Here is a 113,589-nt window from a genome sequence, read left to right on the forward strand (position 1 = left end):
CCGTACGCCACCACGCCACCGCGTACGCGCTGCGCCATCCCGCCGGACGCGTGACCATCGAGCTGGGCCGTCTCGGCCCCGACGCGGTCACCGTCGGCGCCGCGATCCTTCCCCTCGCCGACTTCTTCGCCCGCGGCGGCCGTCGGGCCGAACCCGAACCTGAGGGCCCGCCGCCCGCCTGGCGCACGGCACTTGAGGAACGAGCCCCGCACTGAGCGGACGGGCGGTTGGGGGATGATCACCCCATGAACGAGATCATCCTGATGTCCGACGCCCGGGTCGCCGCCATCCCCGTAGCGGAGTGCGGGGAGCCCCTCGTCGATGTGAGCGACGTACTGCTGGTCGACGACCGCAAGAACGACAACGGCGCCGAACTCCACCTGCGCCAGGGCGTTTTGGACCGTCTCCTGGAAGCGGAAGCCCTGCTGCCCGACGGCCTGCGCCTGCTGTTCGTCGAGGGATACCGGCCGCCGGTCCTCCAGCGCCGCTACTTCGAGGGTTACGGCGACGAGCTGCGCGCCGCCCACCCGGACTGGTCCGCCGACCGCATCCGGTCCGCCGCCAGCCGCTATGTGTCGCCGCCCGAGATCGCCCCGCACTCCGCGGGCGCGGCCGTAGACCTGACCCTCGCCGACGCGGACGGCCGCGAACTCGACATAGGCACTCCGATGAACGCCAACCCGGAGGAGAGCGGCGGGGCTTGCTACACCGGCGCCGACAACATCACCGCCGAGGCCAGGACCCACCGCGCCGTGCTGGGCAAGGCGCTCGGCGCGGTCGGCCTGGTCAACTACCCGACGGAGTGGTGGCATTGGTCGTACGGAGACCGCTACTGGGCGCTGATGACCGGCGCGCCCGCCGCCCTCTACGGACCGAAGGACCTCGACCTCTCGTGAAGCTGTGTCTGAAACTATCCGGCAAACGCGTCCACACCGGTTAGATCGGCGGACAGCTTCCACAGACGGGCCGCCTGCTCGGGATCCGTCGCCCAGGACTTGACGCCGATGCGCTCGCCGTCGGCGGGGGCGGGTTCGGCGATGTCGCAGTCCTCCAGATAGACACCGCCGAGGCCGTCCAGCTGGGGCGAGGTCGCGGCCCAGACCTGGGTGGCCGCGCCCTGCTCCGGGGTCTTGAAGGCGTCCGGATGCAGCAGGTTGCCGTCCTCGTCGATCCAGCCGCGCTCCACCATCTCCTCGGTGGCCAGGTGGCGTTGGAGCGGCGTGAGGATGCCGCCCGGGTGGAGCGCGAAGGCCCGTACGCCCTGGTCGGCGCCCAGCCTGTCGAGGTGGACGGCGAACAGGACGTTCGCGGTCTTGGCCTGCCCGTAGGCCTCCCACTTGTCGTATCCGTGGCTCCACTGGATGTCGTCCCAGCGGATACCGGAGTTGTGGTGGGCGCCCGAGGACACCGAGACCACCCGCGCGCCGCCCGCCGCGATCGCCGGCCACAGCCGGTTGACGAGGGCGAAGTGGCCGAGGTGGTTGGTGGCGAACTGCGCCTCCCAGCCGGGCCCGACCCGGGTCTCCGGGCAGGCCATGATGCCGGCGCTGTCGATCACGAGGTCCACGGTGCGGCCGGAGGCGAGGAAGCGGTCGGCGAAGCCGCGCACGCTCTCCAGGTCGCCGAGGTCCAACTCGTCCAGCTCGACACCGTCGAGCCCGGCCACGGCCTCGCGCGCGGTGTCGGGACGGCGGGCGGGGACGACGACCCGGGCCCCCGCCTTGGTGAGCGCACGGGTGGTCTCCAGGCCGATACCCGAATAGCCGCCGGTGACGACGGCGAGCTTCCCGGTGAGGTCGATGCCCTTCAGGACGTCGTCGGCGGTGCTCTTCGCGCCGAATCCGGAACCGATCTTGTGCTGTGCAGTGGTCATACCGGAACGCTACGAATTGGAGTGCGCTCCAAGTCAAGGATCCAGGTCAAGGATCCAGGTCAAGATGAAGCCCCGACCGCGACGGGGGAATCACGGCCGGGGCGGCCAAAGGGTGGGCACGGAAGGCGGTCGCCTCGCGGCGAAAGGCTCCACAGGGCTTCAGCCGAACGATCGTCCCTGTGGGCGGAGGTTGAGGCCCGGGGACACTGTTCCCTCCGCACCCACGGTCTGTCCAACGGCAAACTACCGGCGAGTGTTCCTGTGCGACCAGCCGCAGGCGGTGATGTGCATCACTTGCCATTGGTCCAGTCCAGTAGCGCGTCCACCGACCACGTCGTCACCACCCGTTCGGCGGGCACCCCGCACTCCTCGGCCCGCGCGCAGCCGTTGATCTGCCAGTCGAGCTGACCGGGCGCGTGCGCGTCGGTGTCGACCGCGAACAGCACCCCGGCGTCCACGGCCTTGCGCAGCAGCCGCCTCGGCGGGTCGAGGCGCTCCGGACGGCTGTTGATCTCCACGGCCGTACCCGACTCGGCGCACGCGGCGAACACCTCGTCCGCGTCGAAGACGGACTCGGGCCGGGCGGCACCCCCGTTCCGCCCGATCAGCAGCCGCCCGGTGCAGTGCCCGAGGATGTCCGCGTGCGGATTCCGTACGGCGGCCACCATGCGGCGGGTCATGGCGCGGGCGTCCATGCGCAGCTTGGAGTGCACGGAGACCACGACGACGTCGAGCCGTTCCAGCAGCTCCGGTTCCTGGTCCAGCGAGCCGTCGTCGAGGATGTCGCACTCGATGCCGGTGAGCAGCCGGAAGGGCGCCCAGGACTCGTTCAGCGCCGCCACCACGTCCAGCTGTTGGCGCAGCCGGTCCGGGGAGAGTCCGCGGGCCACGGTCAGCCGGGGGGAGTGGTCGGTCAGCACCGCCCACTCATGGCCGAGCCCGGCCGCCGTACGGCCCATCTCCTCGATCGGGCTGCCGCCGTCCGACCAGTCGGAGTGGAGGTGGCAGTCGCCGCGCAGCAGGGCGCGCAGTTCTTCGCCGCCGGGGCCGGACGGGGCGGGGGCCTCGGCCTCCAGTTGCTCCAGATAGGCGGGGACCCGCCCGTCCAGGGCCTCGCGGACCACCTGCGCGGTCTTCGGGCCTATGCCCTTGAGGGACTCCAGCGTGCCGGCCGCCGCGCGTTCGGCGACCTCGCCCTCGGGGAGGGCCGTCAGGACCCTGGCCGCCGTACGGAAGGCGCGTACGCGATAGGTCGGGGCCAGGGAGCGTTCCAGCAGGAAGGCGATCCGGTCCAGCGCCTGCACGGGATCCATCGAGCCTCCTCCCGCGGGCGGTCCCCGGCCGGGAACCGTGGACCACTCGCGTCCGCGTGATGCGTTCTAGGCTCTATTGCATGACCGAAATGTCCAGCCCGCACATCTCCAGCCCGCGGATCATGGTGCTCAAGGTGCAGCCCGGTACCCCGCCGTTCCGCATCGTGGAGATCGACGGGGAGATGGTCTGCGAGGCGAGAACCCTCACGGACGTCCTACAGGTCGCGGCCGTGTGCGGCATCACGGTGCATGACCTGGACGACCCGGACGTGATCCGCTGGGTCGGCGGGGACAAACTCACCTGGATGCCGCACTAGGCACTGAACAGCGGGGTGCTACGAGGTCAGCCGACCGTCCACTTCTGGTTGGCGCCGCCCGAGCAGGTCCAGATCTGGAGCGGGGTGCCGTTGGCGGAGTTGTTGCCGGTCACGTCCAGGCACTTGTTGGCCTGTGGGTTGACGATGTCGTTCGCCGAACTGACGGCCCACTGCTGGGCGGCGGATCCGTTGCAGTCGTAGAGCTGCACCTTGGTGCCGTCCGCGGTGCCGCCGGCGTTCACGTCCAGGCACTTGCCGAGCGCGCGGATCGTGCCGTCCGAGCCGACCGTCCACTGCTGGGCGGCCGAGCCGTTGCAGTCGTAGAGCTGTACGGCGGTCCCGTTGGCGGAGCTCGCCCCGTTGACGTCGACGCACTTGCCGGCCAGGCCCTTGATCGCCACCCCGGTGGCGGTGTCACTCGTGGTCACCGACACCGAGTCCACCAGCAGCTGGGCCGGGAAGGCCGTGGCGCTGTTCGGGTCGCCCGGCCAGTCGCCGCCGACCGCGAGGTTGAGGATCAGGAAGAACGGCTTGTTGAACGCCCAGGTGTTGCCGCCCACGTCGGCCGGGGTGCGGGTCTGGTAGACGACCCCGTCGACCGACCACTTGATCGAGTTGGGCGCCCAGTCGACGGCGAAGGTGTGGTAGGCGTCGGCGAAGGCCGCGCCGTTCGCCAGCGTGTAGGCGGCGCCGATCCCGTTGGCGCCGGAGTAGCCGGGGCCGTGGATGGTGCCGTGGATCGTGGAGGGCTCGAAGCCGACGTTCTCCATGACGTCGATCTCACCGGAGTTGGGCCAGCCGACCGAGCCGATGTCGGTGCCGAGCATCCAGAACGCGGGCCACATGCCTTGCCCGCGCGGGATCTTCATCCGGGCCTCGACGTGCCCGTACTGCGCGCTGAACTTCCCTGAGGTGTTCATCCGTGCCGAGGTGTACTGGCAAGTCCCGTACCAGCACTGGTAGTTGGCCGGGTTCTCCTTCTTCGCCGTGATCACCAGATGGCCCTGGCCGTCCAGGGACGCGTTGTTGGTGCCGGACGTGTAGTACTCGCGCTCGTGGTTGTTGACGTTGTCGCCCGTCTCCTGCGTCCACTTCGAGGAGTTGACCGCCGAACCGGCGGCCCCGTCGAAGGTGTCGGAGAACGTGACGGCGTCGGCCTGGGCGTCCGACGTGGAAGCCGCCCGCGCCGGACCGATCGCGGCGGACGCGACCAGTGCGGCGGACAGGGCGGCGAAGAGACATCTGCGGAGCATGCGTGGGGAGGCCACGGCATTCCCTTCTGTACGGCGGACGTGGGGACCGACACGCCGACTGAGGTGGGGGGTGAAAGCGTCGCCTCTTGATTTAAGGAGTGAGATAAGGAGAGCGTCAATACCTTGGTACGGACCAGTAGTTGAATGTGACGGGCCAGTAGTTGATCGTTACGAAGTGGCCTTCGGCGCTTTGGGAGCCTTCGACGCCTTTGGCGTCCTCGCCGCCTTCACGACGGGCTTCCGCGCGTGCACCGCCCGGCCCAGCCGGCGCCCCAGCAGGACCCAACCGATCAGCGCGCCCGAGGTGTTGAGGATGACGTCGTCGATGTCGAAGGCCCGCCCGGTGATCAACGCGCCCTGCGCGAACTCCACCAGGAGCATGACGGTCGCCGTCAGCAGCAGCACCTTCAGGATGCCGCGTGCCCGCGGCGCGAACACGGGCACCAGCACGCCGAAGGGGATGCCGAGGACGATGTTCCCGCCGATCTGCTTGATGGCGTCCCGCATGGCCGGCTGGTCGAGATAGGCCTTCAGGGAGCGGCCCGGGTGCAGATTGGTGTGCACGAGGGCCTTGGACGCGGGGGACGGCTCCAGCGTGAGCTTGGCCAGTACGACCGCGAACCCCACCATGAGGACGAACCCGATCAGCATCGCCAACAGACGCACGGGGAGGGACATTTGGTGGCGTCCGCGGTCGGGTCGGGCCGGCTTCGACTCGGGCTCCGCCTTCTTGGTGGTGCGCAGGCGCGGGACGGTACGGGCCATGCGGTGGGCCTCCAGCTTTCCATGGTTCAGCAGCGCCCGGTCAGGCGCTGTACGAGATGTTCACGGTCTTGAAGCCGAGCGAACCGAGGAGACCCTTGAGCATGCTGGTGGTGTTCGTCTCGGCACGCGTGGTCAGCCCGCTGGTCTTCGCCGCCTCGGCGATGTGCTTGGAAGCGAGCTTCTGCACGGCCTGCTCGCTGTTGGGGTTGTCGGAGAAGATGTCGCCCAGGCGGTCCAGCAGGCCCCGCTGCTTGGAGACCGTGTAGGAGTGGTCCGGGTCCAGCGCCGGCTTGCCGAGGGTCGCCTTCGGCAGCTTGATACTGGCCGTCGTGCGGTCGGCGTTGACCGTCACGTCCTCTTTCCCTAGCTTGCCGAGGTCGACATAGCCCTCCACGGTGCCCGCGCCGACGTACAGCGTGCGGGTGCCGCGGATCGCGTCGGGCAGGAACTTGGCGTCCTTCTCCAGGTCCACGACGACCTGGAAGTTGCCGGAGGCCGCGTCGTAACGGCTCATGTCCTGGATGGACTTGAGCAGCGCCGGACCCGAATTGTCGTGGGTCTCGGTGCCGAAGATGTCCCGCAGGCCCGGGAGCACGGCCAGCCGGAGCCCGGCGAACAGCACGGCGATCACAACGACGACGGCGGTGAGCACCTTCGCCCAGCCCGGCATCCGCCGGGGTATACGGCTGATGGAAGTCGTCATGGGGACGGCCCTCCCTTCCTCGGTATGCGCATGCCCCCCAAATGCCTTGTCAGACAGACCTGTTGGTCGAATGGTCCATCTGACGGAGGCACGGAGGGCGCACAGGGGTGAAAAGTCACGGTTCCGGCCCGCCGGGAGTCCCGGCCGGCCGCAGACAGCATTTCCCGGCCGCTTCACCTCATGCGTCCCGTGACCTTTCCGGAGCACGGTCCGCTCCGTCTTGTGACACTGGCCGGTAACACCCCTCAGCGCGGCCGTAGTTCACGGTCTCCCGACGGCCGTGACCACCACGTTCCCTCCCCGTGCGTGAGACCGGGCAGGGCCAGTTCCACGTCCCGCACCCGGCGGGCCGGCAGCTCGCCGGTGATCAGCCAGGTGCCGACGCCACCCGTCGTCCCGGCGAACTCGGCGCGGCAGGAGGCGAGATGAGCGGTCACCGGGGCGAGTGCGTCCAGCGGGACCTCCGTCTCGAAGGTGACGTACGGCTCGTACAGCCGCGTCCGCGCCAGCCGCAGCGCCCGGCGCAGCACGATCGGGGTGAGACCGCGGAAGTCCGCCGCCGTGCTGAGCGGGGCCGCGTACCCGGAACGGGTCAGGGTGACCCGGTAGTCCGTCACGGGGGCGCCCGCCAGCCCGCTGAGCAGGGTCGCGTGGACCGTGTCCTCGATGGCCTGGTGGAACGCCCTTGGGAGCGCGCCGAGTTCGGTCTCGTAGCCGAAGACCCCGCCCGAGCCGCGCTCCGCCGGTTCGACGCGCAGCCCGATCGTCGCCCAGTAGTGGGTGTGGTCGTGCCACGGGAACTCGTCGCAGGCCTCACCGGTCCCGGCCGGGCGTTCCAGGAACCGCACCCGGCTCGGCTCGAAGTCGGCCTCGATTCCGAAGTCCTGGACGAGAGTCGCCGCGACGACCTCCTTCTGGACCTCCCCGTACAGCAGCAGCACGGTCGCCCCGGACGCGGCCGGCCGTGCGTGCAGCAACGGGTCCTGGTCGGCCAGCGCGAGCAGCGCCGAGCGCAGTGCCGCGGCCTGCTCGGGCCGCCGCGCCCGTACGACCGTCTCCAGTGTCGGCGGCGCGAACTGCGGTGCGCGCGCGGTGAGTTCACCGAGCCGGTCGCCCACCCGGATGTCCTTCGGGCCGGTCAGCGCCCCGATGTTCCCGGCGGTGAGCGGCCCCGGGCGGCCGATGACATCGAGCCGCGTGACCCGACCGGAGACCTCGACCGTCCGGCCGTCGGCCCCGTGGCGGCGGAACGTGAGCCGCTCGTGCGGGGCCACCTCACCGTCGTAGAGCCGCAGATACGCCGTCCGTTCGCGGCCCGGGCCGGGGCGTACCGCGAAGACCGTGCCCCTGGGAGTGCCTGAGCCGGTGGGTGTGGGTGGGATCAGCCGGACCAGGTGGTCGACGAGGGCGGTGACGCCCTGGCCGCCGAGGGCCGAGCCGTGGAACAGGGGGTGGATCGAGCCGTCGGCCGTGCGGGCGGCCAGGGACTTGCGCAGGTCGTCCGGGGTGGGGCGGGGGCCGTCGACGACGGCCGCGAGGATGTCCGGGTCGACCTCGGCGAGTGCCTCGGCCAGGTCCGGGTCGGCGGGCGGGCGCGGGCGTACGCGTGCCGCGGGTGTGCCGAGGCCGGTCACGTCCGTCAGCGGTACCACGTGCGGGGTCAGCCGGCGGCGGATGTCCGCGAGGAGGCCATCGGCGCGGGCGCCCGCCCGGTCGATCTTGTTGACGAAGACGAGCGTGGGCAGCCGTAGCCGACGCAGGGTCCGCATCAGGACGCGCGTCTGCGCCTGGACGCCCTCCACGGCGGAGAGCAGCAGGACCGCGCCGTCGAGCACCTCCAGGGCGCGCTCGACCTCCGCGATGAAGTCCGAGTGGCCCGGAGTGTCGATCAGGTTGACCTGGGTGTCGCCCGACGTGAACGCGGCGACGGCCGAGCGGATGGTGATCCCGCGCTGCCGCTCGATCGCGCCGTCGTCCGTACGGGTGTCACCCGCGTCGACGCTGCCGAGCTGGTCGATCGCGCCGTGGTCGAACAGCAGCCGCTCGGTGAGGCTGGTCTTACCGGCGTCGACGTGGGCCAGAATTCCGATGTTCAGGGTGTGCATGCGTGGTCGAGTCCTCAAGAACCGTCGTCCGGTGGGCAGGGCGGTGGATTCCGAGGAGTCGGCGCATCTGGGGCTCCTGACATGCGGGGGAGTACGGGCGCCGCCATCATGGCCCACAGGAGTGGGCGGTACGCAAGCCGTTTTCGCGGGTCAGTAGCATGAGGCACGGCCGGGAATGATCATGCGAGGAGCAGATCGTGCGAGACATCGCCGTGTTCAGCGGGAGTGCCCATCCCGAGTTGGCCAGGGAGGTCTGCGCGCATCTGGATGTACCGCTCAGCCCCACCCGGGTCAGCCGGTTCGCCAACGACTGCCTGGAGGTACAGCTCCAGGCCAACTGCCGGGAACGGGACGTCTTCCTGATCCAGCCGTTGGTCAAGCCGGTCCAGGAGAACCTCGTGGAGCTGCTGCTGATGTGCGACGCGGCACGCGGTGCCTCCGCCGGGCGGATCACCGTCGTCATGCCGCACTACTCGTACGCCCGCTCCGACAAGAAGGACGCCCCGCGCATCTCGCTCGGCGGCCGGCTCGTCGCCGACCTGATGGTGGCGGCGGGCGCGAGCCGCGTGCTGGCGATGACCCTGCACTCGCCGCAGGTGCACGGCTTCTTCTCGGTGCCGGTCGACCATCTGCACGCGCTGCGTGAACTGGCCGCCCATTTCCGGCAGTACGACCTCTCCCGCACCACCGTCGTCTCCCCGGACCTCGGCAACGCCAAGGAGGCCGCGGCGTTCGCCCGGCTGATCGGCGCCCAGGTGGCCGCCGGCGCCAAGCAGCGGTACGCGGACGACCGGGTCGTGATCAGTTCCGTCATCGGTGACATCGCCGACCGGGACGTCATCGTCCTGGACGACGAGATCGCCAAGGGCAGCACAGTCCTCGAACTCCTCGACCGGCTGCGGGACTTGGGCCCGCGCTCGATCCGAGTCGCCTGTACGCACGGCCTGTTCGCGGCGGGCGCGCTGAAGCGGATCGGCGAGCAGCCCGACGTACTGGAGATCGTCTGCACCAACACGGTGCCGGTGCCCGAGGAGGAGCGCACCGAGAAGCTGCGCATCCTGTCCATCGCCCCGGCGCTCGCCGAGGCCGTACGCCGCATTCACAACGGTGAGTCCGTCAGTGCCCTGTTCGACGCGCCGCCGAACGAATAGACATGAGGGGACGGAGCAACGCTCGGCAGCACCGAGGTGATCAGGAGGACTCGCCGTGGCGAAGGCGAAGTTCGAGCGGACCAAACCCCATGTGAACGTCGGCACCATCGGTCACATCGACCACGGCAAGACCACCCTCACAGCGGCCATCACGAAGGTGCTGCACGACCGGTTCCCCGACCTCAACCCCTTCACGCCGTTCGACCAGATCGACAAGGCGCCCGAGGAACGGCAGCGCGGCATCACGATCTCGATCGCGCACGTCGAGTACCAGACCGAACACCGGCACTACGCGCACGTCGACTGCCCCGGACACGCCGACTACATCAAGAACATGATCACCGGCGCCGCCCAGATGGACGGCGCGATCCTCGTCGTCGCGGCCACCGACGGACCCATGCCGCAGACCAAGGAACACGTCCTGCTGGCCCGGCAGGTCGGCGTCCCGTACATCGTCGTCGCCCTCAACAAGACGGACATGGTCGACGACGAGGAGATCCTGGAACTGGTCGAGCTGGAGGTGCGGGAACTGCTCACCGAGTACGAGTTCCCCGGCGACGACCTCCCGGTGATCAAGGTGTCCGCGCTCAGGGCCCTCGAAGGCGACCCGGAGTGGACCGCCTCGGTGCTCGAACTCCTCGCCGCCGTCGACGAGTTCGTGCCGCAGCCGGTACGGGACGTGGACCGGCCGTTCCTGCTGCCGATCGAGGACGTCTTCACCATCACCGGGCGCGGCACGGTCGTCACCGGCCGGATCGAGCGTGGGATCCTGAAGGTCAACAACGAGGTGGAGATCATCGGCATCCACCCGCAGAAGACCCGGACGACCGTCACCGGCATCGAGATGTTCCGCAAACTCCTCGACGAGGGCCGGGCCGGCGAGAACGTCGGACTGCTGCTGCGCGGGGTGAAGCGCGAGGACGTGGAGCGCGGCCAGGTCGTCATCAAGCCCGGATCGGTCACCCCGCACACGGAGTTCGAGGCCCGCGCCTACATCCTGTCGAAGGACGAGGGCGGCCGGCACACGCCCTTCTTCCACAACTACCGCCCGCAGTTCTACTTCCGTACGACGGACGTGACCGGAGTGGTGACCCTGCCGAAGGGCACCGAGATGGTCATGCCGGGCGACAACACGACCATGCACGTCGAGCTGATCCAACCCATCGCGATGGAGGAGGGGTTGAAGTTCGCGATCCGTGAGGGCGGGCGGACCGTGGGGGCCGGCCAGGTGACCAAGATCCTCAAGTAGCCCTCGTCGAAAGGCTTATAGCGTGCCGGACGTGGCCTCGGGCTGCCCCAGGGCCGCGTCCACCGTCGGCTGCGGCGGCAGCAGCCGGTTGAGCCCGGTGACCCGCAGGATGCGCAGGGTCAGCGGGTGGGTGCAGACGAGACGCAGCCGCCCGTCGCGCTCCAGCACCCGCTGCCGCGCCCGGAACAGCAGGCGCAGCCCCGAGCAGTCGAAGAACTCGACCTGGCTGAGGTCGATCACGATCCGCGCGCGGGGCCGCGCCGTCACCCGGTCCAGATACGGCTGGATCTCCGTCGCCGCGGCGATGTCGATCTCCCCGCGGAACTCCAGGACCGTGAACCCGCGGTCCCGGTGGATCCGCAGATGCCGGGTCAGTGGCGCGGGTTCCTGCTGCACGTCCACTTCGCCTCCAACCGGCCCTCGGTGAAGCGGGGTTGAGCGTAGAAGCGCTCCCCGCCCTGCAAGTTACCCTCGATGGAGTGAATTTGAGCATGTTCGATTGACATATGTCTTCGAATCTAGCCAGAGCTTTCTGTGATGTGCGCGGCAGCCACGCACCGGCGCACGCCCGGGCCTACGACAGCGCGTGCCACGCCTTGGAAAGTGCCAGGCGGAACTGCTCGCTCTGGTGCGCCGTGAGCTCGCGCACCATCCGCTCCTCCAGCTCCCGCACCGGCCCGGCGCACCCCGTCAGCAGCTCCCGCCCCTCCTCGGTCAGCAGGATCAACAGCTCGCGACGGTTCCGCGGATTGCGCTCCCGGCGGATCAGCCCACGCCCCTCCAGGGAGCGCACGAGGTCCGCGATGGACTGCGCGGTGACGAAGGAGTCCCGGGCGAGCTGCGCCGCCGACAGGCCGTCGTGTCGCTCCAGGACCGTGAGCGCGGTGTACTGGAGTGCGGTGATCCCGTACGGCCTGACCAACTCGTCCAGGTGCGAGCGGACGACCAGCTCCACCTGCTTGACCATGTACAGCAGGGACGGGGGTGTCTTCGTCGCGTGGGCGCCGACAAGGGGTTCAGCCAGGGGTTCAGCCATGGATTCACCCTAGAGCATTGACAGGAAACCTGTCTGTAACGAGACTGCGGACCAGACGAGAAACCAACAGGAATCCTGTTGGTTGAAATCTTGGCAACGATAGTCCTGGCAACGATGCTGAGGAGTGGCGATGACCGCCTTCGAGATCGAACCCGGCCGCCTGTTCGTCGGGGGCCGGTGGCGCGAGGCCGCCGACGGAGCGCGTACCGAGGTGGTCGACCCGTCCCGGGGCCGGGCCGTCACCACGGTCGCGGAGGCGGGCCCCGCCGATGTGGACGCCGCCGTCCGCGCCGCCCGCGAGGCCTTCGACAGCGGCCACTGGTCCGGGCTCAGCGGTCGCGAACGCGGCCGGATCCTGCACCGCGTCGCCGAGCTGATCCGGGAGAACGCCGACGAACTCGCCCAGCTGGAGAGCCTCGACGTAGGCAAACCCATCACCCTGTGCCACGCCGTCGACGTCACCAACGCGGCCAACGACTACGAGCACTACGCCGCCCTCGCCTTCTCCCTGGACGGCTCGACCCGCGACACCCCGCTCAACGCCCTCGCCTACACCAAGCGTGAGCCGCTCGGCGTGGTCGCCGCGATCACCCCTTTCAACTTCCCGCTGATTCTGGCCGGTTCGAAACTCGCCCCCGCCCTCGCGGCCGGCAACACCGTGGTGCACAAGCCCGCCGACGAGACCCCGCTCAGCGCCCTCTACATGGCCGGACTGCTCCAGCGGGCCGGCGTCCCGGACGGTGTCGTCAACGTCGTCACCGGCGCGGGCCCGGTCGCCGGCGAGGCTCTCCTCCGGCACACCGGCATCGACAAGATCGCCTTCACCGGCTCCACCGCCGTCGGCCGGCACGCCGCGAGCGTCGCCGGCGAGAACCTCAAGCCCGTGACCATGGAACTCGGCGGCAACGCGGCCCACCTCGTCTTCGAGGACGCCGACCTGGAGAAGGCCGTCGGCGCGGTCATCAAGGGATTCGTCTTCAACACCGGCCAGTTCTGCATGGGCGGCCCCCGCCTGCTGGTCGCGCGCTCGGTGTACAGCACCCTGCTCGGCATCCTCGCCGACGCCGTCCCCGGAGTGCCGCTCGGCGACCCCCGGCTGCCCGAGACCGTCGTCGGCCCGATGGCGGGGGAGCGGCACCTGCGCAAGGTCGAGGAGTACGTCGACCTCGCCCGCAAGGAGGGCGCCCGCATCGTCTGCGGCGGCGAACGCCTCGACCTGGACGGCGGCTACTACTACAAGCCCACGGTCATCGCCGACCTCGCCAACGACTCCCGGGTGATCCAGGAGGAGATCTTCGGCCCGGTCCTCACCGTGCAGCCCTTCGACACCGAGGACGAGGCCGTCGAACTCGCCAACTCCACGCCCCACGGCCTGGCTTCGGGCATCCAGACCGGCAACCTCGCCCGCGCCCACCGCATCGCCGACCGGCTCCAGGCGGGCATCGTCTGGATCAACGACTGGGCGATGCTCGACCCCAACGTCCCCTTCGGCGGCGTCAAGGACTCCGGCTTCGGCCGCGAGTACGGCCCCGAGGGCCTCGCGGCCTACACCCGGACCAAGTCCGTCGTCGTCTCCCTCGACTGACCACGCCCATCAACGCGACCGTCAACTCAACTGACCACGCCCACCCAGGAGTTCGTACGATGTCCACCACCACGCGCGCGGCCGTCGTCGAGTCGGGCGGCGCACCCTTCACCCTCACCGCCGTCGAACTGGCCGAGCCGGGTCCGCACGAGGCGCTGGTCCGGGTCGTCGCAACCGGCCTGTGCCACACCGACCTTGGCGCGGCCAGCGGCGGACTGCCCTTTCCGCTCCCCGGAGTTCTCGGTCACGAGGGCGCCGGCGTCGTCGAGGAGGTCGGCTCGGCCGTCACCGGTGTCGTACCCGGCGACCACGTCGTCCTGTCCTTCACATCCTGCGGCGACTGCCGCAACTGCCGGGGCGGACACCCCGCTTACTGCGCGACCTGGCTGCCGCTGAACCTCATCGGCGGTCGCCGTGCCGACGGCAGCAGCACCATCAGCCGCGACGGCGAGCCCCTCGGCGGGCACTTCTTCGGTCAATCCTCTTTCGCCGAAAGGGCGTTGGTCGACGAACGCAGCCTGGTGAAGGTCGACCCGGATGTACCGCTGGAGTCGATCGCCCCGCTGGGCTGCGGAGTTCAGACCGGAGTCGGCGCCGTCTGGAACGTTCTCAAGCCCCGACTCGGCGACACGATCGTGGTGCTCGGTGCCGGGGCGGTGGGCCTGTCCGCGGTGATGGCAGCCGCGCTCACCCCGGCCACCCGGATCATCGCCGTCGACCGGGTCGCCGAACGCCTTTCGCTGGCAAAGGAGTTGGGGGCCACCCACACCGTCAACGCGGGCGAGGCCGACCTCGGTGAGACCCTCGCGGTGCTGACCGACGGCCGGGGGGCCGACGGCATCGTCGAGACGACCGGCAACGTCGGAGTCCTCCGCCAGGGCGCCGACGCGCTCGCCGCCCGGGGCACCCTGGTCGTCGTAGGGGCACCGCCGTTCGGCAGTGAAGTCGCCCTGGACGTCAACGGGTTGCTCCCCGGGAAGCGGATCGTCGGACTCACCCTCGGCGACAGCGAGACACAGAGCTTCATCCCGGCGCTGGTCCGACTGGTCAAGGAAGGGCGGCTGCCGCTGCACCGCCTGATCACCACGTATCCGTTCGCGGACATCGACCAGGCGGTGCGGGACATGAGCGCGGGCAAGGCCATCAAGCCCGTGCTCACCTTCTGACCTGTTCGGTCGGTCAGTCGACCGTCAGCACCAGCTTGCCCGCGGTGCGGCCGGTGCCGCCGAGCGCGTGTGCCTCGGCGGCATCGGCCAGCGGGAACGTCCCGGCGATCGTCGCGCGCAGCTTGCCCGCCTCGACGAGTTCCGCGATCGACTGCATGTCGGCGCGGTCGGCGTCGACGAGCATCCGGACCGCCCGCACACCGAGCCGCTCGGCCTCCTCGTAGAAGTCCGGCTTGCCCATCGGCACGATGGAGACCACGATCCCGCCCGGCCGCAGTACCCGCAGCGACTTGAGCGCGGTCTCGCCGCCGAGCATGTCCAGGACGACGTCCACGTCCTTCACGGCCTCGCTGAAGTCGGTCTCCCGGTAGTCGATCGCCTCGTCGACGCCGAGTTCGCGCAGGAAGTCGTGCTTGGCCGCGCTCGCCGTGCCGATCACGTAGGCGCCGCGCGCCTTGGCGATCTGTACGGCCACGTGCCCGACCCCGCCGGCCGCCGCGTGGATCAACACCCGCTGCCCGGGCTGGACTTGGGCGTTCTCCACCAGCGCCTGCCACGCGGTCAGCGAGACCAGGGGCAGTGCTCCCGCCTGGATGTGGTCGATCTCGGCGGGCTTGTGGACGAAGTCGCGGGCCGGGGCGGCGACGTACTCGGCGTGCGAGCCGTGGCCCCACGGGTAGGACAGCATCCCGAAGACCTCGTCGCCGGGTGCGAAACGGGCGACACCGACGCCGACGGCCTCCACGACGCCGGAGACGTCCCAGCCGAGGGTGAACGGCGGCTCGCCGAGGAAGCCGCCGGTGGCCCGGTGCTTCCAGTCGGTGGGGTTGAGCCCGGCGGCGCGGACCCGGATCAGGATCTCGTTGGCGCGCGGCGCGGGGCGCTCGACCTCGGCGACTTCGAGGACCTCGGGATCGCCGAGGGCGTACTGGGTGATGACGCGCATGGTGTTCACAGTGCTCATGGTCAGTCAGCCTGCCGGGTCCCGCACGACAAGAAAATGGCACGATGGCCAACCTTCGATAGGATCGTGCCATGCAGCATGTGGAACGGGTCGTGGTCCTGGCGCTCGACGGCGTCTACCCCTTCGAGCTGGGCATCCCCAGCCGTATCTTCGGCGCCGCCGACGGCCACTACGAGGTGCTGACCTGCACGGTCGACGGCCGTCCGGTGCGCACCAACGCCGACTTCTCGGTCGCGGTGGAGCACGGACCCGAGATCCTCGAAACGGCGGACACGGTCGTGGTCGCCTCCATGGCGACCCCGCACATCCCCACCGGGCTGCCCACCGAGATCGCCGACGCCCTCGCCCGGATCCGCCCGGACGCACGGATCGTCTCCATCTGCACGGCCGCCTTCGTGCTCGCCGCCGCCGGTCTCCTCGACGGCCGCCGCGCCACCACCCACTGGCAGGTCGTCGACCGCTTCCGGGCCCTGTATCCGCAGGTCGACCTGGACCCGGACGTGCTCTTCGTCCAGGACGGCCGGATGCTCACCTCCGCCGGCGCGGCCTCCGGAGTCGACATCTGCCTGCACATCGTGCGCACGGACCACGGCAGTGAACTCGCCAACATGGTCGCCCGCAGCTGCGTCGTCCCGCCGTTCCGCGACGGCGGCCAGGCCCAGTACATCCAGCAGCCGGTGCCCGACTGGGGGGTCACCAGCACGGCCGCCACCCGCGACTGGGCTCTGACCCGCCTCGACGAGCCCCTCGCCCTGACCGACCTCGCCCGGCACGCCGGCATGAGCCTGCGCACCTTCGCCCGCCGCTTCAACGACGAGGTGGGCCTCAGCCCCGGCCGCTGGCTGATCCAGCAGCGGGTGGCCCGCGCCCGCGACCTCCTGGAGGCCAGCGACCTCTCGGTCGACCAGATCGCCGGCCGCGTCGGCTTCGCCACGGGCGCGTCCCTGCGGCAGCACCTGCACGCGGCGATCGGGGTCTCCCCGCAGGCGTACCGGCGTACGTTCCAAGAAGCCCGCTGAACCCCAACGTTTCGGCCCGCCCGTGCGTCGTAGGAACACGACATGAGGGGGCAGGGCATGCGCAGAGGACTCGCGGGGGTCGCCGTACTGGTCGCCGTGACGGCGGTGGGATGCGGCACGGAGAACGGCAAGGACGCCGTGGTCGCGGGTACACCGCCGGCCACGCCCTACGCCGGACCGCTGTACGTACCGGCCACCGGCTCCGACAGGTCGGGTGCCGCGGGCCGGGCGCTGGAGTGCGACGGCGCGAAGTACGAGGGCGGGGGCGCCGACGCGTGGAGCAAGGGCGACGGCGGCACGACCCCCGAGGGCGGCCTGCGGGCGTACTTCGACATGGAGCAGCCGGACGTGCCGCGCACCGGCTACCGCGTCGAGCGCAGGGCGGACGGCCGCGTCCTGTTCTCCTACGACGTCGACGGCCGCACGAAGGTGGCCGTCGTCGTCGCCAAGGACCGTAAGAACAGGCCGGGTTGGGGCCCGGAGACCAGCGCCTCATGCGACCCGGCCGAACTCCCGGAGAGTTTCACCAAGGCGCACGGATACGAGATCTGGACCGGCAAGGACGGGAAGCGGGTGCCGACCACGGTCGTGAGCAGTTCGGTCGGCGCCGCGCACTGCGACTGGCAGAAGGCGCACTTCCTGCAGACCGGCGAAGGCGAGAAGAGCAGGCTGTACGCCCGCGATCCGGACAAGGTGCTCCCGCCCGGGATGCTCACCGCCCCCTACGACGGTGACGTACGGATGCCCGCGACCGCCCGTGACACCGGATACCGCTACCAGGACCGGCAGTTGTGGCTCACGCCCGACGCGTCGAAGGCCTACGTCCGCACGCCCGACGGCGTGGAGGCGTGGCCGTCGGTGAAGGACGGCCAGGCCTGTCAGTGAGCCCTCGTCACCGGCTCGTGTGCAGCGCGACCAGCAACTGCCATACCTGGTCGGCGATTTCCTCGGCCGTGCCCTCCAACAGCCCGTGCAGCCAGTCCGCGAGGACTCCACCGAAGGTCCCGGCGACTGCCGAGGCGACCAGCGGGGCGTCCGCCGCGCCCGCGAGTTCGCGCTCGCGGAGGCTGTAGGCGCGCAGGTCCCGGTGCAGGACCCGGCCGAGCGGGCCGCCGCCGCCCGGGCTCAACAGGGCCCGGTACAGCGGCGCGTGGGGGAGCAGCCCGGCGAAGAACTCCGGCAGCGCGGGCGGCGCGTGCACCGGATCGGGCCGGCCGCGCCACGCATGGAGTGCCTCCACGGCCTCCCGTACGACGTCCGCGCAGGCGTCGACGGCAAGCGCTTCCAGGCCGTCGTAGTGGACGTAGAAGGTGGCCCGGCCGACCCCGGCGCGGCGGGCCAGGGCGGCGACGCCGACCTCCTCCAGGGGGTGTTCGGCGCACTCGTCGAGGAGGGCCTGGCGCAGCCGTGCCCGGGTGCGGGCGGTCCGCCGGTCCTCGGGCTCGGCGCGGCTCACCGGGCGATCAGGACGGCGGCCAGGGCCACCGCGCCGGGCAGCGCCTGGGCGAACAGGATGCGCCGGTTCGCCGTCACCGTGCCGTAGACGCCCGCGATCACGACGCAGCTCAGGAAGAACACCTGGGCGCGGAAGCCGGTCGGGTCGGCGGCGATCAGGCCCCAGACGAGACCCGCGGCGAGGAAGCCGTTGTACAGCCCCTGGTTGGCGGCGAGCGGTGCGGTGGCTCTGGCCATCTCGGGGTCGAAGCCGTGCAGGCCGCGCCCCGGCTTCTTCTCCCACAGGAACATTTCCAGCACCAGGATGTACAGGTGCAGCGCGGCCACCAGTCCGACCAGCACGTTCGCGAGCGTTTCCATGATCGATCGACTCCTCGTCAACTTGGACAGGTGTCTACTATAGCTGGACACATGTCCATGTTCAGACTTGTCGGAGCGTGACGGAACCCTCACTTCCGCACCACCTCGATGTTGATCTTTTACGGTTCAAACCCGATAAGCTCCCCAGCGGCGCAGCGAGTTGACGTGATCGTGACCGGTCGGCCCGTGGTGCGTCCTCCTGAGTGCGGTCTGTCCTCGCACACCCCCCTGTTCGTTCGTGTCGCTTCGAAGGATGCAGATGGAACTCGCCACTCCGCCGCCGGCGGCGCGGGCACCTGTCGCCTGGTACAGCTGGTGGCTGATGCCGCTGGCTTTAGGGGGTGGGACCGTCGCCGCCACGTTCATGAGCCCGGAGCGCATGGCAGCGACCGCGGCCGGAGCGGCGGCCACGGTGGCCAGTGCCGTGTGTGTACGACTGCTCGTCCGAAGCCGAGCTCAACTGCGCCGTTCCGAAAGCGGTTTCCGCACCGCGCAGGCCGAGCACTCCCAGCAGTGGCAGCAGCATGTGGCGGGCCTGGAGCGGAAGTTCAGCGCCGATCGCGCCACCCTGGAGGCGCAGCTGACCGAGCACTCCGGTGTCTACGAGACCCGGCTCGCCGACAGCTCCGGCGCCTACGAATCCCAACTCGCCGAGCAGGCAAGGGTGTTCGAGGAGCGGCTGATCCAGCAGGCCGCGTCCTACGAGGCGCAGCTCGCCGACCGGGCCGAGGTCTGGCAGGAGCAGCTGGCCCACCAGCTCGCCGCCGTGGCCCGCCTCGCCGACGAGCAACTCCCCGAGGCGCTCAAGCAGTTGCGCGCCGGTGACGCCATCGACGACCTGCTGCCGGCCGCGAGCCAGTGCGCGAAGGTCAGCGCCGAACTCCAGGCCGAACTGCGCAAGGTGCTGCGGATCTCGCTCATCGGCGTCGAGGAGGAGTTCAACCGCTCCACCGCCGCCGAGCAGGCCGTCATCAGCATCGGCAACCGCATCCACGTACTGACCAGCAAACTCCGCGGCCGACTGCACGAACTGCAGGGCGAGCACGGGCGGTTGCCCGCCGTCGCCGGCGGTCTGATGGAGCTGGACCAGGAGATCGGCCCCGCCGACTGTCTCGCCGCGAGCGTCGGCGTGCTCGGCGGCTCGGACCGGCCCGGCCGGCAGTGGCAGGAACCGCAGCGCCTGCTCAGCGTGGTGCGCGGCGGCATCGGCCGCATCAAGGACTTCCACCGCGTCGACGTACGCCAGCTGCCCGAACTCGGCGTCGACGGCGGTCTGGTGGACCACCTCACGCTGATCTTCGCCCACCTCCTGGACAACGCGGCCCGCTACTCGCCGCCCACCGAGCCGGTCATCGTCTCCGGCAAGGAGGTGCCGAACGGCGTCGGCATCGAGATCCAGGACTCCGGCAAGGGCCTGAGCGAGGAGTCCAAGCGCGAGGCCGAGCACGCCCTCGCCGGCACCCTCGCGGGCCCCGGACTCGGCGGAGTCTCCGAGGACGCCAGCATCGGCCTGCGGGTCGTCGGCACCCTCGCCCGCCGCTACGGCATCCGCGTCACCTTCGCGGACTCGCCCTGGCTCGGCACCTCCGTGGTCGTCGTGGTCCCGCACAAGTACTTCAGCCGGCTGCCCGCGTCCGCCGTCACCGGCACCCCCTCCTTCCAGGCCGCCGCGACGGCCGCGACCGCGGCGGCGAGCCGTGGCAGCGCCGACGCGGAGACCCCGGCGGAGAGCGTCGAGGCCGAGGACACCACACCCGGCGGGCTGCCCAGGCGCCGTAGCAGGCGTGGCGAGACGGCGCGGCCCCAACCGGCCGGGCGGACCGGGGAGATGGCCGTCTCCTCCGTACCGCCCGACGCCTCCTTCACCGGCCTGGCGGCCTTCGCCGCGGCCGGACGGGAGGCACCGGAGGAGGAACCGGCGTCCGCAGGCCGCGAGTTCACCGAGCACAGCACTGAAGAGAGCGACGAGTCCACATGACGCAACAGGGAACCGACGTGAGCTGGGCGCTCCGCGATCTGGTGGAGAGCATCCCGGAGATCCGCTTCGCCCTCGTGGCCTCCAGCGACGGCAAGGCGATCACCTCCTTCGGCGCGGAGGACCCCGACGACGTGGACCGCTTCGCGGCCGTGGTGGCCGGCCTGCAGGCGCTGGCCCAGCCGGTCGCCGAGCAATTCCCCAAGTACGCGGGGCAGTTGCGGCTGGCGATGATCGAGGTCGACGGCGGCCATCTCTTCGTCGTCCGCGCCGGTGTGGAGACGTACCTCGGCGTACTGGCCCGGGAGGGCCTCGACCAGGGCCTGCTCGGACACCAGATGCGGGACCTGGCCCGCAGGATGGGTGAACTCCTCGGCACCACCGCGCGCCTGGAGGAGCACTCTGGATGAGTGCTCCCCGCCGGCCAATTGACCCCTCCGGTCTGGAGCGTTATTACGTCCTCACCGGAGGGCGCAGCGGACCGGGCGGTTCGGCGTCGAGCCTCGACGTGGCGACCCTCATCGTCTCCCGCGCCACGCCCGTACCGGGCATGCAGCACGAGCACGAGGAGATCCTCCGGCGCTGCCGCGAGCCGCTGTCGGTGGCCGAACTCGGCGCTCACCTCGGACTGCCCTTCAATATTCTCGCGGTGCTGCTGGCGGATCTGCTGGAGGCAGACCGCGTCGAAGCCCGTGACCCCATCCCGGCGCACGGCGCCGGTCGCGGGCCCGACCTCGCGCTCCTTGAGGAGGTACTCAGTGGACTTCAAAGGCTTTGACCATCCCGGCTCCTTGGGCGGTGACGGTACCCGCTCGGTGAAGGTGATGATCGCCGGCGGGTTCGGCACCGGGAAGACCACGATGGTCCGCTCGGTCAGTGACATCAAGCCGCTCACCACCGAGGAGACCCTCACCCAGGCGAGCGCCGGCGTCGACCACCTCATCGGGGTGACCGACAAGACCGAGACCACCGTCAGCCTCGACTTCGGCAAGATCCGCCTCAACGACGAACTGGTCCTCTACCTGTTCGGTACCCCGGGCCAGGAACGGTTCTGGTTCCTGTGGAACGGCCTGTTCAAGGGCGCCCTCGGCGCGGTGGTCCTCGTCGACACCCGCCGCCTCGCCTCCAGCTTCCGGGCGATCGAGGAGATGGAGCGGCAGGACGTCCCGTTCGTCATCGCGCTGAACATCTTCCCCGACTCCCCGGAACATCCGGTCGACGAGATCCGGGACGCCCTCGACATCTCCCCGGACATCCCCGTCGTGGCCTTCGACGCCCGCGACCGCCACTCCAGCCGTGACGTACTGGTCGCGCTGATACGCCACTTGAAGGAACGCTCGGCCGTCGTCGCACTGGAGTCCCGATGACCGACCAGACGTTAAACGGCCCCGACGCTCCGAGGGGCTGCCCTGTCGCCCACGGCCCGGGTGACGACCTCACCCGGCTGTACGGGCCGGACGCGGCGACCGATCCGCGCGGCATCTACGAGCGGCTGCGCGAGCAACACGGTTCTGTGGCACCGGTGTTGCTCGAAGGGGACGTGCCGGCCTGGCTGGTGCTCGGGTACCGCGACAACCGGCGGGTGCTGGACAGCCCCCGGCAGTTCTCCCGGGACGCGCGGATCTGGCGGGACTGGCGGGAGGGGCGGGTCGCGGACACCTCGCCGATCATGCCGATGGTGGGGTGGCGGCCGGACTGTGTCTCGCAGGACGGCGAACCGCACCGTCGGCTGCGGGGCGCGGTGACCGACGGGCTGCTGGCCGCGGCCGGGCGGGGTGTCCGGCGGCACGCGACTTACTTCGCCAACAAGCAGATTGACGCGTTCGCGGATGCCGGTCGGGCCGATCTGGTGGCGGACTACGCCGAGTATCTGCCGATGCTTGTGCTGACCCGGATCCTGGGGCTTCCCGCGGGGGACGGGGACCGGCTCGTCGAGTCCAGTGCGCAGGTTCTCAAGGGCGGGGAGGACGCCCTGCTGCACAACGACCGCATCATCGAGATCCTGGGTGAACTCGCCGAGCGGAAACGGGCCGAGCCGGGTTCTGACTTCACCACCGCGCTGATCGAGCATCCGGCTGGGCTCGATGCGGAAGAGGTCGTCATGCATTTGCGGCTTGTGCTGATCGCCGCGCACACCACTACCAGCAACTTGTTGGCTCGGGTGTTGCAGCGGATCCTGACGGATGCGTCTCGGCTGTCCGGGCTGGTCAGTGGGCAGTTGACCGTCTCGGCTGTTGTCGAGGAAGTCATGTGGGACACCCCGCCGCTTGCGGTTCTGCCGGGGCGGTTCGCTACGGCGGATCTTGAGCTCGGGGGGCATCGGATCGAGGAGGGGGATCTGCTCGTTCTTGGGCTCACTGCGGGGAATGTCGATCCGGAGGTACGGCCTGATGCGGGGGTGTCCGTGCAGGGCAATCAGTCGCATCTGGCGTTCAGTTCGGGGCCGCACGAGTGTCCGGGGCAGAGTATTGGGCAGGCGATTCTTGAGGTGGGGGTTGATGTGTTGCTGCATCGGCTGCCGGGGTTGCGGTTGGGGGTGGCTGTGGAGGAGCTGACTTCTACGGCGTCCACGTGGGAGTCTCGATTGGATCGGCTGCCGGTTGAGTTCGCGGTTTGAGTCGGTAGTTTTTTGTCTGCGGGCGCGTTGGGGCTGGTCGCGCCCACGCGGCGGAGCCGCAAATCGATACAGCCCCGCGCCCCTAGAGACGGGCGAGCTGCCCAGCCCTTGGCCGGGCAGCTCGCCCCGTCTCACACTGCCAGCAGGTCGTCCACCGATCCCTTCACCGCTGGGCCTGCCTTCGCTGCCGTGTAGCGGCCCGAGACCAGGGCCCACTCGTAGTTGCCGTTGATCCAGTGCTGGATGGCCTCAACGCCCTGCTGTACTCGGGCGCGTTCCTCCTCGTTCAGGTTCAACTCGGCGCACATCTGGGGGACTTGGGACTCCAGGTCGAGGTACTCGGTGAGGCGGGCGGTTGTCATGCGGTAGGCCTCTTCGGCTGCCGCTTCCCAGGACAGGCCGCGGTCGCGGTGGAGTACGGCGATCAGGTTGTGGCCGTCGCCTCGGCGGCGTTCGCGTTCGAAGGAGTGGACGTCGTTCATGAAGCCGATGGTGTCGGCGGCGAGGTCACGCATGCGTTCCATCAGCGGGTGGGCCTGCACCTGGGCCGGGACCTCGAAGCCCCGGCTGCGTTCGCCGGCGTCGATGCTGTGGTGGATGCCGACCGTGCGGCGCCGGAACTCCGTGTACTCGTCGAGGTCCAGCGTGCCCGCGATGCCCCGGGCCGCCAGGTCGACCTCCTCGCAGTGCGCCACCAGGAACCGGCCCCAGGACGCCGCGAACCGGGTCCGCCAGGTCAGGGACATGCCATCCGAAAGGTGGTCCCACACCTGGGCCCAGGCCACGGTGATCGGGCAGACCACCCGGGGCCTGCTGCCCGCCGGACGCAGCGGCGTGACGATCAACTCCCGTGCCACTTCGAGTATTCGGTCGGCGCGGTCCGGTTGGCTCGCGTCGAACTGGTCGTCGAAGAGGAACGCCAGCGAGAACCAGTTCATCAGGACGACCATGTCCGCGGCCGACGCGTGCGGATAGGTGCGGGCCGCGGCCTGCGGGAGGTCCCACGACCGGTACTCCTCGAACCCGGCCTGGCTGCGGACCAGGCCCATGTCCCAGATCCAGCGCAGATGGCGGGCCCGGGCGTACTCCAGATGGTCGCTGACGGGGGTGTCGAAGGGGAGGTCGAAGGTGACGTCCTGAGGCATGCGCTTTCCTTTCGGGAGACGGAACACGGGGTCCCCCCACTGCGAGCGGGCGGTCCGTTCGACCGCCCGCGCCCTCGAACTGCGCTTCGTGGTACGAAAGTTGGACCTGGAAGCGGCGGTTACGAAGCTGCCCAGAGCCTAGATGATCTACACCGCGCCCCGATCGTGATCCCCGTTACTGTTCATGCCTCCTGAGCTGCGTACACTCCCGTTCCTCCGACATAAGTAAGCGCTACCTGCGTCTCCCCGATCTCCTCCGGCGGAGCGGCGAACGGATCACGGTCCAGGACCACCAGATCCGCCAACGCCCCCGCCGTGATGCGGCCGGTCTCGTCCAGATGGTTCGCGTATGCCGAACCCGCCGTGTACGCCGTGACGGCCGCCGCGAGGTCGAGGCGCTCGCCCGGCAGGAACACCGGTCCCGTGCCTCCGGGTTCGACCCGGTTGACCGCGACATGGATGCCCTGGAGCGGGTCGGGACTGCTCACCGGCCAGTCGCTGCCCGCCGCGAGCGTGGCCCCGGACCGCAGCAGTGCCCCGAACGGGTACTGCCACAAGGCCCGTTGGGGTCCGAGGAACGGAATTGTCAGCTCGTCCATCTGCGGTTCGTGCGCCGCCCACAGCGGCTGGATGTTCGCCACCGCGCCGAGGCGTACGAACCGCGCCACGTCGTCCGGGTGCACCACCTGAAGGTGCGCGAGATGCGGTCGGGTGTCACTCGGCCCGTTCGCGGCCCGCGCCGCCTCTACGGCGTCCAGCGCGTCCCGTACGGCCCGGTCGCCCAGTGCGTGGAAGTGGCACTGGAAGCCGAGCGCGTCCAACTCGGTGACGTACTTGGGCAGTTGCTCCGGGTCGATGAAGCTGGTGCCCCGATTGGCCGTCGCGCAGCCGCACTTGTCGAGGTACGGGTCGAGCAGGGCGGCCGTGCCGGTCTCGGCGACCCCGTCCAGCATCAGCTTCACGCTGCTCGCACTGAAACGGCCGTGGCTCAACGCGGCCCGGCGCTCCACGAGTTCGGGGAGCTGCTCGGCCCCGCGCTCCCGGTCCCACCACAGCGCGCCGACGACCCGCGCGGTGAGCGAACCCTCCCGGGCGGCGGCGAGATACGCGTCCGAGGGATCGTCCATCCCCAGGAACTCCCCGACCAGCGCGTCCTGCCAGGCCGTGATGCCGAGCGCGTGCAGATGCCGCTGGGCGTGCAGCAGTGCGGCCAGCCGGTCGGCCTGCGTTGCCGGTGGCGTGAGGCGACCGACCAGCTGCATCGCGCCCTCCTGGAGTGTCCCGGCCGGTTCGCCGGACGCGTCCCGCTCGATGCGGCCGTCCGCCGGGTCGGGCATGTCCCTTGTGATGCCTGCGAGTTGGAGGGCCCGGCTGTTGACCCAGGCGCCGTGATGGTCGCGGTTGGGCAGGTACACCGGCCGGTCCGGTACGACCGAGTCCAGCAGCTCCTTCGTCGGCGTACCTCCCTCGAACGCCTCCATCGACCACCCGCCCCCGGTGATCCACTCCCGCTCGGGATGCGCGTCGGCGTAGGCCCGCACGGCGGCGATCGTGTCCTCCGCCGTCTTGGCCCCCGTCAGATCGCACTGGGTCAGCTCAAGGCCCGCCGGCACCGGATGCACATGCGCGTCCTGGAACCCGGGCAGCAGCAACCGCCCGGCCAGGTCGACGACTTGGGTGCGCGGCCCGGCGAGATCGTGCACCTCGGCATGGCCCACGGCGGTGATCCGGTCGCCGGTGACGGCCACGGCGGTCGCGGTGCGGCCCTCGGGGGTGAGGACGGGGCCGTTGGTGAAGAGGAGGTCTGCGTGCATGGTTCGTATCCTTGCGGGGTTAGCGGGAGGTGGCGAGGAGCTGCGGCGCGTCGGCGTCGGTGCCTCGGCCGGAGTGGAAGTACGGCGATCTGCGCACCCACTTCGCCCACGCGGCGGCCAGGAAGCCGGACGCGATCATCGCCAGCGGGGTGAGCAGCAGGAACCAGCCGTTGTCCGCGCTGACTTCGAGGTGATCGGTGGAGGTGTAGAAGGACCAGCAGAGGTAACCGCCCAGTGCCAGAAGGGAGATGGCGCTCAGCGTGGGCAGGACGACCGCGCGCACGCCCTGCCGCCAGTCCTCCCGGAGGAGAGCGCGGAAGCGGACTGCGGCGGCCAGGGCGGTCAGGGCGTAGGAGAGCGCCACGACGATTCCCACGGCGTTCACCGTCGCCATGATCATGTCGGCCAGGCGGGGTATCACCAGTGCCAGTGCCGCGACCGCCGTTGCCAGCGCGCCGATCAGCAGGGTGCCGAGGGCCGGTGTGCCGTAGCGGGCGCTGACCTTGCCCCAGACCGGGCCGAGGGTACGGTCGCGGCTCATCGCGAACATGCCTCGGGCGGTGGGGATGACGCCCGCCTGGAGCGAGGCGACCGCCGAGAACATCAGGGCGACCAGGGGGAGTGCGGCCAGCGGTTGGGAGGCGAGGCGGTCGCCGAAGTAGGCCAGGCCCTGGGCGCCGTGGCCCGCCAACTCGTCCTCGGACAGCACCCGTTGGAAGGCGATCGAGCCGAGCAGGAACAGACCCAGCATCGTCACCAGGGTGATGAGCCCGGCCCGGGACGCGTCGCGTGGGTCGCGTACCTCCTCGTTCACGGTGAACGCGGCTTCGAAGCCCCAGTAGCAGAACACCGACAGCAGCAGGCCCTGCGCGAGCGCCGACGCCGAGGGGATCGCGAACGGGTCGAACCAGCTCAGGCTGAAGGCGTGCGGGCCGGTGACGATGCCGTATGCGCAGAAGCCGAGCAGGACGACGTACTCGAAGATCAGCAGTCCGGTCTGGAGGCGGGCGGCGGTGCGGACGCCGGTCACGGCGGTGAGGGTGACGGCGACGAGGATCACGATGCCTACGGAGGTCGTCTGTGCCGTCGAGCCCGGGTCGAGGGTGAGGCCGCCCGCCTCGTGGATTCCGGCCTCCCCGGCGAGCTGGATCATGGCCGAGCCGGTGACCGCCGTGGTGTAGGCGAGGAACGCGATCGTCGCGACGATGTTCACCCAGCCGACCAGGAAGCCCAGCCACGGAGTGAGTGAACGGCCCACCCACACATAGCCGTTGCCCGCGTTCGGCTCGACCTTGTTCAGCCGGGAGTAGGCGCCGGCGATGCCCAGGATCGGCAGGAACGCGAGCAGCATGATGGCCGGCAGATGCAGCCCGACCACCCCGGCGGTCACGCCCAGACCGATGCCGATGCTGGTGGTCGCGGCCGTGCTGGACGCGGCGATGGCGACGCCGTCCAGCAGACCGAGGGACTTGCGCAGTGCGGGCCCCGACGGGGGTGGCGTGTCGATCATGGCGTGCTCTCCGCTCGCACCGGGGGGCCTGAACGGCCCCGGTGAACGCACATGAAACTGCCCGCGCACTTAACAGGTCAACGGTGTTGTCGTAAGGTGCGAGCACCCGGACGGACCATCGAGGAGGTGCCGTATGAGCGAGCGTGTCGTCCCGGCCGCCGCCCGGCAGCGCAGGCGCCCCACCAAGCAGGGCGTCGTCCTGTCCGAGGAACTGATCGTCGAGACCGCCTTGAGACTGATCGAGGAGCACGGGGCCGACGCCCTGTCCGTGCGCCGGCTCGGGCGTGCCCTCGGTGCCGATCCAAGCTCCCTGTACCGCTATTTCCGGCACACCGACGAGCTGATGCTCGCCGTCGCGGACGAACTGATCGGCCGGACGCTGCGCACCTGGCGGCCCAGCGGGGACTGGCGGGCCGACCTGCGGGAACTGGGGCTGCGTGTGCACGCGGGGGCGCTCGCGCACCCGAGGGCGGCGGTGCTGAGTTCGTACCGGGTGACCGGGCGGGTGTACGAGATCCAGGCCGTGGAGGCGATCCTCGGGGTGCTGCGCGGGGCCGGGTTCCCGGACGTGGAGGCAGTGCGGATCTACCACGCCTATGTCGACCAGGCCCTCGCCTTCGGTGCCCTCGACTCCGCGAACACGGCGTTGCCGAAGCCGGCCCGCGAGGCGGAGGCGGCCGTATGGCAGGCGACGTACGCGCGGCTGCCCGCCGACACGTACCCGCACATCGCGGCGACGGCCCGGCATCTTGTCGCCACCATGCGGCACAGTTCCTATCCGGCCGCCCTGGATCTGCTGCTGAGTGCGGCGGCGGCACGCCTCGCCGAGATCCGCGCGGCGGCGGAGGGCTGAGCGGCAGACTGGGGCCATGACTCAAGAGCCCGCACGCACCGCGAAGCAGCGCAGGCAGGACACGCTCCGTCGGCTTGAGCACGACGAGGACGCCTGGGTCGCCACGGCGGGCGAGGACGGGGGAGCGCCCTACCTCGTTCCGCTGTCGTTCGTGTGGGACGGCACGACCCTGCTGTTCGCGACCCCGGCCGCGAGCCCCACCGGCCGCAACCTTGTCACCACCGGTGTCGCCCGGCTCGCCGTCGGGCCGACCCGGGACGTCGTCCTGATCGAGGGCACGGTGGTGACGCTGACGCCGGCCGAACTGCCTGAGGAGGACGCCGAGATCTTCGCCTCGAAGACCGGCTTCGACCCGCGCCAACTCACCACGCCCTACCTGTACTTCAGGATCCGCCCGGAGCGCGTGCAGGCCTGGCGGGAGGCCAACGAGCTGAAGGGACGGGACCTGATGCGCGACGGGGAGTGGCTGGTGGCCGGCTGAGCACGCTCCCCATGAGGCGCGCCGGGCTGCCTACGAGGAGCGCGGGGCGAACGCCGTCGTCGTGAACGTGGTCCTGTTCGCGGTCGTCGTGCCGTCGGTGAGCCACCAGCGCGTGGGGAGCTCGCCGTAGGTGCCGAACTTCGTGTCCGCGCCCCAGTCCAGGACCAGTTCGTCCTTGCCGTCACCGTCGAAGTCGGCGGCCCCCGCGGGCCGGGCGTGCCGCCACTTCGCCGGGATCTTCCTGCCGTCCTCCGCGGCGGGCCCGTCGCGCAGGACCGTGGTCCGCCGGGTGCCGTCGATGAGCGTCGCGCCCTCGTACGTGGCGACGAGGATGCCGTCACGGCCGTCGCCGTCCGGGTCGGCGGACACGTAACCGCCGGGCCCGTACTGGGTGCGCGCGGACTTCGGCGCCTCGGGGAGCCGGTACGTCACCGGTGTGCCCCCGTCGCCGGGATACACGGCGAGCGAACCGTCGATGTCGGCCGGCTCCGTCTCGTAGCCGGGCTCGTCGTTACGGCTGCCGTCGTCGCCCACGGCCACATCTCGCTGCCCGTCACCGTCGAAGTCGCCGAACGCGTGGGCGTTGCCACTCCTCAACTGCCGTCCGGTGGAGGACAGTTGGGATCCTCGGTGGGCGGTGTAGAGCGTGTTGCCGGACTGCTCGCCGTCGCTCACCGCGTGCATCAGGAGCGAGGTCGCGCGGGGCGTGCCCGACGGGGCGACGGCATCGGCGGTGAGGTCGCCGTCCGACCAGGGGAGGCTCGTGTCGGTGCGGGCGGGTGCGCCCGAGCGCGTGAAGGGGCCGTACATCACCACCATCGACGAGTGGTTGTACGCGAACCCGGCGAGGTCGTGGTGCCCGTCCCCGTCGAAGTCGCCGCGCACCACGGACTGGACGCCCAACTTCGCCGCGCTCCGCGGGAGTTGGACGGGAGTGGCGGAGGTCTTCGCCGTCGGTCCGGCGGGGCCGCCCCACGTTATGTACGGGAGGGTGCGCGGGGCGGTGATGTTGTTGTCGGATGTCATCGCGCCCTGGACGGTGGTGACGAAGTCCGGGAAGCCGTCGCCGTCCAGATCGGCGGTGGTGAGGTCGGCCGCGGACAACGAGTCCTTCTGGGCGAGGAGTTGCCTGCCGGGTTCGGGCAGGCCCAGGTCGGTGCGGCCGTAGACCGTGCGCTTCGACGGATCGATGCCCTTGGCCGATCCGTAGACCACACCGACCCGTTCGTCGGTGGCGCCCTCGCCGCCGCCGACGACGATCGGCACCACGAGGTCGCGGTGACCGTCGCCGTTGATGTCGTCGGGGTCCTTGGAACCCTTGCCCGGAGCGGGAGTTCGGCTCGCCGCGGCCGTCGCCGGCTCTCCCGGGGGCGGCGACGATTCGCGGGCGCCGGTGCCGCTGCCGCATCCGCTGAGCGGAGCGAGCGCGGTGCAGACGGCGAGGGCCACTACGGCGATACGAGGCTTCACCCGTCTCACCCTCGCATCCCGTGTCCCACCCGAACCAGGGGAGCCGTGCGGTTGTTGCACGTTCGTTGATCGACGCCGGTCGGCGGCATCAACTCACGGAACGGGGATATCCGTTGGGGGCGAGGCAACCGGACTCGACCCTTGCCCGCCCCAGTCTTCGGAGGACACATGGCATTGGTCAACGCTAGCTTCGTGGTGCTCGACGCGGTCGAGCCGGAGAAACTCGCCGTGTTCTACACGGAGTTGCTGGACGGCGAGCAGACCGACATCACCCTCGACCAGGTGGAGATCAGGGGTGCCGACGGGACCCGGCTGGCGTTCCGCCGGGACCTCAGCGCCACCCCGCCGAGCTGGCCCCGCGCCGAGAACAACCAACAGGTCCACCTGGACTTCCTGGTGGAGGACATGGACGAGGCCGAGCGCAGGATCGTCGGACTCGGCGGCCGGCCGCTGGAGACCAAGGACATGCCGGGCCCGTACGAGGAGCGCGTGTACGCGGACCCGGCCGGCCACTCCTTCACACTGCGCCCGGTACCGCCGACGGCCGCCGGCCAGGGCTGAGGCGATACCGGGAAGGCCCGGTTCCCAAGGGTCCTGTTCCCGAGGGGGCTGTTCCCAACTGCCTTACTCCCGGCCGCCCTTGTCCTTCGCCGGCCAGATTCCGGTCGAGCGCTCGATGGCCTTCGCGCCGGTGCGGTCCGCCGCGCTGCGCGCCACCGCGAAGAGGGCGCCCTGGAGCGCGGCGGCGAGCAGGATCTCGGCCCAGCCGCGGTCCCGGTCCAGCGGGTCGGGGGCGTTGTCCTCGTGCCGTACCGCCTTCCACGTGGCGCGGAAGGCACGGCCGGCGAGGGCGCCGGTCACCAGGCCCAGGACGAGGCCGACGGGCTGGTAGACGAGGGGGAGTTTCTTCTTCTTGATCTTGGCCACGCTGATCTCCTTCTGCGGACGAACGGGCGGGTCGGCACGCTCGGCACCCCGACGGTGTCATCGAAAGCGGTCCTCCGGTAGAGGGTGTGAGCAGCACCTTCAGGGGCAGTCGGGGTAGATGAGCGACACAGCTGCCGACCACGCGTCCGACCGCAAGACCCGCGTCACGGTCCTCGTCGCGCTCGCCGCCAACCTGGTGATCGCCGCCGCCAAGGCCGTCGGTGGTCTGGTCGCGGGTTCGCCGGCGCTGCTCTCGGAGGCCGCGCACTCGGTGGCCGACAGCCTCAACGAGGTCTTCCTCCTCGCGGCCCTGCGCCGCAGCCGCCGACCCGCCGACCAGCGGCACCCCTTCGGCTACGGCAAGGAGCGGTTCTTCTGGTCGCTGCTCGCGGCCGTCGGGATCTTCGTCATGGGCGCCTGCTTCTCCGTGTTCCAGGGGATCGAGGCCCTGCGCAACGGCGCCGAGGAGACGTCCACCGGCTATGCGGTGGGCCTGATCGTGCTCGCCGTCGCCCTGGTCGTGGAGGGGATCTCCCTGCTGCGGGCCCTGCACCAGGTGCGCGCCCAGGGCGGTGGCATGGACGCGCTGCGCGATCCCGCGCTGCGGACGGTCGTGGCGGAGGACGGCACGGCCGTGGTCGGCGTGACCCTCGCCATCATCGGCATGACGCTGCACATGATCACCGGGCAGGTGGCGTGGGAGGCGTCCGCGTCGATCGCGATCGGAGTGCTGCTCGGCTACGTCGCCTACCGCCTCGGCCGCGATGCCCGCGACCAGCTCATCGGCGAGGCCGTCGACCCCGAACTGAGCGACAGGATCCGCTCGTTGCTGGCGGCGGAGCCCGAGATCGACAGCGTGGAGGCACTGTTCACGATGCGGATGGGGCTCGACTCGACGATGGTCGCCGCCCGGATCGACCTGGTCCCCGGGATGGACAGCGAGCGGGTCGAGGAGGTCTCCGTGCGCATCAAGCGCTCGCTCGGCGAGGCGGTGTCCGAGGCCGGGGAGATCTTCCTGGACATCACCGACCGGCCGGTCGAGGAGGCACGGAAAAGCCCCGCCGCGACGGGGGAGCGCGGCGGGGCCTGAACGTCGGATTCCCGACGGTCACCGGTTCATGCGCCCCGGAAACAAGAAATTCTCTCCGGGCCGGTCAGTCCCCGGGACTCGGCTTCCGGTGGTCAGTTCCCGGCGGCCGGTTCGAGGACGAACACGGGGATCTGCCGGTCCGTCTTCGTCTGGTACTCGGCATAGGGGGGATACGCGGCGACCGCCCGCTCCCACCACTCGGCCTTCTCGTCGCCGGTGACCTCGCGGGCCGTCAGGTCCCACTTCTGCGGACCGTCCTGCAACTCGACGTGCGGATCGGCCTGCACGTTGAAGTACCACACCGGATGCGTGGGCGCGCCGCCCTGCGAGGCGACGACGGCGTAGACCCCGTCGTTCTCGACCCGCATCAGCGGGGTCTTGCGGATCTTCCCGCTCTTGGCGCCCACCGTCGTCAGCAGGATGACGGGCAGACCGGTGTCCGCCAACGTTGTCCCCTTGGTGCCGCCGGAGCTCTCGTACAGCTCGACCTGGTCGCGTACCCACTGCGACGGGCTGGGTTCGTACTCGCCCTCAAGAGGCATGTCATTCGTCCCATCTCGCGTTCTACGGCTGTCTGGCACCGAGATTCAACACCAGCCGGTGCGTGATTCATCCATACCGCGACTCTCTTCGGCCACGCCCCCTCCACCGGGTGACGACCTGGGAGGTAATCGCACCGGATCGGCCTCTCCGGGCCCGAGCGCATCGCCGAGTTGTACGTCGAGCACGTCGACCGGAGGCTCGACTGGCCGGAGGACGAGCACGGCAGCCCCGCCACCCGGTGGATCCGGTGTGCTCGGCGAGATCCGGCTGACCGTCAGGCCCACCGGGCGGTCGTATCGCGCCAGGTTCGCCCTTCGTCTCACCGTCCGGGGCGGGCTGATCGTCCGTCATCACGTGTACGAGGAAAGCCTCGCCGTGTTCCTGGCCTTCGCCCCGGCGGACGGCGGGACTCCGGTCGCGGGCGGGTGACGTCGGACGGTCCCGCGACCGTGATCGTCGGGCCGGCCGGGGCCATCAGGTTCGGCCAGATTGTAGGCACCACCGATCTGGCCGAACTTGAGGTGGCCCCATAGGTGCCTCGGGCATCTAATGAAGATCGGCAAGACGCACTCTTCGTCTGCGAGGTCTTCCATGACGGATCTGACGGAACTGACGGATCGGACCGACCAGCCCGAACCCGTCTCCTTCCCGCAGGACCGCACCTGCCCCTACCACCCGCCCGCCGGCTACGACCCCCTCCGCAGCGCCCGCCCCCTGACCCGCGTCACGCTCTACGACGGCCGCCCGGCATGGCTCGTCACCGGGCACGCCGCCGCCCGCGCGCTGCTGGCCGACCAGCGGCTGTCCTCCGACCGAAGTCAGCCCGATTTCCCCGCGACCAACGAACGGTTCGCGTCGGTACGGAACCGCAAGGTCGCCCTGCTCGGCGAGAACGACCCCAAGCACCGCACCCAGCGGCGGATGATGATCCCCGCCTTCACCGTCAAGCGCGCCACGGCGATGCGCCCCGACATCCAGCGGATCGTCGACGAACGGCTCGACGCGATGATCGCCCAGGGCCCGACCGCCGACCTGGTGCCCGCGTTCGCGCTGCCCGTTCCCTCGATGGTGATCTGCGCGCTGCTCGGCGTCCCGTACGCCGACCACGAGTTCTTCGAGGCCCAGTCCCGGCGCCTGCTGCGCGGTCCGAAGGCGGAGGACAGCCAGGACGCCCGCGATCAACTGGAGGCGTATCTGGGCGAGTTGATCGACCGCAAGCAGTTGAGTCCGGGCGAGGGAGTGCTGGACGACCTCGTCCGGGACCAGCTGAGCCAAGGGGCGCTGGACCGCGAGGAGTTGATCTCCCTCGCGATTATCCTCCTCGTCGCGGGCCACGAGACGACCGCCAACATGATCTCCCTCGGCACCTATACGCTGCTGCTCCACCCCGAGCACCTCGCCGAACTCCGGGACGATCCGGGGCTGATGCCCGACGCGGTCGAGGAACTGATGCGGTCGCTGTCCATCGTGGACGGGCTGATGCGGCAGGCCCTTGAGGACATCGAGGTGGACGGCACGACGATCCGGGCCGGCGAGGGCGTGATCTTCTCGGCCGCGGTCATCAACCGCGACGAGGACATCTACACCGCCCCGGACACCCTGGACTGGCACCGGCCCACCCGCCATCACGTCTCGTTCGGCTTCGGCATCCACCAGTGCCTCGGTCAGAACCTCGCCCGCGCCGAACTGGAGATCGCCCTGCGCAGCCTCTTCGACCGGCTGCCCACGCTGCGCCTGGCCGTCCCCGCGGAGGAGATCCCCTTCAAACCCGGCGACACGATCCAGGGGATGCTGGAACTCCCCGTGACCTGGTAAGAGGCTGCGCTCCATGCACACGGAAATCCACATCGACAAGGACATCTGCATCGGGGCGGGCCAGTGCGCCCTGGCTGCCCCGAGTGTCTTCACCCAGGACGACGACGGCTACAGCACGGTGCTGCCGGGCAAGGAGGACACCGACGACCCGATGCTCAGGGAGGCGGCACGGGCCTGCCCGGTGAGCGCGATCACGGTGTCGGACACGGTGGGCTGAACGGGCGGCTCGGTAGGGGGGGCGGGCTGCTGGGCGACCGGGTTCCTGAGTGCGATGGCGGGCGGGCTGGGCCGAGCGGTTCCTGAGGAGGCGGTGACCGGCCCGCCGAGCCGAGCCACCCCCTCCTGCGGGAGCCGATCCCCGTCAGTCCGTCCTCCTCAACCCACCACCCCAAGCACCCCGACCTCGACTCCCCGCAACCCCTCCCGCCCCGCGACCACCTCGTACCCGGCAACCCGCCCACCCTCGACCCGCACCCGGAGCGCGAGCAGCAACCGTCCCCCCGGCGCGACGACAATGCCCGCGTCCCCGTCGACGAGGGCGACGGTCGCGTACCGCGTCCGGTGTCGCAGCAGTACCGTCCCCTCCGCGACCGCCCGGGCGCCGCGCAACTCGGCCGCCACGCCCGGCGGCAACACGGCGGGGTCGGCGCGGCGGACGACATCGGGGGCGAGTACGTCGAGGAGCGCGCCGAGGTCACCGCCCCGCGCGGCGGACAGGAACGCCTCGACGACCTCCCGGTGCCGGTCGAGTTCGGCGCCCGGCACCACCGGCGTGCCCCGCACCTTGTGCCGGGCCCGGCTGGCGAGCTTCTTCGCGGCGGGCAGGGACCGGTCCAAGACCGCCGCGACGCGGTCGAAAGGCACCGCGAACAAGTCGTGCAGCACGAACGCGACCCGCTCCGCCGGACCCAGCGTGTCCAGCACCACCAGCAGCGCGATCCCCACCGAGTCGGCGAGGACGGCCTCGTCCTCGGGCAGCTCGTCGGCGCTCGGCTCCGGCAGGTCGTCGCCGTAGGGATCCTCCCGTCGGGACGCGCGCGAGCGCAGCATGTCCAGGCAGACGCGGGAGACGACCGTCGTCAGCCAGGCGGTGAGGTTGTCGATGCCGTCGTCGCCCGTACGGCTGAGCCGCAGCCAGGCCTCCTGTACCGCGTCGTCCGCCTCGCCGAGCGAACCCAGCATCCGGTACGCGACCGCCCGCAGCTGCCCGCGCCGCTCCTCGAACCGCTCCGCCAACTCGTCGTGCCCCCGCATGGGTCACCTTTCCTCGTCGTGGTCCGTCACCAGTCCGACGAACCCGAACCGACCGAGGTGACCACACCATGCTGCTGCACATCGATTCCAGCGCCGACACGACCGCCGACTCCGTGACCAGGCAACTCACCGACACCTTCGCGCGGACCTGGCACGCTTCGCACGGCAGCACGGCGGACCACCGCCACCGCGACCTGTCCGCCGCACCGGTGCCGCCGATCACCCCCGCCTACACCACCCTCGGCCGCCGCGTGGAACGCGAGGGATTCGTCCCGCCCGCCAAGGTCCCCGCACTGATCGAGAGCGCCGACGAGCGGCACGAGTGGGAGCTGACCCTGCCGCTCGTCACCGAACTGCTGGGCGCCGACACGGTGTTGCTCGGTGTCCCTATGTACAACTTCTCGGTGCCCGCGACCCTGAAGGCCTGGATCGACCGCGTCACCTTCCCCGGCGCGCTCACCGACCCGGACACCGGCGAGAGCCTCCTGCGGCACACCCGCGTGGTCGCGGTCATGGCACGCGGCGGCGGATACGGCCCCGGCACCCCGCGCGAACACTTCGACTTCCAAATGTCTTATCTGAAGGCCTACTTCGGCAACCTGGGCGTACTGCCGGAGAACCTCCACCTCGTCGCCGCCGAACTCACCCGGGTCGACGTCCTGCCCCAACTGGCCGGCCTGGAGGACCTGGCGGCAGCTTCCCTCACCCGGGCCCGTTCCGCGCTCACGGAACTCGCCGCCGCCTGACCTCAGTTGGCGCGCGACAACGCCAGGGCCGCCTCGCGTGCCTCCGCCGCAGGCTCCACGCTCCCGGTGATGCCCGCCGTGACCATGGCCCCCTCGGCCAGCAGGAACAACTGTCCGGTGAGTACGGCGGGCAGCCCCGCGTCCGCCACGAGCCCGGCGAGGTACTCGCGGAACGCCCGCTTGTGCGCCCGCACTTGGGCCACCACCCGCTCCGAGGTCGCGCCCAGTTCGCCGTACGAGTTGATCCACGCACACCCGCGGAAATCCGCCTCGCCGAACCACTCCTCCAGCCAGTCGAAGACGGCCGGAATCCGCTCCTGTGGATCATCGTGGAGCGCGACGTGCTCGGCGAGGCGTCCGCGCCAGCGCAGGTCGCGCCGTTCGAGATACGCCGCCACCAACTCCTCCTTCGCGGGGAAGAGTTGGTAGAGCCGCTTGAGCGAGAGCCCGGAGGCGGTGCGGACGGCGTCCATGCCCACGGCCTGAACCCCCCGCCCGTAGAACAGCTTCTCGGCGGCGTCCAGTGCCTGCTCCCGGGCGACTGCGCTGTTCATCGAACCGACCCCTTGTTGACCTGAGAACGTACGTTCTCTACGTTAGCAGTCATCGAGAGAACGCACGTTCTCCGCATCTCGCCGCTCTGGAGACGACCATGGCCGACCGCCCTCCCCTCCCGCCCTTCACCCGTGAGACCGCGGCCCAGAAGGTCCAGGCCGCCGAGGACGCCTGGAACACCCGCGACCCGCAACGGGTCGCGCTCGCCTACTCGGAGGACTCCGTCTGGCGCAACCGCGACACCTTCGTCACCGGCCGCGCCGAGATCGTCGCGTTCCTCACCGCGAAGTGGGCCCGCGAGCACGAGTACGCGCTCCGCAAGGACCTGTGGGCCTTCGACGGCAACCGCATCGCCGTCCGCTTCCAGTACGAGTGCCGGGACACCGGCGGCCAGTGGTGGCGGTCGTACGGCAACGAGCTGTGGGAGTTCGACGAGCACGGCCTGATGACCCGGCGCGAGGCGAGCATCAACGACCTGGCCATCGAGGAGAAGGACCGCCGTGTCTTCGGGACGCGGCCCGAGGAGGAGCGCGGGCGGTCGTTCCCGCTTCAGTAGGCTCCCCGGGTGACCGAACAGGACTCGAAGCCCTTCCTCTACGTCGTCGTCTGCGCCGCCGGGATCGCGGCGGGCGTCAGCAGGCTGATCACCGCCGCGCAGGAGCGGGACTGGGAGGTCGGGGTCTTCGCGACGCCGGTCGCGATGGGCGGTTTCTTCGACACGGCCGCCGTCGAGGCGCAGACCGGCCGCCCGATACGTTCGGCGTGGCGCACCCCCGGCGATCCACGCCCGTTCCCGCCCCCGGACGCCGTGCTCGTGGCGCCCGCCACCTTCAACACGATCAACAAATGGGCGGCCGGCACGGCGGACACCCTCGCGCTCGGCACGCTGTGCGAGGCGTACGGCCTGGGCGTCCCGACGGCTGTACTCCCTTGTGTGGGCGAGGCGTTGGCCGCCCATCCCGCCTACCGGGCGAGCCTGGTACGACTCCGCGAGATGGGCGTGAGGTTCGGGGAGCCGTACTCCGGTGAGGTCCAAGCGGACGGCGGGCGGCCGGAGTTCGGGTGGGAGGCCGGCCTGGACCTGCTCGACCGGTTCTAGCCGCCGACGTCAGTGTCCGAGCAGTGCCCTCAACTCCGGTTGCAGCAGGTCCCCGTGAGCTTGGACGAGGTCGTCGCACAGGTCCCAGATCCGCTCGACCGGCAGGGCCGCCGCCGTCGCCGGGTCGGCCATCGCCGCGTGCCGGATGTGGCGCGGGTCGCCGTCCGTGGCCGCCCGCGCGACCAGGTCGGTGACGGAGACGTACGCGCTGTTGAGGGCCGCGCACTGCGGGGGCAGGGCGCCGATCCGGGTCGGCTGGACGCCCAACGCGTCGACCAGGCAAGGGACTTCGACGACCGAGTCGGCGGGGAGGTTGTCGATCAGGCCGCGGTTGGGGACGTTGCCGTAGATCGTGCGGGGCGTGCCGGTGACGATGCTGTGGATGATCTGCGGGGCGTACTCCAGTGTGCCCTCGACGGGGAGCGGGAGGCCGGAGGCGAGGGCGTCGCGGGTGCGTTCGTAGCTCGCGGTGTTCTCCTCGATGATCTCCAAGTAGGCGCCGACCGGCAGCCGTAGCCGCTCGATCTCGCTGTCGTGGTGGAGATACCAGGGCACGTACTCGGCGGAGTGCTCGCTGGTCTCCGTGGGGTAGTGGCCGAGTCTGCGGTACATGTCCACGCGGACCCGGCGCAGGAGTTCGGGGTCTTTCGCGATCGCCTCGTCGAGGAGCGGGTACAGGCTCCGCCCGGCTTGCTCGAAACGCAGCACCCACGCCTGGTGGTTGACGCCCGCGGCCAGGTAGGAGACCTCCTCGAAGGGGACGCCGATCAGCTGGGACAGGTCGTGCATCGTCCAGTACACCGAGTGGCACAGGCCCGTCGCCCTGAGGGTGGGGGCGATGCGGCTCAGGTAGAGGAGGTTCATCGCCATCGGGTTGGTGTAGTTCAACAGGTGGGCGTCCGGGCAGAGTTCGGCCATGTCCTCGGCCAGCGACCGCAGCACCGGGAAGGTGCGCAGCGCGCGGAAGATGCCGCCGATGCCGAGGGTGTCGGCGATCGTCTGGCGCAGACCGTAGCGGGCCGGGACCGCGAAGTCGGTGCGGGTGGCCTCGTTCATGCCGACCTGGACGATGTTGACGACGAAGTCGGCGTCCGCGAGGGCCGATCGGCGGTCGAGGTGCGCGGTGATCTCCGGCTCGGCGCCGCGCACGTGGGCGATGTGCCGGGCCGCGCCCTCCGCCGTCGCGAGCCGTTCCGGGTCGATGTCGTGCAACGCGATCCGGGCGCGGGCGAGTTCGGGGAAGGCGAACAGGTCGGCGAGCAGGCCCTGCGTGAACACCACACTGCCGGCGCCGACGAAGGCCACCTTCACAGCGCTGCCGTCTGTCATCAAGTACCTCTCGGGAAAGTGGAGTTGGGGTGTGCGGCTCATCCCTTGAGCCCGCTGGACGTCAGCGACTGGATGAACGTCTTCTGCGCGAGCAGGAACGCCACCAGCACCGGCACCACCGTGATGACGTTGCCCGCCATCACCGCCGACCACTTGGTGTGGTGCTGTCCCTGGAAAGTCGTCAGGCCCAGCTGGAGCGTGTACTGGGTGTCGTGGTTGATCGCGATCAACGGCCACGACAGGTCGTTCCACGTGGACAGGAAGGTGAGGACGGCGACCGTGGCGAGCGCCGGCCGGGCCAGCGGCATGACGATCGAGAACAGCACCCGCAGCCGCGAACACCCGTCGATCCAGGCCGCCTCCTCCATCTCCCTCGGCAGCGCGAGGAAGAACTGCCGGAACAGGAACACCGCGAACGGCGTCACCAGCGACGGCAGGATCAGCGCGCCCAGCGTGTCGATCAGCCCGAACCACTTCATCACCAGGAACGTCGGGATCATCGTCAGCTGGAACGGCACGACCATCGTCGCCAGCATCAGCCCCAGCAGCAGCCGCGACCCGGCGAACCGCATCCGCGCGAACGCGTACCCGCCGAGCGACCCCAGCAGCAGATTCGACACCACCGCCACCGACGCCACGATCAGCGAGTTGGCGAACCAGCGCGGGAACATCGCGTTGCCCAGCACATACCGGTAGCCGCCCAGGTCAATTCCCTTGGGCCACAAGGCCGGTGGGAAGCGGTTGATCTCCGCGTTCGTCATCACCGAGCTGAGCAGCAGCCACACGAACGGCAGCGCGAAGCACAACGCCAGCGGCGCCAGCACCAGATGCCACGCACTCATCCGCCGCGCACTCATCGGACCCCTCCTTCCGTACGACCCTGCCGCCGCCGTACGACCCGCAGCGCACCGCCCGCCACCAGCAGCGCCACCGCGAGGACGTACGCGGACGCGGCGCCGTAGCCCGCGGTGAACATCTGGAAGGCCTGCTGCCAGACGAAGTACACGATCACGGTGGTCGAGCCCAACGGGCCGCCCTTGGTCGTCACATAGATCAGGTCGAACACCTGGAGCGAGGTGATGAACTGCCACAGCAGCAGGAAGACGGTGACCGGCGTGAGCGCGGGCAGCGTCACATGGCGCAGCACCTGTGCCCGGCCCGCGCCGTCTATCCGGGCCGCCTCGACGAGTTCGGGCGGCACGTCCTGGAGCGCGGCCAGGTACACCACGACACAGAAGCCGACCCCGCTCCACAGCGAGATCAGCACCAGCAGGTACAGCGCCTGGTCCGGGTCGGCGAGGAAACCCTGGGCGGAGATGCCGAGTTGGTGCAGCAGCGCGTTGGCGACGCCGAACTCCGGGTCGAGGATGAACGAGAACAGCACGCCCTGCGCGGTCGCCGACACCACGAACGGGATGAACACCAGCGTGCGGTACAGGCCGATGAGCCGGATCCGGCGGTTCAGGGCCAGCGCCAGCGCCAGCCCGCCGACCAGGCTGAGCGGCACGTAGAGGGCCGCGTACAGCAGCGTGTTGCCCACCGCCGTACGGAAGGTGGGGTCCTGGGCGAGGGCCCGGTAGTTGTCGAGGCCGACCCAGCGGCCGGGTGTGACCAGGTCGTCGGCACGGAACGACAGCAGCAGCGACCAGACGACGGGCACGACACTCAGCCCGAGGATCACCACGACCGACGGACCGATGAACGCCCAGGCGGTGGACCGCTCTTGACGGGCGCGACGGCGGGCGGCGCGGCGCGCGGCCTGAGCGGCGGCGGGTTGCGCGGGGAGGGTGAGGGCGCGGGGCAGTGTGGACATCGGGGTCTCCCGGAAAGGGGAAGTCACCTGGGGATCAGCAGGGCCGCGTCGGCCTTGTCGGCGCAGGAACGGAGCGCCTTCTCGGGGGAGTCCCGGCCGAGCAGCACCGAGACGATCGCCTCGCCCAACGCCTGCGAGATCTGCGGATACGAGGCATGGACGGGCCGGACGCGCGCCGAGCGCAGACTGTCGGTGAAGACGTCGAGACCGACCGTCCCGGCACTGTGCTTGCGCCACTCCGGCCGTGCCGCGGTGCCCGTGCTCAACGGCAGCCCGCCCGCCGAGATGTCCCAACGGACGTCGTGGACAGGGGAGTTCATCCACCGCACGAACTCCACGGCCGCCCGGGACCGGGCCGAGCCGTTGTCGAAGACCGTCCACGTGTCGGGCCCGGAGATGGTGACCGCGTGCCCGCTGTACGTCGGCAGCGGCACGACGCCGTAGTCGATCTTCGCGTTGATGATGTCGGGGAGTTCCCACGGCCCCGTGGCGACCATGGCCATCCGGCTGTTGAGGAACACCTGGTAGAGCTGTTCGCTGCCGGGCTTGGTGTCCAGGTACACGCTTTTGTCGTGGCCGAGTCGGTCGAGGGTCCGGAGTACTCGTACGCCCTGGTCGGCGAAGCCGATGTGCCTGCCGTCCGGGGCGACGACCTCGCCGCCGAGATCCCACAGCATCGGCCACAGCCGCCACACCGTGTCCTCGTCGCCGACGGCAGGCCAGCCGGTGCCGAAGACGCCCCGGTCGTGGTCGGTCAACTCCCGTGCGGTGTCGGTGAATTGATCCCAGCTCCAGCCGGGCTTCGGGTAATCCAGCCCGGCCTGCCGGAACAGTTTCTTGTTGTAGACGACGGCCAGCGAGTCGAGCACCGCGGGCGCGGCGCGCACCCGCCCGTTGACGGTGACCGCGTCCCGCACCGGCTTCCAGAACGTGTCCCACGGTGTCGGCCCGTCGCGCATCGCGGACGTCAGGTCGACGACGCGCGGGCTGCGCGCCACGCTCGCCAGATCCGAACCGAAGATGTAGGCGATGTCCGGGTAGGAGCCGGCGGCCAGCGCGGCGGTCACCTTCTGGAGCATCGCGTCGGCCAACACCCCACCGCCGCCCGGGTCCACGCGGATGGTGGGGTGGGTCCGGTTGAACTCGGCGACCAGCGCCTCCACCGCCTTGCGCCCCGTGTCGACCTGCCCGTGCCACAGCTCCACGGTCACCCGGCCGTCCGCACCGACCCCGTCCGAGGCACCGCCCGCACAGCCACTCGCGGCACCGATCGCGGCGGCCCCGAGCAGCAGCCCACGGCGTGACATCCCGTTCCCCATCACGGCCTCCTCACCGCACCTTGCGGACGTAGCCGGCACTCCCGGGCGTCGACACGTCCAGGTCCCGGCGCACGATGCTGAGCCTCCCGGCGAAGCCCGAACGGGCCTTGCGCAGACCGGAGTCGGAGTACTCGATGACGATGACCCGGTCGTCGAAGGCCCGGGCGTACTCCCCGCACTCGTCGTACTCGGCGCACTCCTCCGCGATCGCGAAGTCGAGTCCCGTCCTCTTCCTCAGCCCGGCCAACTCCACCGTGTTCTTCTGGGCGATGGCGAGACGGCGGGCGTGCGCGTGCCGGGAGAGCAGGGTGATGAAGGCGGTCGCGTCGTTCGCCGTCAGGAGGTCGTCGGAGCGGGTGTAGCTGTCGTAGTTGTCCGGCTCGACGGCGTCGAAGCCCTTGGCCGCGCAGCCGTCGATCCACCGGTCCACCCGCGCCGCCACCCGCTCCCGCTTGGCCGCAGTACCGATGTCGAGCAGTGCCTCGCCCCAGTCGTCGTCGACGACCACCTCGCCGTCCGTGTCCCGCAGCAGCAGGTCGGCGGGCCAGGAGGCGCGCTCGTCCGGCTGGGCCTGGAACGCGTTGACGTAGCAGATGTTGTAGAGGCCGCGCGCGGGCGACGCCGTACGGTCACGGCTGACGATCCGGACGCCGGCCGGCGGGGGATAGGCGCCGCCGATCTGGTAGTCGAAGTCGGCGTGGAGGGGCGGGAGTTGGACCATGCCGGGCGCCGAGCGGGAGGCGCTCGCCGAAGGCGTGGCGGTCTTCGACGGCGCCGCGGGGGACGGGCGCTCCGAAGGCGTTGGACGCGACGGGCTCTTCGGTGCCGCGCGCGACGGTCGTTCCGGCGCCGAAGTGGTCGAGGTTCCGCACGAGGTCAGTAGCGCCGCGGTCGCGACGGCGCCGCCCAGGACCGCGGCCGTCCCGAGACCTCCGACGCGGGAGACACCCTTGACGGGCATGTCCGCTCCATCAATCGCGGGTACGACCCCGCCTCGGACCGGATGGAGCCGCGGTCCTGGCGACTGTGGCCGGGCTTGGAACCTGTCCGCTACCGGCTGGGCGCACCTCTGCGTACCGCGCCGCACGCGCGGGCACGTCCAGGATCAAAGCGCCCGGCCGCGCCACTCGTCAAGGGTGCGCGCAGATGCGCGGCTTCGAGTACTCACGAAGTCGTACGCTCCAAAGCGGTACCGAACTCGAAGGCAGGAGCAGCAACGATGCAGTACGTGAAGCTCGGTTCGACCGGCCTGGACGTCTCGCGGATCTCTCTGGGCTGCATGACCTACGGCCTCCCGGACCGCGGCACCCACGAGTGGACCCTCGACGAGGAGGCGTCGCGCCCGCTGATCCGGCAGGCGCTGGAGGCCGGGATCAACTTCCTCGACACGGCGAACGTCTACTCCGACGGCACCAGCGAGGAGATCACCGGCCGGGCGCTGCGCGACTTCGCCCGCCGTGACGAGGTGGTCCTCGCCACCAAGGTGCACGGCCGGACCCGCCCCGGACCCAACGGCGCGGGACTCTCCCGCAAGGCGATCATGTCCGAGATCGATCACAGCCTGGAACGTCTCGGCACCGACTACGTCGACCTCTACCAGATCCACCGCGCCGACCCGCACACCCCCGTCGAGGAGACGATGGAGGCGCTGCACGACCTGGTGAAGGCGGGCAAGGTCCGCTACATCGGGGCGAGTTCGATGTACGCGTGGCAGTTCGCCAAGCACCAGCACGTCGCCGAGCGGCACGGCTGGACCAAGTTCGTCTCCATGCAGAACCACTACAACCTCCTCTACCGCGAGGAGGAGCGCGAGATGCTGCCGCTCTGCGCGGACCAGGGCGTGGGCGTGCTGCCCTGGAGCCCGCTGGCGCGCGGCCGGCTCACCCGGGACTGGGGCACCACCACCGAGCGCAGCAGCACCGACAACTTCGGCAACCGCCTCTACCAGGACGGCGACCGCGCCATCGTCGAGGCGGTCACCCGTATCGCCGGCGACCGGGGCGTCCCGCGCGCCCAAGTGGCCCTGGCCTGGCTGCTGCACCAGAGCACGGTGGCCGCGCCGATCGTCGGAGCGGCCAAGCCGCAGCACATCGAGGACGCCGTGGCGGCCGTCGAACTGGAGCTGAGCGACAAGGAGTTGGAGGAGCTGGAGCAGCCCTACACCCCGCACGCGATCAGCGGCCATTCCTGACGCATCCCGACAGGGCCTGCTCCAAGTCTCTCGAATCAGCTCAACTGGGCTTTTCCCAGGCTCTCTTGACGATCCGTCAGTGCGGGCCGTGCGGTGCGAACTCCGTGCCGCACGGGCCCGCCCCGGCGCTCTCCGCCAGCGGCACCCGCTCGCCGCTCATCGAGATCGTGCGGTAGAAACTCCCGATACGGTCGGCCGAGCGGCCCACGTAGTGCCCGATGAACGAGCGGCGGAAGCGGTTCGCGCTGCGATTGGGCTGGGAGCCGTGCACCAGGCTGCCGTTGAAGAAGAGGACGTCCCCGGGCGCCATGTCGACCGGTACGGCCGCTAGCCCCGGCGGCGGTGGCACGAACTCGCGCGCGAAGGACACCCCGGCGTCCGCCTCCTCCGGGCAGAACAGGTCCATGCGATGGGTGCCGGGCACGACCTCCAGGCCGCCGTTGTCCCGGTCGATCTCGTCGCAGGCGATCCACGCGGCCACACAGGTGCCCGGCTCGGCCCGCAGATAGAAGTTGTCCTGGTGCAGCGCCTGGCCGCGCGCTCCCGGCGGCTTGAAGTAGAACATGCTCTGTGCGGCCAGCACGTCCTCGCCGAGCAGGGTCTCCAGGACGGTCCGCAGTCGCGGGTCCAGGAGGAAACGCAGGGCGAGTCCGTTGATCTCGTGCGGGTGGATCACCCTCGGGTGGGTCCGGAGGGGATCGTCGGAGGCGCGCGGTTTGAAGTGTCCGGGTACCGGGCCGGCCGCGTGCAGTGCCGTGAACTCCGCACAGAGCCGGTCGATTTCGTCGTACGCGAACAACCCGCGCGCGATCGTGAACCCGTCCTCCTCGAACGCGCCGATGTCCGTGACCGTCATACAGACCTCCTCAGTGTTATGTCACACCACAGTGTCAGGAGACCGCGCGTGTGCCTATTGGTTGGTCGTGAACTCTCTCATCGGCGACGGCGTGGAAGTCGGCAACTCCCGTGACGCCAGTGACTCGTCGGGCAATGGGCCGGGCGGCCGGAACATGACCTGGGAAAACCGGAAGAAGGGCCGTCCTCGCGCGCGACGCGCGAGGTGCGCCGGGCCGCCTCCGGTCAATGGTTTCGGGATTTCCCGTGTGGATACGGTGGCAATCCCATAACGGACCCCTTTGACGAATCGTCAAATGGCACGGGCCGGACCGCAATGCACAAAACGGAGGGAGACCTTGTTCCGTCTCGCTGACCTGTGCAAAGGTGTGCCTGTCGACGCGCGGGCACATTGATGATTCCCCTCCGCGCGTTCGAGGCCGCTCCCGTACGTCACCCCCCTTGCTTCAAAAGAGCTGCCCCAGGCGGACGTTCGGGATGCCATCAATCGGACGGGTGGACTTTGTCGACCTGTCGACGGAGTCGCATACCCGCCGGTATGTGCCGAGTTCCGCGTTTCACCTGGAGGAATGCAGCCGTGACGGACCCAGGTCCCTCGAATTCCCCGACTTCCGCTCACCACTTCGAAGTGACCGACGAGCAGCTCAGCGCCGAGCTGAAGAAGTGGACGGGGACGACGCCCGCGCTGCAACCCGTCGGCGAACTGCTGGACCGGCACTGGGAAGCGGCCTTCTCCTATGCGCGGCTGTGCACCGACGGACCGCACCACGCCGGAATGCTCACCACGGCCGCTTTCACCCGGCTCTTCGGGGAATCCCTGCGGCAGTCGGGACCGACCGCGGCCTGGCGCCCTCAGGTGCTGGTCACCGTCCGCCGTATCGCCGCGGAATGGGTCGCCGACCACCGGCAGGAAATGCTCCACCCCGACCTGCGCTGGGCGAGCGGCGACGGCGACCGGGGCGCGGCCCGGATGCTGCCCGTGCCCGAACGGCGCCTGCTCTCCCGGGCGTTCCAGCGGCTGCCCCAGGCGGCCCGCACCCTGCTCTGGCACATCGAGGTCGAGTCCGAGCCCTATGCGATACCCGCCGGACTGCTGGGCCTGGACGAAGAGGGCGCCGACGTCGAACTCGGGCGTTCCCGCGGCCGGTTGCGCGAGGAGTGCCTCCAGGTCCACCGCGAACTCGCCCAGGACGACGAGTGCATGCGCTACATCCGGCTGCTGGACGTCACCTTCCGGCGCGGCGGCGCGGAGGTCGACCCGGATCTCGCCATGCACCTCAGCGTCTGCAAGCACTGCCGGTACACCGCCGACCAGTTGAACCAGTTCAACGCCGGGCTCGGCATCGCACTGGCCGAAGCCGTGCTCGGCTGGGGCGCGCGGGCCTACCTGGAGGTCAGGGCCGGCAGCCGCGCGCTGCCCGCCGAGGTGTCGGCCGCCTCGACCGAACTCGCGGTGCACCCCGGCCCGCGGCGCGGCGAACTGAGATCGGCCCACAAGGCGGCCCGGCGCGTCCGTCGCCGCAACCTCGCCGTGGCCGTGCTGACCGTGAGCGGACTGGTCGTCCTCCCGCTCGTCCTGTGGTCGATCGGCGGCTCCGGCGGCGACAAGAGCACCACGGAGAACCAGGCCGCCGGCGCCTCCGGCGCGGGCAAGGAATCCGCCGACCCCTCCTGGGCCAGCAAGAACGACACCACCCAGGGCACGCTCAGCGGCCGGCTGCACAACGTCGAGTCCGGCCTGTGCATCGGCGTCGCCGGCAACAAGCCCCTCAAGGGCAACGAGGCCGAACTGCAGACCTGCTCCTCGGCGGCCGGCCAGCAGTGGTCGTACGAGACCGACGGCCAGCTGCGCAGCACCGCCGACCCCGGCCTCTGCCTCGACTCGCACCTCGCCTTCGAGGTACAGCTCGCCCCCTGCACGAGCACGTCGTCGGCGACCGCGAAGAACATCCGCTACGACTTCACGCTCCAGGGCATCCTCGTACCGCGCTGGAACCAGGACCTGGCCCTGACCCCCGCCTCCACCGACGGCGGCGGCGCGCTCGTCCTGAAGAACCGGGCGGACGGCTCGGCGCAGCGCTGGGTCTTCGACACCTCGAAGGCCGACCCGCAGATGCAGGTCGTCAACTGGGACACCGACAGCACCGGCTCGCCGACCCCCACGACGAAGAAGGCCGCCCCGACGCCCTCGAAGACGCCGACGGCCACGCCCACCCCGACGCCGAGCGCGTCGACCCCGCAGTCCACGCCGACGACCTCGGCCCCGACCATGGACTACTGCGACTACTACCCGTCCTACTGCGCGGGCGGCGGCCAGGGCGGCTGGGGCGGAGGCGGCGGATACGGGGGCGGATACGGCGGCGGTGGGCACGGCCGCTGAGCCTCAGTGCGGCGGATGCGGCGGTGGCGGCGGCAGGGTCGCGATACCCGGCGCCGCCTCCGGCCACACCAGCAGCACCGGACAGGGCGCGTGATCGACGGCGAACCGGACGGCGGGCCCGAGACTGTGCGGGCCGAGCCGGGCCCGGTCGCCGTCGCGGGCCAGCACCAGCAGATCGGCGTCCCCGGCGGCGGCCACCACCTCGCGCTCCACGCGCCCGGCCCGTTCCGTCCGGGTGCACGGCCGCCCGAGCCGCTCGGCCGCCGCGTCCAGCAGCTCCGCCGCGGACGTACTGCCGAGATCCTCCAGCCGGGTCCCGGGATCACGCTTCGGCCCACCCCGGCCGAGCAGCCCGGCAAATGCGCCGTGCGCGACCTCGGGCACGTCCGGCCCGCTCACATGCAGCAGCACCACCTCGTCCGCCTCCGGCGCATGCGTCCGTACGGCGTCCACGCAGGCGGGCCATGTGCCCTCGACCAGCCAGGCGATCACACGCATTCGGCCTCCCTCGGTGTCAGAGAACCTGGAGCGACACCCACAGTGCCAGCACCGCCGGGACGAGCGCGGACGGCACGGCGAGCAGCCCCAGCTTCGTGAACTCCTTGAGATCCACGCCGTGTTCGTGCTGATGCACGATCCGCCGCCACAGCAGCGTCGCGAGCGACCCGGCGTAGGTCAGGTTCGGCCCGATGTTCACCCCGAGCAGCACGGCGAGGACGGCCCCGGGCCCGGACTGCGCGGTCAGCGGCAGCAGGACCAGTACCGCCGGCAGGTTGTTGATGAGATTCGCCAGTACGGCGGCCAGGGCGGCGATCCCGAGCAGGGCCGCGATGCCGGTCCCGCCGGGCAGGAGGTGCCCGAGCGCGTCGGAGAGCCCGTTGTCCACCACGGCCCGCACCACGATCCCGAGCGCCAGCACGAACGCCAGGAAGGACGGCGCGGCGGCCCGCACGACCGTGAGCGGGGTCGCCTGCCGCCGTAGCAGCGCCCGGCCGGCGAGGACGAGCGCGCCCGCCAGCGCGGCCCACGCCGGATCGATGCCGATCGCCGAGGTCAGCACGAACCCGGCGAGGGTGCAGGCGACGGTCGCCAGCGCGAACACCGGCAGCTCGGGCTTGTCGCCGGACACCGGCGAGGGCGCCGCCGCCGCGAGGTCGCGGGCGAAGAAGCGCCGGAACACCAGGTACTCGGCGCCGATCGAGACCAGCCAGGGCAGCACCATCAGCCCGGCGAAGCGGGTGAAGCTCAGGCCGCTCGCCGCGAACGCGAGGAGGTTCGTCAGGTTGGAGACCGGCAGCAGCAGCGAGGCGGTGTTCGAGAGGTGCGTGCACGCGTAGACGTGCGGCTTGGGACGCACCCCCATCCGGGACGCCGTCGCGAACACGACCGGCGTCAGCAGCACGATGGTCGCGTCCAGACTCAGCACGGCCGTGATCACCGAGGCCAGCGCGAACACCGCCGTCAGCAGCCGGCTCGGACTGCCCTTCGCCCACTCCGCCATCCAGGCACCGCAGGCCCGGAACAGGCCCTCCACATCGCAGAAGTGGGCCAGCACGAGGACCGCGGCGAGGAACCCGACCACCGGCCCGAGCTGCTCGGCCTCGGCCCGCGCGTGGTCGAGCGAGATCGCCCCGGTGGCCACGGCGATCCCGGCGGCGGGGACCGCCATCACCGCCTCCGGCCACCCGAAGGGACGGACGACGGCCCACACGAGGACGGCGACGAGCAGAACGACGGACAGGGTTTCGGCGAGCGGGGTGTTCAGGGGACGGTCCTCCGGGACGCGGGACGTGGTGCCCGCCCCATGTAACCAGGCCGCGGCGCGCAACCCGTGATCAGGAACCGGTACCCGCGCTGAACACCGTCAGACGTACCGAGGACGCATTGCCCGACACGGGCACCGCGCCGGCCGTCCACTTCACGTGCAGCGCGTCCTGCTCGTCGGGCGGGGTCACCGCGAGCCAGCTCGCGGTCGCCGTCTTGGCGCCGCTGACCTCCGGGTTGGAGAAGGTCAGGCCCGCCCAGGCGCTCTGCCCCGGCTTCAGCGTGACCGTGGTGACGGTGGTGCCCGACTCGCGCTGCGGGTCGTCGCCCAGCTGCGTGCCGGACGCGTTCAGGAACGCGGCGCCGGGATAGCCGCGGACCGTGCAGGTGCGGCCGGACGAGTTGGTGAGGACGATCGGGAAGTTCTCCTGCCCGGCGCCCGGGTCGTTGGCGCCCACCTTCGCCTTCAGCTCGGAGGTGTGGCACCGGGTGCTGCTCGCGGTGCCGGTGTTGGTGCTCGTGCCGCCGGAGCCCGAGGACGTGGAGGTCGACGTGGCGGAACCCGACGAGGCCGAGTCCGAGCCGGTGGCCGTGTCGGTACCGCCCGACGAGGAGGCCGGCGTGCGGGACCCGTCGGCCGAGGGGTCGCCGCCCGCGGGCGCGGCCGTACCCGACTGGGTCTGCGGGCTGCTCACCGTGCCGCTGCCGTTGTCGCAGGCCGTCGTCGTCAGACCCAGGACGGCGATCGCGCTCACGAGCAGGGCCGTCCGGCGCAGGGACTGGGACGTGTTCGCCATCTTCAACACTCCTGGTGGTTCACCGCACGCACTTCGGCGTGCCGACCGCGCCTCATGCGCGGTCACACTGGTCCGATACGGATGGGCGCCGAAAAGTTCGCGAGTCCGCCGGGATCTTTTCCTGGACTTGGGTCCCGACAGTAATCAGGTGACCCGGAGCGAGCGCAGTATGCGCGCGGTCGCGTCGCCGCTGTGCTGCCGGATCTGCACGTAGACCTGGGGCTGGGCGGCGCCGCCGACCATGCGGAGCGCGGTCTCCGAGAGGGTGCCCGTGCTGCCCGAGCAGTCGCTCCAGGTGCGGATCGTGCCGCGCCAGGTGGCGCTGGAGTAGGCGTGGCTGCCGTCGTAGTGACAGCCGGAGTGGGCGATGCCGTCCACCTCGGTCGTCACGCTGCCGTGCTCGCTCAGGCCGATGAACACGCCGTTCACGTTCGCCGACAGGTCCGGCCATTTCGACAGGTCGTCGGCGACGGCCAGCCCCGGCTCGTTCCCTGACTGCAGCCCGAGCGCCTGCGGATTCCAGCCCGAGTCACGCAGCTGGCGGCCCCACGCGTCGGGCACCTCGGCCACGATCCGGCCGGTGCTGTCCTTGACCCGCAGTACCGATGAACTCCCGGACGACGAGGGCAGGTTCAACACCACGGCGCCCGTGCCGGCCGCCACCACGACGAACAGGCCGGCCATCAGCGCGACGCCCCGGTGCCGGCTGTGCGGCCTGCGCTGCCTGCGCGTGGGGGCGGCCTCGGCGGCCAGCCGCTCCAGTTCCTCCGCGAACTCCCGCGCCGTCGGCCAGCGCCGCTCGCGGTCCGGTTCCAGCGCGCGGAGCACGGCCCGCTGGACGTCGGGCGACACGTCCGGCCGCAGCCGGTCCGGCCGTACGACCTGTCCGGGCGCCCCCGGGACCGTGCCGGTGAGCAGCTCGTAGCCGACCGCTCCCAGGCTGTACACGTCGGCGCGCTCGTCGATGCCGTACCCGGGCTGTGCCTGCTCCGGCGGCTGATAGCCCGCCGAACCGGCGGCCAGGGTGAGGCCCGACCCCTGCGCCAGGCTCTTGGCCAGGCCCAGGTCGGCGAGCAGGACGCGGTAGCTGCCGTCCGGGGCGGTGCGCAGCAGCACGTTGGTCGGCTTGATGTCCCGGTGGACGATCCCCGCCTTGTGCAGCGCGGCGGCGCCCCGGGCGGCCAGCGCGGTCAGCCGCAGCGCCTCCGAGACGGGCAGCGGACCCGCGGTGAGCAGATCGGCGAGGGTGCCGGCGTCGGCGTACTCCATGACGAAGTACGGCCGTCCGTCGGGCAGCTCACCGATGTCGTAGACCTGCACGACCCGGTTGGAGTCGGCCCGGCGCAGCAGCCGGGCCTCGGAGAGGAAGCGGTCGACGATGTCGAGGCGGTGCGCCCAGTTGTCGGCGAGGACCTTCACGGCCACCGGGGCTTCGAGCACGTCGTCGTGCGCGAGCCAGACCGTGCCGAACGCGCCGGTGCCCAGGCGGCGTTCGAGTCTGTAGCGGCCGATCTGTTCGACGAAGTGCATGCGACTATCATGCCTGCTCGTAGACCGAGGCGGAGGAGTGGATCCAGTGCGGGACACGGTACGGACCGAGGAACTGGCGCGGCGGGCCGCGGCCGGTGACACGGGTGCCCTGGACGAGCTCCTGCGGTCGATCGGACCCGAGGTCCTGAGGCGGTGCGGGCGCTTCCTGCCGTGCCGCGAGGACGCCGAGGAAGCGGCACAGGACGTACTGATGCAAGTCGCCCGGAAGATCGGCACGTTCGAGGGCCGCAGCCTCTTCAGCACCTGGCTCTACACGGTCGTCGCCAACGGCTCCCGGCAGAAGTACCGCGAGCTGAAGCGGCGGGCCGCCGAGCAGCCCGCCGAGATCGACACGTCACAGCACGTCGACCCGCGCACCACGAGCGTGATCGCCGGGTCGAAGATCGACCTCCTGGAGGCGCTGGAGCGCCTGGAGCGGGAGCAGCCGAACCTCGTCGCGCCGCTGGTGTACCGGGACATCTGCAACCTGGAGTACGCGGACATCGCCGAGCGCCTCGGCATTCCGCTCGGCACCCTCAAGTCCCGGCTGCACGAGGCCCGCCGCCAGGTCAGGCCCTGGCTGACCGACCTCTCCTGAGCCGACCGGCCGCTCCGGACACGGCTCACACCTCGTCGAAGAGGGACAGCTCCGCCCAGATCGTCTTGCCGTCGGCCGTGTGCCGGCTGCCCCAGCGCTGGGTGAGCTGCGCGACCAGCAGCAGCCCGCGCCCGCCCTCGTCCCAGGTCTTGGCGCGGCGCAGGTGCGGGGCCGTGTGGTTGGTGTCGGAGACCTCGCAGATCAGCGTGGTCGCGTCATGGATCAGCCGGAGCCGGATGGGGTGCGCGCCGTAGCGGATCGCGTTGGTGACCAGCTCGCTCACCACCAGCTCGGCCGTGAACCCGGCCTCGCTCAGGTTCCACAGGTCGAGCTGCTCGACGACCTGCTTGCGGATCGGGGCGACGAGTGACGGGTCGGCCGGGATGTCCCAGGTCGTGACCTGCTCGGCGGGCAGTCCCTGGGTGCGGGCCAGCAGCAGCGCCACGTCGTCGGCGGCACCGCCCGGCGGGAGCACGGCGTGCAGGATCCGGTCGCAGGTCTCGTCCAGGGAGTCCGAGGGGGCGTACAGGGCGTCGAACAGCAGCCGCTGACTGTCGTCGAGGTCCCGCTCCCGGTTCTCGACCAGCCCGTCCGTGTACAGCGCGAGCACGGTGCCCTCGGGCAGCTCGAACTCGGCCGACTCGAAGGGCAGCCCGCCCAGGCCGAGCGGCGGTCCCGCGGGCAGGTCGACGGGCTCGGGCGGGCCGCCCGGCCGGATCATGACCGGCGGCGGGTGCCCGGCGCGGGCCAGCGTGCAGCGGCGGGACACCGGGTCGTACACCGCGTACAGGCAGGTCGCGCCGACCTCGCCCGGGCTGCCCTCGCCGCCGGCCTCCGCGGACAGCCGTACGACGAGGTCGTCGAGGTGGGTCAGCAGCTCGTCCGGGGCCAGGTCGATGTCGGCGAGGGTGCGGACGGCCGTGCGCAGTCGGCCCATGGTGGCGGAGGCCTGGATGCCGTGGCCGACGACGTCCCCGACGACCATGGCGACCCGCATCCCGGACAGCGGGATCACGTCGAACCAGTCGCCGCCGACCCCGGCGCGCGCCGCCGGCAGATAGCGCGAGGCCGCTTCCAGGGCGGCCGTGCGCGGGAGTTTGCGGGGGAGCAGGCTGCGCTGGAGAGCGAGCGCGGTCTCGCGTTCGCGGGAGAAGCGGCGGGCGTTGTCGATGCAGACGGCGGCGCGGGCCGTGACCTCCTCGGCCAGCAGGACGTCGTCGTCGGCGAACGGGTCGTGGCGCCGGTACCGGGTGAGGACCGCCACGCCGAGGGTGACGCCGCGGGCCTGGATCGGCACGGCCATCGAGGAGTGGATGCCGTACTCCTGGACGCGCCTGGTGCGGGTCCGGTCCCAGGAGAGCCACAGTTCGAGGGCCCGGCCCGAGGCGACGAGCGTGCGGCCCGCGACCAGCGCGTCGGCCTGCGGGGACTGCTCCGGGTACAGGTTCAGCTGGCCCGGTTTGGCGACGGCCTCGGGGCTGCCCTGCTGCACCGACTGGTGGGCGGCCCGGCGCAGTCGAATCGGCGCGGTGATCGCCGCCGGGGGCTCGCCGCCGTGCTCCTGCGGGTCCAGCAGGTCGATGCTGACGAAGTCGGCGAGCGCCGGCACACAGACGTCCGCGAGCTCTTGAGCCGTACGGGTGACGTCGAGGGTGGTGCCGATGCGGACGCTCGCCTCGTTGACGAGTTGCAAGCGCTCCCGCGACAGGTAGTTCTCGGTGAAGTCGTGCGCGGCCAGACACACGCCCCGCACCCGCCCCTCGGCATCGGTGATCGGCGCCATCCGGGCCAGCCACGCGTGCGCGGCGTCCTCGCCGCCGGTGCGCATGTAGATCTGGAAGTCCTCGGCGGTGCCGGAGGTGAGCACGCGCAGCATGTACTGCTCCAGCTCCGCGCTCTGCGTCTTCCCGCCGATCTCGGTGATCCGCAGCCCCTGGATGCGCTCCTCCGGCAGCCCGATCACGTCGGCCATCGCGTCGTTCACCCGGCTCAGCCGCAGCCGCTCGTCGTAGACCGCGATGGCACACGGCGACTGGGTCAGCGCGGCGGTCGCGAGAGGGTCCTCGGCGGCGGGCGGACCGCCCCCCTCCAACGGCGTCACGACGAGCCAGTCGCCCGGCCCGCCGTCCCGGGGCCGCCGGTGGTGGGCCAGCAGCCACACCTGCGCGGCGCGTCCGTCGCGATGGCGCAACGCGACCGTGCCGTCCCAGCGGGCACCCGTGATCCCGGGCAGCGCCTCGGCGCCGCCGGCCAGCAGCCGCACGGCCGGGCGGCCCACGACCTCGTCCGCGGTGTGGCCGAGGAGCCGCCGGGCCCCGTCGTTCCACTCCACCAGAGTGCCCGCGTCGTCGATGACAACCCGCGCCGTCGCGGCATCGTCGAACGGGTAGACCGGTCTCATCGTCGCCACTCCATTGCGCGCACTCACAGTGAACAGACACGCCACTTGCGTTCCAGCCTAGTGCGTCACGCTCTCGCGCGGACGAGAACCCCCAGGGCCGGGGGCCGCTGTGGGCAAGGGGGAAAACCGGTCGAAGTGGCCCACGGGCCGACTGTCCGCCCCCGCACCCTTGACGGCCCGGTGTGGCACCCCGTCAGAATCTGTTCGTTCACGATCAGTTGTGAGTACTTCTGGGCCCTGATGAGGGAGAGCCGCCATGACGGTCACTCGCAGATCGGTTTTGATCGCTTCCACGGCCGCGCCGACGGCCGCATCACTCCTGTCCGCCCCCGACGCACGCGCCGCCGCAGCCACAGCGGGCGCGTCCGGCCGCCGCACGGTCCCCCTGAGGGACGGCTGGCGCTTCGCGCTGGTCAACCCGGGCGGGATCACCGACCCGACCGGCGCCTACGCCGACGCCGCCGCACCGGACTACGACGACTCGGCCTGGCGCCAGGTCGCGGTCCCGCACGACTGGAGCATCGAACAGACCCCCACCACGGCCTACGGCACGACCAGCGGCACCGGGTTCTTCCCCGGCGGCCTCGGCTGGTACCGGATCGCCTTCACCCTGCCGCCGGCCTTCGCGGGCCGGCGGATCTCGGTCGAGTTCGACGGCGTCTACATGGACTCGTACGTCCACTGCAACGGCACGCAGGTCGGCCAACACCCCTACGGATACACGGGGTTCGCCTTCGACCTCACCGACTTGGCGCACACCGACGGCACCACGGAGAACGTCGTCGCGGTGCAGGTGCGCAACCAACTCCCCAGCAGCCGCTGGTACTCGGGCAGCGGCATCTACCGCGAGGCCCGTCTCGTCATCACCGAACCGGTGCACGTCGAACGCCGGGGCACGTACGTCACGACCCCGGACGTCACCGCCGAGCGGGCCGTCGTTCGGGTGCGGACGACCGTGGTGAACGAGTCGGGCACCGCGAGCGAGGTCGAGGTCCGGTCGCGGGTCGTCGACCCCGACGGCCGGACGGTGGCCCGCGCCGCCTCCACGGCCACGGTCGCCGACCGCGGCACCGAGACCCATGAACTCACGGTCCCCAAGCCCAAGTTGTGGGACATCGAGACCCCGGACCACCGCTACACCCTGGAGACCGAACTGCGGGTGGCGGGCCGGACGGTCGACACGTACCGCACCCCCTTCGGCATCCGCACCTACCGCTTCGACCCGGACGAGGGCTTCTCGCTCAACGGCGTCCACACCAAGATCAAGGGCGTCGACCTCCACCACGACCAGGGCGCCCTCGGCTCCGCGATCAGCCTCGACGCCGTACGCAGGCAGTTGAGCATCATGAAGTCGATGGGCGTCAACGCCTTCCGCACCTCCCACAACCCGCCATCGCCCCAAATCATCCAGGCCTGCGAGGAGTTGGGCATCGTGATGATGGTCGAGGCCTTCGACTGCTGGCACACCGGCAAGACGACCTACGACTACCACCGGTTCTTCGACGACTGGTGCGAGCGGGACGCCACCGAGATGGTCCTCGCCGCGCGCAACTCGCCCGCCGTGGTGCTGTGGTCCATCGGCAACGAGATCCCGGACTCCACCGCCACCGCCGGACTGGCGATGGCCGACCGCATCATCGGCGCGATCAAGGCGGCGGACGACACCCGGCCGGTGGTCATCGGCTCGAACAAGTACCACGGGGTGCCCGCCAAGGGCTCCGCGGCCGACCTCATGCTCGCCAAGCTCGACGGACTCGGCCTCAACTACAACACCGCCAAGTCGGTCGACGCTCTGCACGCGGCCTATCCGAACCTGTTCCTCTTCGAGTCCGAGTCCTCCTCGGAGACCTCGACACGCGGCGCCTACCAGGAGCCGGAGCACCTGAACACGGGCGAGAACTACACCCCGGGCAGACGCGACACGTCCTCGTACGACAACAACCTCGCCTCCTGGACGATGAGCGGCGAGTACGGCCACAAGAAAGACCGGGACCGCAAGTGGTTCGCGGGCCAGTTCCTGTGGTCCGGCATCGACTACATCGGGGAACCGACGCCGTACGACGTCTTCCCGGTCAAGGCGTCCTTCTTCGGCGCGGTCGACACAGCCGGCTTCCCGAAGGACATGTACCACCTCTTCCGCAGCCAGTGGGTGGACGAGCCCATGGTCCATCTGGTGCCGATGAGCTGGAACCACCAGCCGGGCGACACGGTCGAGGTCTGGGCCTACGCCAACGTCGACACCGTCGAGCTGTTCCTCAACGGAAAGTCCCTGGGGACAAGGGAGTTCGACACCAAGAAGACCACCGACGGCCGCACCTACCTGGAGACCACCGAGGCCACCGGCGACGACAAGACCTTCACCACCGGCCCCTACCCGGGCAGTTACACCAGCCCGAACGGCAGCGCGGGCAAACTCCACCTGACCTGGAAAGTCCCGTACGAGCCGGGCGAGTTGAAGGTGGTGGCGAGCAGCGGAGGCAAGGCGGTCGCCTCGGACGTGCTGCGGACGGCGGGTCCCGCGCACGCCGTGCGCCTCACGGCCGACCGCAAGTCCCTTGCCGCCGACGGGCGTTCACTGGTCTTCGTGACGGCCGAGGTCGTCGACGCCCACGGTGTCGTCCTGCCCGACGCGGAGGATCTGATCGCCTTCGAGGTGAAGGGCGGATCCCTGGCCGGGCTCGACAACGGCCGTGAGGAGAGCGCCGAGCGCTACCAGGCGAGCACCCGAACCGCCTTCCACGGCAAGGCACTTGCGATCGTGCGATCCGGTACGAAGGCGGGCTCACTGAAGGTGACGGCGCGGGTGGACGGGCTGCGGAGCGGCACGGTGACGGTACGGACGACACCGGGCCGGGACGCGGCCACGACTTCGGCGCCGCGTTTCGAGGCCGACTATCCCGCGCCGCTCAACTACCCCTACGCCGACGCGAGTTACTCGGGCCGACCCGACACGCTCCCCGCAGTCATGCTCGACGGTGACCCGGCGACCGGCTGGTCCAACGCCTTCGCGAAGTCGGCCACGGCCCTGCTGCCGGCGTTCAGTGGTGCGCGTGCGGAGGACTGGGTGTCCGTGGACTGGGGGAGGGGGCGGTCCTTCGACCGGGTGGAGGTGTCGTTCACCGTGGACGCGACGCACAGCCTGCCCGCGGCGGTGACGGTGGCGGTGTGGGACGGTCGCGCGTGGGCGCCGGTCGAGGGGACGGCCGTCGACTGGGCAACCGCTTCGGACGCCCCGACCGTCGTCACCTTCGGCGCCGTGCGCGGATCGCGGGTGCGGCTGACGCTGAGGAGTGCTCACCCCGGGACGGCTCAAGGGGCCTTCCGGATCAGCAAGTTGGAGTCACCGGCCGGGTAGGGAACCCGATCACGGTCCGGACGGGAATCTGGCCTGTCCGGACCGTTGACGGGATGTCATGTCTCGAACAGCATGGCCTGCGTCCACAGAAATGGGAGCGCTCCCGCGTCCGTGAGGGGCTCAGACGTGAAACGACGCAGCACGACCCTGCTCGCCGCCACCGCCCTCCTCGCGGCGGCGCTCACCACCCTGCCGGCCGGCCCGGCCGGGGCCGACGAGGTCGAGCAGGTCAGGAACGGCACCTTCGACGCCACCACCGAACCCTGGTGGACGACGAGCAACGTCACCGGCGGCCTGTCCGACGGACAGCTCTGCGCGGACGTGCCGGGCGGCACGACGAACCGCTGGGACGCGGCCGTCGGCCAGAACGACATCACGCTGGTGAAGGGCGAGTCGTACAAGTTCGCCTTCACGGCGTCCGGTTCGCCCGAGGGGCAGGTGGCGCGGGCGATCGTCGGGCTGTCGGTGGCGCCGTACGACACCTACTACGAGGTCAGTCCCGAGCTGAGCGGGTCGGGCAACTCCTATGCGTACACGTTCACTTCACCCGTCGACACCACGCAGGGGCAGGTCGCCTTCCAACTCGGCGGCGGCACGGACGCCTGGCACTTCTGCATGGACGACGTGTCGCTGTTGGGCGGGGTGCCGCCGGAGGTGTACGAGCCGGACACCGGGCCGCGGGTGCGGGTGAACCAGGTCGCCTATCTGCCCGGTGGGCCGAAGAACGCGACGCTGGTGACCGCGTCCACGTCCGTGCTGCCCTGGGAGTTGAGGAACGCGGCGGGTGCGGTGGTCGCACACGGGCGGACCGTGCCGCGCGGCACCGATACGGCCTCCGGGCAGAACGTCCAGTCGATCGACTTCGGCTCGTATCGGGGGCGCGGCGAGGGCTTCACGCTGGTGGCGGACGGGGAGACGAGCCGCCCGTTCGACATCGGGACGGCCGCGTACGAACAGTTGCGCCTCGATTCGCTGAAGTACTACTACACGCAGCGCAGCGGCATCGGGATACGCGACGACCTGCGCCCCGGCTACGCCCGCCCGGCCGGTCACCTGAACGTCGCCCCCAACCAGGGCGATGCCGACGTGCCCTGCCAACCCGGGCTGTGCGACTACACACTTGACGTGACCGGCGGCTGGTACGACGCGGGGGACCACGGCAAGTACGTCGTCAACGGCGGTATCTCCACCTGGGAGTTGCTCAGCACCTACGAGCGCTCACGCCTGGCCCGCACCGGTCAGCCGGCGAAGCTGCGTGACGGGACACTCGCCATCCCGGAGAGCGGCAACAAGGTGCCGGACGTGCTCGACGAGGCCCGCTGGGAACTGGAGTTCCTGCTCAGGATGCAGGTACCGGACGGCCGGCCGCTGGCCGGAATGGCGCACGACAAGGTCCACGACGAACAGTGGACGGGGCTCCCGCTGCTCCCGAGCCAGGACCCCCAGAAACGTGAACTGCACGCGCCGACCACCCAGGCGACGCTCAACCTGGCGGCTGCGGCGGCGCAGGCGGCACGTCTGTACCGGCCCTACGACCGGGAGTTCGCGGCGAAGTCCCTGGCCGCGGCGAGGAAGGCGTGGGCGGCGGCGGTCGCGCACCCCTCGGTGTACCCGGACCCGAACGACGGCATCGGCGGTGGCGCGTACCCCGACGACAACGCGACCGACGAGTTCTACTGGGCGGCGGCGGAGTTGTATCTCACCACGGGAGAACGGCAGTTCGCGGACTACATCGTCAACTCCCCTCTCAACACGGCCGACATCTTCGGCAGCCTCGGCTTCGACTGGGCGCGCACGGCGGCACTGGGCCGACTCGACCTCGCGACGGTCCCCAGCCGTCTGCCCGGCCGGGACAAGGTGCGCCGCTCCGTGATCGAGGGCGCGAACACCTACCTGACCACACTGCGAACCCAGCCGTACGGCATGCCGTACGCGCCGCCCGGCAACCTCTACGACTGGGGCTCCAACAGCCAGATCCTCAACAACGCGCACGTCATCGCCACCGCGTACGATCTCACCGGTGCCGCGAAATACCGTGACGGCGCACTCCAGAGCATGGACTACATCCTCGGCCGCAACGCCCTCAACATGTCGTACGTCACCGGCTACGGCGAGGCCAACTCCCATAACGAGCACAGCCGTTGGTACGCCCACGAACTCGACCCGAACCTCCCGAACCCGCCGCGGGGGACCCTGGCCGGTGGCGCGAACTCATCCATCCAGGACCCCTATGCGCAGAGCAAACTCACTGGCTGCGTAGGGCAGTTCTGCTACATCGACGACATCCAGTCGTGGTCGACCAACGAGACGGCGGTGAACTGGAACGCGGCGTTGGCGTGGATGGCCTCGTTCGCGGCGGATCAGGGATGATCTCCGGATGAGCAGATTCGCCCAGGTCGTCGTGCTGGCCCCGCTCGCGCGCGAAGTGATGGAACCGCTGACCCGGGACGATCCGGAGCGCACCTGGCGTGGCCCTGGAGTCGCTCCCGTGGGCCTGGCCGGAGAGCGGCCAGGTGCTGATCCGTGACGAGGACGACGAGTGCTTCGGACTGTGGATGCTCCATGACGGAAAGCTGGTGGAGATACCCCTCCCGCGTACTCGGCGCTTCCACCAACCGGCCCCGCCCACACCGGGATCCGCGGGAGGCCTGGTAATGGGCGCTAGGGCTCGCGCTCCACGAGTTCCCTCGGTTGCTTGTGCGCGGTGAGTGTGTGGAGTTCGGCCCGGCTGAGCGGCCGGTGCAGCTCCACGTACTCGCCGTGCGGCAGGCGCTTGATCACGCCCGTCTCGCGGCCGTGCAACACCAGCTCCGCGTCCCGGAGTTGGAGGCCCAGGCAGATGCGGCGGGTCACGACGAAGGCGAGTGCCGGTACGACGAACACCGCCACCCGCACCGCCCATGTCACCGTGTTGATCGACAGGTGGAGACGGGTCGCCACGATGTCGTTGCCGCCACCGGCCAGGAGGACCAGGTAGAGGCTGATCCAGGCCACGCCGATGCCGGTGCGGGTGGGGCGGTTGCGGGGGCGGTCCAGCAGGTGGTGTTCGCGTTTGTCGCCGGTCCGCCAGGACTCCAGGAACGGGTACACGCCGATGAAGACCAGGAGGAGGGGGAAGACGACGATGGGGATGAGTACGCCCAGCACCAACGTGTGGCCCCACAACGTGACTTCCCAGCCCGGCATGACCCGCACCAGCCCCTCCGCGAAGCCCAGGTACCAGTCCGGCTGGGCCCCCGTCGAGACCTGGTCGGCGCGGTAAGGGCCGTAGGACCAGACCGGGTTGATCGAGGCCACCGCCGCGAGGAGGGTGAGGGCGCCGAAGACCAGGAAGAAGAAGCCGCCCGCCTTCGCGAGGTAGACCGGCATGAACGGGGTGCCCACGACGTTGCGTTCGGTGCGGCCGGGGCCCGCGAACTGGGTGTGCTTGTGGTAGACGACCAGCAGGAGGTGGACGACCACAAGTGCCGCCATGATGCCGGGGATCAGCAGGACGTGGAGTGAGTAGAAGCGGGACACGATGTCGTGTCCGGGGTACTCGCCGCCGAACAGGAACATCGAGAGGTACGTCCCGACGATCGGGACCGACAGCAGCGCGCCGTCCACGAAGCGCATGCCCGTGCCCGACAGCAGGTCGTCCGGGAGCGAGTAGCCGAAGAGTCCCTCGAACAGGCCGAGGAACAACAAGGTCCAGCCGAAGAGCCAGTTGAGCTCGCGCGGCTTGCGGAACGAACCCGTGAAGAAGTGCCGCATCATGTGCGTCAGCATCGCGGCGATGAACACCAGCGCCGCCCAGTGGTGCAACTGCCGGACCAGCAGCCCGCCCCGCACGTCGAAGCTGAGGTGCAGCGTCGAGGCGTAGGCGTCGGACATGCGGATGCCGTTCAGGGGGACGTAACTGCCGTGGTACGTCACCTCGTTCATCGACGGGTGGAAGAACAGGGTGAGGTAGACGCCCGTGAGGATCAGCACCACGAAGCTGTAGAGGCAGATCTCGCCGAGCAGGAACGACCAGTGGTCCGGGAACACCTTCCGCAGATACTGCTTGCCGAGGGTGTGGATGCCGAGGCGGCCGTCGAACCAGTCGGCGACGCGTTCGCCCCGCGAGGGGTCCGGGGTGCCGGTCACTGGTCGTCCTCCTCGTCGTCCTTGTGCACGTGCGTGAGCTTCTCGGGGTTGGTCACGATGTAGACCCCGGACACCTGGTCGCCCTCGGGCGTGAGGTCCATGACCATCACCGCGTACGGCGAGTCGCCCTCGAACAGCACGGCCGCGTCGTCGCCGTTGACGCGCCGGTAGCGCAGCTCCAGGTCCTGGGGGCCGCGGCGCCGGGCCGCGAACGAGTTGATGAGGCGGACCGCCTTGTCCCGCCCGTGCACCGGGCGCAGTCCCGCCGGCTTCCGGTTGCCCCCGCTGTCGGTCCACACCGTGACGTCCGGCGCGAGGATCTCCATCAGCGAGGCGATGTCCCCACCGATCGCGGCCCGCACGAACCGCTCGGTCGCCTCCCGCCGCACCCGGGGATGCGCCTCGTACAGCGGCCGCCGCGCGTGCACATGGGCCCGCGCCCGGTGCGCGAGCTGCCGTACGGCCGCCGGCGTGCGGTCGATGATGTCCGCGATCTCGGTGTGGGCGTACCCGAAGACCTCGTTGAGGACGAAGACCGCGCGCTCCAGCGGGGTGAGTGATTCCAGGACGACCAGCATCGCCATCGAGACCGACTCGGCGCGCAGGGCGGGGTCCACAGGATCGTCGTCGGAGGGCTGGTCGACCAACGGCTCCGGCAGCCACGGGCCTACGTACGTCTCGCGGCGGCGGGTGATCGTGGCGCGGCGCTGGAGCGCGTGGTTGACGGCGATGCGGACGAGATAGGCGCGCTGGTTGGTGATCGTGTCGAGCGGGGAGCGCCGGGCGCGCGACGTCCAGGAGAGCCAGCTCTCCTGGAGGACGTCGTCGGTGTCGGCGACGCTGCCCAGCATGTTGTAGACGAGGCCGAACAGCAGCTCCCGATGGTCCATGAAGACGGTGGTCGCCTCGTCGGTGACAGCGATCCCGGAGATCTCGGACATGTATGCGCCTCCCCAGTGGCGTGCTCACTACTGCGAGGGGTGGCGGGGGTCGGAATGTGACAGCCGACGGCCTGAATGTGACGTAGGTCTCGGGAGATTCGCGCGGTGTCACACCCGTCGGCCGGTCGGCCCTCTTGAACCCGAGTCCGGCGTGCGGTCGGACGCTTAGCCGGATGTTCGGATGTAAGGAGTCGGCATCGTGTTCAAGAAGTGGCACGGCAACCCCTGGGCGATCCTCATCACGCTCTCGCTCGGGTTCTTCATGACCCTTCTCGACCTGACGATCGTGAACATCGCGATCCCGCAGCTCGGCGAGGACCTCGGCGCGTCCCTGGACGAGATCCTGTGGATCGTCAACGCCTACACGCTGGCGCTGGCCGTCCTGTTGATCACCGGTGGACGCCTCGGCGACCTGCGCGGCAAACGGAACCTGTTCGCCGCCGGAGTCACCGTCTTCACCCTGGCCAGCCTCGCCTGCGGTCTCGCGCAGGACCCGGCCCAACTCATCGGGTTCCGCGCGGTGCAGGGGCTGGGCGCGGCGCTGCTGATGCCGCAGACCCTGTCGATCATCGCCGAGGTGTTCCCGGCCGACCGGCGCGGGGTCGCGATGGGCATCTGGGGCGCGGTGGCGGGGGTGTCCGGCGCGCTCGGCCCGATCCTCGGCGGGGTGCTCATCACCCATCTGTCCTGGCGCTGGATCTTCTTCGTGAACCTGCCGATCGGCGCGCTGGTGCTCGTCCTCACCATGGCGATCATCCCGGGCGCCCGGCGCACGGTACGGCGCCGCTTCGACACCCTGGGCGTCACCCTCGCCTCAACTGCCCTGTTCTGCCTGGCGTTTGGGCTGACCGAGGGGCAGCGGTACGACTGGAACGCCTGGATCTGGAGCCTGTTCGGCGCGGCCGTCGTCCTCTTCGCCGCGTTCCTGTTGCACGAGCGCGGACAGCAGAACGGCGAACCCCTGGTCCCCTTCTCGCTGTTCAAGGACCGCGACTTCAGCCTCATCAACTTCGTCGGCGTCACCGTGTCGTTCGGCGTGGTCGGGATGTTCCTGACGCTGACGATCTATCTGCAGTCCGTGCTCGGCTTCAGTGCGCAGAAGGCGGGGCTCGTGCTGTTGCCGGTGGCGCTCGGCTCGTTCGTCATGGCCGGGCCCGCGGGGGCGCTCGCGGACAGGGTCGGCGGCAAGTTCATCCTGATGGGTGGGTTGCTGGCCTGGGCGGGCGGACTGGTGTGGGTCGTCGGTGTCGCGGACGTCGGTACGGGGTGGTTGACGATCGCGTTCCCGTTGTTCCTCACGGGGTTGGGGGTCGGCTGCACCTTCGCCCCGATGGCCACGGAGGTGATGCGGAACGTCCCGCCCCGGCTCGCGGGTGCCGCGTCCGGCGTCACCAACGCGCTCCGGCAGGTCGGTTCGGTGCTTGCCGGTGCGGTGATCGGAGCCGTGCTTCAGGCACAACTCGCCTCTTCCCTGACCGAGCAGGCACGGGCTCGGGCCGGTCAACTCCCCGTTGCCTACCGGGAGTCGTTCGTCGCCGCGTTCTCGAAGGCGGAGTCCGATGTCGGTGCCGGGCAGCAGGGGGGTGCGCCGGGTGGGGTTCCGCGTGGGGTTGCCGAGCGGATGCGGGTGCTTGGTGGTGAGGTGTTCGGGCACGGGTTCGTCCATGCGATGGGGCCCGCCGTGTATGTCGCCGTCGCTGTCCTGTTGGCCGGTGCGGTCGCTTGTCTTGCCGTACGACGACACCGTGGGCCGTCCGGCAATCCGCATGCCTTGCCCATGTCCGAGCCGGAGTTGGAGGAAGCCGCGCGATGACTAGCGGTGGCTGGGGGCTTTGGGGTACCTAGTCTGCTGCGGGCCGGTGGGGGCTTGGCGCGCAGTTCCCCGCGCCCCTGAAAGCGGACCCGGCTTCGCCGGTCCGCTTTCAGGGGCGCTGTCCTGCAACGGAGTTCATCAGTCGCCCTCACGTCGCATCGTGGAACACCAACCCCAACGCGTGACGCCTGCCGGAGCGTACGGTGCTCACCCCGTGTCGCATCGCCCCGGCCGACCAGCCGCGCTTCGTCCGTACCGGGCGGTCCCGCGTCGTGAAGACCAGGCCGTGGCCCTGTTGGAGCGGGGTCGCGGTGGCCCGGGACTGGGCGCGGGCCCGTTGCTCGACCATCAGGAACTCGCCGCCCGTGTAGTCGGTGCCGTACTCGTCGAGGCCGATCACGACCTGGAGCGGGAAGACCGACTCGCCGAAGACATCGCGGTGGAGGGCGTTCCAGTCGCCCTCGCCGTAGCGGAGCAGGATCTGGGCCGAACGGTCCTGGCCGGAGGCATGGCAGCGGGCCAGCCACTCGTCCAGGTCGTCCGGCCAGGGGGACGGGCGGTTCAGGCGGGCCGCCCAGTCCCGGGCGATGGGGAGCAGGCGTGGGTAGAGCGCGGCGCGCAGGGCGGCGACCGGTGCGGGCAGGGCGTGGGTGAAGTAGCGGTACTCGCCGGAGCCGAAGCGGTGGCGGGCCATGTCGACGGTGGTGCGGAACAGTTCCGGCTTCTTGTACAGCGCGGCCAGGTCGCGGCACTCGGCGGGTGTCAGCAGTCGAGCGGTCGGCGCGCTGCCGTACAGGTCCAACTCCTCTGCCAGAGCTGACCAGTTGGTGCCATCCATGACGACTTCCTTCGTATCCCTGTGGTCCGTCAGCCGAGCATCGGCTGCAACGCGCCCTCGTGGGTGAGTAGTTGGACCTTGCGTTGGACCCCGCCGGCATAACCCCGCATCGAGCCGTCCACGCCGATCACCCGATGGCACGGGCGCACCAGCAGGAGCGGGTTCGCGCCCAGGGCCGCGCCCAGTGCGCGGACTTCGGCGCGTGGAACGCCCAGGCGCTCGGCGAGGGCGCCGTACGTCGTCGTGGTGCCGTACGGGACGTCGTCGAGGGCCTGCCAGACCCGCTGCTGGAACTCCGTTCCCTCGGCGGCGAGGGGGAGTTGGAAGTGGGTGAGGTGTCCGGCGAAGTACGCGGACAGTTGGCGGGTGGCCTCGGCGAAGGCCTGGTCGTCGCGTTCCCAGTCGGCACCGATGGCCGGGTGGTCCGGCATGGTCAGGGAGGTGAGGGTGGTGCCGTCGGGCGACTTCTCGCCGGTCAGGAGCAGCTCGCCCACGGGGCTGTCGGTGAGTGTGTAGATGGTGGTCATGGGAATGAGTCTGCTCCGGAAACGTGGCTGGGACCGGCGGGATTCGGACATGGAGCTGAGGCCCGCTCGGTACCGTCGGGCGTAGCTCTTGACCTGGGGGTATTTACGGGTAAGTACCCGAGCGGTACCGTGTTGGCATGCCAGCTCTCAACGTGGAGTTCAGCGACCGCGAGCTAGAGGACCTGCGGCAGATCGCCAAGGAGCGCGGTACGTCGATGAAGGCTCTGGTGCGTGAGGCGGCCGCGGCCGACATAGCTCGCCACCGGGCGCTGCAGGAGGGTGCCGAGGCCTTCCGCCGGTTCTTCGCCACGCACGCCGACGAGTTCGCCGCCGCGTTCCCCGACGACGAACGGGCGGCCAAGGGCGAGGGGCGGGTCGCCTGACGCATGCCCGTCACTCCGGTCATCCATATCGACGTGCCCTGGCTGCTCCAGCGCCATGAGGAAGTCCTGCCGGACCAGCCCACCATCAACGACTTCTCGGCGTTAGTGGCGGCTGTCGCCCGACACCGCGTCGACCCGCCCCGCCTCGGCATCGACTCCGACCCGGCCTGGCGGGCCACCGCCCTCCTGCACACCCTCGCCCTGCTCAAGCCACTGCCCTCGGCCAACGCCCGCTTCGCCTGCGCCACGGCCGTCGCCTACATGTTCGTCAGCGGCGTCGGCATCGATCCGCCCTACGGCGCCCTCGTCGACCTCGCCCGCGACCTGATCTCCGGCAAGACGGATGTCTACGGCGCGGCGGACCGGCTGCGCTCCTGGCAGATCTGAGAGGCGGATCTGAGAGGCAGGCCTGACAGGTAGGTCCGTCTAGCGGTCTCCGTCGAGGCGGGCGATCTCGTCGCGCCCAAGCGGGGTTCCCTGCGGGGGCGCTTCGCTGGACGCGGGCCGGGTGTCGCCTTGGCGGGGTGTTTCGTCTGCCGCGGCCCGGGTGTCGCTTTGGCGGGGCTCCTCGCCGGCCGCGGTTCGCCGGTTGTCCTGAGGGGAGGGCTCGCGTTCGGCTGGCCGTAGGTTTCTCGCGGAGGGTGTTTCGTCTGCCGCGGGCCAGGTGTCGCTGTGGCGGGGTGCTTCGCCGGTCGTGGTTCGCCGGTCGTCCCGAGTGGAGGGCTCGCGCGCGGCCGGCCGTAGGTTTCTCGCCGAGGGCGCTTCGTCTGCCGCGGCCCGGGTGTCGCCTTGGCGGGGCTCCTCGCCGGACGCCGTTCGCCGGTCGCCTCGACGGGAGGGCTCGCCGCCCGCTGCCCGTAGGTTTTGCTCGGAGGGCGTCTCGTCGGACGCGGTCCGTGAATCCTCCCGCCAGGGGGTCGTGCCGGACGCCGTCAGGCTGCCCAGCAGCCCCAGCAGTTCCGCGCTGCGGCTGCCCGGCTCGGCGTGGAAGACGACCACGCTCAACGCGTTCGTACCCGGGATCTCGAACTTGTTCGACCGCAGCTCGAAGTCACCGACGAGCGGGTGGGTGAGGAGACTGGTCCGGCCGAGCATGGGCCGTACCTCGTGGCGGCTCCACAGCAGCCGGAAGCGGTCACTGCGCACGGAGAGCTCGCCCACCAGCTCCACCAGCCGGGGTTCGTCGACGTCGGGGCCGATGTGGCCGCGCAGGGTCGCCACGCCCTCGGCGGTCAACTCCTCCCAGTCGCGGCGCAGTTCACGCTCGGCGGGGTCGAGGAACACCGCCCGGAGGAGGTTCACGCCCGGCGTGTAGTTCGGGGACAGTGCCCGGCACAGCGCGTTGGCCGCGAGGCAGTCCGTGAACCGGTTCTGCACATACGCCGGGTGGCCGGACCAGGTGTCCAGCAGTTCGCGGACGCTCACCGGTACCGCCTCGGGCCGTCTGACCCGCCGGCGGGACACGGCCGGCCGCTCCGGCTGCGCGAGGCTCAGCAGATGGGCGGTCGCGGAGGCGTCCAGGCGCAGCACCCGGGCCAGCGCCTCCAGGACCTGCGCGGACGGGTTGCGGTCGCGGCCCTGCTCCAGCCGCAGGTAGTAGTCGGAGCTGATACCGGCCAGCAGGGCGACCTCCTCCCGGCGCAGCCCCGGCACCCGGCGCAGCCCGCCGCCGTTCAGGCCCACGTCCTCGGGCCGGACCCGCTCCCGGCGGGCCCGCAGAAACTCCCCGAGCGCGTTCATGCTGTCCACACCCACCACCGTAGGTCCGAATCCGCAGGGGTGCGTGTCCCTGTCACTACCAGGAACATCCGGGTACTGCCTGCCCGGCCGGGACAGGCACAGAGTCGATGGCAGGAAGCAGCACGCATCACCCATCGAAAGGCGCGCCATCATGGCCGACACCGTCTCCGGCGGCACCCTCACCCTCGCCGAGGGCCTCACCCTCACCCGCATGGGATACGGCGCCATGCAGCTCGCCGGCCCCCACGTCTTCGGCCCGCCGAAGGACCGCACCGAGGCGGTGGCCGTCCTCCGGGAGGCCGTCGAGCGGGGCATCACCCACATCGACACCAGCGACTTCTACGGCCCCGTCGTCGTCAACGAGATCATCCGGGAGGCCCTCCACCCCTACCCGGACGACCTGCGCATCGTGACCAAGGTCGGCGCCCGGCGCGGTCCCGACGGCGGCTGGATCATGTCCCGGCACCCCGAGGACCTGAAGGCGCAGGTCTACGACAACCTCCGCAACCTCGGGCTCGACGCGCTCGACGTGGTGAACCTGCGGGTCGGTACCGATCACGGCGCCTACGAGGAGTCGATCGGGGAGGAGTTCGGGGCGCTCGCCGAACTGCGGAAGGCCGGGCTGATCCGGCACCTCGGGGTGAGCACCGTCTCCGCCGCCCAACTGGCCGAGGCACAGGCCATCGCGCCGGTCGTCACCGTGCAGAACCTGTACAACCTGGCCAGCCGGGAGGACGACGCCCTCGTCGAGCGGTGTGCCGCGGAGAACATCGCGTTCGCCGCGTACTTCCCGCTCGGCGGCTTCACCCCGCTGCAGTCGCGGACCCTGTCCGAGGTGGCCGCGCGGCTGGACACCTCGGCCCAACAGGTCGCCCTCGCTTGGCTGTTGCAGCGGTCGGCCACCACCGTCCTGATCCCCGGCACCTCCTCCCGCGCGCATCTGCGGGACAACATCGCCGCCGCGGACCTGGTGCTGCCCGCCGACGCGATCGCCGAACTCGACACCATCGGTGGGGCCGCGGCCTGATGCGGGGGAGGGCGGGGGTGGGCCGCCCCCGCCCTCGGGGCCGCCGACCGAGGGCGGGAGGAGCAGGGTCGGCGGCCGTTTGGCGCGGGAGAGCCGCCGTCCAGCGCGTGGCCTCCGAGAAGGGCCGAACCCAGTGGACCGCGGTGAGCCGTGTGCCGGGAGCGTGCGTGACGCACCGGCGTGTGCGCATGGTTCACACGGGGCGCATGGAAAGTCGAAAGCCGCTGCTGGTGAACCGAGTTGTCACCGTATCTGACTTTCTTTCAATGGTATGGAAGTTACCCAAGTGCCTTGTTGGGTCGAGTGGGTTGTGCAAGGGTGAAACACCCGCGCGGGGGCGAATGTCCAGGGCTCATTGGCCTGTTGATGAACCGAATCCGAGGAATCCACTCCGTGTCCATCCCGCATCCCCCTCGTCCTCCTTACCCGCCGCCGGACGGCGGGGCCCCCGAGGAATCCGACGAGACCCTGGCCGCACGGCTGCGGGGCCGTCCGGAGGGCGAGGCCGCTCATTCCGTCGCGCTGCTCATGGCGCGGCACTGGCGGCCGGTCGAGGATTACGCGGGCATCTGTCTCGCCGCCGAGGGGACCGTGCCCGCCATGGCCGCGGCGGCCGCCTTCCACCGGGTGTTCGACCGGCTGACGCTCGGCGAACACGGTGTGGCGCTGCGGCCCCGGCTGCTGCTGACCGTGCGCGACACGATCCGGGAGTGGTCGACGGAAGAGCGGATATCCAGTGTTGTTCCCGACCTGGAGAATCCGTCCGGGGGCCGCGCCATGCGCGCCGCGAAGTCCATGACGCCCGAAAATCGCAAGCTCGCCGAGCGGTCTTTCCAGACTCTTCCGCCGTTCGCCCAGTGTCTGCTGTGGCACACCGAGGTCGAGGCCGAGTCGATAACCGTGCCCGCGGCCCTGCTCGGCATGGATACCGACAACGCGTCGGCCGCTCTCCAGCAGGCGCACGAAAAATTCCGCGAAGGCTGTGTACGCGCCCACCGGGAACTCGCGCCGACCCAGGATTGCCGCTTCTACAACCGCCTCCTCGACGTCCCGATTCGGCGCGGTGGCGGACTGCTGCCTGATGTCCAGCAGCATCTCGCCCAGTGCCGTCACTGCCGTTTCGCCGCCGAACAACTCAGCTATTTCGAAGGCGGGTTGGGCGTCCTCCTCACCGAGGCCGTGCTCGGCTGGGGAGCCCGCCCCTACCTCGCGTCGCGTCCCGGCCGTGCCGGTCGCGACGCGCGGACGAGGACCGCCTCCCGGCACGGCGGACACACCGGCGGCAGCACGGGGCGGCACCGGCTGCTGTCCCGGATCCCCGCACCCGGCCGCCGTCTCGTGGACGCGGCGCGGTCGGCCCGGTCGGAACGGTCGTCCCGATCGCTGTTCGTCGGCGTCGGCCTGATCGGTGCCGGGGTCCTCGCGGCGGTGCTCGCCGTCGTCCTGTGGCCGGACAACGGCGGTGGCGCCGACGGTCCCGTCGCCTCCAGCACCTCGAACAGCGGCTCCGGACACGCGTCGTCGTCGGCACCCGGCACGGCCCGGCTCCCCACCGCACCCCAGCAGACGCGGCTGCACAACGCCGCCGCCGACCTGTGCCTCGACATCCAGGGCACCGCGAAGGCCGGCGCCGGCGTCGTCCTGGCGGTGTGCTCGTCCGCCGGGACCCAGGAGTGGTCGTACGACACCGACGGGCTGCTGCGCAGTGTCGCGAGCCCGGGGCTGTGCCTGGACTCGCACGCGGACGCCGGTGTCGTCGTCCTCGGCACCTGCGCCGACGCGAAGTCCGAGCGCGGCAACGACGTCCGCTACGACCTCACCGTGCAGGGCGAGTTGCTGCCCCGCTGGAACTCGGAACTCGCGCTCACCTCCACCACCAAGGACCCGGGCGCCGACATCGTCCTCAAGGTCCGCGACGGCTCCACCGCACAGCGCTGGCTGACCGACTCGGTGACGGCCAGCCCCGGTTCACTGTCGATCGCCGGCACGGGAGCCCCGGCACCGCGCCCCGCGAAGATCGCGGACCGGCTCAACTGACCACATCGGACGGCGACGTGCCGGTCAGGTAACCGGCGGCGTTCGCTACGGCGGCCAGCGCGATCCGGAGCACCGTCTCCCGGGTCACACCGCCGACGTGCGGCGAGAGCACCACGTTCGGGGCCTTGAGCAGACGTAGGGCGGGGGTGGGTGGTTCGGGGTCGAAGACGTCCAGGCCGGCACCCGCGAGGGCCCCGGCTTCGAGAGCGTCCGCGAGGGCGTCCTGGTCGATCAGGGCGCCCCGCGCGGTGTTGATCACGAACGCGGTCGGCTTGAGCAGCGCGAGCCGCTCCGCGTCCAGGAGATGCCGGGTCTCGGCGGTGAGCGGTGCGTGCAGGGTGACGTAGTCGGAGAGGCGTAGCAACTCGTCGAGCGGGACGTGCCGGGCGCCGCCGAACCGTGCGGTCGTCTCCTCGGGGACGGGGCGTCGGCCGGCGTAGACGACGGTCATGTCGAACGCCGCCGCGCGGCGGGCCACTTGCTGCCCGATGGCGCCCAGTCCGACGATGCCGAGCGTCTTGCCGGACAGCTCGGTCAGGGAGCGTTGCAACCGGGGGAGCGCCCAGTCGCCCTCGACGAGTGCGGTGTGCGCCGGGACGAGTTGCTTGGCCAGCGCCAGCATGAGGGCGAAGGTCTGCTCGGCCACGTTCTGCGCCTCGGCACCGCTGGAACCGATCGTGCAGACGACGACCCCCTGGGCGCGGGCGGCCTCCAGGTCGACGTAGTCGAAGCCGTGACTCGCGCACTGCACCAGCTCCAACTCCGGTGCCGCGGCGAGGTGTTCGGCGCTCACCGGGGAGAGCGCGGTGATGACGACGTGCGCTGCGCGCAGAGCCTGCGGGTCCTCGTCGACGGTCTCGACGACGGTGACGTCCACCCCGTCGGGCAGCAGCGTCGCGAGTCCGGCACCCGCGGTTCGGCCGCCCATGTGGGGTGGGACGACGGCCAGGACGTTCTTCGTGGAGGGCATACGAAATCCTCGTCGGGGTGGGGAAGGCAGGCGGGTGTCCGTGCGGGCGTCAGGACCGGGTGGCCGACTCGACCAGTATCCGGGCCAGTTCACGCGGCCGGGAGAACATCGGCCAGTGGCCCGTGTCCATCCGGACCAGCTCCCAGCGCCCGCTCGCGACCAGTTCGTCCGCCGGGGCCGGCAACTCGTCGCCGTCGAGCAGACACTTGACGTAGGTGACCGGGAGATCGGCCAACGGGTGCGCCAGGACCGCCGGTTCGGTGAGCGTGGCACCCGGGTGCGGGGTCCCGTCGGCGACCATGCGGGCGATCTGCTCGTCCGTGAGGTCCTGGCCCGCGTAGTCGGACGGGTCCAGCGGCGGCCAGACTCCGCCGTTCTCGGCGACGGACTTCCTGACGTGGTCGCTCGGGAAGCCGTCCAGGGCCGACTCCCCGTCGACCGGCACGCCCGAATCGACGAACACCACCCGGGCCAGCCGGTCGCCGATCCGCTCCGCGGCTTGACCGACAGGTACACCAGAGCAACTGTGTCCGACCAGGACGACGTCCCGCAGGTCGAGGCGCTCGACCTCGTCGACGATGTCCTGGACATGGGTCTGCTGCCCGGCCGGAACCCCCTGCTTCTCCGCCAGCCCGGACAGGGTCAGCGCATACGCCTCGTGCCCCGCCGCGCGCAGCTCGGGCACCACCTCGTCCCACGCCCACGCACCGAGCCACGCGCCTGCCACCATCACGAACCGAGTCATGATCCCAACGTAACCGCCGGGTCTGACAACGACCTTCCGGAGGCGATCAGACCGCCCGCGCCACGGCCCGTACCGGCGCACCGTCCGCGCCCGGCAGCCGCAGCGGGAACAGGAACAGTTCCACGTCCGCGATGCCCACCAGCTGCTCCAGACCCGTGAGGTTCTCGGCGATCACCCCGCCCGCGCCGCACAGCACGCGATGGGCGGGCAGCCCGAAGTCGGCCGTCCCGTCGCCGGGTTGGGGCGTCGGATCGACACTCAGCGCGTCGACCGCGACCGTACGGACCCCTGCCGCGACGAGCGCCTCGGCCGCCTCCGGGGTGAGCCACGGGTGGGCGAGGTAGTGGTCGGTGCCCCAGTGCGCCGACCAGCCCGTGGCCAGCAGAACGAGGGACCCCGGCCTCAACTGCCGCAGCGCGGGCGCCAGTAGGTCGGGGGTGATCGGCGCGCGGTCCGGCAGCCCCCGTACGTCGGCCACCACCGCGTGCCCGGCGAAGCGCTCCAGGGGCAGTTCGTCGAGGCGGGGCCACGCGTCGTCCACGTGGTAAGGGGCGTCGACATGCGTGCCCGACTGCGAACCCATGTGCAGCTGAAGGACGTTGACGCCGTCCCGGGGTGCGCGCAGGGCGGGGGAGACCTCGACGGCCGGGTCACCGGGATACACGGGCATCCCGGTGACGACGGGCACCGACAGGTCGATCCAGGCCGACATCAGCCGGCCTCGGCGGCCACGGTGGGCGTCGCGGTCTGGGCGCCCGGGCCGGTGATCGGCGGCACCGGCACCTCGACGGTACGGGCCAGCCGAGCCCCCTCCGGCCCGTACGCGGCCCGGGGTTCGGGGAACAGCCGGAGCAGGCTCAGGAACAGCACGGCGGCCACGGCCAGTGACAGCGGGAGGCTGATGTCGACGCCGTTGGCCAGGTCGCCGAGCGGGCCGACGAACTGTCCCGGGATGTTCGTGAACAGCACACCGACGACGGCGGCCACCCACCAGGCGGTCATGCCGCGCCAGTTCCAGCCGTGCGAGAACCAGTAACGCCCGCCGCGCTGACGGCGGTTGAAGACCTGGAGCGCGTCCGGGTCGTACCAGCCGCGCCGGGTGTAGAAGCCCAGCATCATCACGACCATCCACGGTGTCGTACAGGTGATGATCATCGTGGCGAACGTGGAGATCGACTGGACGAGGTCGAAGCCGAAGCGCCCGACGAAGATGAACGCGATCGACAGCACACCGACGAGGAACGTCGCCTGCACCCGCGACAGGCGCGGGAACACCGACGAGAAGTCGAGCCCGGTGCCGTAGAGCGAGGTCGTGCCCGTCGACATGCCGCCGATCAGGGCCAGCAGACAGACCGGCAGGAAGAACCAGCTCGGCGAGATCGCGAGGAGTCCGCCCACGAAGTTCGGGGCGGCCGGGTCGACGTACTTGGGGGCCTTCGTGGCGATGATGCTCGCGGTCGCCAGGCCGAAGACGAACGGCAGCAGGGTCGCGATCTGGGAGAGGAACGCGGCGCCGATCACCTTGCGGCGCGGGGTGTTCGCCGGGATGTAGCGCGACCAGTCGCCGAGGAACGCGCCGAACGACACCGGGTTGGAGAGCACGATCAGGGCCGCGCCGATGAACGACGGCCAGAACAGCGACTGGGTCGCCGCGTCCGCCGAGGACGTGAAGACACCGGCGTACGACGGGTCGAAGTCACCGGCGAAGGCGATCGCGCCGAGCAGGAACAGGACCGTCGCGGACAGCACGGCGATCTTGTTCACGAACAGCATGAACCGGAAGCCGTAGACGCAGACCGCGAGGACCAGGACCGCGAACAGCGCGTACGCGACGATGTAAGAGAGCGTGCTCTGCTCCAGGCCGAACAGGCGGTGCGCGCCGCCGACCAGGGCGTCGCCTGAGCTCCACACCGAGATGGAGAAGAACGCGACGGCGGTGAGCAGGGACAGGAACGAGCCGACCACGCGGCCGTGCACGCCCAGGTGCGCGGAGGAGGCGACCGCGTTGTTCGTGCCGTTGACCGGGCCGAACACCGCCATCGGGCACAGGATCAGCGCGCCGACGACGACTCCCAGGAGCGTGGCCGCGAGGCCCTGCCAGAAGGAGAGGCCGAACAGGATCGGGAAGGCACCCAGCACGCAGGTGGAGAAGGTGTTGGCACCGCCGAACGCGACCCGGAACAGGTCGAGCGGGGTGGCGGTGCGGTCCGCGTCGGGGATGCGCTCGACGCCGTAGGTCTCGACCTCGGTCAGGGACTGGCTCGGCGCGGCGGGGGAGGGGGCGGGCTGCTCGGACGAGGGGGACAAGGGGGCTCCAGCGGGGGACGGCGGTGGAGCGCGTTGTAGCGCGGTGGCGGAGGGGACGGCCGTTCACGCGCGCGGGGTGGGCGGGATGAACGGATGCCGTCCTCAGGAGGTCTGCCGACGTTATGGCCGGCCGGGACACCCGCACCAGAGGACGGTTCATCCATCTTCCGTGCCGTGGGTGGAGGAATCATCCACCGCTGTTCCTATGCGGTGTCGCCCGGGGCGTCCTCCGGTTCGGCGTCGGGGCCCTGGGCGCGGACCCGTTGGACGTGTTCGAGGGAGTCGCGCAGTTCGCTGAGCCAGTCGTCGGTGTGGCGCTGGACGAGGCGGACGCACCAGGCGAGCGCGTCGCTGCGGCTGCGGGCCACGCCGGCGGCGATGAGGGTGTCGAGGACCTGGCGCTCGGGCTGGCGCAGCCGGGTCATGACGGGCGCGGCGATGTGCGTGAACAGGGACCGCTCCCCGGCGCACTCCACCCCCCACGAGACCTTCCTGCGGAACCGGTGCTCGGCCTCACGGGCGAGGGCGATCCGGGTATCCCGGGTGCGCTCGCGGAACTCCTGGACGCGGCCCTGGACGGCCGCCTCCTGCTCCGCGTCCGAGACGCCCTCGGCGAGCTTGGGCGCGGGGATGCGGCCGATGACGGTGACCTCCTCGCGGTCGACCGTGACCTCGACCAGCTCCTCGAACAGGTCGTCGGGCAGACGGCCGGTGAACCAGCCGCGAAGCTTCTCCTGCTGCTCTGTCGTAATCATGTAATGACGATTACTCGTGAGCAGAGCGAACGCAAGGGGCTGCGGCGGAGTGCGCCGAGAGCTGAAGCGGAATGTTTCGGGACTGTTTCAGGACGATTGGCGAGCACGGGTAAACCGGCCATCCGACCCGCTCCGACGATCAAGAACCCCATGGTTGCGGGGTTCGCACGTTCGAATTCTGTGACTTCGCGCCACTGATTCAACACGCAAGGTTACTGAAACCTGTGGGTGGGATGTGAGTTTCCGCGACGGACTCGGCAGAGTGGCGCCCGCCGGTCCGGCACCGACCGAGCGGGACCGGCACCACTTCGAACCGATCCGTTCGCGATCGGTTCGTGATCGATCTGTATCGAGCGGAAGGATGCACACAATGCGGAACACCGCGCGCTGGGCAGCGACCCTGGGTCTGACGGCCACCGCCGTCTGCGGACCCCTGACCGGGTCCGCCCTCGCCGCCCACGGAGCCGGCCCGGCCGCGCTCTACGCCCCCTCGGCCCTGGTGCTCACCATGGGCCACGGCGACGACGCCGCCCTCGCCACACCGGAACGCGCGGTGACCCTCACCTGCGCGCCCACCTCCTCCGGCACCCACCCGGCCGCCGCCGAGGCCTGCGCCGAACTGCGCGGCGTCGGGGGCGACTTCGACGCCCTCACGGCCCGGGACGACGTGCTCTGCAACAAGCTCTACCGCCCCGTCGTCGTCACCATCGACGGTGTCTGGCAGGGCAGGCGCGTCTCCTACGAGCGCGTCTTCTCCAACGAGTGCGTGAAGGACTCCTACGGACACGGAGGCGTCTTCACGTTCTGAGAGACCGGGACCGTGTGGTCTCCGTGAGCAACAGGGAGGGTCCGTAGCTGGGGAGTGCGTACCCCTGTCACGGAGTACCGCGGTCCCGCACCAGGGGCCGGCCGGGCGGTGTGGGGCCGCCCGAGCCGGCCCCTGTCATCGTTCCGGCCGCTCGTCCTGCGCGGGCAGCACGCGCAGCGGCGGAAAACGGCCGAGCAGCCCCGAGGCACGCAACAGCCGGTCGATGCGCGGCCCGTCGGAGACGATCTGCAGCCGCCCGCCCCGTTCCCTGGCCCGTCGTTCGGCCCGGCACAGCACGCGCAGCCCCGAGCAGTCGAAGAACTCGACGGGCCGCAGATCCACCAGCACGTCGGGCTCCTCGACCCCCGTCGCGGCGTCCAGATGTTCCACGACGAAGTCGGCCGTCGCCATGTCGATCTCGCCCGAGACCTCGACCACCGTAAAGCTGCCCCTGGACCGCGTACGGGCACAGGAGTTGGCCGCGGGACTGTCGCGTTCGTCCGCTTCCGCTGTCATGGCCGCTCCACCTCGGCACGGGGCGCATTCGGTCTCGGTAGTTACCCCGGAGGAGGCCCGAGCATCCCCGACACGCCGTCCGCAAGATCTGGTTCACTCGACATGGTGAACTTCTGTCAGAAAGGTTGACTTTCTGTCAATAGGGCAGTGAAGAGGGGCCGCCGTCTCCCTGTGGACGGCGGCCCCTCGGTCTGTGCGGCTCAGGCTCGGGCGGAGCCGGTCACATGTGGACGACCGGTGCGGCGTCCGCCTCCTGCTCCGGAACCCCGCGGCGGTAGAGCGCCAGCGCGATCAGCGTGCCCGCGGCGAAGAAGCCCGCCGACCACCAGAACGCGGTGGTGTAGCTCTCGATCGTCGCCTGCGCCTGGACCAGCTTGCTGGACGCGTCCTTCCCGGCCAGGTAGTCCGTCGCGGCGCTCGCGGCCAGGGTGTTCAGCAGCGCCGTACCGATCGAACCGCCCACCTGCTGCATGGCGTTGACCGTCGCCGAGGCGACACCCGCGTCCTCCGCGGCCACACCGCCCGTGGCGAGCTGCATCGCCGGTGGCATCACCATGCCGAGACCCGCGCCGATCACGATCAGCTGCGGCAGGACATGGGTCGCGTACGACGAGCTGGTCCCGATGTCGGTCAGCCAGGCCATGCCGACCATGGCGATGGCGAAGCCCAGCGGAATGATCACCTTCGGGCCGAGCCGCGGCACGAGCATCGTCGTGCCGATCTGCGCCATGACCATCAGCGCGCCGATCATCGGCAGGAACGCGACACCGGTCTTGGTGGGGCTGAAGCCGAGGTTCAGCTGGAGGTAGTAGGTGAGGAAGAGGAACACGCCGAACATGCCCGCACCGGTGATCAGCACAGCGAGGAACGAGGCGCCCCGGTTGCGGTCGAGCAGGATGCGCAGCGGCAGCAGCGGGTGCGCGGCGCGGTTCTGCCACCAGGCGAAGGCCGCGAGCAGCACGACGCCCACGATCAGGAAGCCCCAGGTCTGCGGTGAACTCCAGTCGTGCGTCTCGGCGTTGGAGAAACCGTAGACGAGGGAGAAGAGACCGCCGGCGACCAGGACCGTGCCCGGCACGTCCAGCTTGGAGCCCGCGGCGTCGCGGTGGTTGCTGAGCAGGACCCAGCCGCCCGCGAAGGCGACGAAGGCGATGACGACGTTCACGTAGAGCGTCCAGCGCCAGTCGAAGGCGTCGGTCAGTACACCGCCGAGCAGCAGACCCACCGCGCCGCCGGCGCCGGCGATGGCGCCGTAGACGCTGAAGGCCCGGGCGCGCTCACGGGCGTCGGTGAAGGTCGTGTTGAGCAGGGACAGAGCGGCCGGGGCGAGCAGTGCGCCCGCGACGCCCTGGAGGGCGCGTGCGGTGACCAGCATCTCGAAGCTGGTGGCGGCGCCGCCGAGCGCGGAGGCGGCGGCGAATCCGACGACACCGGCGAGGAAGGCGGTCTTGCGGCCGAACAGGTCGGCGATGCGGCCGCCGAGCAGCAGCAGGGAGGCGAACGCGAGGGCGTACGCGGTGACGATCCACTGCCGGTTGCCGTCGGAGAAGCCGAGGTCCTTCTGGGCCGACGGCAGGGCGATGTTCACGATGGTGGCGTCGAGGACCACCATCAACTGTGCGACGGCGACGATCGCGAGGATCCACCACCGCTTGGAGGACGCGGACTGCGCCTCCCCGGCACCCGACCGGGTGTCTTCGGTCAATGTCTTCTGGGACATCGGGAACCACTCCAGGGAAGTCGTTCGGGGTTTACCTAAATGTAAACGAAACGGTTTCGTACACATCGGAGAGTAGACCACTTTCTGCGAAACGGCAACGTTTCGCAGAGGGCGGGGAGCAGGCGTGCGCAGTGGCGTGTTCGAGGTCGATGGGGCCGGGCTGTACTACGAGGTGCGTGGCAGCGGCCCGGCGCTGTTGATGATCAGCGGGGCCGGGGGAGACGCCGGCTACTACTCCGGCATCGCCGAGACCCTTTCCGACGCATTCATGGTGATCTCGTACGACCGGCGCGGCAACTCGCGGAGTTCCGGCAGGTCGCAGACGCCGATGGAACTCGACGTGCAGGCCGCCGACGCCCGCGCGCTTGTCGACGGACTGGCCGGCGGTCGGGCCCTGGTCTTCGGCAACAGCGGCGGCGCGATCATCGGCCTCACGCTGGCCGCGCTGCACCCGGAGGTGATGGCGGGCCTCGTCGCCCATGAACCGCCCGCCGTGAACGTCCTGCCCGACGGCGACCCCGGCCGCGACTTCTTCGCCGACCTGGCCGCACTGTACGAGCGGGGCGGTGCATCCGCGGCGGGCCGCCGGTTCGCGGAGACGATCCGCGGCGAGGGAACGTACCGCTGGCCCGCCGACCTCTGGAAGCGGTTCCTCGGAAACCAGGACCACCTCTTCGGCACGGAGTGGCCCGGCTTCACCGCCTTCCGGCTCGACGAGACAGCGCTCAAGTCGGCCCCGTTTCCTGTCGTGTTGGGGGCGGGTGCGGAGGATCGCGGTACCTACTACGCCCTGCCGTCGATCGAGATCGCCCGCCGGATCGGCGTGCCGTGGGTCGAATTCCCCGGCATCCACATGGAGTTCCTGCGCAACCCGGCCCAATTCGCGGCTGCCGTACGGGTGTTGGCGACCGGGATGCACAGCCGCACCGGCGATGTCCCGCACCTCTGGCAGGGCGGCACCGCTCAGTGAGAACCGAGCAGCTCCGCGACCAGCACCCGCCGCAGCCAAGTCCGGTAGGCCTCCCGCGTCCAACCCCGGTGCCTGCGCAGGAGTTGATGCATGTGCGGTGAGGCGAGGGCGTAGAGCGTGTCGGCGGCGGTGCGCGCGTCGAGGCCCGGGCGGAGGGCTCCGCGCTCCTCAAGTGCCGTGGCCAGGGCCAGATGTACGCCGTAGGTCGCCTCGGCACCGGCGTCCGCCGACGCGCGCATGTCCGGGTCGGCGCCGGCCGCCTCGACGGTCACCATGATCAGGTCACCGGCCCGTTCCAGCAGGTCGGTCATCTGGTCGACGGCACGCCCGATCGCCCGCTCGGGATCGGGCTCGTCCCGGATCGCCCGGGTCTCGGGGCGCTCCGGTACGGCGACCGGCTCCTCGTCGCCGGCGAGCGTGACGCCCAGGGTGTGCCCGAACAGCGCGGCCTTGGTGGGGAACGCGTCGTACAGCGTGCGCTCGCCGACACCGGCCAGCGCCGCCACCTCCTTCATCCGCGTGCCCGTGTATCCGTTCTCTGTGAAGAGGCGGGCGGCTGCTTCCCGGATGCGGGTGCGGGTCGTCGCGGCCGCCTCGGCGCGCTTGGCCGAGCGGTAGGGCCTCTTCTGGTCGCTCTTCTGGTTGACGGGTTCGGGCATGGGGAGGAGTCTAGAGATAATCGGCGCAGTCGTACTGCGGTGAAATGAGCGAGGAGCGTGAGAGCCGTGCCGGAGCTCGCCGGAATCCACCACGTGAAGATGCCCGTCACCGACCTCGACCGCTCGCGGGACTGGTACGGCCGCGTCCTCGGCTTCAAGGTCACGCATGAGTTCCCGGACGCGGACGGAGTCGTGCGCGGGGTGGCGGGGGAGGTCCCGGGGCTCGGCGACTCGATGCTCTGCCTGCGTGTCAACTCCCAGGCGGCGCAAGGCTGTCAGGGCTTCGACCCGGTCAGTTTCGCGGTCCGGGACAAGGCTGACGTGGAGGCGTGGGCCGCCCATCTCGACACCCTCGGCGTCCCGCACTCGCCGGTGATCGAGGCGTCGATCGGCTGGCTGCTGGTCTTCAACGACCCGGACGGCCTCGACCTCCATCTGTACAGCTGGGCGGCGCACGGGGTGGATCACGGGGATATCGCGGGGTACGGCCGCCCGGTCGCCTGAGGCTCTGCGCGTTCCGGGTTCCGGGTGCTCTATTCCTTGACGGGAATATAACCAGCGAGGCATATTGAGGCCATGTCCGACGCCTCGCTCTGGACCGCCCTCGCCGATCCCCACCGGCGGGCCATCGTCGGCCTGCTCCTGGAGCGGCCCCGGCCCGTCGGCGAGATCGTGGAGGCCTGCGGTCTGAGCCAGCCCAGCACGTCGAAGCATCTACGGGTGCTGCGGGACGCGGGCCTGGTCCGGGTACGGCAGGACGCGCAGCGCCGTGTCTACGCCCTCGACCCGGCCCCGATCGCCGAACTCGACGCCTGGCTCGCCCCCTACCGCGCGCTGTGGAACCGCGGCCTGGACAGGCTGGGACAGCGCCTCGACGAGACGTCGGACGACACCGAGACCAACGACACCACCGACGTCATCAAGGAACCCACCCCGAAGGACTGATCCGCCATGTCCGTCGACCTCACCGGCACGTATCTGACCCTGGACGACGGCCGCCCCGCCGTCCGTTTCAGCCGCACCTACGACCAACCCCTCGACCGCGTCTGGCAGTTCGTGACCGACCCCGACGAACTCGCCCAATGGTTCCCCTCGCGCGCCGAGTTCGACCTGCGTCCCGGCGGGACGGTCACCTTCGGCGGCGACCCCAACATGCCCGACTCGACCGGCCGGGTCATCGCCGTCGACGCACCCCGGCACCTGTCCTTCGAATGGGGCGGCGACGAACTGCACTTCGACCTGGAGGAGATCGAGGAGAAGCGCACCCGCTTCACGCTCACCAACGTTCTGAACGCCGAGAACACCGCGTCCCGCAACGGTGCCGGCTGGGAGGTCTGCCTGGGCGCGCTCGACGCGAAGGCTCGCGGTGAGAGTGTCGAGGGACCGCACACCGGTGCCGGTGCGCCCTGGAAGGCGTTCTACGACGGCTACTTGGCGGCCGGGGTGCCCTCCGGCGCGGTCGTGCCGGGTCTGGACTGACCCGTGCCCGGCCTGGTGAGACCCGTCACGCCATCTGTCGCCGTACCAGCTCGTGCAACCGTCCGCCCGTGTCCGCCAACAGCTGCGCGGGCGGCCCCTGTTGGGCCACCTTGCCGTCCTCCATGACGATCACGCGGTCCGCGTCGAGCACGGTCGACAGGCGGTGCGCTATGACGATCCGGGTCGCGTTGAGGGCCTTCGTGCTCTCGATCACCGTCCGCTGGGTCTCGTTGTCCAGCGCGCTGGTCGCCTCGTCGAAGAAGAGGATGCGCGGGCGGCGGATCAACGCCTGCGCGATCATGAGGCGTTGGCGCTGGCCGCCCGACACCGCGCCGCTGCCGGAGACGATCGTGTGCAGGCCCATCGGCATGCGCTTGATGTCCTCGGCGAGCCCCGCCATCTCGGCCGCCGCCATCGCCTCCTCCGGCGTGAACGGCTCGGTGCCGCAGATGACGTCCAGGATGGAACCGGTGAACGGCTGCGCGTGCTGGAGCACCACCCCGCACTGCCGCCGCACCGCCGACTGGTCGAGGGCGCCCAGGTCCTGGCCGTCGTAGAGGACGCTGCCGGAGACCGGTCTGTCGAAGCCGATGAGGAGGCGGAGCAGGGTGGACTTGCCGCAGCCGCTGGGGCCGACGATCGCCACGAACTCGCCGGCGCCGACGTCGAAGGACACGTCGTCGAGGACGAGGGGGCCGTCGTCGGCGTAGCGGAAGGAGACCCGGCGGGCCTCGATGGCGCCGGAGAGCCGGCCGGGGCGGGTGCTCGCGGTGCGGACCTCGGGGGCCGCGTCCAGGACCGGCCTGATCTCCTCGAAGAGGGGGAGGGCGGACACGGCGGAGACGAAGGCGCCGGTGAGGCTGGTGACGGAGGTCAGCAGCATCGTCACCGAGGTGTTGAAGCTGAGGAAGGAGGCCGCCGACATGGAGCCGCGTGCCGGGCCCGCGAGGATCATGAACATCAGCAGGGTGCAGACCGGCAGGTACACCGCGCCCATCACGGTGGTGAGGTTCTTGATGCGGCCGACCCTCTGCTGGAGTTCGCGGCTGCGGGCGAACTCGGAGGCCCAGGCGGCGTAGGCGTAGTTCTCGGCCGCCGCGACGCGGAGTTTCGGCAGGCCGCGCAGGGTCTGGAACGCCTGGTTGTTCAGCTTGTTGTTGAGGACGACGAGCTTGCGCTGCCAGCGCACCTGCCACAGGCCGAGGCTCAGGAACACGGCCGCGATCACGACGAGCATGCCGATCGCCGCGAGCGCCATCGATGGGTTGTACCAGAACAGCAGGCCCAGGTTCATCGCGCCGACCGTCACCGACTGGGCGACGACGGGCCCAACTCCCGCCAGGAGACGGCGGATCGAGCTGATGCCCATCGCCGCACTCGCCAGCTCGCCCGTCGAGCGTTCGGTGAAGAACTTCGTCGGCAGCCTCAACAGCCGGTCCCAGACGGCCGGTTGGAGGGTCGCCTCGATGCGGCCTTCCAGACGGAGGATCGTGAGGTTCTCCAGCAGCATGAAGGCCGCCGCGACCACGCTGGTGATCATCACGGCCAGACAGACCTGGACGATCAGGTTCGTCTGGGCCTTCGGCACGAACTCGCCGAGCACCTTGCCCGTCGCGATCGGCACCAACGCGCCGATGGCGACCGTCACCAGCCCGCTGATCAGCAGGTTGGTCAGGTCGCCGGCGGTGCCCCGCATGCTGAAGCGCAGCAGCCCGAACGGGTTGAGCCGCCGCTCGGGCAGCGGACGGTAGAACATCACCGCGCGCGGCTCGAACTCCTCCGCGTTCGCCTTCTCGATCGGTGTCTCGCGCCCGGTCGCCGGGTGTACGGCGACGTAGCCGCCACGCCGCCACAGCAGTGCGACCGGCGCCCCCGACAACGCCCGATGGCCCACCAGCGGGCCGACGTTGTCACGCCACCAGCGCCCGTCGAGCCGTACGGCGCGCACCCGGACCCGGGAGGCGAGGGCGATGCGCTCGACCGGGTCGAGGCGGTCGCTCTCGCTGCCGCTCTGCGCGGGTTCGGCGAGGGCGATGCCGGCCGCCTCGGCGGCCAACTTGCAGGCAGCGTACGACGCGTCGGCATCCGCGGCCGTCGTACGCCGGGCCGAGGACTTGCCGATCGACGCCAGCAGCGTCCGGTCGGCCTGTGCGCGCACCGCCTCACCGGCCTTGATACCGGCGGCGGTTCGGGTCTCGTGGGTGCGCTCCAACTGCTCGATCCACTTGTCGAGCGTGGACAGCAGCCGGTACTGCTGGTCGACCATGCCCTGCCAGACACCCGGGTCCATCAGCAGATCGGCGGCGGCCTCCGCGCCGTACATCGAGCCGTACTGCACGCTGCCCGGCGGGACCTGCATCCAGAAGACGTCGTCGTCGGTGGGCGCTGCGGCCCGTTCGGTGGCCATCGGGGCCTGGAAGAGGATGGAGAGGCCGCGGCCGACACCGAGGGCGAGGGCGTGTTCGAGCGGGCTCGAAGTCGGGGGCACGTACTGGGGGTTGCCGTACTCGTCGTACGACCAGGTCTGGGTGTCCGCGGGCTGGTACAGCTCGCGCAGGTTGACGCGGCGCACCACGCAGTCGCGCAACGGGCGGGCCACCAGCGTGTGTTGGGGACCGGTGACCGGGCCGAGCAGCAGCGAGCCCGCCTCCAGGCGGCCGAGGTGGTGCCAGTGCCCCTGCTGTGCGGCGTCCACCGCGAACAGGTCGATGGCGCCCGACGCGACCAGCCACAGCACCTGCGGGCCTTCGAGGTCGAGGCGGTTGAACCCGGCACAGTCGATCGGCGTGCCCAGGCTTCCCAGCGCGCCGAGGACCAGGTCGCCCTCGTGAACGGACGTCATCTCACCGCTCCTTGACCAGCGTGGCGTACGCGCCGCCGGCCGCCACCAGGGCGTCGTGCCGCCCGCGTTCCACGATCGTCCCGTGTTCGAGGACGACGATCTCGTCGCTGTCGCGCACGGTGCTGAGCCGATGGGCGATCACCACGCACGCGCAGCCGCGCTTACGCAGGTTGTCCATCACGACCAGCTCGGTCTCCGCGTCCAGGGCGCTCGTCACCTCGTCGAGGACGAGGATGCTGGGACGGCGCACCAACGCCCTTGCGATCTCCAGGCGTTGACGCTGACCGCCGGAGAAGTTGCGGCCGTCCTGCTCGACCCGGCTGTGGATGCCGCCGGGCCGCCGCACGACCACGTCGTACAGGGCCGCGTCCCGCAGCGCGTCCTCCACTGCCTCGTCCGGGATCGACGGGTCCCACAGCGCCACGTTGTCGCGGACCGAGCCCTCGAAGAGGAACACGTCCTGGTCGACGAAGGACACGGAGGCGGCGAGTGCGCCGCGCGGGATGTCCTCCAGCCGGTGGTTGTCGATGCGGATCACGCCCTCCCAGGGCGTGTACAGGCCCGAAATCAGCCTGGACACCGTCGACTTGCCGCTGCCGGAACCGCCGACCAGCGCCACCTGCTGACCCGGGCCGACCGTCAGGTCGAAGCCGGTGAGCAGCGGCTTGTCGAGCGGGCTGTAGCCGAAGGTGATGTTCTCCAGCTCGACGTGCCCTTGCAGCCGGCGGGTCGAATCGGCGCCGCCCGCACGGGAGTAGAGGGGATCGGCCTGGAAGTTCTCGACGTCCTTGAGGCGGGCCACGTCCGCCGCGAAGTCCTGGATGCGGCCCGCGACGCCGTTGAGCCGGGTGATCGGCGCGGTGAAGCGGGTGACGAGCGCCTGGAAGGCGACCAACAGGCCGACGGAGATGTGCCCTTCGACGGCCCGCATGCCGCCGATCCAGAGGATCAGCGCGCTGTTGAGCGAGGCGAGCGTCGGCGCGACCACACCCAGCCAGGCGCTCGGCACACCGAGCCGCTGCTGTTCCTCCAGGGTGGTGGCGTGCTGTCCGGCCCACTTGCGGAAGTAGCCGTCCTCACCGCCGGTCGCCTTCATCGTCTCGATCAACTGGAGCCCGGTGTATGCCGTGTTGGTGAGCCGGGCGCTGTCGGCGCGCAGCTTCGCGGTACGGGTCGCGCGCAGCCGGATGACGACCCGCATCGCCACCACGTTCAGGAGGGCGACACCTATGCCCAGGTAGGTGAGTTGGGGGTCGTACGTATAGAGGAGGAACGCGTAGAGCACCACGACCACCGCGTCCACGCCCGCCGCCGACAGGTCGCGGGCCAGGGTCTCGGCGACCGCGTCGTTCGACTGGAGGCGCTGCACCAGGTCGGCCGGGCTGCGCTGGGAGAAGAACGTCACCGGCAGCCGCAGCAGATGGCGCAGGAAGCGGGCGCTGGAGAGCGTGGAGGAGATGATGCGGCCGTGCAGGAGGTTCGCCTGTTGCAGCCAGGTCAGTGCCAGCGTGAGCAGGACGCAGGTGCCCATCGACGCGAACAGGACGCCCAGCAGGGACGTCTGACCGCCTATCAGGAACATGTCGATGTAGGTCCGGCTGAGCGCCGGCATCGCCGCGCCGACCAGCACGAGCAGCAGGCTCGCGAGAACGGCGGCGGGCATCGTGCCCGCGGTGCCGCGCAACCGGGCCGGCATCGCGCCGAGCACCCCCGGCTTGCGGCCGCCCTTCTCGAAACCGTCGCCCGGCTCCATGACGAGGACGACACCGGTGAAACTGGCGTCGAAGTCCTCCATGGGCACGAACCGGCGGCCCTTGCCGGGGTCGTTGATGTACACCCCGCGGCGGCCGAAGCGGCGCCCCATGCCGTCGTAGACGACGTAGTGGTTGAACTCCCAGAACAGGACGGCGGGGGACCGCACTTCGGCGAGGGCGGCCGTGTCCATCTGCATGCCCTTGGCCGTGAGGCCGTAACTGCGGGCCGCCTTCAGCAAGTTGCTGGCGCGCGAGCCGTCGCGGGAGACGCCGCAGGCGATGCGCAGTTCCTCCAGCGGGATGTGGCGGCCGTAGAAGCCGAGCACCATCGCGAGGGAGGCGGCGCCGCACTCGACGGCCTCCATCTGGAGGACGGTGGGTGAACGGACCGTCTTCGCACGGCCCTTGGGGACCGGGCGTTTCGGCGGGGCGTTGCGGCGCCGCGAACGGGTGTCCTGTGCGGGGCTCATGGCAGCAGCCAATCGAGAGGGCGCTGATCGGCCAGCCGGATCGAGGCCGAGGCCGTGGTCATGGAGGTGAGGGCGAAGGGGGGTCCGTCCTGGGACGACCACTTGTAACCGCTCTTCGTCCGCGCCGACTTGTCGAGCTTCACCAGCACGGCCACCGGCCGGCCCTTCTTGGTGAACTGCTCGCCGAGCTGGCTGTCCCCGAGGAACGCGGAGATCTGCTGCGCCGACTCGGCGGACCGGTCCACCGCCTTCACCCGGCCGCGCAGCACGCCGTACGTCTGCGTCGGAGCCGACGAGACGGTCAGGTCGACGGCGGCGTTCGCGGGGATGGAGGCCGCGTTCTCGGCGGGCACGTACACGGTCGCGTACAACGGGTCGGTGGCGTGCGCGACCTTCTCCACGGCGGCGACGTTCGCGCCGGTCTGGATGATCTGGCCGATGGTGGCGGCGAGCGCGGTGATCCGGCCCGCGGCGACCGTGCGCACGACGGAGTCGCCGTCGCTCGAACGGACCTTGAGGACGGGCGAGTTGGCGGGGAGCCGTTCGCCTTCCTCCGCGAGGACGGCGGTCACCTGACCTGCCACCGGGCTCTGCAGGATGTAACTGCCCTCCCCGTGCGTGAGGATGGCGGACGCGTTGACGGTCGACGCCACCGAACCGGTCACCGCCCACACGGACGCGGCGGCCACCACGAGCACCGTCACGGAGAGCACGAGCCAGCCCTGCGGACGCGCGAAGCGCACCGGAAGATCGAGCTCTTCGGGCGACTGGAGCTTGGCGAGGGCCTGTTGGCGGAACTGCACGGGACTTCCCTCACCTGTGGGAGAGATCTTTTACGGCAACCCGAGAGTCCCGGAGCCGGGAAACGGCTCCGGGACTCGGTGGAACAAGGTGCGGTCAGAGACCGGCGACCAGGCCCGTGACCGGGGCCACGTTCAGGCCGGTGGTGCCCTCGACCGTGCCGATGACCGAGTCGACCAGGCCGGAGACCGGGACAACGCCGTCAACCAGGTTGGTGACGGTGCCAAGGGCGTTCACGGACAGACCACCGGAGACGTTGTCGAGCTCGGCGTCGGAGATCTCGACGGTCTGGACCTGGGGGGTGGAGTTCATGGGGGAACTTCCCTTCATATGGATATTCACAAGGGGGGAGCGGCCCCCTCTGGGGACAGACGACGGCCGCGACCGCAGGCGCCGGGCGCCGTTTCCGGAGCCCTGTTGGCTCCTGCGGTGCGATGGATCAAAGCACGCGGCGGGTGGACGCAGCCAATCAAACTCCTGTCCCACCAGGGCACTTGAGCCCCAGGAGCCGCGAACCGTGCAGGCGTGGGCACGAGGTGTCGGCGACTTCTTCACACGCTGCACGGCATCGCTCCTCGGGAGGGCTTGCGGCACCGAAGCGGAATCGGGCACTCCCCACCAAAGGCGTTGCGGGGGGCGTGTGCATGTGCAGATCCGTGGAGGCCGGTGACTTCGTTGGGTACGCGCTGTGCAGATTCCCTGAAGTGAGGATTCTGCCCGCCGTTCTCGACTGACCGTTGCCGACCGGTCGCCGTCCGTGTCGGTTCGGGAGCGGACCGGCGGCGGACCGGGAGTGTGTGAACTGCCCACGCGCACAGGCAGGTTTGGGCGGCACCGATTCGATCAAGACATCCGCCCGCTCGCCGCGCGCCGGACGGACAGCGGCCGATATGCCGTGGGCACTGGCCCGCAGCCGTTTCGTACCCCAGCCGGGTCAGGGCTTGCACATGGCCGATTCGTGCTTTCACAAAGGAAGTTGAGAAACGGAATTGAACGGCCCACGTGACACGTGCGTATCAACGGGCATCCAGGCGCCCCCCCATAAGCCGTCGCCCCGGCGGCACAGACCCCGGTCCCCAGGAGGTCGAGCAGTTTGAGTCACAAGCGAATTCCGAAGCGCAAGGCCGTTATAGCCGTCGGAGGTGTCGCCGCTCTCGGAGCGGCGGCGATCCTGCTGCCGAACGCCAACGCGTCCCAGGACAACTCGGCAGGCGCCGCCACCCCCAAGACCCTCAAGGCGACGGGCGCCTCCGACCTCTCCTCGCAGATCGCCGGACTGCTGGGTGACGCCTTCGCCGGGTCCTACTACGACAGCGCCACCCAGCAGCTCGTCGTCAACGTGATCTCGGGCGACAACAACAACGTGGTCGTGCAGGCGGAGAAGGCCGGCGCCAAGGTGCGCGAGGTGCAGAACAGCACCGCCGAACTCACCGCCGCCGCAAAGGTGTTGAAGACCAAGGCAACCGTCCCCGGCACCGCCTGGTCGGTCGACCCGAAGACCAACAAGATCCAGGTCCTCGCGGACAGCACCGTCACGGGCACCAAGTGGGACACCGTGCTGTCGACGGTCAAGAGCCTCGGCACCAGCATGGCCACCGTCAAGAAGACCGCGGGCTCCTTCAAGACGCTGGTCTCGGGCGGCGACGCCATCTTCGCCCAGACCGACCAGGGCGGCGTGCGCTGCTCCCTCGGCTTCAACGTCACCGCGAGCGACGGCACCCCCGCCTTCCTGACCGCCGGACACTGCGGCGTCGCGGCGAAGCAGTGGTCCGACTCGCAGGACGGCCAGCCGATCGCCACCGTCGACCAGGCCACGTTCCCCGGCAACGACTTCTCCCTCGTGAAGTACGACGACCCGGCGACGCAGACCACGAGCGACGTCAACGTGGGCAACGGCCAGACCGTCCAGATCACCCAGGCCGAGGACGCCACGGTCGGCACCCAGGTCTTCCGGATGGGCTCCACCACCGGCCTGCACGACGGCACGGTCACCGGCCTCGACGCGACGGTCAACTTCCAGAGCGAGACCGACCCCAACGGTGTCGACACCGTCAACGGCCTCATCCAGACGGACGTCTGCGCCGAGGCGGGTGACAGCGGCGGCTCGCTCTTCACCCAGGACGGCGGCGCGGTCGGCCTCACCTCCGGCGGCAGCGGCGACTGCACCGCCGGCGGCGAGACCTTCTTCCAGCCGGTCACCGCCGCGCTGACGGCGACCGGTGCCACCCTCGGCGACGCGGGCGCGGGTGCCGGCGCGGGCGACGACACCGCCACGGCGGACCCGTCGGCCACCGCCGCCGACCCGTCCGCGACCGATGGCACGGGCGACCAGTCCGGCGCCGTGGACCCGAACGCGACCGACGGCACCGGTGACCAGTCCGGCGCTGTCGACCCGTCGGCCACCGACGGCACCGGCACCGGCGAGGACCAGAACGGCACCGGCCAGGACACCGGCAACGGGGCCGACGACGGCTCCTCGCTCACCTCGAACCACTGATCCGACCCCTTCCATCAGGTCGGCGGTGGATCGGTCCGGCCCTCCGGCGGGAGGGCCGGACCGCCCTGCGTTCACGTCAGTTGATCCGGTCCCGGCTCCCGGGCCCGCAGCAGAAGCAGCGCCACGTCGTCGATCCGCTCCTGTGCGGCGGCACTGTGCCGCACCAGTTCGTCGGCGATCTCCTCCAGCGGCAAGTCCCCGGCCGCTGCGAGGCGTTGGCCCAGTTCGGCCAGGGCGTCCTCGATGTCGACGCCGGGCGACTCGATGAGCCCGTCGGTGTAGAGGGCGAGGACGGAACCGGGCGCGAGATCGACCTCGGTCGTCGGATAGACGGCGTCGGCGTCGATGCCCAGCAGCGGACCGCCCGCCAGGTCCAGTACTCGCACCCGTCCGTCGGGGCGGCGCAGCAACGGCGGCGGATGCCCGGCCCGCGCCATCACGGCCGTACCGCGCGCGGGATCGAGCCGTAGATACAGACAGCTCGCGAAGAGTTCGGAACCGAGGTCGATCAGCAGCCGGTTGGTGCTGCGCATGACCGACTCCGGGGCCTGGCCGACCGTTGTGTACGCGCGGACGGCGGTCCGGATCTGGCCCATCAGGCCGGCCGCGGTCACGTTGTGCCCCTGTACGTCACCGATCACGGCGGCGAGTCCCTCGGAGGTCACGAGGTCGTAGAAGTCGCCGCCGATCTCCATGCCCTGAGTGGCCGGCAGATAGCGGGCGGCGGCCTCGATGCCCGGCAGCGGCGGCAACGAGTGCGGGAGCAGCGCCTCCTGCAACCCGTGCGCCAGCTGGTTCTTCGCGTCGTAGAGCAGCGCCCGCTCCAGCGCCTGCGCGATCAGGCCGCCCAGACTCGTCAGCACGGCCCGCTCGTCCGCGGGGAAGACATGCGGCTCGCCGTAGGCCAGCACACAGGTGCCGACCGGGCGTCCGGACGCGATCAGCGGGAGATACGCCCAGGCCGCGAACCCGTCCGGTGTGGCGTGCCGGCTCGGATACAGCCGTTCCAGCTCCTGCCGGGAGTCGAAGAACGCGGGCACACCGCTGTTCAGCGCGACCGTCCCCGGCGTCGACCCGTTCAGCGCCATCCCGTCGAAGCGCTCCACGACATGCGGGTCCGCGTAGCCGCGGTGCCCCAGCACATGCAGCCGCCCGCCCTGCGAACCCAGGACCACCAGCGCCTGACTGCCCACCGCCGGGGCGACCTCGTCCGCGATCAGCTGCACCACGTCCTCCACCCCGACCGCCTCGGTGAGCGCCCCGGCCAGGCTCAGCACCTGCGAGATGGTCACAAGGCGCGACGGCCCTTCACCCGGCTCCGGTGCCGCCCGGCTCAGCTCCGTCACCGCCCGCGCCCGGCTGATCCGTACGCTCAGCCCGGTCGTGTTCGGATACAGCCGGAACGACAGCCAGTCGCCCGGCGGCCGCAGCGCCACGAACGACGTGACCTGCTGACTGAGCAGCGCGGCACGGTAACGGTCCTCGTACACCGGGTCGTTGAGCCACGGCACCGCCGCCCACAACTGGGTGCCGAGCAGAGCGCTCACCGACATGCCGAGCAGCTCCCCGGCCGCCGCGTTCGCGAAGCCGACCCGCCCGTGCAGATCCAGCGAGCAGAGCCCGTACGGCAGCCGGGCCACCATCCGCGCCGCCTCGACCGTGCCCAGCGTCCCGGCCACGCTCGACGCGGGCCCGGTGGCGAGCAGATCGGGCTCCGCGCGCACCGGGTGCCGATCCTCCGCGGCACGCTCCAGCCGCAGCGCGAGCCGGTCGCAGGCGGTGGTCAGCTGGTCGCGGTCCCGCTCGGAGAGCACCGGCGGATGCGAACCGGGCCAGGTCACGAAGACCGAGCCGTAGACCCTGGACGCCGTGGCCACGGGCACGGCCGCCAGCGCGAAGGGGTACGGCAGCACGACCGCGATGCGCGGATAGCGGCGGGCCATGTCCTCCTCGCCGCCGACCCAGATCAGCCGCCGCTCGCGCACCGCCTCGGCGACCGGGATCGGCGCGCTCAGCCCGACCCGCTCCCAGGGCGCCGCGAAGGCGCGCGGCAGCCCGGCCATCACCGCCATCTCCAGCACCGGCTCGTCGGGCGTCAGCAGATACACCGCACCCGAGTGCGCGTGGACGCCGTCCATCATCGCCGCCAGCGCGAGAGCCAGCATCGGCCGCCCGACCGGCGCCTGCCGGGACGCCTGCCCGTCGGACACGCCGACCACCTCCTCGTACGGCCGCGCGGTCCTGGTCCCAGTGATCAGGCTCCACCCTGGGGGCCCGGCGCGCACGGCGAGCGACGGCCCCGGCGGAGTGGCGGCCATCCGGCCCCTCATCTCCACGGAACGGTCACAGGGGCTGCGCAGTCGGCGCATAAGCGCTGTAATTGCGGACGTGGTCAGTGAGGGCACTGAGGGACGCGGAACGCGAACGTTGCGTGCCGAACTTGCCCTCAAGACGCTCACCGTCGATCTCGATCCCCGCGAACGGCTGCGCCGCGTCCTCGAACAGGCCCTCGTCTTCGCCGGTGCGAGCTTCGCCGGGGTGTACACACCCGGTGACGACGCCGATCTGCTCTGCCTGGTCGAGTCGGTCGGGGTGCCGCGGACGCTGTACGGGCTGCGGGACGGCTACCCGGCGGCCGGGGGATCACCGGTCGCCGAGGTGCGGCGGGGCGGGCACGCGGTGTGGCTCGGCCCCGAGGAACTGGCCGCCGGCTTCGACGCGCGACGGCTGCCGTCGGGGGAGTTCCATCTCGCGGCGCTGCCCGTGCGCGGCGACCGGGGCGGCGGCTGTCTGCTCGCGGTCGGGGAACGCCCGGACGGCTTCGGCACCGAGGACCGGGAGTGCCTCGCGCTGATCGCCGAGGCGGTCGCGATCCCGGTACCGGCCGAGTCGGTGGCGGGCGAGGACGTGGCCGCGGGCGCGTTCGACCTGGCCATGGACACCGGGCGGGTCGAGGTCGGCGGCGACGTCCTGGAGCTGTTCGGGCTCGGGCCCGGCGACTTCGACGGCAAGGTCGAGACTCTGCTCGGGATGACCGTGCCGGAGGACCTGCCCTCGCTGATGTCCGTCGTCGAGGCCGACCACATGGCCATCGGCGACCGTGAACTCGAGTTCCGGGTCCTGCAGCCCTCGGGAACCCCGAAGTGGCTGCGGCTGCGCGGGCGGCTCCTGCCCGGCGGCGACGGCCGCCCCGCCCGACTCGTCGGCACCGTCGGCGCCGCCTCCCAGCTGCGCTCCGGCGTCAACGACGTGGCCCGCGTCCAGCGCCTCGCCGCCGCCCTCGCCATGGCCGGCACGGTCCGTGACGTCAGCCAGGCCGTGGTCGCCGCCCTGCGCAAACCGCTGCGCGCCGACCGGATCGCGCTCGCCGAACTGGAGGGCGACCGGCTCGTCGTCACCGTCCTCGACCCGCCCGAACCGGAGGCCTGGCCCGAGCTGTGGCGCCTGGAGTGGCGCAGCGAATGGCCCGACGCACCCGTGCGCACGATGCCCACCCTCGCCGCCGCCCTGCGCGAGGGCCGCGCCGCGATCTGGCCCGCGGGCACCGACCTGGAACCCGCCCTCGCCGAGGTCGGCCCGGGCGGCCTCGCCGTCCTGCCGCTGTCCGCCGGCGGGCGGGTCTCCGGTGCCTGCCTCATCGGCTGGGACGACCCGCACGTCTTCGGGCCCGACGAACGCGCCCTGCTCACCGCCTCCGCCGGCCTCGCGGGACAGGCCCTGATGCGCGCCCACGCCTTCGACGCCGAGCACGAACTCGTCGGCATGCTCCAGCGCCAGCTGCTGCCGCGCCGCCTGCCCGACCTGCCCGGCGCGATCGCCGTCGCCCGCTATCTGCCGACCACCGCCGGACTTGAGGTCGGCGGCGACTGGTACGACGTGATCCCGCTGCCCGACAACCACGTCGCCCTCGTCATCGGCGACGTCCAGGGCCACAACGCGGGCGCCGCCACCCTCATGGCCCAGATGCGCACCGCGCTGCGCGCGTACGCCGTCGAGGGACACCCGCCCGACGTCGTCGTCTCGCACGCCAACCGCCTCCTCATCGACCTGGAGACCGACCTCTTCGCCACCTGCTGCTACGTCGACGTCGACCTGGAGGAAGGTTCCGCCTGGTACGTGCGGGCCGGCCACCTCCCGCCCGTCCTGCGCCACCCGGACGGCAGCACCGAGATCCCCTACGCGGACGGCGGACCACCGCTCGGCGTGGTGACCCAGGCCGACTTCCCCATGAGCCCGCTGCGGCTCCAGCCCGGCACCGTCGTCGCCCTCACCACCGACGGCCTCGTGGAGTCCAAGGAGGCCGACATCGACGAGGGCCTCGACCGGCTCGCCCACGGCCTCGCCGTCTCCGACCCCGCCCACCTCGGCCTCGTCGCCGACGCGCTGCTCGGCAACGCCCGCCGCGAGGACGACGTAGCCCTCCTCCTCATGCGCTACGACGGCCTCGCCACCCGCCCCCGCCGGGAGAACTGGACGGTGTGGCGCGTCCCCGAGGCGGCCCGGCACGCCCGCCGCTTCACCAAGCGGACCCTGCGCACCTGGGGTGTCACCGAGGAGACCGACACCATCCTGCTCGTGGTCTCCGAGCTGGTCACCAACGCCCTGGTGCACACCGACGGGCCGGTCCGCCTCGACCTCACCCTCGTCAACCGGCGGTTCCGCGTCGCCGTCGCCGACTCCTCGCCGCGTACCCCGGTCAAGCCGACCAGCATCGGCTGGGAGGCCACCGGAGGGCGCGGCATCCTCCTCGTCGAGGCCATGTCGGCGGCCTGGGGCACGGTGCCGGTGAGCGGGGGCAAACAGGTGTGGGCCGAGATCGCACTCGACCGGTAGACCGCCGCACGGGTGCCTGTCCGGACGTAGAGCGGCAGGTCGGGACGGTTGCGCGGGTCCGCCGTGATGGGGTGCGTGCTTGTGGCACACACCTTCGAAGAACTGGTCGAGAAGCACCGCGCGGCCCAGGCGGCACGCGCCCGGGTCCAGGAGATGCGGGACTCGCTGGGAGCCCCCGCCCACGAATCCTGGACCGAGGCCGAGACCGACATCTACGAGACCGCCTGGCGGGCCTGGCGCGATCTCGCCCGTGACATGCAGTCCGCCGCCGACGAGTACGCGAGGGACGAGGGTCTCGACCGGGCCGAGGTGGAGGCGGACGTGGCACGGGTGGCGGGGGACCAGTCCGGTCCTCCGGCCGGCTAGACACCTCACGGCCTCCTCATCGTTGGCCGGTCGTAACAAACGAACATAGGGAGGAACGATGCACGTCCGAAGATGACGCTAAGGTGAAGCGATGAAGGCTCTCGTTCTCTCCGGCGGCACTGGATCCCGCCTGAGGCCGATCACACACACATCGGCAAAACAGCTCGTCCCGGTGGCCAACAAGGCCGTCCTTTTCTACGGGCTCGAATCACTCGCCGACGCGGGAATCACCGAGGTCGGCATCATCGTCGGTGACACCGCGGCGGAGATCGAGGAGGCGGTGGGTGACGGGTCGAAGTTCGGCCTGCAGATCACCTACATCCCGCAGGACCGTCCCCTCGGACTGGCCCACGCCGTATTGATCGCGCGCGAGTACCTCGGCGACGACGACTTCGTGATGTACCTCGGTGACAACTTCATCGTCGGCGGCATCACCGGTCTCGTCGAGGGCTTCCAGGCCAACAAGCCCGACGCGCAGATCCTCCTCACCCACGTGCCCGACCCGCGCTCCTTCGGCGTCGCCGAACTCAGCGAATCCGGCCAGGTCATCGGCCTGGAGGAGAAGCCGGAGCACCCCAAGAGCGACCTCGCTCTGGTCGGTGTCTACCTGTTCACGCCCGCCATCCACGACGCCGTACGCGCCATCAAGCCGTCCTGGCGCGGCGAGTTGGAGATCACCCACGCCATCCAGCAGCTGATCGACGACGGCGCCGACGTGCGCTCCTCGGTCATCCACGGCTACTGGAAGGACACGGGCAACGTCGTCGACATGCTTGAGGTCAACCGGACCGTCCTGGAGAGCATGGACCGCCGCATCGACGGCGAGGTGGACGACGTGTCCGAGACCATCGGCCGCGTGGTGATCGAAGAGGGCGCGCGCATCGAGAAGTCGCGCATCGTCGGACCCGTCGTCATCGGCGCCGGAACCGTCGTCAGCAACTCCTACATCGGACCGTTCACCTCGGTCGCGGAGAACTGCCGGATCACCGACAGTGAGCTGGAGTTCTCCATAGTGCTGCAGGACTCGTCCATTCTCGGTGTGGGCCGGATCGAGTCCTCGCTCATCGGCAAGCACGTCGAAGTGACCCCCGCTCCGGGGGTACCCAGCGCCCACCGCCTCGTTCTCGGAGACCACAGCAAGGTGCAGATCCGTTCATGAATCTCCTCGTCACCGGCGCCGCCGGCTTCATCGGTTCCACGTACGTCCGCACGCTCCTCGCCTCGGACGCGGCCGACGCGCCCCGCATAACGGTGCTGGACAAGCTCACGTACGCCGGCACGCTCGACAACCTGGACATAGGCCACCCGCGCCTGGAGTTCGTCCAGGGCGACATCTGCGACGCCGAACTGGTCGACAAGCTGATGGCCGAGGCGGACCAGGTCGTCCACTTCGCCGCCGAGTCCCACGTGGACCGCTCGATCAACGGCGCCGCCGACTTCGTCCGCACCAACGTGGTGGGCACCCAGGTCCTGCTGGACGCGGCCCTGCGCTACCGCACCCCGTTCGTGCACATCTCCACCGACGAGGTCTACGGCTCCATCGAGACCGGCTCCTGGCCCGAGACCCACCCGCTGGCGCCCAACTCGCCCTACTCCGCGTCGAAGGCGTCCTCCGACCTGCTCGCCCTGGCCTACCACCGCACCCACGGCCTGGACGTGCGCGTCACCCGCTGCTCGAACAACTACGGGCCGCACCAGTTCCCCGAGAAGGTCATCCCGCTGTTCGTCAGCAACCTCCTCGACGGCAAGAAGGTCCCGCTCTACGGCGAGGGCCTCAACGTCCGCGACTGGCTGCACGTCGAGGACCACTGCCAGGGCATCGAGCTGGTGCGCACCAAGGGCCGGGCCGGCGAGGTCTACAACATCGGCGGCGGCACCGAGCTCAGCAACAAGGAGCTCACCGGCCTCCTCCTTGAGGCCTGCGGCGCCGACTGGGACCGGGTCGAGCGTGTCGAGGACCGCAAGGGCCACGACCTGCGCTACTCCGTCGACTGGTCCAAGATCCACGACGATCTCGGCTACCAGCCGCAGCACGACTTCGCGAGCGGCCTCGCCGACACCGTCGCCTGGTACCGCGACAACCGTGCTTGGTGGGAGCCCCTCAAGGCCCGGGTGGAGCGCGGCTGATGAAGTGGCTGGTCACCGGTGCCGGCGGGATGCTCGGCCACGATGTGCTGGAGGAACTCGCCCGCCGCGGTGAGCAGTTCGTCGGTCTCGACCGCGCCGCCCTGGACATCACCGACCCCGCGTCGGTGGACCGGGCGTTCGCGGAGCACCACCCCGACGTGGTGGTGAACTGCGCGGCGTACACCGCCGTCGACGACGCCGAGACCGACGAGGAGCGGGCCCTTCGCATCAACGGCGAGGGGCCCCGGCTCCTCGCCCGCGCCTGCGCCGCCTCCGGCGCGCGGCTGGTGCACGTCTCCACCGACTACGTCTTCGACGGAGAGGCCCGCGCCACGCCGTACCCGGAGAATCACTCCACCGCCCCGCGCACCGCCTACGGCCGTACCAAACTCGCGGGCGAGCAGGCCGTGTTGGAGGAACTGCCAGGAGCGAGCGCGGTCGTGCGCACGGCTTGGCTGTACGGAGCCTGTGGGGGTAACTTCGTCCGCACAATGATCGAGCTGGAGGCACGGCGCGACACTCTCGACGTCGTCGACGACCAGCGCGGTCAACCGACCTGGACCGCCGACGTCGCCGTGCGGATCGCCGATCTCGGCGCCCGTATCGGCCAAGTCGAAGGCGCGCACGGGGTGTTCCACGCGACCAGCTCCGGCGAGACCAGCTGGCACGGTCTCGCACAGGAGGTGTTCCGGCTCATCGACGCCGACCCGGAGCGTGTCCGCCCCACCACGAGCGCGGCCTTCGTCCGTCCCGCGCCCCGCCCCGCCTACAGCGCCCTCGGGCACGAGCGGTGGCGGGAGGTCGGCCTGGAACCGCCGAGGGACTGGCGGTCCGCCCTGCACGAAGCACTTCCTCACATCCGCAAGGAGATTTCTTCGTGAAACGTCATGAGTTCCTGCGGGGGCTCCACAAGTCAACCGCGAACCGCAACTACCTGGAGATCGGCGTCAACGACGGCCGCAGCCTGACGCTCTCCCGGGTGCCGAGTGTTGCGATCGATCCCGCGTTCAAGGTGGTCACGGAGATCCGCTGTGACGTCCACCTGGCCAAGGCGACCAGTGACGACTTCTTCGCCCGGGACAACCCGCTGGTGCACCTGCGCGGCGGCCGTCACCCGCTGCGTCAACTGGCCCGCAACCGGAGCCCGTTGGGCTGGTGGCGGACCACCACGCTGGACCTGTCGTTCATCGACGGCATGCACCTGTTCGAGTACGCGCTGCGCGACTTCATCAACGTGGAGAAGCACTCGGACTGGGCCAGCGTCATCGTCTTCGACGACATGCTGCCGCGCAGCATCGACGAGGCGGCCCGGGACCGGCACACCGACGCCTGGACCGGTGACGTCTACAAGCTCGTCGAGATCCTCAACCGCTACCGTCCCGACCTCGTGACGGTCCTGGTCGACACCCAGCCCACCGGTCAGCTCGTGGTCTTCGGCGCCGACCCCACCAGCACCGTCCTCAAGGACAAGTACGACGAGATCGTCGCCGAGTTCGAGGTCCCGGACCCGCAGAAGGTGCCCGAGGCGATCCTGGAGCGCACCACCGCGGTGAAGCCCGAGGCGCTGCTCGGCGCCGGTTTCTGGGGTCCCCTCGCCGCGGCCCGCAACCGCGGGACCAAGCGGTCCCGCGGCTGGGAGCCCCTGCGCCGCTCGGTGGAGCAGCTCAGCGTCAGCCGCTGAGCTGTCCACTCCGCAGTCGCTCGTAGTAGGCGGAGCAGTCCGCGTAGGACGGAAGAAGTCCTGACTGCTCCGCCTCTGCCAATGTCGGAGCCTCCGCGTCCTTGTCCGACAGCACCGGCTCGAAGCCCTCGGGCCAGGCGATGCCCAGCGCCGGGTCGAGCGGGTTGATCCCGTGCTCACGGCCGGGCGAGTAGCCCGTCGAGCACAGGTACACGACCGTCGCGTCGTCGGTCAGCGCCATGAACGCGTGCCCGAGACCCTCCGCGAGGAACACGGCGTGCTTGGTCTCGTCGTCCAGCCGGACGGCCTCCCACTGACCGAACGTGGGAGAGCCGACGCGGATGTCCACGATCACGTCGAGGACGGCGCCGCGCACGCACTTGACGTACTTGGCCTGGCTCGGCGGCACGTCGGAGAAGTGCACTCCGCGCACCACACCCCGCCGCGAGACCGAGCAGTTGGCCTGGGACAGAGCCAGGTCGTACCCGGTGGCCTCGCGGAACTCCTCACCGCGGTACCACTCGTGGAAACTGCCCCGGTCGTCAGGGAAGACCTTGGGTTCCAGGACCCAGGCGCCTTCAATCCCCAGTGATCGCACGTTCTTCCGTCCTCCGACTTGCTCGGGCACTGCTCTTGCTCGGGTACCGCGACTCGCTCTCGGGTACCGCTACTTGTTCAGGGCGCGCTTCAGCTTGCGCGCCACCCGGCGGGCCAGCCCGGGCTTGGCCTTGGCGGCCACCGGCTTCGGCGCCGGCTTGGGCTCGGCGGCCTTGGCGGATGCCTTCGGCGCCGCCTCGACCCGGATACCGCCGGCGTCACCGGTCAGCCGCACCGGCAGCGCCAGGAAACGCTGCGCGGTCGCGGCCGGGGTCAGGCACACCGAGGCGTTCCACGCCGCGTCCTTCAGATCCGCGGCCGGTACCTCGGCGGCCAGCCGTGCGCCGGAGGACTCGGGGGAGACCACACCGGGCACGTCCAGCGTCGTACCGGACGACTTGTGGGTCAGCCGCAGCAGTACGTCGGTGGTGGCGGGGGCGTAGAAGGGGAGCAGGACGCCGACGCGGGCGCCGGTGACCGTGAAGTCGCCGGGCTTGAGGTCGGCGAGGCCGAGGCGCTTGCTCGCCTTGTCGACGTCCAGGGAGAAGTTGCCGTGCGGCTCCGTGTAGTACGGGAGCATCACCTGGCCGGCGACGACACCGGCGTACCCGGCGTTCTCGCCGTGCTGCGCGACCGGGCCGAGGCGGCACTCCTTGTTCCAGGAGCCGATGACGACGCGGACGTAAGTGTCCCAGAGGCCGCTGCCCAGCGGGGCGCCGACCGCGGCGGTGGCCGGGTCGATGGTGGCCGTGGCGTGCAGCACCAGGCGGACGCCGTCGCCGTCGGCGACCGTCTCGTGCGAGATCTGCACGGGCTGGAAGTGCGAGGCGGCGCTGGTGCGTTCGCGGACGACGAGGTCGGCCGTCGCCTTCTTGAAGTTGGCGGTGGCGTCGGCCGTCAGCATGGCCGTCGCCTCGGCGAGGGTCTTCGGCTCCGGGTGCTTGGGAGCGGGGGCGCCCTTGGCCTCGAAGACGGCCGGCTTGCCGTCGATGACGAACTCGGCCTGGTAGTGGACCAGCAGCTTGCCGTCCCGCCACTCGATCTCGCCCGGGACGGCCTTCGGCTTGAGGGAGGCCTCCCACTCGGCCAGCTCGACGAGGTCGTCGTAGCGGTCGGCCGCGGCGAGGGCCGCGACGACCCGCAGCCGCGGGCCGAGACCGGCCGCGACGCCGGGGCCGAAGCGCTCGGTCATGACACCGCGGATCTCCTTGAGGAGTTCACGGCGGTATTCGTCCGGGGCCTTGAGCAGTCGGCCGCCGCCGAGGCGCTCCATCATCTCCACGCGCAGCCAGCGCCGGAAGATCTTGTCACGGGCCGCACCCGGCTCGGTGTACTTCTCGACGACGTCGAGGGCCTCGCGCAGGTTCTTGAAGTAGCCGACGGGGTCGAAGCGTTGGAAGCCGGCGTTCGAGGCGTCCTCGCGCTTGATGTGGTAGTAGCAGACGTAGTCGCTGAGCACGGCGACGTTGTCCGCGGCGAGGTAGGCCTCCGTCACGAAGACGTGGTCCTCCAGGCGCCGACGTCCCTCCGGGAACCGCAGGTTGATGCGGTCGAGGAACGCGCGCCGGAGCATCTTGTGCGGGGTGAGGCTGTCCATCAGCGGGGCGGTCGCGACCGACGCGTGCGGGTAGTTCTTGCGGAACAGCTCCACGGGTACGGCGCGGCCCTTGCCGGCCATCTTGCCCACGATGACGTCGGCGCCGTTGGCCACGCCGTACTCGTACATCCGCTCCAGGGCCTCGTCGCCGAGGTAGTCGTCGTTGTCGACGAACATGACGAACTCGCCCTTGGCGGCGGCGATCCCCACGTTGCGGGGCTTGCCCGACCAGCCCGACGCCTCCTGGTGGATCACGTGCATGTGGGGGTGCTCGGCGGCGATCTCGTCGAGCCGCGCGGGCGTACCGTCCGTCGAGCCGTCGTCGACGAAGATCGCCTCGTACTCATCGTTGGGCAGCGACTGCCTGAGGAGGGAGGAGATGCAATCCTCGATATAAGGCCCTGGGTTGTACACAGGGACGACGACACTGACCTTGACCGACATCCGGCTACTAGCCCCCTTGTTTGCGCCGCCCGTCCCCCGTAGTCGGAACGGCGCGGTGGGCTGATGCTAACCCGGTCGGTCTCGATGCCGCCCATTGGGCTGGTGTTGGGCAACGGTTCACCCGTCGTGGATCGACGTCACCTCGCGGCCCGGGTCTTGGCCAGAATTTCCAGGATCTCGGCGGTGGTGCCCGTCTCGCCGAGACGCGGGAAGATCCGCTCGATGCTGTGGGTGTGCGACACGGAGTCCAGGTCGCTCATCGCGTCCGTGGCCAGGGTGACGTGATAGCCGTGCTCGTGGGCGGCACGGGCGGTGGACTCGACGCCGATGCTGGTGGCGATGCCGGTCAGCACGATCTGCGTGACACCGCGGCGGCGCAGCTGTACGTCCAGGTCGGTGCCGTGGAAGGCGCCCCAGTTCCGCTTGATGACGTGGATGTCGCCGGGGTGTCCGGCCAGCTCGTCGACGATGACGTCCCAGCCCTCGGGGCGGGCCCCGCCACCGGGCCGCCGCTGCTCGCTGCGGCCGGGCACCGCGTCCGCGCCGTCGGCGGCGAAGGTGACCCGGACCAGGACCACGGGGAGCTCGGCGGCCCGGAAGGCGTCGGCGAGTTCGACGGTACGGGCGACCACCTCGGGCCCGCTGTACGGCTGGATCGGGGCGCCGACGACGCCGCCCTGGAGGTCGATGACGACGAGGGCGGTGCGCGGGTCGAGGGTGGTGAGTGCCATGGGAGAGGCCTTTCAGAAGGTACGGGGGCTCAGACGGTCTTGGGGGTGAGGGTGCGCAGGGAACGGTCGGGCAGGGTGATCGCCAGGAGCAGCGCCGACCCGATCGCCATGAACAGGGCCAGGTCGTGCAGTCCCGGGGTGTCGGCGCGGTGCGGGAAGAAGGCCGCGGTGGCCGCCGACGCGGCGAGTGCGCCGAGGTACATGAAGGTGCGCAGCAGCCCGGCGGCGGACGCGATGCGCGCGGGCTCGGCCTGCCGGTAGAGGGCGTTCTGCCCGGCCAGACCGAGCAGGCCCTGCGGTACGCCCAGCACGGCGCCGACGGCGAGCAGCAGCCAGACCGGACTGTCGGAGCCGACCAGGAACAGCGCGGCACAGCCCACGACCTGGATCGCGCTGCCGACGAGCAGCTTGGCGCGGATCGCCTCACGGCGCCCGGTGAGGGTCGAGACGCCGAGGGCGGTGGCCGACAGGGGCAGCAGGATGAGTCCGGCGGCGGAGGCGTGCAGGCCGCGCCCCTCCTCCAGCCACTGCGTGTAGCCGTAGAGGAAGGCGTACGAGGTGGTGTAGCCGAGGAACTGGCGGATGTACGTGGTCACCAGCGGGAGGTTGCCGCCGAGGACGCGCAGGTCGACGAAGGGTTCCGGGACGCGGAGTTCGCGTTTCGCGAAGGCGACGGCCGCGGCGGCGCTGAGGACCGGGAGGTACCACTCGGAGAGCTTGGGGGCGGTCAGGAACATCATCAGCGAGACCAGCATGACCGCGAACAGGAGCATGCCGGGCGGGTCGACGTCACGTCGGGTGCCGGCCGTTTCCTTGTCCTTGCTCAGCTTCGGCAGCCGGAGTGCGCCGAGGACGAGACAGGCCACGGACAGCGGCACGTTGACGGTGAAGATGGCGCGCCAGCCGCCGACGCCGATGAGGAAGCCGCCGAGCGTGGGGCCGATCACCGACACCGTCTGGGCGGAGACGGCGAGCGCGGTGAGGACACCGGCCGGGCTGTCCTCGCCGGTGCGTTCGGCCTCGCTGCGGGTCAGCTGCATCGCGGCCGGATACGCGGCCGAGGTGCCGAACCCGAGCAGGACCCGGGCGGCGATCAGCACGCCGAGCGACGGCGCGAGGGCGCCCATGACTCCGGCGACGCCGACCAGGGCCGTACCGATGAGGTAGAGACGACGCGGCCCGTACATGTCGACCAGCCGCCCGATCACCGGCTGCCCCACGGCCGTGGCGAGATACAGCGCCGAGACCAGCCAGACCGTCTGCGAGGGCGGCGCCCCGAAGGCGATGCCGATGGGCACGAGGGCCACGGCGATCATCGAGGAGTTGATCGGGTTGAGAACGGAGCCGAGGACCATGGGCGCGATCAGGCGCCGGTCGAAGCCGGTGGGGTCGGGGCGCGTGGTCGGTGATCCCTGGGTGAGCTTCGGTATCACTGCTCGGACAGCCGTTCCATCAACGCCAGCGCGTCGAGGATCGTCCGCCGCTCCCGCTCGGTGTACCGGTCCTCGAAGGCCCGCGCGAGCCACTCCTCGCGGACCTGCCGGTTGTCCTCGATCCGCGCGCGTCCGGCCTCGGTGAGCGTGACGAGTTGCCTACGGCCGTCCTCGGGATCGGGGCTGCGCCGGATCAGCCCGTGCTGGTCGAGGGCGGCGAGGGTGGCGGCCATCGACTGCGGCCTGACCCCCTCGGCCGACGCCAGGGCACTGGCCGTGGCCGCGCCGTGCTTGCCGACCAGGGTGAGCGCCGACTCCTGCGACGGGGTCAGGTCCTCGTCGGTCGCGACCTCGCGGATCCTCCGCCGCAGCCGGCTGAGCACCACGCGCAGATCGCGCGCGGAGCGGGCCGCGGAGTCGGAGATGCCCGCGGGTGAGCCGGTGAGCTGATGATCCATGCCCTCCACCGTAAAACCGGCAGAGCGAACTGTCCAGTCACAACTGAACAGTCTTGACTGTAGATCATTTCGGAAGCAGTGCCGGGAAGCCGCAACGGCGCCACACCCCTAGGCTGAGATCGTGCGTCTGCTCCTGATGTCCGACACCCACCTCCCCAAGCGCGCCAAGGAACTCCCCGCGCAACTCCTCGCCGAACTCCCGCGCGCCGACGTCGTGTTGCACGCCGGCGACTGGGTCGACACGGCCACCCTCGACCTGCTGGAGAGCCGCAGCCGACGACTCATCGGCGTGTACGGCAACAACGACGGCCCCGAACTCCGCTCCCGGCTCCCCGAGTTGGCGCACGCCGAACTGGGCGGCCTGCGCTTCGGCGCCATCCACGAGACCGGCCCCGCCCAGGGCCGTGAGGCGCGCTGCGCGGCCCGATTCCCCGACCTGGACGTGCTGGTCTTCGGGCACAGCCACATTCCCTGGGATACGACGGCTACGGGCGGGCTGCGGCTGCTGAACCCGGGTTCTCCGACGGACCGCCGACGTCAGCCGTACTGCACGTACATGACGGCGACGGTGGACGACGGCACGCTGACGGACCTCGAACTGCACCGGCTGCCGCCCAGAAGCTGACCGGGGTCACGGGCCGTCCTGGTCGTCATGTGCGCCGGTTGCATAGCGGCGGCCCGCTCGCCGGCAGGCAGCTCACCGCTCGGTTCCGACGCCGGGCCAACTGGTCATTCCCCGGGGCCTGTTACTGGGTGCACGATCGCTGGCCCCCCTCTTCTGTCCGGGAACCTGAGCGCCTTTGTGACGGCCGATCGGTACTCCTGCCTCAATACGCCCACCGAGTCGGCCAGGTCACCGCACCGGCCCCCGATGAATCGCCCCCACCGCCCCCGTCAACGGCGCCCCCGTCCCACCCCACCGCAGCGCGACGATCTCCGCCGCCACGGACACGGCCACCTCCTCCGGCGTACGCGCGCCGAGATCGAGCCCGACGGGTGAGCGCAACCGGGCCAACTCGCCCTCGTCCAGGCCGGATTCGAGCAGTCGCCGCATACGGTCGTCATGCGTACGGCGGCTGCCCATCGCCCCGATGTACGCGGCCGGCCGGCGCAACGCCTCCTCCAGCAGTGGCACGTCGAACTTCGGGTCGTGGGTGAGAACGCAGATCACCGTCCGTTCGTCGGTGTCCGTGCCCTGCAGATAGCGGTGCGGCCAGTCCACGACCACCTCCACACCCGCCGGGAACCGCTTCGGCGTGGCGAACACCGGGCGGGCGTCGCACACGGTGACCCGGTAGCCGAGAAAGTCACCGATCCGGGCCACCGCCGCCGCGTAGTCGATCGCCCCGAAGACCAGCATCCGGGGCGGCGGCGCGAAGGAGTGCAGAAACACCGCGACGGAGTCCTCACGCCGCTCACCGCGCGGTCCGTAGTGCCGCAACCCGGTTGCCCCGAGGGCGAGTTCACCGCGGGCATCAGCTGCGACGGCCACGTCCAGGCCGGGTGAGCCTAGGGTGCCGAGGGCGCCGGGGGTGTTTGAAGCGTCGAGGGTGCCGGGGGTGCTTGCGGCGCTGAGAACGCCGGGGGTGCCGGGCGGGCTGGGAACACCGGGGCTGCCAGGGGCGCCAGGCGTGCCGATGATGCCGGAGCCGCCAAGAGCCCCAGAGGCACCGCCCCCGCCAACGGCCCCACCCCCACCAAGATCACCAACACTCCCACCCACCCCCTCCGCCCAAACAGCAAGCGCAGCGCCCCGCACCCCCGGCCCATCGACCACCGTCGCCACCGTCACCGGCTCACCCGCGGCGACCGACCGCGCCACCGCCCCGAACGAGGGATCGACCTCAGGAGTGACAAGCCGGACCAGCACGGTGATCTCGCCCCCGCAGGTCAGCCCCACCGCGAACGCGTCCTCGTCGCTGTACCCGAAGGTCTCCAGCCGGGCCTCGCCGTTCGCCACGACCTCGCGCGCCAGCTCGAAGACCGCTCCTTCCACGCAGCCACCCGACACACTCCCCACGACCTCGTCACCCGGCCCCACCGCCATCGCCGCACCGGGATCACGCGGCGCGCTGCGGCTGACCGCGACCACCGTGGCCAGGCCGAACGGGGCGCCTGCCGCGTACCAGCCGCTCAGCACCGGGAGAAGGTCACGCATGCTCGGCTCCTGTCACCACCGCTACCGCCGCCGGACGGCGCAAGCGTCGCATCCGGGCCCTGGCCCGCACCGGAGCGCCACGCGCCCATCCCACCTCGCCGGCCCGGCGTTAATCCGTTGCCGCCGCACCCCCACTCCTGCTGAACTACCGAAGACGAGTCAGCGACGACCGAGGAGTACTGAGATGCGCGCACCGTTCATGTCCACCCAGGAAGGAACGCCCCCCTCGCCAAAGGACATGACACCAGGTGCACTTGCTCAACCTCGGGATTCTCGCGCACGTAGACGCAGGTAAGACCAGCCTGACCGAGCGCCTCCTGCACTCGGCCGGTGTGATCGACGAGATCGGCAGCGTCGACGACGGGAACACCCGCACCGACACCCTCGCGCTGGAGCGCCGGCGCGGCATCACCATCAAGTCGGCCGTCGTCTCGTTCCCGGTCGACGACGTGACCGTCAACCTGATCGACACCCCCGGCCACCCGGACTTCATCGCCGAGGTGGAACGGGTGCTCGGCGTGCTCGACGGCGCGGTTCTCGTCGTCTCGGCCGTCGAAGGCGTCCAGCCGCAGACCCGCATCCTGATGCGCACACTCCAACGGCTGCGCATCCCGACCCTCCTCTTCGTCAACAAGATCGACCGACGCGGCGCACGCTACGACGACCTCCTCTCGTCGATCTCCGAACGGCTCAGGGCGGCCGTCGTGCCCATGGGCACGGTCGAGGGACTCGGCACCCGCGAGGCCGATTTCCTGCCGGGGTTCGGCCCGAGCGCACCCGTCGTCCTCGCCGAGCACGACGACGAACTCCTCACCGCGTACGTCGAGAACACCGTGTCCTACGACCTCCTGCGCACCGCCCTCGCCACCCAGACCCGCCAAGTCCTCGTACACCCCGTCTACTTCGGCTCCGCCATCACCGGCGCCGGCGTCGACGCCCTGATCACCGGCATCAAGGAACTGCTGCCCGCCGCCGAGGGCGACCCTCAAGGCCCGCTCTCCGGAACGGTGTTCAAGGTCGAGCGCGGCCCGGCGGGGGAGAAGATCGCCTACGCGCGGATGTTCTCCGGCACCCTCCGCACCCGCGACCGGATCACCTTCGGCGGCACGGGCGGCACGGGCAGCACGGGTGACACGGGCGCCGGCGGTGACATCCGCGAGACCCGCGAGACCCGCGACGAGGGCAAGGTCACCGCGATCAGCGTCTTCGACCACGGGACGGACATCGACAGTGACTCCGTCCCGGCGGGGCGGATCGGCATGCTGCGAGGCCTCGGCGAGATCAGGATCGGGGACTCGATCGGGGTACCGAGAAAGGCAGTTGAGCACTTCTTCGCGCCGCCGACCCTCGAAACCGTCGTCGTCCCGGGCCCGGACGCCGACCGCCGCGCCCTGCACCTCGCACTCACCCAACTCGCCGAACAGGACCCGCTGATCGGCCTGCGCCACGACGAGGTACGCCGGGAGACCGCCGTCTCCCTCTACGGAGAGGTCCAGAAGGAGGTCATCCAGGCCACGCTCGCCGAGGAGTTCGGGGTACACGTCACCTTCCGCGAGACGACCCCGCTCTGCATCGAGCGGCCGGTCGGCACGGGCGCGGCGGTCGAGTTCAACAAAAAGGACCCGAACCCGTTCCTCGCCACGGTCGGCCTGCGCGTCGAACCCGGCCCGGTCGGCTCCGGCGTGCGGTTCGGCCTGGAGGTGGAGCTGGGCGCGATGCCGTACGCCTTCTTCAAGGCCGTCGGGGACACCGTGCGCGAGACGCTCGGGCAGGGGCTGCACGGCTGGCGGGTCACCGACTGCGTGGTCACCATGACGCACTCCGGCTACTCGGCCCGGCAGAGCCACGCCCACCAGGGCTTCGACAAGAGCATGTCGAGCACCGGCGCCGACTTCCGCGGACTGACCCCGCTCGTCCTCGTCGAGGCGCTGCGGCGGGCGGGCACCCAGGTGTACGAGCCGATGCACCGGTTCCGCGTCGAGGCCCCGGCCGACACCCTCACCGCCCTGCTGCCGGTGCTGGCCGCGCTGCGCGCCGTACCGCAGACCACCGAGACGCACGGCTCGCTCTGTGTGCTGGAGGGGGAGGTGCCGGTGGCTCAAGTGCACGGGCTGGAGCGGCAGTTGCCGGGGCTGACGCGCGGGGAGGGGGAGTGGGAGAGCGCCTTCGACCACTACGCGCCGGTCGCGCAAGGGGCCGTTCCGGAACGGGCGCGCACCGACCACAACCCGCTGAACCGGAAGGAGTACCTGTTGAACGTGACACGTCGGGTGGCCTGAAAGGTGTCAACAGGGCCTGTGGCGCGCAGACTTACTCGTGAGTCAGAAGTGTTGACAGTGTCCGGAAATCACCGGACTGTAGTGGACATGACGAATATCCGGGCGCGTTTGATCGTTGTCCTGGTTGTCCTCTGCGGATTCCTGTCGGTGCTGGGCGCTGGGCCAGCAACCGCCGCCACCCCAACCGACTCCCTCTGGTTCGACGGCTCGGCGCTGACCGTCCAGAACGGCAGCTTCGTGGACAGTTACGGCCGCCAGGTCGTGCTGCGCGGCTACAACGTCTCCGGTGAGACCAAGCTGGCGGAGAACGACGGTCTCCCCTTCGCCTCGGTCGCCGACGCGAAGAAGTCCGCGACCGCGCTGCGCGCCCTCGGCGGCGGCAACTCGGTCCGTTTCCTGCTCTCCTGGGCCTACGCCGAACCCGTCCGCGGCCAGGTCGACACCACGTACCTGGCCGCCGCCACCGCGCAGATGCAGGCGTTCCTCGACGCCGGTATTCGCGTCTACCCCGACTTCCACCAGGACCTCTACTCCAAGTACCTCTTCAACAGCGGCAGTTGGTACACCGGTGACGGTGCCCCCAAGTGGGCCGTGGCGCTGGGGAGTTACCCGCAGGAGTCCTGCGGCATCTGCCTCTTCTGGGGTCAGAACATCACCCAGAACGCGGCCGTGACGGAGGCGCAGTACGACTTCTGGCACAACAACTACGGCGTCCAGGACGCGTTCCTCGTCACCGCGCAGTCGACGATGACGTACATCCAACAGCACCTGAGCGCCGACGAGTTCGCGGGTGTCGTCGGCTTCGACCCGTACAACGAGCCCTTCGCCGGCACCTACGACTCCGGCCAGACCAGCCGCACTTGGGAACAGAACCTGCTCTGGCCGTTCTATGTGAAGTTCCGGGCCCGGATGGACGCGGCCGGCTGGAGCGCCAAGCCCGCCCTCGTCGAGCCGAACCTCTTCTGGAACTCCAACATCTCCAGCCAGGTGCAGGTGGGCGGGCTCCTCGACGCGGGCACGCTCGGGTCGCGCTATGTCTTCAACACCCACTTCTACGACCAGAAGGCGATCTCCGGCATCCTGATGTGGGGCAACGCGGCCGACGGCCAGTACTCGACCGACTTCGGTACGGTCCGTGACCGGGCCGCCGCGGCCGGCACCGCCGCCATCGTCAGCGAGTTCGGGCATCCGCTGTCCGGAACGGTCTCCGGCAAGGCGCCGACCGTACTCAAGGCGATGTACCAGGCCCTCGACTCCCGTCTCCCGGGCGCCAGTTGGTGGTCCAACCCGGCGGGCTCCGGGCCGGTCCTCTCCGGTACGCAGTGGCAGTGGGACATCTACAACGGCCGCCACAGCGAGCTGATGAACGACAACCCCGACAAGGTGCTCACCTCCGGCGACGCCTGGAACGACGAGGACCTCTCCGCCGTCAACATGACCGACTCCGGAACGGTGACACTCCGTCAGGACGCCCGTCTGCTCGACCGGATCTACCCGAGCGCGACCGCCGGCACCACGGTCGCGTTCACCTACGAGGACCGCTCCCGCGACGGCTCGACGACCCTGACCTGGAACCCGGTCCCCAGCACCCTCCCGAACGTGTCCTCGCTGGTCGGCTCCGGCCAGTACGGCCTGCTGATGTGGCGCTCCAACAGCTCCACCGCGCCGACCGAACTCCACCTCCCGGCGTCCTTCCCGGCCGCGTCCACCACCGTGGTCTCCGACCTGGGAGCGATCTCGGGCGTCCCGGCGTACACGACCTCGACCCCGATCGGCTACGCCAACGAACCGGGCGGCACCGGCAGCCACCGCCTCCTGCTCTCCGCCACCGGCTCGGGAACCCTGCACTACGCCCTGATCACCAACGGCGCGTCGAGCCCCTCCTCGACCCTGCTGAGCGCGGCCAAGTCCGAACTGGCCACCTGGGCGGCAGCGCACAGCTGAGCACCACAGGGGCGCCGGTCTTCCTGGAGACCGGCGCCCCTCCGTATTTATGTGAAGACATCCGAACAAATGCAAATTCGGAGTGAACTTGATGAGAAGTGAGGAAGGAGTGCTCTTTTCCGCAAGGCCACGGACACGACAAGATGGCCGGTGGTCGACGAGACAGGGGTGTGACAGTGACGGGCAGGCTCAAGGCGCCGACGGGTCGTTACGGCGGCAAGTCCGCCGAGCAGCGGCAGGCCGAGCGGCGCGGACGCTTCCTGGACGCCGCGCTCCAGCTGTTCGGCGACACCCCCGGCTACCGCGCCACGACCGTCGCCGCCCTCAGCGAGGCAGCCGGCCTGTCCACCCGGCAGTTCTACGAGGAGTTCCGCAGCCTGGAGGACGTCCTGGCCGCCCTCCACCTCCAGGTCAACGACTGGGCCGAGGAAGCCGTCCTGATCGCCCTGAAGTCCGCGGAGGGCCTGCCGCTCGCCGAACGGTCCACCGCGATCTTCCACGCCTACGCCGCGAACGTCACCGTGGATCCACGCCGTATCCGCATCACCTTCGTCGAGATCATCGGCGTCAGCGCCCGGCTGGAGGAACAACGGCTGGCCCGCCGCGCCCGCTGGATCAACCTCATCTGCGCCGAGGCACGGGCCGCCGCCCAGCGCGGGGAGGCGGCGCGGCGCGACTACCGGATCGCCGCCACGGCCTTCATCGGCAGCGTCAACGGCCTGCTCCACGACTGGAGCGCCGGCTGGGTGGACGCCACGCTGGACGAGGTCGTGGAGGAACTGGTCCGACAGCTGCTCGGGATCATGCGGCCGCCGGGCTGGAAGCCCTAGGACGAGTTGCCCGTAGCGTGCTCGTCCAGTCGGCGGGCCAGCGCGCGGACGAGATCGCGCAGGGCGGCGGGACGTTCGATGACGAACGGACGGTCGAGGGCGGCGAGGACGGGCGGGATCCACTCCAGCCGCTCGGCCCGGATCCGGACGTGGACCCATTCGCCGCCGTCACCGGCCTCTGAATCGTCGGTCGGGACCGTGGACAGAGTCGCGACCTCGGCCGGGAGCCGCGTGCGAATGTGCCGCACACTGCCCCGGATCCGCAGCGACACATCGTGGGTCCACGGCGTGCGCGCGAGGCTGTCCAGCACCGTGGCCGCCGGGTCGAAGTCATCCGGGACGGCGAACGAGCCCGGCCGCACGCTCATCGAGGTGATCCGGTCCAGCCGGAACGTGCGGACCTCGCCGTCGGCCGGGTCCGCGCCGGTCAGATACCACCGTCCGGCATGCGCCACGAGACCGTACGGCAGGACGGTACGGTCGCTGCCGCGGCCCCTGCGGTCGGTGTAGCCGATCGCCACCGGCCGCCGATGGAGCGCGGCCTCGGCGAGTTCGAGCAGTACGTCCGTCTCCGGGGCGGTGGCGGTACGGGGCCGCGCGGTGAAGTCGGCCGTGTCCAGCAGGGCGTCGAGCCGTCGGCGCAGGGCGGCGGGCAGGACCCGCAGCAGTTTCGCCGTGGCACTCTCGCTCGCCGCCGCGGACGTGGTGACGAGCCCCGCCTTACGGCCGGCCAGCAGCCCGAGCACCACGGCCAGGGCCTCCTCGTCCGTGAGCATCAGCGGCGGCATCCGATAGCCGGGGGCGAGCCGGTAGCCGCCGTAGCGACCGCGCACCGAGTCGACCG

The 113,589-nt window shown here is 70.5% G+C and carries 105 protein-coding genes and 1 pseudogene (2 of these 106 running past the window's edge); 51 read left to right on the forward strand and 55 right to left on the reverse strand.

Annotated elements, in window-relative coordinates:
- Both OG407_RS44405 and OG407_RS44410 read left to right on the forward strand, forming a co-directional pair.
- Positions 1-215, forward strand: partial view of an ROK family protein gene (locus OG407_RS44405; RefSeq protein WP_405866388.1) — the final stretch only. The gene continues 1,075 nt to the left of window position 1, outside the view; the window shows 215 of its 1,290 coding nt (coding positions 1,076-1,290); its start codon lies off the left edge, out of view; its stop codon occupies positions 213-215.
- Positions 216-245: 30 nt separating this feature from the next.
- The gene (locus tag OG407_RS44410) at positions 246-896 is read left to right on the forward strand and encodes a M15 family metallopeptidase (protein ID WP_405866390.1); all 651 of its coding nucleotides are present in this window, start codon (positions 246-248) and stop codon (positions 894-896) included.
- Positions 897-910: 14 nt separating this feature from the next.
- On the opposite strand, the gene OG407_RS44415 is transcribed toward OG407_RS44410, so the two are convergent.
- On the reverse strand, positions 911-1,873 hold the full coding sequence (locus OG407_RS44415) for an SDR family NAD(P)-dependent oxidoreductase (protein WP_405866392.1): 963 nt from the start codon (positions 1,871-1,873) through the stop codon (positions 911-913).
- Between the two features lie 290 nt (positions 1,874-2,163).
- Positions 2,164-3,186 carry a PHP domain-containing protein gene (locus OG407_RS44420; RefSeq protein WP_405866394.1) on the reverse strand — a complete coding sequence of 341 codons (1,023 nt, stop codon included), beginning with the start codon at positions 3,184-3,186 and terminating at the stop codon, positions 2,164-2,166.
- Positions 3,187-3,266: 80 nt separating this feature from the next.
- Here OG407_RS44420 and OG407_RS44425 point away from each other — a divergent pair, with 80 nt between their 5' ends.
- Positions 3,267-3,503, forward strand: coding sequence for a hypothetical protein (locus OG407_RS44425; RefSeq protein WP_327399413.1), 237 nt, complete (start codon positions 3,267-3,269; stop codon positions 3,501-3,503).
- A gap of 26 nt (positions 3,504-3,529) precedes the next feature.
- Here OG407_RS44425 and OG407_RS44430 read toward each other — a convergent pair whose 3' ends face one another.
- The 4 genes from OG407_RS44430 to otr(A) form a co-directional block, all read right to left on the reverse strand.
- Positions 3,530-4,771, reverse strand: coding sequence for a ricin-type beta-trefoil lectin domain protein (locus tag OG407_RS44430; protein WP_405866397.1), 1,242 nt, complete (start codon positions 4,769-4,771; stop codon positions 3,530-3,532).
- A 153-nt stretch (positions 4,772-4,924) separates the two neighbouring features.
- A complete protein-coding gene (locus tag OG407_RS44435) occupies positions 4,925-5,521 on the reverse strand; it encodes a VanZ family protein (RefSeq protein ID WP_403586733.1) in 597 nt (198 codons plus the stop codon).
- A 40-nt stretch (positions 5,522-5,561) separates the two neighbouring features.
- Positions 5,562-6,224 (reverse strand): DUF4230 domain-containing protein, encoded by a 663-nt coding sequence (locus tag OG407_RS44440; protein ID WP_403586736.1) that lies wholly within the window; start codon positions 6,222-6,224, stop codon positions 5,562-5,564.
- A 245-nt stretch (positions 6,225-6,469) separates the two neighbouring features.
- A complete protein-coding gene (otr(A), locus tag OG407_RS44445; RefSeq protein WP_405866399.1) occupies positions 6,470-8,329 on the reverse strand; it encodes a tetracycline resistance ribosomal protection protein Otr(A) in 1,860 nt (619 codons plus the stop codon).
- A gap of 197 nt (positions 8,330-8,526) precedes the next feature.
- On the opposite strand from otr(A), the gene OG407_RS44450 reads away from it, so the two are divergent.
- Together OG407_RS44450 and tuf are read left to right on the forward strand one after the other, a co-directional pair.
- Positions 8,527-9,480, forward strand: coding sequence for a ribose-phosphate pyrophosphokinase (locus tag OG407_RS44450; RefSeq protein ID WP_033278914.1), 954 nt, complete (start codon positions 8,527-8,529; stop codon positions 9,478-9,480).
- A gap of 55 nt (positions 9,481-9,535) precedes the next feature.
- A complete protein-coding gene (gene tuf, locus OG407_RS44455) occupies positions 9,536-10,729 on the forward strand; it encodes an elongation factor Tu (RefSeq protein ID WP_405866401.1) in 1,194 nt (397 codons plus the stop codon).
- A 15-nt stretch (positions 10,730-10,744) separates the two neighbouring features.
- Here tuf and OG407_RS44460 read toward each other — a convergent pair whose 3' ends face one another.
- Positions 10,745-11,125: an anti-sigma factor antagonist gene (locus OG407_RS44460; protein ID WP_403586989.1), complete on the reverse strand. Its 381-nt coding sequence runs from the start codon at positions 11,123-11,125 to the stop codon at positions 10,745-10,747.
- 178 nt (positions 11,126-11,303) lie between these two features.
- Entirely contained in the window at positions 11,304-11,765 is a 462-nt protein-coding gene (locus OG407_RS44465; RefSeq protein WP_403586744.1) for a MarR family winged helix-turn-helix transcriptional regulator, read from the reverse strand.
- Between the two features lie 130 nt (positions 11,766-11,895).
- On the opposite strand from OG407_RS44465, the gene OG407_RS44470 reads away from it, so the two are divergent.
- A complete protein-coding gene (locus OG407_RS44470; protein WP_405866404.1) occupies positions 11,896-13,350 on the forward strand; it encodes an aldehyde dehydrogenase family protein in 1,455 nt (484 codons plus the stop codon).
- Between the two features lie 59 nt (positions 13,351-13,409).
- On the forward strand, positions 13,410-14,516 hold the full coding sequence (locus OG407_RS44475) for an NAD(P)-dependent alcohol dehydrogenase (protein ID WP_405866406.1): 1,107 nt from the start codon (positions 13,410-13,412) through the stop codon (positions 14,514-14,516).
- A gap of 13 nt (positions 14,517-14,529) precedes the next feature.
- Here the strand turns inward: OG407_RS44475 and OG407_RS44480 are convergent, their stop codons facing one another.
- On the reverse strand, positions 14,530-15,480 hold the full coding sequence (locus OG407_RS44480) for an NADP-dependent oxidoreductase (RefSeq protein WP_405866408.1): 951 nt from the start codon (positions 15,478-15,480) through the stop codon (positions 14,530-14,532).
- A gap of 71 nt (positions 15,481-15,551) precedes the next feature.
- Between OG407_RS44480 and OG407_RS44485 the strand changes: the two genes are divergently transcribed.
- Both OG407_RS44485 and OG407_RS44490 read left to right on the forward strand, forming a co-directional pair.
- Complete coding sequence (locus tag OG407_RS44485) at positions 15,552-16,499, forward strand: GlxA family transcriptional regulator (protein ID WP_405866410.1); 948 nt, start codon at positions 15,552-15,554, stop codon at positions 16,497-16,499.
- A 57-nt stretch (positions 16,500-16,556) separates the two neighbouring features.
- Positions 16,557-17,384 (forward strand): hypothetical protein, encoded by an 828-nt coding sequence (locus OG407_RS44490; protein WP_405866412.1) that lies wholly within the window; start codon positions 16,557-16,559, stop codon positions 17,382-17,384.
- Between the two features lie 7 nt (positions 17,385-17,391).
- On the opposite strand, the gene OG407_RS44495 is transcribed toward OG407_RS44490, so the two are convergent.
- Entirely contained in the window at positions 17,392-17,955 is a 564-nt protein-coding gene (locus OG407_RS44495) for a TetR/AcrR family transcriptional regulator (protein WP_405866414.1), read from the reverse strand.
- The gene (locus OG407_RS44500; RefSeq protein WP_318020587.1) at positions 17,952-18,314 is read right to left on the reverse strand and encodes a DUF1304 domain-containing protein; all 363 of its coding nucleotides are present in this window, start codon (positions 18,312-18,314) and stop codon (positions 17,952-17,954) included. The genes OG407_RS44495 and OG407_RS44500 overlap by 4 nt, the downstream gene beginning before the upstream one ends.
- A 259-nt stretch (positions 18,315-18,573) precedes the next feature.
- Here OG407_RS44500 and OG407_RS44505 point away from each other — a divergent pair, with 259 nt between their 5' ends.
- From OG407_RS44505 to OG407_RS44525, 5 genes are read left to right on the forward strand one after another with little or no spacing between them, the layout of a single operon-like run.
- A complete protein-coding gene (locus OG407_RS44505; protein ID WP_405866416.1) occupies positions 18,574-20,292 on the forward strand; it encodes an ATP-binding protein in 1,719 nt (572 codons plus the stop codon).
- Complete coding sequence (locus tag OG407_RS44510; RefSeq protein ID WP_019057749.1) at positions 20,289-20,699, forward strand: roadblock/LC7 domain-containing protein; 411 nt, start codon at positions 20,289-20,291, stop codon at positions 20,697-20,699. Before OG407_RS44505 ends, OG407_RS44510 begins: the two co-directional genes overlap by 4 nt.
- Complete coding sequence (locus tag OG407_RS44515) at positions 20,696-21,067, forward strand: DUF742 domain-containing protein (protein WP_403586764.1); 372 nt, start codon at positions 20,696-20,698, stop codon at positions 21,065-21,067. Before OG407_RS44510 ends, OG407_RS44515 begins: the two co-directional genes overlap by 4 nt.
- A complete protein-coding gene (locus OG407_RS44520) occupies positions 21,048-21,656 on the forward strand; it encodes a GTP-binding protein (protein ID WP_403586767.1) in 609 nt (202 codons plus the stop codon). Before OG407_RS44515 ends, OG407_RS44520 begins: the two co-directional genes overlap by 20 nt.
- On the forward strand, positions 21,653-22,906 hold the full coding sequence (locus OG407_RS44525; protein ID WP_405866419.1) for a cytochrome P450: 1,254 nt from the start codon (positions 21,653-21,655) through the stop codon (positions 22,904-22,906). The genes OG407_RS44520 and OG407_RS44525 overlap by 4 nt, the downstream gene beginning before the upstream one ends.
- Positions 22,907-23,037: 131 nt before the next feature.
- On the opposite strand, the gene OG407_RS44530 is transcribed toward OG407_RS44525, so the two are convergent.
- The 3 genes from OG407_RS44530 to OG407_RS44540 form a co-directional block, all read right to left on the reverse strand.
- Positions 23,038-24,051: a terpene synthase family protein gene (locus OG407_RS44530; RefSeq protein WP_405866421.1), complete on the reverse strand. Its 1,014-nt coding sequence runs from the start codon at positions 24,049-24,051 to the stop codon at positions 23,038-23,040.
- Positions 24,052-24,233: 182 nt separating this feature from the next.
- On the reverse strand, positions 24,234-25,865 hold the full coding sequence (locus OG407_RS44535; RefSeq protein WP_405866423.1) for an amidohydrolase: 1,632 nt from the start codon (positions 25,863-25,865) through the stop codon (positions 24,234-24,236).
- Between the two features lie 19 nt (positions 25,866-25,884).
- Positions 25,885-27,375: an APC family permease gene (locus OG407_RS44540; RefSeq protein WP_405866425.1), complete on the reverse strand. Its 1,491-nt coding sequence runs from the start codon at positions 27,373-27,375 to the stop codon at positions 25,885-25,887.
- Positions 27,376-27,508: 133 nt separating this feature from the next.
- Between OG407_RS44540 and OG407_RS44545 the strand changes: the two genes are divergently transcribed.
- Positions 27,509-28,228, forward strand: coding sequence for a TetR/AcrR family transcriptional regulator (locus tag OG407_RS44545; RefSeq protein ID WP_328675821.1), 720 nt, complete (start codon positions 27,509-27,511; stop codon positions 28,226-28,228).
- A 16-nt stretch (positions 28,229-28,244) separates the two neighbouring features.
- Positions 28,245-28,709, forward strand: coding sequence for a pyridoxamine 5'-phosphate oxidase family protein (locus OG407_RS44550; RefSeq protein WP_405866427.1), 465 nt, complete (start codon positions 28,245-28,247; stop codon positions 28,707-28,709).
- A 30-nt stretch (positions 28,710-28,739) separates the two neighbouring features.
- On the opposite strand, the gene OG407_RS44555 is transcribed toward OG407_RS44550, so the two are convergent.
- A complete protein-coding gene (locus tag OG407_RS44555) occupies positions 28,740-30,179 on the reverse strand; it encodes an FG-GAP repeat domain-containing protein (protein WP_405866429.1) in 1,440 nt (479 codons plus the stop codon).
- Positions 30,180-30,347: 168 nt separating this feature from the next.
- Here OG407_RS44555 and OG407_RS44560 point away from each other — a divergent pair, with 168 nt between their 5' ends.
- Positions 30,348-30,740 (forward strand): VOC family protein, encoded by a 393-nt coding sequence (locus OG407_RS44560; protein WP_405866431.1) that lies wholly within the window; start codon positions 30,348-30,350, stop codon positions 30,738-30,740.
- Positions 30,741-30,803: 63 nt separating this feature from the next.
- Here OG407_RS44560 and OG407_RS44565 read toward each other — a convergent pair whose 3' ends face one another.
- Entirely contained in the window at positions 30,804-31,106 is a 303-nt protein-coding gene (locus tag OG407_RS44565; RefSeq protein WP_405866433.1) for a DUF4235 domain-containing protein, read from the reverse strand.
- A gap of 118 nt (positions 31,107-31,224) precedes the next feature.
- Between OG407_RS44565 and OG407_RS44570 the strand changes: the two genes are divergently transcribed.
- A complete protein-coding gene (locus OG407_RS44570; RefSeq protein ID WP_405866435.1) occupies positions 31,225-32,196 on the forward strand; it encodes a cation diffusion facilitator family transporter in 972 nt (323 codons plus the stop codon).
- A gap of 92 nt (positions 32,197-32,288) precedes the next feature.
- Here the strand turns inward: OG407_RS44570 and OG407_RS44575 are convergent, their stop codons facing one another.
- Positions 32,289-32,738, reverse strand: coding sequence for a nitroreductase family deazaflavin-dependent oxidoreductase (locus OG407_RS44575; RefSeq protein WP_405866437.1), 450 nt, complete (start codon positions 32,736-32,738; stop codon positions 32,289-32,291).
- 138 nt (positions 32,739-32,876) lie between these two features.
- On the opposite strand from OG407_RS44575, the pseudogene OG407_RS44580 reads away from it, so the two are divergent.
- The 3 genes and pseudogenes from OG407_RS44580 (at position 32,877) to OG407_RS44590 (ending at position 34,771) form a co-directional block, all read left to right on the forward strand.
- Positions 32,877-33,168 (forward strand): annotated as a pseudogene (locus OG407_RS44580) (nuclear transport factor 2 family protein).
- Between the two features lie 162 nt (positions 33,169-33,330).
- Entirely contained in the window at positions 33,331-34,554 is a 1,224-nt protein-coding gene (locus tag OG407_RS44585; RefSeq protein WP_405866439.1) for a cytochrome P450, read from the forward strand.
- A 13-nt stretch (positions 34,555-34,567) separates the two neighbouring features.
- Positions 34,568-34,771 carry a ferredoxin gene (locus tag OG407_RS44590; protein WP_405866441.1) on the forward strand — a complete coding sequence of 68 codons (204 nt, stop codon included), beginning with the start codon at positions 34,568-34,570 and terminating at the stop codon, positions 34,769-34,771.
- Between the two features lie 158 nt (positions 34,772-34,929).
- Here the strand turns inward: OG407_RS44590 and OG407_RS44595 are convergent, their stop codons facing one another.
- Complete coding sequence (locus OG407_RS44595; RefSeq protein WP_405866443.1) at positions 34,930-35,808, reverse strand: sigma-70 family RNA polymerase sigma factor; 879 nt, start codon at positions 35,806-35,808, stop codon at positions 34,930-34,932.
- A gap of 68 nt (positions 35,809-35,876) precedes the next feature.
- Between OG407_RS44595 and OG407_RS44600 the strand changes: the two genes are divergently transcribed.
- Positions 35,877-36,554 carry an FMN-dependent NADH-azoreductase gene (locus OG407_RS44600; RefSeq protein ID WP_405866445.1) on the forward strand — a complete coding sequence of 226 codons (678 nt, stop codon included), beginning with the start codon at positions 35,877-35,879 and terminating at the stop codon, positions 36,552-36,554.
- 2 nt (positions 36,555-36,556) lie between these two features.
- Here OG407_RS44600 and OG407_RS44605 read toward each other — a convergent pair whose 3' ends face one another.
- Positions 36,557-37,108, reverse strand: a complete 552-nt coding sequence (locus tag OG407_RS44605) for a TetR/AcrR family transcriptional regulator (RefSeq protein WP_405866447.1) — start codon at positions 37,106-37,108, stop codon at positions 36,557-36,559.
- 98 nt (positions 37,109-37,206) lie between these two features.
- Here OG407_RS44605 and OG407_RS44610 point away from each other — a divergent pair, with 98 nt between their 5' ends.
- Both OG407_RS44610 and OG407_RS44615 read left to right on the forward strand, forming a co-directional pair.
- Positions 37,207-37,665, forward strand: a complete 459-nt coding sequence (locus OG407_RS44610; RefSeq protein ID WP_405866449.1) for a nuclear transport factor 2 family protein — start codon at positions 37,207-37,209, stop codon at positions 37,663-37,665.
- Positions 37,666-37,674: 9 nt separating this feature from the next.
- Complete coding sequence (locus OG407_RS44615) at positions 37,675-38,208, forward strand: flavoprotein (protein WP_405866451.1); 534 nt, start codon at positions 37,675-37,677, stop codon at positions 38,206-38,208.
- 9 nt (positions 38,209-38,217) lie between these two features.
- Here the strand turns inward: OG407_RS44615 and OG407_RS44620 are convergent, their stop codons facing one another.
- The 5 genes from OG407_RS44620 to OG407_RS44640 are packed head-to-tail and all read right to left on the reverse strand — an operon-like array spanning position 38,218 to position 43,630.
- A complete protein-coding gene (locus OG407_RS44620; RefSeq protein WP_405866453.1) occupies positions 38,218-39,537 on the reverse strand; it encodes an alpha-glucosidase/alpha-galactosidase in 1,320 nt (439 codons plus the stop codon).
- A gap of 38 nt (positions 39,538-39,575) precedes the next feature.
- A complete protein-coding gene (locus OG407_RS44625; protein ID WP_405866455.1) occupies positions 39,576-40,394 on the reverse strand; it encodes a carbohydrate ABC transporter permease in 819 nt (272 codons plus the stop codon).
- The gene (locus OG407_RS44630) at positions 40,391-41,350 is read right to left on the reverse strand and encodes a carbohydrate ABC transporter permease (protein WP_405866457.1); all 960 of its coding nucleotides are present in this window, start codon (positions 41,348-41,350) and stop codon (positions 40,391-40,393) included. The genes OG407_RS44625 and OG407_RS44630 overlap by 4 nt, the downstream gene beginning before the upstream one ends.
- Before the next feature lie 23 nt (positions 41,351-41,373).
- Positions 41,374-42,657 (reverse strand): ABC transporter substrate-binding protein, encoded by a 1,284-nt coding sequence (locus OG407_RS44635; protein ID WP_405866459.1) that lies wholly within the window; start codon positions 42,655-42,657, stop codon positions 41,374-41,376.
- A 22-nt stretch (positions 42,658-42,679) separates the two neighbouring features.
- Positions 42,680-43,630, reverse strand: a complete 951-nt coding sequence (locus OG407_RS44640) for an endo alpha-1,4 polygalactosaminidase (RefSeq protein ID WP_405866461.1) — start codon at positions 43,628-43,630, stop codon at positions 42,680-42,682.
- Between the two features lie 258 nt (positions 43,631-43,888).
- On the opposite strand from OG407_RS44640, the gene OG407_RS44645 reads away from it, so the two are divergent.
- Positions 43,889-44,860 carry an aldo/keto reductase gene (locus OG407_RS44645; protein ID WP_405866463.1) on the forward strand — a complete coding sequence of 324 codons (972 nt, stop codon included), beginning with the start codon at positions 43,889-43,891 and terminating at the stop codon, positions 44,858-44,860.
- Between the two features lie 76 nt (positions 44,861-44,936).
- Here the strand turns inward: OG407_RS44645 and OG407_RS44650 are convergent, their stop codons facing one another.
- Complete coding sequence (locus tag OG407_RS44650) at positions 44,937-45,716, reverse strand: phytanoyl-CoA dioxygenase family protein (protein WP_405866465.1); 780 nt, start codon at positions 45,714-45,716, stop codon at positions 44,937-44,939.
- Positions 45,717-46,292: 576 nt separating this feature from the next.
- On the opposite strand from OG407_RS44650, the gene OG407_RS44655 reads away from it, so the two are divergent.
- Positions 46,293-48,095, forward strand: a complete 1,803-nt coding sequence (locus tag OG407_RS44655) for a ricin-type beta-trefoil lectin domain protein (RefSeq protein ID WP_405866467.1) — start codon at positions 46,293-46,295, stop codon at positions 48,093-48,095.
- A gap of 3 nt (positions 48,096-48,098) precedes the next feature.
- Here the strand turns inward: OG407_RS44655 and OG407_RS44660 are convergent, their stop codons facing one another.
- The 4 genes from OG407_RS44660 to OG407_RS44675 all read right to left on the reverse strand — a co-directional run bounded on the left by OG407_RS44660 (position 48,099) and on the right by OG407_RS44675 (position 52,186).
- Positions 48,099-48,593, reverse strand: a complete 495-nt coding sequence (locus OG407_RS44660) for a universal stress protein (protein WP_405866469.1) — start codon at positions 48,591-48,593, stop codon at positions 48,099-48,101.
- A 16-nt stretch (positions 48,594-48,609) separates the two neighbouring features.
- Positions 48,610-49,923: an arsenic transporter gene (locus OG407_RS44665; protein WP_405866471.1), complete on the reverse strand. Its 1,314-nt coding sequence runs from the start codon at positions 49,921-49,923 to the stop codon at positions 48,610-48,612.
- A gap of 7 nt (positions 49,924-49,930) precedes the next feature.
- Positions 49,931-50,656: a DUF4232 domain-containing protein gene (locus tag OG407_RS44670; RefSeq protein ID WP_405866473.1), complete on the reverse strand. Its 726-nt coding sequence runs from the start codon at positions 50,654-50,656 to the stop codon at positions 49,931-49,933.
- A gap of 144 nt (positions 50,657-50,800) precedes the next feature.
- Positions 50,801-52,186, reverse strand: a complete 1,386-nt coding sequence (locus OG407_RS44675) for a serine/threonine-protein kinase (RefSeq protein WP_405866475.1) — start codon at positions 52,184-52,186, stop codon at positions 50,801-50,803.
- A 46-nt stretch (positions 52,187-52,232) separates the two neighbouring features.
- Between OG407_RS44675 and OG407_RS44680 the strand changes: the two genes are divergently transcribed.
- Positions 52,233-52,784 carry an RNA polymerase sigma factor gene (locus OG407_RS44680; protein ID WP_328675796.1) on the forward strand — a complete coding sequence of 184 codons (552 nt, stop codon included), beginning with the start codon at positions 52,233-52,235 and terminating at the stop codon, positions 52,782-52,784.
- 25 nt (positions 52,785-52,809) lie between these two features.
- Here OG407_RS44680 and OG407_RS44685 read toward each other — a convergent pair whose 3' ends face one another.
- Positions 52,810-55,185 carry a SpoIIE family protein phosphatase gene (locus OG407_RS44685; protein WP_405866477.1) on the reverse strand — a complete coding sequence of 792 codons (2,376 nt, stop codon included), beginning with the start codon at positions 55,183-55,185 and terminating at the stop codon, positions 52,810-52,812.
- A 256-nt stretch (positions 55,186-55,441) separates the two neighbouring features.
- Between OG407_RS44685 and OG407_RS44690 the strand changes: the two genes are divergently transcribed.
- The 3 genes from OG407_RS44690 (at position 55,442) to OG407_RS44700 (ending at position 61,067) form a co-directional block, all read left to right on the forward strand.
- Positions 55,442-58,540, forward strand: coding sequence for a glycoside hydrolase family 2 TIM barrel-domain containing protein (locus OG407_RS44690; protein ID WP_405866479.1), 3,099 nt, complete (start codon positions 55,442-55,444; stop codon positions 58,538-58,540).
- A 126-nt stretch (positions 58,541-58,666) separates the two neighbouring features.
- Positions 58,667-60,910 carry a glycoside hydrolase family 9 protein gene (locus tag OG407_RS44695; RefSeq protein WP_405866481.1) on the forward strand — a complete coding sequence of 748 codons (2,244 nt, stop codon included), beginning with the start codon at positions 58,667-58,669 and terminating at the stop codon, positions 60,908-60,910.
- 7 nt (positions 60,911-60,917) lie between these two features.
- On the forward strand, positions 60,918-61,067 hold the full coding sequence (locus tag OG407_RS44700; protein WP_405866483.1) for a hypothetical protein: 150 nt from the start codon (positions 60,918-60,920) through the stop codon (positions 61,065-61,067).
- A 134-nt stretch (positions 61,068-61,201) separates the two neighbouring features.
- Here OG407_RS44700 and OG407_RS44705 read toward each other — a convergent pair whose 3' ends face one another.
- Positions 61,202-62,668 carry a cytochrome bc complex cytochrome b subunit gene (locus OG407_RS44705; RefSeq protein WP_405866485.1) on the reverse strand — a complete coding sequence of 489 codons (1,467 nt, stop codon included), beginning with the start codon at positions 62,666-62,668 and terminating at the stop codon, positions 61,202-61,204.
- A complete protein-coding gene (gene sigJ, locus OG407_RS44710; protein ID WP_405866487.1) occupies positions 62,665-63,609 on the reverse strand; it encodes an RNA polymerase sigma factor SigJ in 945 nt (314 codons plus the stop codon). Before sigJ ends, OG407_RS44705 begins: the two co-directional genes overlap by 4 nt.
- Before the next feature lie 199 nt (positions 63,610-63,808).
- On the opposite strand from sigJ, the gene OG407_RS44715 reads away from it, so the two are divergent.
- Positions 63,809-65,422 (forward strand): DHA2 family efflux MFS transporter permease subunit, encoded by a 1,614-nt coding sequence (locus tag OG407_RS44715; protein ID WP_405866489.1) that lies wholly within the window; start codon positions 63,809-63,811, stop codon positions 65,420-65,422.
- 148 nt (positions 65,423-65,570) lie between these two features.
- On the opposite strand, the gene OG407_RS44720 is transcribed toward OG407_RS44715, so the two are convergent.
- Together OG407_RS44720 and OG407_RS44725 are read right to left on the reverse strand one after the other, a co-directional pair.
- On the reverse strand, positions 65,571-66,260 hold the full coding sequence (locus OG407_RS44720; RefSeq protein WP_405866491.1) for a 2OG-Fe(II) oxygenase: 690 nt from the start codon (positions 66,258-66,260) through the stop codon (positions 65,571-65,573).
- A gap of 29 nt (positions 66,261-66,289) precedes the next feature.
- Positions 66,290-66,787: a methylated-DNA--[protein]-cysteine S-methyltransferase gene (locus OG407_RS44725; RefSeq protein ID WP_405866493.1), complete on the reverse strand. Its 498-nt coding sequence runs from the start codon at positions 66,785-66,787 to the stop codon at positions 66,290-66,292.
- 137 nt (positions 66,788-66,924) lie between these two features.
- Here OG407_RS44725 and OG407_RS44730 point away from each other — a divergent pair, with 137 nt between their 5' ends.
- On the forward strand, positions 66,925-67,170 hold the full coding sequence (locus OG407_RS44730) for a hypothetical protein (RefSeq protein WP_405866495.1): 246 nt from the start codon (positions 66,925-66,927) through the stop codon (positions 67,168-67,170).
- Between the two features lie 3 nt (positions 67,171-67,173).
- Complete coding sequence (locus tag OG407_RS44735) at positions 67,174-67,557, forward strand: toxin Doc (protein WP_266865812.1); 384 nt, start codon at positions 67,174-67,176, stop codon at positions 67,555-67,557.
- 39 nt (positions 67,558-67,596) lie between these two features.
- Here OG407_RS44735 and OG407_RS44740 read toward each other — a convergent pair whose 3' ends face one another.
- Positions 67,597-68,910: a helix-turn-helix domain-containing protein gene (locus OG407_RS44740; protein ID WP_405868920.1), complete on the reverse strand. Its 1,314-nt coding sequence runs from the start codon at positions 68,908-68,910 to the stop codon at positions 67,597-67,599.
- 151 nt (positions 68,911-69,061) lie between these two features.
- Here OG407_RS44740 and OG407_RS44745 point away from each other — a divergent pair, with 151 nt between their 5' ends.
- Together OG407_RS44745 and OG407_RS44750 are read left to right on the forward strand one after the other, a co-directional pair.
- The gene (locus OG407_RS44745; protein WP_405866497.1) at positions 69,062-69,937 is read left to right on the forward strand and encodes an oxidoreductase; all 876 of its coding nucleotides are present in this window, start codon (positions 69,062-69,064) and stop codon (positions 69,935-69,937) included.
- 393 nt (positions 69,938-70,330) lie between these two features.
- Complete coding sequence (locus tag OG407_RS44750) at positions 70,331-71,974, forward strand: RICIN domain-containing protein (RefSeq protein WP_405866499.1); 1,644 nt, start codon at positions 70,331-70,333, stop codon at positions 71,972-71,974.
- Here the strand turns inward: OG407_RS44750 and OG407_RS44755 are convergent.
- From OG407_RS44755 to OG407_RS44775, 5 genes are all read right to left on the reverse strand, one after another.
- On the reverse strand, positions 71,967-72,944 hold the full coding sequence (locus tag OG407_RS44755; protein WP_405866501.1) for a 2-hydroxyacid dehydrogenase: 978 nt from the start codon (positions 72,942-72,944) through the stop codon (positions 71,967-71,969). The genes OG407_RS44750 and OG407_RS44755 overlap by 8 nt on opposite strands.
- 49 nt (positions 72,945-72,993) lie before the next feature.
- Entirely contained in the window at positions 72,994-73,689 is a 696-nt protein-coding gene (locus OG407_RS44760; RefSeq protein WP_405866503.1) for an alpha/beta fold hydrolase, read from the reverse strand.
- 46 nt (positions 73,690-73,735) lie between these two features.
- A complete protein-coding gene (locus OG407_RS44765; RefSeq protein ID WP_405866505.1) occupies positions 73,736-74,401 on the reverse strand; it encodes a cyclase family protein in 666 nt (221 codons plus the stop codon).
- Positions 74,401-75,996 (reverse strand): purine-cytosine permease family protein, encoded by a 1,596-nt coding sequence (locus tag OG407_RS44770; RefSeq protein ID WP_405866507.1) that lies wholly within the window; start codon positions 75,994-75,996, stop codon positions 74,401-74,403. The genes OG407_RS44765 and OG407_RS44770 overlap by 1 nt, the downstream gene beginning before the upstream one ends.
- A 203-nt stretch (positions 75,997-76,199) precedes the next feature.
- Positions 76,200-76,751, reverse strand: a complete 552-nt coding sequence (locus tag OG407_RS44775) for a hypothetical protein (RefSeq protein ID WP_405866509.1) — start codon at positions 76,749-76,751, stop codon at positions 76,200-76,202.
- A gap of 370 nt (positions 76,752-77,121) precedes the next feature.
- Here OG407_RS44775 and OG407_RS44780 point away from each other — a divergent pair, with 370 nt between their 5' ends.
- On the forward strand, positions 77,122-77,559 hold the full coding sequence (locus tag OG407_RS44780) for a protease inhibitor (protein WP_328675780.1): 438 nt from the start codon (positions 77,122-77,124) through the stop codon (positions 77,557-77,559).
- A gap of 135 nt (positions 77,560-77,694) precedes the next feature.
- Here OG407_RS44780 and OG407_RS44785 read toward each other — a convergent pair whose 3' ends face one another.
- Positions 77,695-78,075 (reverse strand): STAS domain-containing protein, encoded by a 381-nt coding sequence (locus tag OG407_RS44785; protein WP_405866511.1) that lies wholly within the window; start codon positions 78,073-78,075, stop codon positions 77,695-77,697.
- Positions 78,076-78,295: 220 nt separating this feature from the next.
- Entirely contained in the window at positions 78,296-79,795 is a 1,500-nt protein-coding gene (locus OG407_RS44790; RefSeq protein WP_405866513.1) for an MFS transporter, read from the reverse strand.
- A 124-nt stretch (positions 79,796-79,919) separates the two neighbouring features.
- On the opposite strand from OG407_RS44790, the gene OG407_RS44795 reads away from it, so the two are divergent.
- Positions 79,920-80,765: an alpha/beta fold hydrolase gene (locus tag OG407_RS44795; protein ID WP_405866515.1), complete on the forward strand. Its 846-nt coding sequence runs from the start codon at positions 79,920-79,922 to the stop codon at positions 80,763-80,765.
- On the opposite strand, the gene OG407_RS44800 is transcribed toward OG407_RS44795, so the two are convergent.
- Entirely contained in the window at positions 80,759-81,424 is a 666-nt protein-coding gene (locus OG407_RS44800) for a TetR/AcrR family transcriptional regulator (RefSeq protein ID WP_405866517.1), read from the reverse strand. The two genes, OG407_RS44795 and OG407_RS44800, sit on opposite strands and share 7 nt — an antisense overlap.
- 66 nt (positions 81,425-81,490) lie before the next feature.
- Here OG407_RS44800 and OG407_RS44805 point away from each other — a divergent pair, with 66 nt between their 5' ends.
- The 3 genes from OG407_RS44805 to OG407_RS44815 all read left to right on the forward strand — a co-directional run bounded on the left by OG407_RS44805 (position 81,491) and on the right by OG407_RS44815 (position 82,903).
- The gene (locus tag OG407_RS44805; protein ID WP_405866519.1) at positions 81,491-81,928 is read left to right on the forward strand and encodes a VOC family protein; all 438 of its coding nucleotides are present in this window, start codon (positions 81,491-81,493) and stop codon (positions 81,926-81,928) included.
- Between the two features lie 72 nt (positions 81,929-82,000).
- Positions 82,001-82,369 carry an ArsR/SmtB family transcription factor gene (locus tag OG407_RS44810; protein ID WP_405866521.1) on the forward strand — a complete coding sequence of 123 codons (369 nt, stop codon included), beginning with the start codon at positions 82,001-82,003 and terminating at the stop codon, positions 82,367-82,369.
- 6 nt (positions 82,370-82,375) lie between these two features.
- Positions 82,376-82,903, forward strand: coding sequence for an SRPBCC family protein (locus OG407_RS44815; protein WP_405866523.1), 528 nt, complete (start codon positions 82,376-82,378; stop codon positions 82,901-82,903).
- A gap of 25 nt (positions 82,904-82,928) precedes the next feature.
- Here OG407_RS44815 and OG407_RS44820 read toward each other — a convergent pair whose 3' ends face one another.
- The 4 genes from OG407_RS44820 to OG407_RS44835 form a co-directional block, all read right to left on the reverse strand.
- Positions 82,929-85,745 (reverse strand): NHLP bacteriocin export ABC transporter permease/ATPase subunit, encoded by a 2,817-nt coding sequence (locus OG407_RS44820; RefSeq protein ID WP_405866525.1) that lies wholly within the window; start codon positions 85,743-85,745, stop codon positions 82,929-82,931.
- A 1-nt stretch (position 85,746) separates the two neighbouring features.
- A complete protein-coding gene (locus OG407_RS44825; protein WP_405866527.1) occupies positions 85,747-87,969 on the reverse strand; it encodes an NHLP family bacteriocin export ABC transporter peptidase/permease/ATPase subunit in 2,223 nt (740 codons plus the stop codon).
- Entirely contained in the window at positions 87,966-88,772 is an 807-nt protein-coding gene (locus OG407_RS44830) for an HlyD family efflux transporter periplasmic adaptor subunit (protein WP_405866529.1), read from the reverse strand. Before OG407_RS44830 ends, OG407_RS44825 begins: the two co-directional genes overlap by 4 nt.
- 94 nt (positions 88,773-88,866) lie before the next feature.
- On the reverse strand, positions 88,867-89,082 hold the full coding sequence (locus OG407_RS44835) for a type A2 lantipeptide (RefSeq protein ID WP_327399332.1): 216 nt from the start codon (positions 89,080-89,082) through the stop codon (positions 88,867-88,869).
- A 781-nt stretch (positions 89,083-89,863) separates the two neighbouring features.
- Here OG407_RS44835 and OG407_RS44840 point away from each other — a divergent pair.
- Complete coding sequence (locus tag OG407_RS44840; RefSeq protein WP_405866531.1) at positions 89,864-91,267, forward strand: S1 family peptidase; 1,404 nt, start codon at positions 89,864-89,866, stop codon at positions 91,265-91,267.
- Positions 91,268-91,338: 71 nt separating this feature from the next.
- Here the strand turns inward: OG407_RS44840 and OG407_RS44845 are convergent, their stop codons facing one another.
- Positions 91,339-93,486: a SpoIIE family protein phosphatase gene (locus tag OG407_RS44845; protein ID WP_405868922.1), complete on the reverse strand. Its 2,148-nt coding sequence runs from the start codon at positions 93,484-93,486 to the stop codon at positions 91,339-91,341.
- A 169-nt stretch (positions 93,487-93,655) separates the two neighbouring features.
- Here OG407_RS44845 and OG407_RS44850 point away from each other — a divergent pair, with 169 nt between their 5' ends.
- The 6 genes from OG407_RS44850 to OG407_RS44875 all read left to right on the forward strand — a co-directional run bounded on the left by OG407_RS44850 (position 93,656) and on the right by OG407_RS44875 (position 100,274).
- On the forward strand, positions 93,656-96,100 hold the full coding sequence (locus tag OG407_RS44850; protein ID WP_405866533.1) for a SpoIIE family protein phosphatase: 2,445 nt from the start codon (positions 93,656-93,658) through the stop codon (positions 96,098-96,100).
- Positions 96,101-96,181: 81 nt separating this feature from the next.
- Positions 96,182-96,466, forward strand: coding sequence for a hypothetical protein (locus tag OG407_RS44855; RefSeq protein ID WP_403586909.1), 285 nt, complete (start codon positions 96,182-96,184; stop codon positions 96,464-96,466).
- A gap of 91 nt (positions 96,467-96,557) precedes the next feature.
- On the forward strand, positions 96,558-97,625 hold the full coding sequence (locus OG407_RS44860; protein WP_365299473.1) for a glucose-1-phosphate thymidylyltransferase: 1,068 nt from the start codon (positions 96,558-96,560) through the stop codon (positions 97,623-97,625).
- On the forward strand, positions 97,622-98,593 hold the full coding sequence (gene rfbB / locus OG407_RS44865) for a dTDP-glucose 4,6-dehydratase (RefSeq protein WP_405866536.1): 972 nt from the start codon (positions 97,622-97,624) through the stop codon (positions 98,591-98,593). Before OG407_RS44860 ends, rfbB begins: the two co-directional genes overlap by 4 nt.
- Positions 98,593-99,474: a dTDP-4-dehydrorhamnose reductase gene (gene rfbD, locus OG407_RS44870; protein ID WP_405866538.1), complete on the forward strand. Its 882-nt coding sequence runs from the start codon at positions 98,593-98,595 to the stop codon at positions 99,472-99,474. Before rfbB ends, rfbD begins: the two co-directional genes overlap by 1 nt.
- Entirely contained in the window at positions 99,471-100,274 is an 804-nt protein-coding gene (locus OG407_RS44875) for a class I SAM-dependent methyltransferase (RefSeq protein ID WP_403586917.1), read from the forward strand. Before rfbD ends, OG407_RS44875 begins: the two co-directional genes overlap by 4 nt.
- Here the strand turns inward: OG407_RS44875 and rfbC are convergent.
- The 5 genes from rfbC to OG407_RS44900 all read right to left on the reverse strand — a co-directional run bounded on the left by rfbC (position 100,264) and on the right by OG407_RS44900 (position 105,534).
- The gene (gene rfbC, locus OG407_RS44880) at positions 100,264-100,872 is read right to left on the reverse strand and encodes a dTDP-4-dehydrorhamnose 3,5-epimerase (RefSeq protein ID WP_405866540.1); all 609 of its coding nucleotides are present in this window, start codon (positions 100,870-100,872) and stop codon (positions 100,264-100,266) included. The two genes, OG407_RS44875 and rfbC, sit on opposite strands and share 11 nt — an antisense overlap.
- A 69-nt stretch (positions 100,873-100,941) precedes the next feature.
- Complete coding sequence (locus OG407_RS44885; protein ID WP_405866542.1) at positions 100,942-102,912, reverse strand: glycosyltransferase family 2 protein; 1,971 nt, start codon at positions 102,910-102,912, stop codon at positions 100,942-100,944.
- A gap of 137 nt (positions 102,913-103,049) precedes the next feature.
- On the reverse strand, positions 103,050-103,643 hold the full coding sequence (locus OG407_RS44890; protein ID WP_405866543.1) for an isochorismatase family protein: 594 nt from the start codon (positions 103,641-103,643) through the stop codon (positions 103,050-103,052).
- Between the two features lie 29 nt (positions 103,644-103,672).
- Positions 103,673-105,076 carry an MFS transporter gene (locus tag OG407_RS44895; RefSeq protein WP_405866545.1) on the reverse strand — a complete coding sequence of 468 codons (1,404 nt, stop codon included), beginning with the start codon at positions 105,074-105,076 and terminating at the stop codon, positions 103,673-103,675.
- Positions 105,073-105,534, reverse strand: coding sequence for a MarR family winged helix-turn-helix transcriptional regulator (locus OG407_RS44900; RefSeq protein WP_405866547.1), 462 nt, complete (start codon positions 105,532-105,534; stop codon positions 105,073-105,075). Before OG407_RS44900 ends, OG407_RS44895 begins: the two co-directional genes overlap by 4 nt.
- 121 nt (positions 105,535-105,655) lie before the next feature.
- Between OG407_RS44900 and OG407_RS44905 the strand changes: the two genes are divergently transcribed.
- Positions 105,656-106,159: a metallophosphoesterase family protein gene (locus OG407_RS44905; protein ID WP_405866549.1), complete on the forward strand. Its 504-nt coding sequence runs from the start codon at positions 105,656-105,658 to the stop codon at positions 106,157-106,159.
- Between the two features lie 228 nt (positions 106,160-106,387).
- Here the strand turns inward: OG407_RS44905 and OG407_RS44910 are convergent, their stop codons facing one another.
- Complete coding sequence (locus tag OG407_RS44910) at positions 106,388-107,692, reverse strand: XdhC family protein (protein WP_405866551.1); 1,305 nt, start codon at positions 107,690-107,692, stop codon at positions 106,388-106,390.
- A 248-nt stretch (positions 107,693-107,940) separates the two neighbouring features.
- Between OG407_RS44910 and OG407_RS44915 the strand changes: the two genes are divergently transcribed.
- The 3 genes from OG407_RS44915 (at position 107,941) to OG407_RS44925 (ending at position 112,745) form a co-directional block, all read left to right on the forward strand.
- A complete protein-coding gene (locus OG407_RS44915) occupies positions 107,941-109,971 on the forward strand; it encodes a GTP-binding protein (RefSeq protein ID WP_405866553.1) in 2,031 nt (676 codons plus the stop codon).
- Between the two features lie 87 nt (positions 109,972-110,058).
- Positions 110,059-111,915 (forward strand): cellulase family glycosylhydrolase, encoded by a 1,857-nt coding sequence (locus OG407_RS44920; RefSeq protein ID WP_405866555.1) that lies wholly within the window; start codon positions 110,059-110,061, stop codon positions 111,913-111,915.
- A 176-nt stretch (positions 111,916-112,091) separates the two neighbouring features.
- Positions 112,092-112,745, forward strand: coding sequence for a TetR/AcrR family transcriptional regulator (locus OG407_RS44925; RefSeq protein WP_405866557.1), 654 nt, complete (start codon positions 112,092-112,094; stop codon positions 112,743-112,745).
- Here OG407_RS44925 and OG407_RS44930 read toward each other — a convergent pair.
- Positions 112,742-113,589: the 3' portion of a helix-turn-helix transcriptional regulator gene (locus tag OG407_RS44930; protein ID WP_405866559.1), read on the reverse strand. The gene runs 148 nt beyond the window's last position; 848 of the gene's 996 nt are visible here — the last part of the coding sequence; its start codon lies off the right edge, out of view; it ends in the stop codon at positions 112,742-112,744. The two genes, OG407_RS44925 and OG407_RS44930, sit on opposite strands and share 4 nt — an antisense overlap.

The sequence above is a fragment of the Streptomyces sp. NBC_01515 genome (assembly GCF_045040345.1).
Lineage (GTDB): Bacteria > Actinomycetota > Actinomycetes > Streptomycetales > Streptomycetaceae > Streptomyces.

Excerpts from the sequence above, each read along its gene's own strand:
- OG407_RS44485 (WP_405866410.1), top strand. The coding sequence starts at position 15,552 with ATGCAGCATGTGGAACGGGTCGTGGTCCTGGCGCTCGACGGCGTCTAC.
- OG407_RS44700 (WP_405866483.1), top strand. The coding sequence starts at position 60,918 with ATGAGCAGATTCGCCCAGGTCGTCGTGCTGGCCCCGCTCGCGCGCGAA.
- OG407_RS44425 (WP_327399413.1), top strand. The coding sequence starts at position 3,267 with ATGACCGAAATGTCCAGCCCGCACATCTCCAGCCCGCGGATCATGGTG.
- OG407_RS44825 (WP_405866527.1), bottom strand. The coding sequence starts at position 87,969 with ATGAGCCCCGCACAGGACACCCGTTCGCGGCGCCGCAACGCCCCGCCG.
- OG407_RS44650 (WP_405866465.1), bottom strand. The coding sequence starts at position 45,716 with ATGACGGTCACGGACATCGGCGCGTTCGAGGAGGACGGGTTCACGATC.
- OG407_RS44585 (WP_405866439.1), top strand. The coding sequence starts at position 33,331 with ATGACGGATCTGACGGAACTGACGGATCGGACCGACCAGCCCGAACCC.
- OG407_RS44735 (WP_266865812.1), top strand. The coding sequence starts at position 67,174 with ATGCCCGTCACTCCGGTCATCCATATCGACGTGCCCTGGCTGCTCCAG.
- OG407_RS44480 (WP_405866408.1), bottom strand. The coding sequence starts at position 15,480 with ATGAGCACTGTGAACACCATGCGCGTCATCACCCAGTACGCCCTCGGC.
- OG407_RS44630 (WP_405866457.1), bottom strand. The coding sequence starts at position 41,350 with ATGTCCACACTGCCCCGCGCCCTCACCCTCCCCGCGCAACCCGCCGCC.
- OG407_RS44900 (WP_405866547.1), bottom strand. The coding sequence starts at position 105,534 with ATGGATCATCAGCTCACCGGCTCACCCGCGGGCATCTCCGACTCCGCG.
- OG407_RS44420 (WP_405866394.1), bottom strand. The coding sequence starts at position 3,186 with ATGGATCCCGTGCAGGCGCTGGACCGGATCGCCTTCCTGCTGGAACGC.
- OG407_RS44470 (WP_405866404.1), top strand. The coding sequence starts at position 11,896 with ATGACCGCCTTCGAGATCGAACCCGGCCGCCTGTTCGTCGGGGGCCGG.
- OG407_RS44510 (WP_019057749.1), top strand. The coding sequence starts at position 20,289 with ATGACGCAACAGGGAACCGACGTGAGCTGGGCGCTCCGCGATCTGGTG.
- OG407_RS44645 (WP_405866463.1), top strand. The coding sequence starts at position 43,889 with ATGCAGTACGTGAAGCTCGGTTCGACCGGCCTGGACGTCTCGCGGATC.
- OG407_RS44725 (WP_405866493.1), bottom strand. The coding sequence starts at position 66,787 with ATGACCACCATCTACACACTCACCGACAGCCCCGTGGGCGAGCTGCTC.
- rfbD (WP_405866538.1), top strand. The coding sequence starts at position 98,593 with ATGAAGTGGCTGGTCACCGGTGCCGGCGGGATGCTCGGCCACGATGTG.
- OG407_RS44860 (WP_365299473.1), top strand. The coding sequence starts at position 96,558 with ATGAAGGCTCTCGTTCTCTCCGGCGGCACTGGATCCCGCCTGAGGCCG.
- OG407_RS44800 (WP_405866517.1), bottom strand. The coding sequence starts at position 81,424 with ATGCCCGAACCCGTCAACCAGAAGAGCGACCAGAAGAGGCCCTACCGC.
- OG407_RS44540 (WP_405866425.1), bottom strand. The coding sequence starts at position 27,375 with ATGATCGACACGCCACCCCCGTCGGGGCCCGCACTGCGCAAGTCCCTC.
- OG407_RS44525 (WP_405866419.1), top strand. The coding sequence starts at position 21,653 with ATGACCGACCAGACGTTAAACGGCCCCGACGCTCCGAGGGGCTGCCCT.
- rfbB (WP_405866536.1), top strand. The coding sequence starts at position 97,622 with ATGAATCTCCTCGTCACCGGCGCCGCCGGCTTCATCGGTTCCACGTAC.
- OG407_RS44490 (WP_405866412.1), top strand. The coding sequence starts at position 16,557 with ATGCGCAGAGGACTCGCGGGGGTCGCCGTACTGGTCGCCGTGACGGCG.
- sigJ (WP_405866487.1), bottom strand. The coding sequence starts at position 63,609 with ATGTCCGAGATCTCCGGGATCGCTGTCACCGACGAGGCGACCACCGTC.
- OG407_RS44415 (WP_405866392.1), bottom strand. The coding sequence starts at position 1,873 with ATGACCACTGCACAGCACAAGATCGGTTCCGGATTCGGCGCGAAGAGC.
- OG407_RS44730 (WP_405866495.1), top strand. The coding sequence starts at position 66,925 with ATGCCAGCTCTCAACGTGGAGTTCAGCGACCGCGAGCTAGAGGACCTG.
- OG407_RS44780 (WP_328675780.1), top strand. The coding sequence starts at position 77,122 with ATGCGGAACACCGCGCGCTGGGCAGCGACCCTGGGTCTGACGGCCACC.
- OG407_RS44785 (WP_405866511.1), bottom strand. The coding sequence starts at position 78,075 with ATGACAGCGGAAGCGGACGAACGCGACAGTCCCGCGGCCAACTCCTGT.
- OG407_RS44500 (WP_318020587.1), bottom strand. The coding sequence starts at position 18,314 with ATGGAAACGCTCGCGAACGTGCTGGTCGGACTGGTGGCCGCGCTGCAC.
- OG407_RS44465 (WP_403586744.1), bottom strand. The coding sequence starts at position 11,765 with ATGGCTGAACCCCTGGCTGAACCCCTTGTCGGCGCCCACGCGACGAAG.
- OG407_RS44790 (WP_405866513.1), bottom strand. The coding sequence starts at position 79,795 with ATGTCCCAGAAGACATTGACCGAAGACACCCGGTCGGGTGCCGGGGAG.
- OG407_RS44435 (WP_403586733.1), bottom strand. The coding sequence starts at position 5,521 with ATGGCCCGTACCGTCCCGCGCCTGCGCACCACCAAGAAGGCGGAGCCC.
- OG407_RS44690 (WP_405866479.1), top strand. The coding sequence starts at position 55,442 with ATGACGGTCACTCGCAGATCGGTTTTGATCGCTTCCACGGCCGCGCCG.
- OG407_RS44760 (WP_405866503.1), bottom strand. The coding sequence starts at position 73,689 with ATGACTCGGTTCGTGATGGTGGCAGGCGCGTGGCTCGGTGCGTGGGCG.
- OG407_RS44410 (WP_405866390.1), top strand. The coding sequence starts at position 246 with ATGAACGAGATCATCCTGATGTCCGACGCCCGGGTCGCCGCCATCCCC.
- OG407_RS44560 (WP_405866431.1), top strand. The coding sequence starts at position 30,348 with ATGGCATTGGTCAACGCTAGCTTCGTGGTGCTCGACGCGGTCGAGCCG.
- OG407_RS44745 (WP_405866497.1), top strand. The coding sequence starts at position 69,062 with ATGGCCGACACCGTCTCCGGCGGCACCCTCACCCTCGCCGAGGGCCTC.
- OG407_RS44640 (WP_405866461.1), bottom strand. The coding sequence starts at position 43,630 with ATGCCCGTCAAGGGTGTCTCCCGCGTCGGAGGTCTCGGGACGGCCGCG.
- OG407_RS44440 (WP_403586736.1), bottom strand. The coding sequence starts at position 6,224 with ATGACGACTTCCATCAGCCGTATACCCCGGCGGATGCCGGGCTGGGCG.
- OG407_RS44890 (WP_405866543.1), bottom strand. The coding sequence starts at position 103,643 with ATGGCACTCACCACCCTCGACCCGCGCACCGCCCTCGTCGTCATCGAC.
- OG407_RS44820 (WP_405866525.1), bottom strand. The coding sequence starts at position 85,745 with ATGACGTCCGTTCACGAGGGCGACCTGGTCCTCGGCGCGCTGGGAAGC.
- OG407_RS44595 (WP_405866443.1), bottom strand. The coding sequence starts at position 35,808 with ATGCGGGGGCACGACGAGTTGGCGGAGCGGTTCGAGGAGCGGCGCGGG.
- OG407_RS44605 (WP_405866447.1), bottom strand. The coding sequence starts at position 37,108 with ATGAACAGCGCAGTCGCCCGGGAGCAGGCACTGGACGCCGCCGAGAAG.
- OG407_RS44635 (WP_405866459.1), bottom strand. The coding sequence starts at position 42,657 with ATGTCACGCCGTGGGCTGCTGCTCGGGGCCGCCGCGATCGGTGCCGCG.
- OG407_RS44570 (WP_405866435.1), top strand. The coding sequence starts at position 31,225 with ATGAGCGACACAGCTGCCGACCACGCGTCCGACCGCAAGACCCGCGTC.
- OG407_RS44775 (WP_405866509.1), bottom strand. The coding sequence starts at position 76,751 with ATGATTACGACAGAGCAGCAGGAGAAGCTTCGCGGCTGGTTCACCGGC.
- OG407_RS44675 (WP_405866475.1), bottom strand. The coding sequence starts at position 52,186 with ATGCACTTCGTCGAACAGATCGGCCGCTACAGACTCGAACGCCGCCTG.
- OG407_RS44505 (WP_405866416.1), top strand. The coding sequence starts at position 18,574 with ATGGAACTCGCCACTCCGCCGCCGGCGGCGCGGGCACCTGTCGCCTGG.
- OG407_RS44740 (WP_405868920.1), bottom strand. The coding sequence starts at position 68,910 with ATGAACGCGCTCGGGGAGTTTCTGCGGGCCCGCCGGGAGCGGGTCCGG.
- OG407_RS44720 (WP_405866491.1), bottom strand. The coding sequence starts at position 66,260 with ATGGATGGCACCAACTGGTCAGCTCTGGCAGAGGAGTTGGACCTGTAC.
- OG407_RS44550 (WP_405866427.1), top strand. The coding sequence starts at position 28,245 with ATGACTCAAGAGCCCGCACGCACCGCGAAGCAGCGCAGGCAGGACACG.
- OG407_RS44600 (WP_405866445.1), top strand. The coding sequence starts at position 35,877 with ATGCTGCTGCACATCGATTCCAGCGCCGACACGACCGCCGACTCCGTG.
- OG407_RS44920 (WP_405866555.1), top strand. The coding sequence starts at position 110,059 with ATGACGAATATCCGGGCGCGTTTGATCGTTGTCCTGGTTGTCCTCTGC.
- OG407_RS44475 (WP_405866406.1), top strand. The coding sequence starts at position 13,410 with ATGTCCACCACCACGCGCGCGGCCGTCGTCGAGTCGGGCGGCGCACCC.
- OG407_RS44530 (WP_405866421.1), bottom strand. The coding sequence starts at position 24,051 with ATGCCTCAGGACGTCACCTTCGACCTCCCCTTCGACACCCCCGTCAGC.
- OG407_RS44835 (WP_327399332.1), bottom strand. The coding sequence starts at position 89,082 with ATGAACTCCACCCCCCAGGTCCAGACCGTCGAGATCTCCGACGCCGAG.
- OG407_RS44625 (WP_405866455.1), bottom strand. The coding sequence starts at position 40,394 with ATGAGTGCGCGGCGGATGAGTGCGTGGCATCTGGTGCTGGCGCCGCTG.
- OG407_RS44815 (WP_405866523.1), top strand. The coding sequence starts at position 82,376 with ATGTCCGTCGACCTCACCGGCACGTATCTGACCCTGGACGACGGCCGC.
- OG407_RS44575 (WP_405866437.1), bottom strand. The coding sequence starts at position 32,738 with ATGCCTCTTGAGGGCGAGTACGAACCCAGCCCGTCGCAGTGGGTACGC.
- OG407_RS44590 (WP_405866441.1), top strand. The coding sequence starts at position 34,568 with ATGCACACGGAAATCCACATCGACAAGGACATCTGCATCGGGGCGGGC.
- OG407_RS44670 (WP_405866473.1), bottom strand. The coding sequence starts at position 50,656 with ATGGCGAACACGTCCCAGTCCCTGCGCCGGACGGCCCTGCTCGTGAGC.
- OG407_RS44535 (WP_405866423.1), bottom strand. The coding sequence starts at position 25,865 with ATGCACGCAGACCTCCTCTTCACCAACGGCCCCGTCCTCACCCCCGAG.
- OG407_RS44885 (WP_405866542.1), bottom strand. The coding sequence starts at position 102,912 with ATGTCGGTCAAGGTCAGTGTCGTCGTCCCTGTGTACAACCCAGGGCCT.
- OG407_RS44620 (WP_405866453.1), bottom strand. The coding sequence starts at position 39,537 with ATGACAGACGGCAGCGCTGTGAAGGTGGCCTTCGTCGGCGCCGGCAGT.
- OG407_RS44610 (WP_405866449.1), top strand. The coding sequence starts at position 37,207 with ATGGCCGACCGCCCTCCCCTCCCGCCCTTCACCCGTGAGACCGCGGCC.
- OG407_RS44660 (WP_405866469.1), bottom strand. The coding sequence starts at position 48,593 with ATGCGTGTGATCGCCTGGCTGGTCGAGGGCACATGGCCCGCCTGCGTG.
- OG407_RS44910 (WP_405866551.1), bottom strand. The coding sequence starts at position 107,692 with ATGCGTGACCTTCTCCCGGTGCTGAGCGGCTGGTACGCGGCAGGCGCC.
- OG407_RS44515 (WP_403586764.1), top strand. The coding sequence starts at position 20,696 with ATGAGTGCTCCCCGCCGGCCAATTGACCCCTCCGGTCTGGAGCGTTAT.
- OG407_RS44685 (WP_405866477.1), bottom strand. The coding sequence starts at position 55,185 with ATGAGACCGGTCTACCCGTTCGACGATGCCGCGACGGCGCGGGTTGTC.
- OG407_RS44755 (WP_405866501.1), bottom strand. The coding sequence starts at position 72,944 with ATGCCCTCCACGAAGAACGTCCTGGCCGTCGTCCCACCCCACATGGGC.
- OG407_RS44810 (WP_405866521.1), top strand. The coding sequence starts at position 82,001 with ATGTCCGACGCCTCGCTCTGGACCGCCCTCGCCGATCCCCACCGGCGG.
- OG407_RS44545 (WP_328675821.1), top strand. The coding sequence starts at position 27,509 with ATGAGCGAGCGTGTCGTCCCGGCCGCCGCCCGGCAGCGCAGGCGCCCC.
- OG407_RS44765 (WP_405866505.1), bottom strand. The coding sequence starts at position 74,401 with ATGTCGGCCTGGATCGACCTGTCGGTGCCCGTCGTCACCGGGATGCCC.